99 protein-coding genes, 1 riboswitch and 1 other annotated feature (2 of these 101 running past the window's edge) are annotated in these 115,343 nt (G+C 53.2%); of the genes, 30 read left to right on the forward strand and 69 right to left on the reverse strand.

Annotated features, from left to right (window positions below; genetic code table 11):
* The 12 genes from EVJ24_RS00325 to EVJ24_RS00375 form a co-directional block, all read right to left on the reverse strand.
* On the reverse strand, positions 1-73 hold the 5' end (the start) of the coding sequence (locus EVJ24_RS00325; protein WP_131438781.1) for an ABC transporter ATP-binding protein. It extends 611 nt beyond the left edge of the window; only the first 73 of its 684 coding nucleotides appear in the window; it begins with the start codon at positions 71-73; the stop codon falls past the left edge of the window.
* Positions 74-166: 93 nt separating this feature from the next.
* Positions 167-1,168: a sensor histidine kinase gene (locus EVJ24_RS00330; protein WP_131438782.1), complete on the reverse strand. Its 1,002-nt coding sequence runs from the start codon at positions 1,166-1,168 to the stop codon at positions 167-169.
* A gap of 1 nt (position 1,169) precedes the next feature.
* On the reverse strand, positions 1,170-1,850 hold the full coding sequence (locus EVJ24_RS00335; protein WP_131438783.1) for a response regulator transcription factor: 681 nt from the start codon (positions 1,848-1,850) through the stop codon (positions 1,170-1,172).
* A 107-nt stretch (positions 1,851-1,957) separates the two neighbouring features.
* Positions 1,958-2,449 carry a hypothetical protein gene (locus EVJ24_RS00340; RefSeq protein ID WP_131438784.1) on the reverse strand — a complete coding sequence of 164 codons (492 nt, stop codon included), beginning with the start codon at positions 2,447-2,449 and terminating at the stop codon, positions 1,958-1,960.
* A gap of 32 nt (positions 2,450-2,481) precedes the next feature.
* The gene (locus tag EVJ24_RS15325; protein ID WP_161568716.1) at positions 2,482-2,652 is read right to left on the reverse strand and encodes a hypothetical protein; all 171 of its coding nucleotides are present in this window, start codon (positions 2,650-2,652) and stop codon (positions 2,482-2,484) included.
* A gap of 62 nt (positions 2,653-2,714) precedes the next feature.
* The gene (locus EVJ24_RS00345) at positions 2,715-3,227 is read right to left on the reverse strand and encodes a hypothetical protein (RefSeq protein ID WP_131438785.1); all 513 of its coding nucleotides are present in this window, start codon (positions 3,225-3,227) and stop codon (positions 2,715-2,717) included.
* Between the two features lie 14 nt (positions 3,228-3,241).
* Positions 3,242-3,772 carry a DUF2812 domain-containing protein gene (locus EVJ24_RS00350; RefSeq protein WP_131438786.1) on the reverse strand — a complete coding sequence of 177 codons (531 nt, stop codon included), beginning with the start codon at positions 3,770-3,772 and terminating at the stop codon, positions 3,242-3,244.
* The gene (locus tag EVJ24_RS00355; protein WP_071398061.1) at positions 3,769-4,095 is read right to left on the reverse strand and encodes a PadR family transcriptional regulator; all 327 of its coding nucleotides are present in this window, start codon (positions 4,093-4,095) and stop codon (positions 3,769-3,771) included. Before EVJ24_RS00355 ends, EVJ24_RS00350 begins: the two co-directional genes overlap by 4 nt.
* Before the next feature lie 108 nt (positions 4,096-4,203).
* Entirely contained in the window at positions 4,204-4,710 is a 507-nt protein-coding gene (locus EVJ24_RS00360) for a GNAT family N-acetyltransferase (RefSeq protein WP_131438787.1), read from the reverse strand.
* Positions 4,711-4,764: 54 nt separating this feature from the next.
* Positions 4,765-5,751, reverse strand: a complete 987-nt coding sequence (locus EVJ24_RS00365; RefSeq protein ID WP_131438788.1) for a tRNA dihydrouridine synthase — start codon at positions 5,749-5,751, stop codon at positions 4,765-4,767.
* A gap of 139 nt (positions 5,752-5,890) precedes the next feature.
* A complete protein-coding gene (locus tag EVJ24_RS00370) occupies positions 5,891-6,346 on the reverse strand; it encodes a hypothetical protein (RefSeq protein WP_131438789.1) in 456 nt (151 codons plus the stop codon).
* 138 nt (positions 6,347-6,484) lie between these two features.
* Positions 6,485-7,090, reverse strand: a complete 606-nt coding sequence (locus tag EVJ24_RS00375; RefSeq protein ID WP_131438790.1) for a TetR/AcrR family transcriptional regulator — start codon at positions 7,088-7,090, stop codon at positions 6,485-6,487.
* Positions 7,091-7,309: 219 nt separating this feature from the next.
* On the opposite strand from EVJ24_RS00375, the gene EVJ24_RS00380 reads away from it, so the two are divergent.
* The 3 genes from EVJ24_RS00380 (at position 7,310) to EVJ24_RS00390 (ending at position 9,326) form a co-directional block, all read left to right on the forward strand.
* Positions 7,310-8,269 carry a DUF5692 family protein gene (locus EVJ24_RS00380; RefSeq protein WP_131438791.1) on the forward strand — a complete coding sequence of 320 codons (960 nt, stop codon included), beginning with the start codon at positions 7,310-7,312 and terminating at the stop codon, positions 8,267-8,269.
* Positions 8,270-8,418: 149 nt separating this feature from the next.
* On the forward strand, positions 8,419-8,607 hold the full coding sequence (locus EVJ24_RS00385) for an antitoxin VbhA family protein (protein WP_201740331.1): 189 nt from the start codon (positions 8,419-8,421) through the stop codon (positions 8,605-8,607).
* Positions 8,607-9,326: a Fic/DOC family protein gene (locus EVJ24_RS00390; RefSeq protein ID WP_131438793.1), complete on the forward strand. Its 720-nt coding sequence runs from the start codon at positions 8,607-8,609 to the stop codon at positions 9,324-9,326. The genes EVJ24_RS00385 and EVJ24_RS00390 overlap by 1 nt, the downstream gene beginning before the upstream one ends.
* 105 nt (positions 9,327-9,431) lie before the next feature.
* Here EVJ24_RS00390 and EVJ24_RS00395 read toward each other — a convergent pair whose 3' ends face one another.
* The 7 genes from EVJ24_RS00395 to gatC all read right to left on the reverse strand — a co-directional run bounded on the left by EVJ24_RS00395 (position 9,432) and on the right by gatC (position 16,315).
* Positions 9,432-9,956, reverse strand: coding sequence for a DM13 domain-containing protein (locus EVJ24_RS00395; protein WP_236637495.1), 525 nt, complete (start codon positions 9,954-9,956; stop codon positions 9,432-9,434).
* 36 nt (positions 9,957-9,992) lie between these two features.
* The gene (locus EVJ24_RS00400) at positions 9,993-10,529 is read right to left on the reverse strand and encodes a GNAT family N-acetyltransferase (RefSeq protein WP_131438795.1); all 537 of its coding nucleotides are present in this window, start codon (positions 10,527-10,529) and stop codon (positions 9,993-9,995) included.
* A 77-nt stretch (positions 10,530-10,606) separates the two neighbouring features.
* Entirely contained in the window at positions 10,607-11,968 is a 1,362-nt protein-coding gene (rlmD, locus tag EVJ24_RS00405) for a 23S rRNA (uracil(1939)-C(5))-methyltransferase RlmD (protein WP_131438796.1), read from the reverse strand.
* Between the two features lie 96 nt (positions 11,969-12,064).
* A complete protein-coding gene (locus tag EVJ24_RS00410; RefSeq protein WP_131438797.1) occupies positions 12,065-13,066 on the reverse strand; it encodes a diacylglycerol kinase in 1,002 nt (333 codons plus the stop codon).
* 62 nt (positions 13,067-13,128) lie between these two features.
* Positions 13,129-14,559, reverse strand: a complete 1,431-nt coding sequence (gatB, locus tag EVJ24_RS00415) for an Asp-tRNA(Asn)/Glu-tRNA(Gln) amidotransferase subunit GatB (RefSeq protein ID WP_131438798.1) — start codon at positions 14,557-14,559, stop codon at positions 13,129-13,131.
* Positions 14,560-14,570: 11 nt separating this feature from the next.
* Positions 14,571-16,013: an Asp-tRNA(Asn)/Glu-tRNA(Gln) amidotransferase subunit GatA gene (gatA, locus tag EVJ24_RS00420; RefSeq protein WP_131438799.1), complete on the reverse strand. Its 1,443-nt coding sequence runs from the start codon at positions 16,011-16,013 to the stop codon at positions 14,571-14,573.
* A gap of 11 nt (positions 16,014-16,024) precedes the next feature.
* Positions 16,025-16,315 (reverse strand): Asp-tRNA(Asn)/Glu-tRNA(Gln) amidotransferase subunit GatC, encoded by a 291-nt coding sequence (gene gatC, locus EVJ24_RS00425; RefSeq protein WP_016509877.1) that lies wholly within the window; start codon positions 16,313-16,315, stop codon positions 16,025-16,027.
* Between the two features lie 215 nt (positions 16,316-16,530).
* Here gatC and EVJ24_RS00430 point away from each other — a divergent pair, with 215 nt between their 5' ends.
* Positions 16,531-18,237, forward strand: coding sequence for a methyl-accepting chemotaxis protein (locus EVJ24_RS00430; protein ID WP_131438800.1), 1,707 nt, complete (start codon positions 16,531-16,533; stop codon positions 18,235-18,237).
* Positions 18,238-18,273: 36 nt separating this feature from the next.
* Here EVJ24_RS00430 and EVJ24_RS00435 read toward each other — a convergent pair whose 3' ends face one another.
* The 3 genes from EVJ24_RS00435 to EVJ24_RS00445 all read right to left on the reverse strand — a co-directional run bounded on the left by EVJ24_RS00435 (position 18,274) and on the right by EVJ24_RS00445 (position 21,143).
* On the reverse strand, positions 18,274-19,650 hold the full coding sequence (locus EVJ24_RS00435) for an alanine/glycine:cation symporter family protein (protein WP_131438801.1): 1,377 nt from the start codon (positions 19,648-19,650) through the stop codon (positions 18,274-18,276).
* Positions 19,651-19,889: 239 nt separating this feature from the next.
* Positions 19,890-20,327, reverse strand: coding sequence for a thioredoxin-dependent thiol peroxidase (bcp, locus tag EVJ24_RS00440; RefSeq protein ID WP_071398073.1), 438 nt, complete (start codon positions 20,325-20,327; stop codon positions 19,890-19,892).
* Between the two features lie 12 nt (positions 20,328-20,339).
* Positions 20,340-21,143, reverse strand: coding sequence for a hypothetical protein (locus EVJ24_RS00445; protein ID WP_131438802.1), 804 nt, complete (start codon positions 21,141-21,143; stop codon positions 20,340-20,342).
* A 170-nt stretch (positions 21,144-21,313) separates the two neighbouring features.
* Between EVJ24_RS00445 and pruA the strand changes: the two genes are divergently transcribed.
* On the forward strand, positions 21,314-22,858 hold the full coding sequence (gene pruA / locus EVJ24_RS00450; protein ID WP_131438803.1) for an L-glutamate gamma-semialdehyde dehydrogenase: 1,545 nt from the start codon (positions 21,314-21,316) through the stop codon (positions 22,856-22,858).
* A gap of 51 nt (positions 22,859-22,909) precedes the next feature.
* Here the strand turns inward: pruA and EVJ24_RS00455 are convergent, their stop codons facing one another.
* From EVJ24_RS00455 to EVJ24_RS00480, 6 genes are all read right to left on the reverse strand, one after another.
* Positions 22,910-23,725, reverse strand: coding sequence for a ZIP family metal transporter (locus EVJ24_RS00455; RefSeq protein WP_131438804.1), 816 nt, complete (start codon positions 23,723-23,725; stop codon positions 22,910-22,912).
* A gap of 128 nt (positions 23,726-23,853) precedes the next feature.
* Positions 23,854-24,318 (reverse strand): 6,7-dimethyl-8-ribityllumazine synthase, encoded by a 465-nt coding sequence (gene ribH, locus EVJ24_RS00460; protein WP_070328590.1) that lies wholly within the window; start codon positions 24,316-24,318, stop codon positions 23,854-23,856.
* Entirely contained in the window at positions 24,318-25,499 is a 1,182-nt protein-coding gene (locus EVJ24_RS00465) for a bifunctional 3,4-dihydroxy-2-butanone-4-phosphate synthase/GTP cyclohydrolase II (RefSeq protein ID WP_131438805.1), read from the reverse strand. Before EVJ24_RS00465 ends, ribH begins: the two co-directional genes overlap by 1 nt.
* Positions 25,499-26,140 carry a riboflavin synthase gene (ribE, locus tag EVJ24_RS00470; protein WP_070328588.1) on the reverse strand — a complete coding sequence of 214 codons (642 nt, stop codon included), beginning with the start codon at positions 26,138-26,140 and terminating at the stop codon, positions 25,499-25,501. Before ribE ends, EVJ24_RS00465 begins: the two co-directional genes overlap by 1 nt.
* Positions 26,121-27,203, reverse strand: coding sequence for a bifunctional diaminohydroxyphosphoribosylaminopyrimidine deaminase/5-amino-6-(5-phosphoribosylamino)uracil reductase RibD (gene ribD / locus EVJ24_RS00475; RefSeq protein ID WP_131438806.1), 1,083 nt, complete (start codon positions 27,201-27,203; stop codon positions 26,121-26,123). Before ribD ends, ribE begins: the two co-directional genes overlap by 20 nt.
* Before the next feature lie 150 nt (positions 27,204-27,353).
* Positions 27,354-27,496: riboswitch (FMN riboswitch) on the reverse strand.
* 91 nt (positions 27,497-27,587) lie between these two features.
* The gene (locus EVJ24_RS00480) at positions 27,588-28,400 is read right to left on the reverse strand and encodes an undecaprenyl-diphosphate phosphatase (RefSeq protein WP_071398079.1); all 813 of its coding nucleotides are present in this window, start codon (positions 28,398-28,400) and stop codon (positions 27,588-27,590) included.
* 451 nt (positions 28,401-28,851) lie between these two features.
* Here EVJ24_RS00480 and EVJ24_RS00485 point away from each other — a divergent pair, with 451 nt between their 5' ends.
* A complete protein-coding gene (locus tag EVJ24_RS00485) occupies positions 28,852-29,493 on the forward strand; it encodes a homing endonuclease associated repeat-containing protein (RefSeq protein ID WP_070328585.1) in 642 nt (213 codons plus the stop codon).
* Positions 29,494-29,537: 44 nt separating this feature from the next.
* On the opposite strand, the gene EVJ24_RS00490 is transcribed toward EVJ24_RS00485, so the two are convergent.
* Entirely contained in the window at positions 29,538-31,220 is a 1,683-nt protein-coding gene (locus EVJ24_RS00490; protein ID WP_131438807.1) for a GGDEF domain-containing protein, read from the reverse strand.
* Between the two features lie 120 nt (positions 31,221-31,340).
* On the reverse strand, positions 31,341-32,171 hold the full coding sequence (locus EVJ24_RS00495) for a DegV family protein (protein WP_131438808.1): 831 nt from the start codon (positions 32,169-32,171) through the stop codon (positions 31,341-31,343).
* A gap of 177 nt (positions 32,172-32,348) precedes the next feature.
* On the opposite strand from EVJ24_RS00495, the gene EVJ24_RS00500 reads away from it, so the two are divergent.
* From EVJ24_RS00500 to EVJ24_RS00510, 3 genes are all read left to right on the forward strand, one after another.
* Complete coding sequence (locus tag EVJ24_RS00500; RefSeq protein WP_131438809.1) at positions 32,349-33,047, forward strand: ABC transporter ATP-binding protein; 699 nt, start codon at positions 32,349-32,351, stop codon at positions 33,045-33,047.
* 12 nt (positions 33,048-33,059) lie between these two features.
* Positions 33,060-35,384 carry an ABC transporter permease gene (locus tag EVJ24_RS00505; protein ID WP_131438810.1) on the forward strand — a complete coding sequence of 775 codons (2,325 nt, stop codon included), beginning with the start codon at positions 33,060-33,062 and terminating at the stop codon, positions 35,382-35,384.
* An 85-nt stretch (positions 35,385-35,469) separates the two neighbouring features.
* Positions 35,470-36,198, forward strand: a complete 729-nt coding sequence (locus tag EVJ24_RS00510) for a DUF4261 domain-containing protein (protein ID WP_236637496.1) — start codon at positions 35,470-35,472, stop codon at positions 36,196-36,198.
* A gap of 24 nt (positions 36,199-36,222) precedes the next feature.
* Here the strand turns inward: EVJ24_RS00510 and EVJ24_RS00515 are convergent, their stop codons facing one another.
* The 7 genes from EVJ24_RS00515 to pulA form a co-directional block, all read right to left on the reverse strand.
* A complete protein-coding gene (locus EVJ24_RS00515) occupies positions 36,223-37,128 on the reverse strand; it encodes a DUF5996 family protein (RefSeq protein WP_131438812.1) in 906 nt (301 codons plus the stop codon).
* A 106-nt stretch (positions 37,129-37,234) separates the two neighbouring features.
* Positions 37,235-37,558: a thioredoxin family protein gene (locus tag EVJ24_RS00520; protein ID WP_131438813.1), complete on the reverse strand. Its 324-nt coding sequence runs from the start codon at positions 37,556-37,558 to the stop codon at positions 37,235-37,237.
* A gap of 19 nt (positions 37,559-37,577) precedes the next feature.
* Complete coding sequence (locus EVJ24_RS00525; RefSeq protein ID WP_071398085.1) at positions 37,578-38,429, reverse strand: DegV family protein; 852 nt, start codon at positions 38,427-38,429, stop codon at positions 37,578-37,580.
* A 114-nt stretch (positions 38,430-38,543) separates the two neighbouring features.
* A complete protein-coding gene (locus EVJ24_RS00530; protein WP_131438814.1) occupies positions 38,544-38,963 on the reverse strand; it encodes an RDD family protein in 420 nt (139 codons plus the stop codon).
* A gap of 16 nt (positions 38,964-38,979) precedes the next feature.
* A complete protein-coding gene (locus tag EVJ24_RS00535) occupies positions 38,980-40,056 on the reverse strand; it encodes a nitric oxide synthase oxygenase (protein ID WP_131438815.1) in 1,077 nt (358 codons plus the stop codon).
* A gap of 110 nt (positions 40,057-40,166) precedes the next feature.
* Positions 40,167-43,013: a sensor domain-containing protein gene (locus EVJ24_RS00540; RefSeq protein ID WP_131438816.1), complete on the reverse strand. Its 2,847-nt coding sequence runs from the start codon at positions 43,011-43,013 to the stop codon at positions 40,167-40,169.
* A 226-nt stretch (positions 43,014-43,239) separates the two neighbouring features.
* Positions 43,240-46,158, reverse strand: coding sequence for a type I pullulanase (pulA, locus tag EVJ24_RS00545; RefSeq protein WP_236637497.1), 2,919 nt, complete (start codon positions 46,156-46,158; stop codon positions 43,240-43,242).
* A gap of 215 nt (positions 46,159-46,373) precedes the next feature.
* Here pulA and EVJ24_RS00550 point away from each other — a divergent pair, with 215 nt between their 5' ends.
* A complete protein-coding gene (locus EVJ24_RS00550; protein ID WP_236637498.1) occupies positions 46,374-47,498 on the forward strand; it encodes a GGDEF domain-containing protein in 1,125 nt (374 codons plus the stop codon).
* Between the two features lie 30 nt (positions 47,499-47,528).
* On the opposite strand, the gene EVJ24_RS00555 is transcribed toward EVJ24_RS00550, so the two are convergent.
* Genes EVJ24_RS00555 through EVJ24_RS00580 form a run of 6 tightly spaced genes read right to left on the reverse strand, consistent with a single transcriptional unit; the run spans position 47,529 to position 53,255 of the window.
* A complete protein-coding gene (locus EVJ24_RS00555; RefSeq protein ID WP_131438819.1) occupies positions 47,529-49,187 on the reverse strand; it encodes an FAD-dependent oxidoreductase in 1,659 nt (552 codons plus the stop codon).
* Between the two features lie 13 nt (positions 49,188-49,200).
* A complete protein-coding gene (locus EVJ24_RS00560) occupies positions 49,201-50,487 on the reverse strand; it encodes an arsenic transporter (protein ID WP_131438821.1) in 1,287 nt (428 codons plus the stop codon).
* Positions 50,488-50,517: 30 nt separating this feature from the next.
* On the reverse strand, positions 50,518-50,796 hold the full coding sequence (locus EVJ24_RS00565; protein ID WP_131438823.1) for a Fe-S cluster assembly protein HesB: 279 nt from the start codon (positions 50,794-50,796) through the stop codon (positions 50,518-50,520).
* Complete coding sequence (gene arsA, locus EVJ24_RS00570; RefSeq protein ID WP_236637499.1) at positions 50,793-52,550, reverse strand: arsenical pump-driving ATPase; 1,758 nt, start codon at positions 52,548-52,550, stop codon at positions 50,793-50,795. Before arsA ends, EVJ24_RS00565 begins: the two co-directional genes overlap by 4 nt.
* A 14-nt stretch (positions 52,551-52,564) precedes the next feature.
* Positions 52,565-52,924, reverse strand: a complete 360-nt coding sequence (gene arsD / locus EVJ24_RS00575; RefSeq protein WP_071398095.1) for an arsenite efflux transporter metallochaperone ArsD — start codon at positions 52,922-52,924, stop codon at positions 52,565-52,567.
* 13 nt (positions 52,925-52,937) lie between these two features.
* Positions 52,938-53,255: an ArsR/SmtB family transcription factor gene (locus EVJ24_RS00580; RefSeq protein ID WP_131438826.1), complete on the reverse strand. Its 318-nt coding sequence runs from the start codon at positions 53,253-53,255 to the stop codon at positions 52,938-52,940.
* A 228-nt stretch (positions 53,256-53,483) separates the two neighbouring features.
* Here EVJ24_RS00580 and EVJ24_RS00585 point away from each other — a divergent pair, with 228 nt between their 5' ends.
* The 9 genes from EVJ24_RS00585 (at position 53,484) to EVJ24_RS00625 (ending at position 62,033) form a co-directional block, all read left to right on the forward strand.
* Positions 53,484-54,965, forward strand: coding sequence for a SulP family inorganic anion transporter (locus tag EVJ24_RS00585; RefSeq protein ID WP_131438828.1), 1,482 nt, complete (start codon positions 53,484-53,486; stop codon positions 54,963-54,965).
* A gap of 16 nt (positions 54,966-54,981) precedes the next feature.
* Entirely contained in the window at positions 54,982-55,395 is a 414-nt protein-coding gene (locus EVJ24_RS00590) for a universal stress protein (protein WP_131438829.1), read from the forward strand.
* A 130-nt stretch (positions 55,396-55,525) separates the two neighbouring features.
* On the forward strand, positions 55,526-55,939 hold the full coding sequence (locus tag EVJ24_RS00595) for a universal stress protein (protein ID WP_131438831.1): 414 nt from the start codon (positions 55,526-55,528) through the stop codon (positions 55,937-55,939).
* Positions 55,940-56,048: 109 nt separating this feature from the next.
* A complete protein-coding gene (locus EVJ24_RS00600) occupies positions 56,049-56,255 on the forward strand; it encodes a PLD nuclease N-terminal domain-containing protein (protein WP_131438833.1) in 207 nt (68 codons plus the stop codon).
* The gene (locus EVJ24_RS00605) at positions 56,252-57,100 is read left to right on the forward strand and encodes an ABC transporter ATP-binding protein (RefSeq protein WP_131438835.1); all 849 of its coding nucleotides are present in this window, start codon (positions 56,252-56,254) and stop codon (positions 57,098-57,100) included. Before EVJ24_RS00600 ends, EVJ24_RS00605 begins: the two co-directional genes overlap by 4 nt.
* Positions 57,100-57,858 (forward strand): ABC transporter permease, encoded by a 759-nt coding sequence (locus EVJ24_RS00610; protein ID WP_131438837.1) that lies wholly within the window; start codon positions 57,100-57,102, stop codon positions 57,856-57,858. Before EVJ24_RS00605 ends, EVJ24_RS00610 begins: the two co-directional genes overlap by 1 nt.
* Before the next feature lie 112 nt (positions 57,859-57,970).
* The gene (locus EVJ24_RS00615; protein ID WP_131438839.1) at positions 57,971-59,605 is read left to right on the forward strand and encodes a C39 family peptidase; all 1,635 of its coding nucleotides are present in this window, start codon (positions 57,971-57,973) and stop codon (positions 59,603-59,605) included.
* A 159-nt stretch (positions 59,606-59,764) separates the two neighbouring features.
* Positions 59,765-61,000, forward strand: coding sequence for an exo-beta-N-acetylmuramidase NamZ family protein (locus EVJ24_RS00620; RefSeq protein WP_131438841.1), 1,236 nt, complete (start codon positions 59,765-59,767; stop codon positions 60,998-61,000).
* A gap of 109 nt (positions 61,001-61,109) precedes the next feature.
* Positions 61,110-62,033, forward strand: coding sequence for a CAP domain-containing protein (locus EVJ24_RS00625; RefSeq protein WP_131438842.1), 924 nt, complete (start codon positions 61,110-61,112; stop codon positions 62,031-62,033).
* Positions 62,034-62,071: 38 nt separating this feature from the next.
* Here EVJ24_RS00625 and EVJ24_RS00630 read toward each other — a convergent pair whose 3' ends face one another.
* Positions 62,072-62,269, reverse strand: a complete 198-nt coding sequence (locus EVJ24_RS00630) for a CsbD family protein (protein ID WP_071398105.1) — start codon at positions 62,267-62,269, stop codon at positions 62,072-62,074.
* A 55-nt stretch (positions 62,270-62,324) separates the two neighbouring features.
* Positions 62,325-62,723, reverse strand: coding sequence for a hypothetical protein (locus EVJ24_RS00635; RefSeq protein ID WP_131439580.1), 399 nt, complete (start codon positions 62,721-62,723; stop codon positions 62,325-62,327).
* A 149-nt stretch (positions 62,724-62,872) separates the two neighbouring features.
* Between EVJ24_RS00635 and EVJ24_RS00640 the strand changes: the two genes are divergently transcribed.
* From EVJ24_RS00640 to EVJ24_RS00650, 3 genes are read left to right on the forward strand one after another with little or no spacing between them, the layout of a single operon-like run.
* Complete coding sequence (locus EVJ24_RS00640) at positions 62,873-63,805, forward strand: ABC transporter ATP-binding protein (protein WP_070328545.1); 933 nt, start codon at positions 62,873-62,875, stop codon at positions 63,803-63,805.
* A 5-nt stretch (positions 63,806-63,810) separates the two neighbouring features.
* Positions 63,811-64,950 (forward strand): ABC transporter permease, encoded by a 1,140-nt coding sequence (locus EVJ24_RS00645; protein WP_236637500.1) that lies wholly within the window; start codon positions 63,811-63,813, stop codon positions 64,948-64,950.
* Positions 64,937-66,037, forward strand: coding sequence for an ABC transporter permease (locus EVJ24_RS00650; protein ID WP_131438847.1), 1,101 nt, complete (start codon positions 64,937-64,939; stop codon positions 66,035-66,037). The genes EVJ24_RS00645 and EVJ24_RS00650 overlap by 14 nt, the downstream gene beginning before the upstream one ends.
* Positions 66,038-66,076: 39 nt before the next feature.
* On the opposite strand, the gene EVJ24_RS00655 is transcribed toward EVJ24_RS00650, so the two are convergent.
* Complete coding sequence (locus EVJ24_RS00655) at positions 66,077-68,761, reverse strand: HD domain-containing phosphohydrolase (protein WP_236637501.1); 2,685 nt, start codon at positions 68,759-68,761, stop codon at positions 66,077-66,079.
* Positions 68,762-68,963: 202 nt separating this feature from the next.
* On the opposite strand from EVJ24_RS00655, the gene EVJ24_RS00660 reads away from it, so the two are divergent.
* The 3 genes from EVJ24_RS00660 (at position 68,964) to EVJ24_RS00670 (ending at position 72,410) form a co-directional block, all read left to right on the forward strand.
* On the forward strand, positions 68,964-69,272 hold the full coding sequence (locus tag EVJ24_RS00660) for a PadR family transcriptional regulator (protein ID WP_131439584.1): 309 nt from the start codon (positions 68,964-68,966) through the stop codon (positions 69,270-69,272).
* A 5-nt stretch (positions 69,273-69,277) separates the two neighbouring features.
* On the forward strand, positions 69,278-70,462 hold the full coding sequence (gene chrA / locus EVJ24_RS00665; protein WP_131438848.1) for a chromate efflux transporter: 1,185 nt from the start codon (positions 69,278-69,280) through the stop codon (positions 70,460-70,462).
* A 172-nt stretch (positions 70,463-70,634) separates the two neighbouring features.
* Entirely contained in the window at positions 70,635-72,410 is a 1,776-nt protein-coding gene (locus tag EVJ24_RS00670; protein ID WP_131438850.1) for an acyltransferase family protein, read from the forward strand.
* Between the two features lie 10 nt (positions 72,411-72,420).
* Here the strand turns inward: EVJ24_RS00670 and EVJ24_RS00675 are convergent, their stop codons facing one another.
* On the reverse strand, positions 72,421-72,924 hold the full coding sequence (locus EVJ24_RS00675) for a YdcF family protein (protein ID WP_131438852.1): 504 nt from the start codon (positions 72,922-72,924) through the stop codon (positions 72,421-72,423).
* Positions 72,925-73,060: 136 nt separating this feature from the next.
* On the opposite strand from EVJ24_RS00675, the gene EVJ24_RS00680 reads away from it, so the two are divergent.
* Positions 73,061-74,317 (forward strand): DHHW family protein, encoded by a 1,257-nt coding sequence (locus tag EVJ24_RS00680; protein WP_131438854.1) that lies wholly within the window; start codon positions 73,061-73,063, stop codon positions 74,315-74,317.
* 60 nt (positions 74,318-74,377) lie between these two features.
* Here EVJ24_RS00680 and EVJ24_RS00685 read toward each other — a convergent pair whose 3' ends face one another.
* The 12 genes from EVJ24_RS00685 to EVJ24_RS00740 form a co-directional block, all read right to left on the reverse strand.
* A complete protein-coding gene (locus EVJ24_RS00685) occupies positions 74,378-75,808 on the reverse strand; it encodes an MBOAT family O-acyltransferase (RefSeq protein ID WP_131438855.1) in 1,431 nt (476 codons plus the stop codon).
* Positions 75,809-75,866: 58 nt separating this feature from the next.
* Positions 75,867-76,976, reverse strand: a complete 1,110-nt coding sequence (gene wecB, locus EVJ24_RS00690; protein WP_131438857.1) for a non-hydrolyzing UDP-N-acetylglucosamine 2-epimerase — start codon at positions 76,974-76,976, stop codon at positions 75,867-75,869.
* Entirely contained in the window at positions 76,973-77,830 is an 858-nt protein-coding gene (gene tagH, locus EVJ24_RS00695) for a teichoic acids export ABC transporter ATP-binding subunit TagH (RefSeq protein ID WP_131438859.1), read from the reverse strand. The genes wecB and tagH overlap by 4 nt, the downstream gene beginning before the upstream one ends.
* A gap of 13 nt (positions 77,831-77,843) precedes the next feature.
* Positions 77,844-78,641, reverse strand: coding sequence for an ABC transporter permease (locus tag EVJ24_RS00700; protein WP_070328534.1), 798 nt, complete (start codon positions 78,639-78,641; stop codon positions 77,844-77,846).
* Between the two features lie 14 nt (positions 78,642-78,655).
* Positions 78,656-79,945 carry a nucleotide sugar dehydrogenase gene (locus EVJ24_RS00705; RefSeq protein ID WP_131438861.1) on the reverse strand — a complete coding sequence of 430 codons (1,290 nt, stop codon included), beginning with the start codon at positions 79,943-79,945 and terminating at the stop codon, positions 78,656-78,658.
* 147 nt (positions 79,946-80,092) lie between these two features.
* On the reverse strand, positions 80,093-81,394 hold the full coding sequence (locus EVJ24_RS00710) for a glycosyltransferase (RefSeq protein WP_131438862.1): 1,302 nt from the start codon (positions 81,392-81,394) through the stop codon (positions 80,093-80,095).
* Positions 81,391-81,744 (reverse strand): hypothetical protein, encoded by a 354-nt coding sequence (locus EVJ24_RS00715; RefSeq protein ID WP_131438864.1) that lies wholly within the window; start codon positions 81,742-81,744, stop codon positions 81,391-81,393. The genes EVJ24_RS00710 and EVJ24_RS00715 overlap by 4 nt, the downstream gene beginning before the upstream one ends.
* 10 nt (positions 81,745-81,754) lie before the next feature.
* Positions 81,755-83,719 (reverse strand): hypothetical protein, encoded by a 1,965-nt coding sequence (locus EVJ24_RS00720; RefSeq protein WP_131438866.1) that lies wholly within the window; start codon positions 83,717-83,719, stop codon positions 81,755-81,757.
* Positions 83,720-83,777: 58 nt separating this feature from the next.
* Positions 83,778-85,940 carry a glycosyltransferase gene (locus tag EVJ24_RS00725; protein ID WP_131438868.1) on the reverse strand — a complete coding sequence of 721 codons (2,163 nt, stop codon included), beginning with the start codon at positions 85,938-85,940 and terminating at the stop codon, positions 83,778-83,780.
* Positions 85,937-89,020 (reverse strand): CgeB family protein, encoded by a 3,084-nt coding sequence (locus tag EVJ24_RS00730; protein ID WP_131438870.1) that lies wholly within the window; start codon positions 89,018-89,020, stop codon positions 85,937-85,939. Before EVJ24_RS00730 ends, EVJ24_RS00725 begins: the two co-directional genes overlap by 4 nt.
* A 177-nt stretch (positions 89,021-89,197) precedes the next feature.
* On the reverse strand, positions 89,198-91,264 hold the full coding sequence (locus EVJ24_RS00735) for a bifunctional metallophosphatase/5'-nucleotidase (protein ID WP_131438871.1): 2,067 nt from the start codon (positions 91,262-91,264) through the stop codon (positions 89,198-89,200).
* A 231-nt stretch (positions 91,265-91,495) separates the two neighbouring features.
* Positions 91,496-93,622, reverse strand: coding sequence for a heparinase II/III family protein (locus EVJ24_RS00740; RefSeq protein WP_161568717.1), 2,127 nt, complete (start codon positions 93,620-93,622; stop codon positions 91,496-91,498).
* 490 nt (positions 93,623-94,112) lie between these two features.
* On the opposite strand from EVJ24_RS00740, the gene EVJ24_RS00745 reads away from it, so the two are divergent.
* Positions 94,113-94,388 carry a hypothetical protein gene (locus EVJ24_RS00745; RefSeq protein WP_131438875.1) on the forward strand — a complete coding sequence of 92 codons (276 nt, stop codon included), beginning with the start codon at positions 94,113-94,115 and terminating at the stop codon, positions 94,386-94,388.
* Positions 94,389-94,474: 86 nt separating this feature from the next.
* Here EVJ24_RS00745 and EVJ24_RS00750 read toward each other — a convergent pair whose 3' ends face one another.
* Positions 94,475-97,039, reverse strand: a complete 2,565-nt coding sequence (locus EVJ24_RS00750) for a hypothetical protein (protein WP_131438876.1) — start codon at positions 97,037-97,039, stop codon at positions 94,475-94,477.
* 415 nt (positions 97,040-97,454) lie between these two features.
* Between EVJ24_RS00750 and EVJ24_RS00755 the strand changes: the two genes are divergently transcribed.
* On the forward strand, positions 97,455-100,367 hold the full coding sequence (locus EVJ24_RS00755) for a right-handed parallel beta-helix repeat-containing protein (protein ID WP_131438878.1): 2,913 nt from the start codon (positions 97,455-97,457) through the stop codon (positions 100,365-100,367).
* 171 nt (positions 100,368-100,538) lie between these two features.
* Here the strand turns inward: EVJ24_RS00755 and EVJ24_RS00760 are convergent, their stop codons facing one another.
* The 4 genes from EVJ24_RS00760 to EVJ24_RS00775 form a co-directional block, all read right to left on the reverse strand.
* Positions 100,539-103,208: an Ig-like domain-containing protein gene (locus EVJ24_RS00760; RefSeq protein ID WP_131438880.1), complete on the reverse strand. Its 2,670-nt coding sequence runs from the start codon at positions 103,206-103,208 to the stop codon at positions 100,539-100,541.
* Positions 103,209-103,849: 641 nt separating this feature from the next.
* Entirely contained in the window at positions 103,850-105,172 is a 1,323-nt protein-coding gene (locus EVJ24_RS00765) for an Ig-like domain-containing protein (protein WP_131438882.1), read from the reverse strand.
* 148 nt (positions 105,173-105,320) lie between these two features.
* Positions 105,321-105,695 carry a nuclear transport factor 2 family protein gene (locus tag EVJ24_RS00770; protein WP_070328521.1) on the reverse strand — a complete coding sequence of 125 codons (375 nt, stop codon included), beginning with the start codon at positions 105,693-105,695 and terminating at the stop codon, positions 105,321-105,323.
* A gap of 222 nt (positions 105,696-105,917) precedes the next feature.
* Complete coding sequence (locus EVJ24_RS00775; protein WP_131438884.1) at positions 105,918-108,638, reverse strand: S8 family peptidase; 2,721 nt, start codon at positions 108,636-108,638, stop codon at positions 105,918-105,920.
* A 161-nt stretch (positions 108,639-108,799) separates the two neighbouring features.
* Positions 108,800-109,022, forward strand: a binding site (T-box leader).
* A gap of 53 nt (positions 109,023-109,075) precedes the next feature.
* Between EVJ24_RS00775 and trpE the strand changes: the two genes are divergently transcribed.
* A complete protein-coding gene (trpE, locus tag EVJ24_RS00780; RefSeq protein ID WP_131438885.1) occupies positions 109,076-110,407 on the forward strand; it encodes an anthranilate synthase component I in 1,332 nt (443 codons plus the stop codon).
* A complete protein-coding gene (locus EVJ24_RS00785) occupies positions 110,404-110,982 on the forward strand; it encodes an anthranilate synthase component II (protein WP_131438887.1) in 579 nt (192 codons plus the stop codon). The genes trpE and EVJ24_RS00785 overlap by 4 nt, the downstream gene beginning before the upstream one ends.
* 1 nt (position 110,983) lies before the next feature.
* Here EVJ24_RS00785 and EVJ24_RS00790 read toward each other — a convergent pair whose 3' ends face one another.
* The 5 genes in view from EVJ24_RS00790 to EVJ24_RS00810 are tightly spaced (at most 24 nt apart) and all read right to left on the reverse strand, a layout consistent with a single transcriptional unit that may run on beyond the window.
* Positions 110,984-111,679 (reverse strand): ferredoxin--NADP reductase, encoded by a 696-nt coding sequence (locus EVJ24_RS00790; RefSeq protein WP_131438889.1) that lies wholly within the window; start codon positions 111,677-111,679, stop codon positions 110,984-110,986.
* Positions 111,680-111,700: 21 nt separating this feature from the next.
* Positions 111,701-112,453, reverse strand: coding sequence for an iron ABC transporter ATP-binding protein (locus tag EVJ24_RS00795; protein WP_131438890.1), 753 nt, complete (start codon positions 112,451-112,453; stop codon positions 111,701-111,703).
* Positions 112,450-113,526 (reverse strand): iron chelate uptake ABC transporter family permease subunit, encoded by a 1,077-nt coding sequence (locus tag EVJ24_RS00800; protein WP_131438891.1) that lies wholly within the window; start codon positions 113,524-113,526, stop codon positions 112,450-112,452. The genes EVJ24_RS00795 and EVJ24_RS00800 overlap by 4 nt, the downstream gene beginning before the upstream one ends.
* Complete coding sequence (locus tag EVJ24_RS00805; RefSeq protein ID WP_442899250.1) at positions 113,523-114,515, reverse strand: ABC transporter permease; 993 nt, start codon at positions 114,513-114,515, stop codon at positions 113,523-113,525. Before EVJ24_RS00805 ends, EVJ24_RS00800 begins: the two co-directional genes overlap by 4 nt.
* Positions 114,516-114,539: 24 nt before the next feature.
* A protein-coding gene (locus tag EVJ24_RS00810) for a siderophore ABC transporter substrate-binding protein (RefSeq protein WP_442899251.1) crosses the window boundary here: on the reverse strand, positions 114,540-115,343 show its 3' portion. The gene runs 198 nt beyond the window's last position; only the last 804 of its 1,002 coding nucleotides appear in the window; its start codon lies off the right edge, out of view; it ends in the stop codon at positions 114,540-114,542.

The following is a 115,343-nucleotide window of genomic DNA, read 5'->3' on the forward strand; positions in this document are numbered from 1 at the left end:
CATCGAGCGCCCGGACTTCCATCTCGTCTTTCCCATATACTTTCGATAACTGTTTCACTTCTAATATGTTCATATATGCACCCTCCAGTACTTGATCTACTTCGAGTGTACCGAGCGAGTGTGACACGTCCGTGACTCGAAAGTGACTATTTCGTCACTTACACGATTAGACGATTGCTTTGTAGAATCGAATTTGAAACGCGGTCCCGACTCCACGTTCACTGCGGACGGTCAATTCACCTTGCTGGCTCGTGATGATACTGTGGGCCATGGCGAGCCCGATGCCGACACTGTCGTCATTCGCATTCACGCCTTTATAAAAACGCTGGAAGATGTACGGGACGTCTTGTTTCGCGATCCCGCTCCCTGTGTCACGGATGACGATTTCCGTATAGAGTGTGTTCTCACTGAACTCGATGAACAACTCCCCTTCTTCCGGTGTATGTTCGACGCAATTCTTCAAGATATTGATGAGCGCCTCGGTCGTCCATTTCACATCGCCTTCGAACGTGACGTCACGCTCACCCGTAATCTGGAGCCGCTGCATTTTGATATCAATCGGCACGAGCATCGGTTTCGTCACAGCTTGAACAAGTACGGGGACGGACACCGGCTCCCGTTTGAACTGAATCGTCCCGGCATCGATTTTAGACAGTTTGAGGAGCGACGACACGAGCCATTCCATCCGTTCGAGCTGTACTTGCACGTTATGAGTGAACTCTTGCCGCTTGTCATCTGACAGCCTCGGGTCACTGAGCAAGTCCGCCATGACCGTCATCGACGTGAGCGGCGTCTTCAGCTGATGAGAGATGTCGGAGATGGCATCCGTCAGCTTCTGCTTGTCCTCCTCGAGATACGTCCCTTGCTCCGACAGCATCTTTGTCACTTTGTAGATTTGGCTCTTCAACAGACTGAGCTCGCCTTCACGGTTGTCGCGGACGTCGAGTTTATAGTTGCCGTTGCTGATCTCTTGGAGATAGCTCGACAGCTGTTCGATTTCGCGATAGCGCCATACGGTGAAGCGATATGTCACCGCCATGAATACAAACGATAAGATGGCTACGAGAAGTGTTGCCTCAATCGAAATGAACAGTGCTGCGCCCACAGCCAAGCTGACGATCACAAACAGACTCAGTACATACATACGGATTTCTCGGTTTCGCAACATGTCAGCGCTCCACCTTATAGCCGATGCCCCGGACCGTCTTAATCAACGTCGGGCGCTGTGGGTCGTCCTCGAGTTTCTCGCGTAACCGTTTGATATAGACGGTCAACGTATTGTCGTTTACGAAGTCCCCACCCATGTCCCACATCTGGTCGAGTAATTGGGCGCGTGTCAGCACTTGGCCCGTATGTTTCCCGAAAATGAGCAATAAGCGATATTCGAGCGCCGTCAACAAGATCTCGTGTCCGTCCTTTTTGACTTTGGCGTCTTGCGGATTGATTTCGACCGACCCGATGGTCAGAACGGGCGAACCGCCTTGTTTCGTGTAACGGCGCAGTACCGAGTGGATTCGCGAGATGAGTTCCCGGACCCGGAACGGTTTCGTGATGTAGTCATCCGCCCCCATGTCGAGTCCCATGACGACGTTGACTTCGTCGTCGAACGCCGTCAAAAAGATGACGGGCGTATCCTGTCGTTGCTTCACGAGCCGACACAAGTCATAGCCGCTCCCATCCGGCAACGATAAATCGAACAGACACAGGTCGATCGTATGTAACTGTTGGTCAATCAAACGTGTCGCGTCGGCTACGTTTTGACATAACGTCGTCGTAAATTGTTCTTGTTCAAGCGAATATTGGAGACCAGAAGCAATCGTCCGGTCGTCTTCAACGATTAAAATGTGCATGGTGTTCCCTCCTGACTGTTCTCCTCATAATATAGCAGTCTTTTTTCAGATGAGGAGACAAAACAAAAAACCGAACGTGATGCCACGTCCGGCAAATCTGAGAAACATCACGATTTGACGACAAGGAGACACTCTGGTCGTTCAAACCCGACATCACCTAAAAATCGCAACTCATCAATCGTCAACTCATCAAGCGTGATCGAACGAACGCTCGACTCACTCTGTTCATCGACCCAGACTTTCCAAATCTCGACTTCGTCCGCCGTCTTCAGATGGTCGGTGATGTAGTCAATGAGTTGCTGGGCTCTCGTTTCGGTGTAGCGCCAACGCAATTCAGCGACGTGTGGTTTTTTCGAGTACGCTTCGACGTTTTCCTCTGCATAATAAAGTTCTCGTTTGACCTCAATCTCGTCGAGTTGCTCTTCTGCCTCGACGTGCATCAAAATCTTTTCGTCACGATCGAGTTCTTCATCATCCGTGAGCATCTCAGGCAAAACGACTCCTTTTTTAATCGCCTCATTGATCGATAAAAATTCGACGTACGGGTTATCGACTTCTTGCAACGGTTGATTACTCGCTATAAATTGAAATTCACTCATGTTGACGCCTCCTAATTATGTGAAAGTACTGATCATCGTTTCATTGCGCTGATGGAAATAATAAGTCCAATTAAATATCCGATTATCGAACCGACAACAATCCCGTATGCAACTGTAAAATCGAATAATAGAGAGATGAGCATCCCGGCAGCCGTTCCGAAAATAAGACCAAGCCCGACCGCTGATTCGCGCCATTCGTTCATTTCCACCACCACCTTCCTTCCGCTCACTACATACGAATTAACCCAATAAAACGTTTCATTTTTCACTCACTCTCTCGCCATTTAGCCAACAATGTGTTACAACGGCTGCGGACAGCCGGACTTCCTGTCTCGAGTTGTTTATGGAGCAAATCAATCAGTTCATCATGGAAGCGCGAATAGCGGACGCTCAAGTCGAATAGCGCTTGGAGCGAATTGACGATGACGATTTTACTCGTCTCGGAAGCAATCCATGCTTTTAGAACACGGACGACCTGCCCCGCTTCGTCATCGCTGAGCGGCAACCGCGGCATCAGTTGGGCGACGTGCCAACGGACTTCTTGTTGGGTGAACGCTGGCAAAAGTTCGAGGAGCGGCGCCTGATGCGCCTTCAACAGTTCAGGATAGCGTCGCGTGATCTTCTCGACCGCATCCGCGCTTCGCATTCGGACGACAGGACGGTCATCGGTCAACCCGACCATCAGTTCCGCGAATCGTTCTGAATCGTCGCCAACGAATTGGACGACCTCATCGACCCGTCCGATGGAACGCAAGTCCCCGCCTTGAAGACGTTCCAACAGATTCTCCTCCATCACTGATCCCGTTCGACCAGTTGACGCGCCTCCCTCAACTTTGAAAGTTTCCGATATTGTTTCAGCACGAATGTGATAAATAGTATACTGACTAACAAATTAGGAACCCAGAGGAAAGATTCGATACCGTTCGACAGGTTGAGGAATGCTACAAATAAATTGAGATACAACACAAAACTATACAGATGAAAAATCCGTCGTTCATGGCGAATCTTCGAGTCAATGTCTGAGTAGAGTCGAAACGGTCCGTCAGTTGTTAGTTTTCGGAGAAAGACCCAACGAAATGTCGTCGCGACGACCTCAATGCCCATTTCCTCCAAAAATTCAAAGTAAGCGACCGATTTCGGATGACTTGGTGCCTCTTCAATCAATTCGATTCGATAAGTATATTTGTTCGGCTCCCCTTGCACAAACGTGTAACGCCCAAGTCTAAAACGTTCAAGAAACCACCCTGTACCCGCCATATCGTTCAACCAAGCCTCTTCCTTTTCGTAATCCGCGTAAAAGCGATATACCGTTTTGGTTTTCATGATTTGTTTCCCCCAATCCACTGTTTTCCATTCGTGACGAGTTCTTCGAGCCGGACGAGTTCGGCCTCAAGCACTGCTTGTCCTAGAGGTGTGACGACATACTCTTTCTTTCGTCCGCTCGCTTTCTCCACTGCTTCAATCCATCCTTTTTCAACTAAGTTGCTTAACGCGCCGTATAATGTTCCCGCCGCCAACTGGACACGGTCATCGCTCAATTCTTGCACGAATTGCATGATTCCATACCCGTGACGCGGAACTTGTAGCGACAATAAAATGTAATACACCGCTTCCGTCAACGCGACGGTTCCTGCTGATTGTGTCATAGTTTATCTCCTTTACTTCGTCTACCGTTATATCGTCTCCCGATATAATGAGTGTACGCTCATCTTCAATAATTGTCTACAAAAAAAACCTATGTTCCCATAGGTTGCTCATCCTGTCGTGTGGCGCTGATACACCAACAAATTGACGCCTGCATAATCATCTTCTTTCATATACGTGAAACCGAGACGTACCAAGACCCGTTGCGAACGCTCGTTTTCAGGATAGCTGAGCGCGATGATTGGTCCTATTCCCGCCAGCAAATCGAGAAACTCGAGTGCCTCTTGAGCTGACTCGACCGCGTACCCTTTCCCCCATGTGGTCGGATCGAAAGCATACAATAACTCGACATCGCCAGTCGGTAACCGTGAGAAACCGCAATGACCGATCAGTTGGTTCGTCGACCGTTCAACCACACCCCAGACCCCGTAGCCATATTCCATCCACTGCTCCTGGAAACGAGTCAGCAAGTGCGCGGCATCTTCTCGAGTCTTCTGTTTCCCGTCCCCTAAATAACGGCTCACCTCCCGTTGACCGAGTATGGCGGCGTATGTTGTTAAATCCTCTTGAGTGAGTGACCTCAATACCAGCCGCTCAGTCTGTCGAGTTGGAATCATCTGTTCGTCCTCCTGTTAATAAATATAGAAAAGGAGCGACTATGCGCTCCAAAATTAGCTTTCAATCAGCTGTTCTATTCGTTTATTTCCTTCAAATTCGGCGAGCAGGGCCCGCACTTCATCTGTCGATTTCGTATCCATCAGTTTCACACGGAGGTCGCTCGCCCCGGGGAACCCTTTCACGTAAATCTTGAAGAACCGGTGCAAGTTCGAGATCGAACGCGGCACGTCTTCTTGGAATTTGTCTTGCAGGTCGAGCTGGAGACGAAGAAGATCGAGGTGCTCTTCCATCGAGTGCTCACGCGGCTCTTTCTCGAACGCGAACGGGTTCTTGAAAATCCCGCGACCAATCATGACGCCGTCGACGCCGTATTTCTCGACGAGTTCTAATCCCATTTGACGATCGAGAATATCGCCGTTGATTGTGATGAGCGTATCCGGTGCGATCTCATCACGTAGTTTCACGATATCCGGGATCATCTCCCAGTGTGCGTCGACTTTACTCATCTCGTTGCGTGTGCGTAAGTGAATCGACAAATTGGCGATGTCTTGCTTCAAGAGATGCGTCAACCAATCGCGCCACTCGTCGAGTTTTGCGAAGCCGAGTCGTGTCTTGACGCTGACCGGGATGCCGCCAGCTTTCGCCGCTTGAATGAGTTCGGCCGCGACGTCAGGACGGAGGATGAGGCCGCTCCCTTTCCCGCGTTTGGCGACGTTCGGGACCGGGCAACCCATATTGATGTCGATACCTTTGTAACCCATCTCGGCCATGCCGATGCTCATCTCGCGGAAGTAGTCCGGGTTGTCACCCCAAATATGGGCGACCATCGGCTGTTCGTCCTCCGTGAACGTCAAGCGTCCACGCAGGCTGCCTTTCCCTTCCGGATGGCAGTAGCTGTCCGAGTTCGCGAACTCGGTGAAAAACACGTCTGGACGTCCGGCATGGGCGACGACGTGACGGAAGACGACGTCAGTCACGTCTTCCATCGGGGCAAGTACAAAGAATGGACGCGGAAGGTCGCGCCAGAAGTTTTCGTTCATATAAAATCATTCCCTTTCGTAATCAATCCAACAAAATCACTTTATCCATTCTATTATGGACGGGGGAATGTATCAACTGACAATACTTTCTAATTAATTATTATACAAAACGTCACGACTTCCTCTTTAGTCAAGTCATTCAGCCTAATACACCTTGTTTCAACATCTTCGTACAGTAGACGAACAACAAAAAAGTGAGGACGAGGATTGATAAATCAATAAGCGATGCTTGCATCCCGAAGACTTCCCACCGTCCCAGCAACGTGAACGTGATGATATCCAATACGAGTTTAGCCAGCCCGGCCAAAAGTGCGAATCCCACCGCTTGTTTTTTTCTCAACAATAAAAGCACAGCTGCCATCAGACCGCTAAACACATTGATGCCCCATGGTATCTTCAATAGAAACGGATAGTCGGTAAAGTACGCAACTACATCGCCTTTTACGTTCAATGAGTTCAAATACATAACGTTCTGTGCTTGGACCATCAAGTAATCGTAAATGCCCACACCGTATATGACCATAAAAATTGTTCCTACCATCCATAAATGAATCGATGTTTTCGCGACATGTTTGTTTGGTGTCTCAGTGTTCATCATGCTCCCCTTCTTTCAAGCGGATGTTGGAAAATCAATCGTTCGCTCTACACCACTCTAACTCTATACAAAAACCCGAACCAGAAACTTAAAGCAAGTATCCGGTATTTCGGGTTAGGACGGGACTTTGATTTATCTTTATTTACCTGGTTGTTCGTGGATCAACTTGAAGAAGTGCGCGAACCCGTCGTGCAGCAAGTACTCCAATACACGATTCGTATGCTCAGATTCGACAACTTGAACATTCAACAACGTTTGGAGCACCATCCCATCGATTGCTGCCATCGTCCACGCGGCGACCGCTCGCGTCGAGGGTCCGCGTTCGACACCGTACGCTCGTACGAAGATGGCTTCCACCCGGTCGATCCAATCCTCGTACTTTTCTCGAAACTTGTTCTGTAACTCCTCGTTCCCGAGCATCGCTTCATGTGCCAAGTAAAACTGCAACCGGCTTTCCGCATCTTTTTTGAGTCGGTCTTGCATCCCGTCGAAAATTTCTTGAATGATTTCGCGTGCCTCTTTCTTGTCTTCGATCGAGATGGTCGCGATTCGGCGAATCTCCCCCAATCCCTCGTCCATCACATCGTACAGAATGGCCTCTTTGGAATTGTAATAGTGATAGATGGCGCCCGTACTAAGCCCAGCCTTCTTCGCGATGCCACGAAGTGTCGTACCTTGGATCCCATTCTCGATGATCGTCGCTCGCGCTGCCTCTACTATCTTTTGTTTCCCTTCGTTCATCATGTGCTCCGACGCTCCTCACGTAATATTGGCTAATTATATCATAATGATTTGACGGTTCTGTGACATGTCTCTTTGACGCCCTTAACTGCATTGACAACGCTTTCAATAGTTTGTTACACTTTTCACATAAACATAACGAACGTTCGGTATGTTTATCGATCTTATATTTTTCATCGTTGTTCTGTCACCAATACTTTAGAAATGAAAGGGGCGTTATTTATGTTCTTCTTTGAATCCATTCCTTGGTACAATCTCGTCATGTGGTTCGTCGTATTCGGTTTGTTGATCGGGTTAAACGAATTCGTCCGGTCGAGCAAAAAAGCTAGCATTCTCATGTTCATGGCGGTCCCGGTCGTGTTGACTCCGATTTGGTTCTTTACCGCCGACCCTGAAATTACGTCATGGTTTCACTGGGTGAAAGTGTACTCGGCGCTTGCCGGAAGTTTGATCTACATGGTCATCCGCTTCACCGATTATCACAAGAAACATCCGTGGTACTTATTGCTCGTACCGGGTATTTTGGCCCTCAATATCGCCGAGGCCGTCGTTCGAGAATTCCAAGTCGGGATCATGGGATTCGAAGGCATGGTCGACGGGATGAATTACATCTCGGGTGGTTGGAACTACGTGAACGCTGTTGCCGGGATCCTGAACTTGCTACTTATCTGCGGTTGGGTCGGCATCTTCGCGACATCCGGCAAGAAAAAAGACATGCTATGGCCAGACCAGACGAAGCTTTGGATTGTTGCTTACGGCATCTGGAATATCGCCTACGTCTATTCATGCGCACCGGGTAACGCGTTCTATTCAGGCTTCGCCTTGAACATCGCAGCAACGGTTCCTGCTCTGCTCTGGGCGAAAGGGACGTGGATGCAAAACCGTGCCCAGACACTCACGTTTTGGATGATGTGGGTCATGACGTTCCCTTACTTCTTCGCCGTCGGCAGCACGTTCAACGTGAGCGTGTCGTATAATCCGGCAGCGAACTGGACGATCGCGCTGCTCAGCCTTGCGCTGAACGTCGTCCTCGCCGTCTGGCAAGTGACGCGCATCGTCAAATACAAACTCAACCCGTTGAAAGACGAGTTGTGGAAAGATACGAACGAATACAAAGAGATCAACGCGATGCGCGAAGACGCTACTCCTGAACCAAATATTGCAGTCAGTAAAGCATTGTAAGCAAAAGACGGGCTACGCGCAGCCCGTCTTTTGCTACGTATATTTAGATAGCTCTGAAAGCAGCTGAAAATAAGTTGCCTCTTTAAAAAATATTTTACGTGTATGATATAATTGTAAGCAAGTTGATCAAAGTGAAAAGAGTGATAAAAGTGGATAAGAACTCATATATCGAACGTCAAAAACAAGTAAAATTTGCAGTTGGTATGGCTGCAATCGACGGTGGAAAACCAAGTCCTTTCACACAGAAATTGCTGAATCGATATGAAAACGGTGAGATCACTTCAGCTCAATTTAAGCAAGCCATTATGGAGCAGTATACGAAAGCACATCAATCCTAATGGATCCTTATGTTTACCCACGTACAAATGTACTCATTAATAAACTTGGGATAACTGACGAACAACAACTGATTAATGTTGAAGCACAACTCATCATTGCAAACATATTAGAAATCGAGTCACTCATTTCGGAAGTGGATTTCGATAGTTATCATTCTCTCCAACAAATCCATCGACATCTATTCAACGAACTATATGAATGGGCCGGCGAATTTCGCTCAATCAACATCTATAAAAATGAGCGAATTTTGGGTGGCTTATCTGTGGTTTACAGTGATTCTTTGCAGATTCAAACGAACTTAGCATCTATCTTTGATTGGAAACAAGAAATCACATGGACCCATGAAAATATACGACTGCCCGTCTATTTCGCTAAGCTAATGACAGATTTGTGGCGGGTTCATCCTTTTCGTGAAGGAAATACCCGTACCGTTTCTGTTTTCATGAAACTTTTCGCTCAACATCATAATTTGCCTTTTAATGCAGAACTGCTTTCTAATAACGCCGGTTACCTTAGAAATGCACTCGTCATGGCCGCTATCAATGATGCGCCAGATCCGACCTATTTACAAAGAATCATAAATGATGCTTTATCTATCGACGTCTCTACTAGCTTGTCAGATAGTGACGCTTCTTCTGAAAAATATCGCACAATTGGTTCGTATAACGTTTCTAGTTATGAAGAAAAGCCATTCTCTACAGACCATCATGAATCATGATTCAAAAAAACAGACAACCTTAGAGGAACCGTTCATCGGTCTCACTAAGGTTGTCTTTCCTTATATCATTAGATGATGATCTACAATTCGAACGCACTTTCATCATCAGGGATTTAATTCTCCCGTACCAAAAGTTGCATCGAACGCCCGACACCAGATCACGACTGTTGAATATTGCGTGAGATCGACGTCTTCAGGGACTAAATAGTTTTGATTACCAGTATTCCCTTTCAATGAACCGAGGCTGATCCCTTCTGTCGTTTCCATCCCCGGCTGAATCAAATAGACGAACAAGTCGGGACCATTTGTCGTTTGGAAATCTTCGAAGCGCAAGTACACACCATCTTCTGCACGAATCGTTTGAATGTTGCCTGAGGTTTCATAATTTTTTTCACCATCCATGAACACTCCTGCCAAGTCGGTAAACTCCGTAGCGGCTCCATCATCCTCAGAAGCCGGAGATTCCGTCGCCTCCTCAGTTTCTCCTTCTTCTACAGTTGTATCAAGTGAAGTCGGTGGAAGTTCTTCATCAACCGTCTCGTCCAAGAACAGGGGAGAAATGAGCCACCACCCAATCAAAAGAACGGCTACTCCCACTATACCTAGAATCACTTTTGTCACGTTTCGCATCATCTTCACTCCTTTTCATAAGAAAACCTTTAGTCCTCAGTACAAGTAACCCATTAAATCCAAATGACCGTCCGTCCATGTTTTATTTCCTACCGGCCGAATCATCAATTCATCAAACGATGCTTCCCCAATCCCGCGTATAATCTGCCGCTCATCGTCAATTTGGAGCCAAGTACAAGCGTTATCGACATGGCTGAATCCCGATCGCAAATAAAGATCGGGACGGTCCGCAAACAATAAGAGAAAATCGACTTGTTTCGTCTTTCCGATATTAATGACTTTGTTCAATAACGCTTCACCAATCCCGTTACCACGCATCTCTTCCCGTACACATAAATCAATCACACCAAGAACTTGAATCGGTTCCCCGTTCAAATTCATCATCCGGTAGTCTAACCCGACATGACCAATGACTTGATCTTCATCTCCAAAAATAAGGAGACGAAGATGAGGTAATTGCTTGAAATATCGGCGATTCGGATAGAGTAGTTCAAATGCTTCTACTAATAAATCACGTAAGTCATTATTCAATTTTTCGTCAATCTCTAATTCTAGATAACGATGAATTTTCATCCGCATTCCCCTCTCGAACATGCATGAAGGTAAAAAAAGCCTCCGATTTCAACAAATCGAAGGCTATTTCTTTCAGTTTATTTTATTTTTTCAAGCCACGCCACCGTCTCGACATGCGCCGTATGCGGGAACATGTCGACCGGTGTGACTTCGACTAATTTGTAGCCACGGTCGGCGAGATAACGCATATCGCGCGCTTGCGTCGCGACGTTACACGACACGTAGACGATCCGTTTCGGACTCATCTCGACCATCGTCTCAAGGAACGACTCGGCACAGCCTTTACGCGGTGGGTCGACGACGATGACGTCAGGATTGATACCGTCTTGCTTCCACTTCGGAAGGACATCTTCGGCCGCGCCACAGGCGTACGTCACGTTATCGATTTCGTTGACAAGAGCGTTCTGTTTCGCGTCTTCGATTGCTTCCGGCACGACCTCGACGCCGTACACGTGGGCTGCTTTCCGGGCAAGGAACAGACTGATCGTACCGATGCCGCAGTAGGCGTCGACGACTTGTTCCGTGCCGGTCAACTGCGCATATTCGAGCGCCTTGCCGTACAGCTTCTCCGTCTGGACCGGGTTGACTTGGAAGAACGAGTGCGGCGAGATTGTGAACGTCAGTCCACCGATCTTGTCCTCGATCGTCTCGTGCCCGTATAAGAGTTTGTTCGTCGCCCCTAGGATGACGTTCGTTTTGTCCGGGTTGACGTTTTGCATGATCGACGTCACGTCGGGCAGACGTTTCAAGATGTCGGCAACGATCTCGTTGGCCCCTTTGATTTTCGTCGTCTTCGTGATGAGGACGATCATCAGTTCACCGGAGTGGTAGCCGTAGCGGGCCATGACGTGGCGGATGACGCCGCGTCCTGTCTTCTCGTCATACGCCGGCACACCGTGCGCCGCGAGCACGTCGCGGACGACTTGGACGGCCTCATCGTTCCGCTCATCTTGGATGAGACATTCCTTCATCTCGACGATGTCATGCGAGCGCGGGCGGTAGAAGCCGGCGACGAGACGATCTCCTTCTTGCTTGAACGGCACTTGCGCCTTGTTGCGGTAACGCCACGGTTCTGGCATCCCGATCGTCTCGTGGACCGGGACGTCGAACTGGCCGAGCCGCTGGAGCGCCTCGACGACGCGGTCCCGTTTTTGACGGAGCTGGCCGTCATAGCTGAAGTGTTGGAGCTGACAGCCCCCGCACTGATAAAAGATCGGGCACGGCGGTTCGACCCGGTCCGTGCTCGCTTGTTTCACTTCGATCAGCCGGGCGAAGCCGTACTGTTTATTCGTCTTCGTCACGACGATCTCGACCGTCTCACCCGGGAGCGCGTTCGGCACGAACAACGTATAACCGTCGACGCGTGCCACGCCTGCCCCTTCGTGTGTAAGGTCATGGATTTGAACGTCGAGACGGTCGTTTTTAGTTACTGGTAGCATGAGTCTCTCCTTTCCCGATTCGAGAAGTACTTTATTCTGTCATTACCCGTTCAGAGGCCAACGAAAAGCTCGGCGTGAGCGCCACGCCGAGCCGACTTATTCTGCTTTCTCATTCGATACGTTGAACAGCTGTTTGATCATCTGTTCGCGTTCGTACTGAGCGTTCAACTCTTCCATCTCGCGGATGCGCGCGTTCGGTGCGAGCACCGTCAAGTGGCGGAACAAGTTCCGCATCTCACCCGTGCATTCGCCGCCGTACTCGCCGTCGATGTTGAGACTCATCCGCTCCGTCGTCGTCTTCATCTTGACGTGGCCCGTCTTGACGTGCTCGACAAGCGGGCTCGACAAGTGCTCACCCCGGAGCAACAAGCGGACGACGTGGATGAACTCGAACAAGTTACATTTCCGTAATATGAACAAGTCAAACAAGCCGTCATTGAGTGACGCGTGCGGCGAGATCTTCTCGAAGCCTCCGACCGAGTTCGAGTTCGACGTGAGGAAGATCATCACTTCGCCGCTGAACGTCCCTTCGTCATGCTCGAGCTCGATATACGTCGGTTTGATGAGCGGCAGCTTCTCCATCCCTTTGACGTAATAGGCGAGCTGTCCGAGCGCCGTCTTCAACTTCGACGGCACTTCGTACGACAGCTCGGTCATGATGCCGCCGCCGGCGATATTGATGAAGTAATGGATGTCTCCCGCCTCGCCTTCGATCTCCCCGAGGTCGACCGGCATCTCGAAGCCGTCACAGATGACGTCGAGAGCGCCGACGACGCTCAAAGGGATCCGCATCGCCCGGGCGAAATCGTTCGTCGTTCCGACCGGGATAAGCCCAATCGTCGGACGTTCATCGAGTGGAGCGAGTCCCGAGATGACCTCGTTCAACGTCCCGTCCCCGCCGGCCGCGACGATCAAGTCGAACTCGGCCGCTGCGGCCCGCTCGGCTTCGAGTGTCGCGTCACCGATCGCTTTCGTCGTGTACGTCGACGTCTCATAACCCGCATCCTCGAGGCGGTTCAAGATATACGGGAGCTCCCGTTTGATCACTTCTTTTCCAGATGTCGGGTTATAGATGACCCGTGCGCGTTTTCGTTGCATATCGTTTCTCTCCCCTATGCTCATTTCGAGCGAAAAGCGAGACACAAGTGCCTCGCTGCTGCTTAACGTTTCGCGATCTCTTCGTGGAACAAGCCATCGAGGAGCGCCGGGTTCGCCATCCCTTTCGTCTGCTTCATGATCTGTCCGATGATGAAGCCTTTGGCACGGTCTTTCCCGTTCTTAAAGTCTTCGATCATCTGCGGATGCGCTTCGAACAAGTCGACGATGTAGCCGCGGAGCAAGTTCTCGTCCGAGATTTGGGCGAGACCGTTCGCTTCGACGTACGCCTTCGGTTCGGCGCCTTCCTCGATCATGGCCGTGAACACGCGTTTCGCGATCTTCGAAGAAATTGTACCTTCTCCGATCAAACGAATCAACTCCGCGAGCGAGCTCGGCGTCAATTTCATCGTCTCGACCGTCTCGTTCGACTTGTTCAAGTGGCCGAGCACTTCGCCCATGAGCCAGTTCGCGGCAGCTTTCGGTTCGGCACCGGCCGCTGTCGTCGCTTCAAAGAAGTCCGAGAACTCGCGCGTCGACGTGAGCGCCTTGGCGTCATAAGCCGACAGGCCATAGTTGTTCATGTAACGCTCGCGGCGTTCGACCGGAAGTTCCGGAAGCGTCTTGCGAATGCGCTCCTTCCACTCCTCGTCGATCTCGAGACGGACGAGGTCCGGCTCTGGGAAGTAGCGGTAATCGGCCGCCCCTTCCTTGACACGCATGAGGATCGTCTTCTTCGCCGCCTCATCGAAACGGAGCGTCTCTTGACGCATGACGCCGCCTGTGATGAGGAGTTTACGATGACGCTCTTCCTCATAATCGAGCGCCTTCAAGACGTTCGAGAACGAGTTCAAGTTTTTGAGCTCCGTCTTCGTGCCGAACGGCTCTTGGCCGAACGGACGGACCGAGATGTTACAGTCGCAACGAAGCGATCCTTCTTCCATCTTGACGTCCGAGACGCCCGCGAACGAGAGCACTTCTTTCAAGCGCTCGAGGTAAGCGACCGCGTCTTTCGGTGACCGCATGTCGGCCTCACTGACGATCTCGATGAGTGGTGAGCCGGTCCGGTTGAAGTCGACGACCGAATGTTTCTCGCCCGTATGGTTCATCTTCCCAGCATCTTCCTCGAGATGGACCCGCTCGATACGGAACCGTTTCATCTCGCCGTCGACTTCGACATCGACGTGGCCGTTAAAACCGATCGGTTGGTCGAACTGCGAGATTTGGTACGCTTTCGGCGTATCCGGATAGAAGTAGTTCTTGCGGTCGAACTTCGTATCGGTCGCGATTTCACAGTTGAGTGCCATCGCGGCCTTGATGGCGAGGTTGACCGCCTCTTCGTTCAATTTAGGCAGAACGCCCGGGTGTCCGAGACAGATCGGACACGTTTGCGTATTCGTTTCGGCACCGTATGTGCGCGAGCAGCCACACCAAATCTTCGACTTCGTGCTCAGCTCGGCGTGCACCTCGATCCCGATGATCGTTTCAAAGTTCATCGTTGTCCTCCTTAAAGCTGTGGCATCTTAAAACCGCCGTTTGCTTGTTCAAAAGCATGGGCCACGCGGTAGAGTGTTGGTTCACTGAAGTGGTTCCCGATGATCTGTAGACCGACCGGGAGGCCGTCTGAGAGACCGGCCGGCACCGAGATGGCTGGTACGCCAGCCAAGTTGACCGGGATTGTCATAATGTCGTTGGCGTACATTGTGAGCGGATCTTCAAGTTGTTCGCCGAGCTTGAACGCCGTCGTCGGCGCAGTCGGCCCGATGATCGCGTCATAGTTCTCGAACACGCGCGCGAAGTCTTGCTTCATGAGTGTGCGCACCTGTTGCGACTTCTTGTAGAACGCATCGTAATAACCTGAGCTTAACGCGTACGTCCCGAGCATGATGCGGCGTTTCACTTCTTCGCCGAACCCTTGCTCGCGTGAATACGTGAACACTTCTTCGAGCGCATCAGCCTCGGCGCGACGTCCGTAACGGATGCCGTCAAAACGAGCGAGGTTCGAAGACGCCTCAGATGAAGCGAGTAAGTAGTACGTCGGGAGCGCGTATTTCACAGTCGGGAGCGATACCGTCTCAACGGTCGCACCGAGCGACTTGAGCGTCTCGACCGCTTGTTCGATTTGTTTGCGGACACCGTCTGATACGCCTTCTGCCATGAACTCTTGCGGCAGGGCGAACTTCATGCCTTTAATGTCGCCATGAAGTGACTTCGTATAGTCCGGAAGGTCGACTGTCGCCGACGTCGAGTCCATGTCGCAATGACCTGAGATGACGTTCAATAAATAGGCGTTGTCTTCGACCGAGCGCGTGAGCGGACCGATCTGGTCGAGTGACGAGGCGAACGCGACGAGACCGTAACGTGACACGAGACCGTATGTCGGTTTCATGCCGACGACGCCACAGTAGGCTGCCGGTTGGCGAATCGAGCCACCCGTATCCGAACCGAGGCTGAACAGTACTTGTCCGGCTGCGACTGTCGCGGCCGAACCGCCTGACGAGCCGCCTGGCACGCGCGTCGTATCCCACGGGTTACGGACGACTTTGAACGCCGAGTTCTCGTTCGATGAACCCATCGCGAACTCGTCCATGTTCAACTTCCCGATCGTGACGGCACCGGCGTCGTGAAGACGCTCGACGACCGTCGCGTCATGGGCCGGGACGAAGTTCTCAAGGAACTTCGAGGCACACGTCGTGCGTGTCCCTTTCGTGACGATGTTGTCTTTGACGCCGATCGGCAATCCGAAGAGCGGGTTCTCCGCTGTCTTGGCGAGATCGTCCATCCGTTTCGCTTGCTCGAACGCGTCCTCGTTCAACGTGAGAAACGCACCGATTTTGTCATCGGTCGCTTCGATGCGGTCAAATGATTCTTTGACGAGGTCCGTTACCGTGACCTCACCTTCTTTTAATAAGGTATGTAGCTTGGCTACACCGTGATCGAATAGTGTCATGAAGGGCCTCCTTACTCAAAGACGGCTGGGACGCGGACTTGGCCGTTCTCCCAATCAGGCGCCATCCGTTCGACTTCCTCGCGAGGAAGTGACGGGCGGACCTCATCTTTGCGCATTACGTTTTTCAAATCTAGGGCATGGGTCGTCGGGATGACGCCCGTTGTATCGAGTTCATCGAGTTGCTCGGCGAACTCGAGGATTTTTGTCAATTGCTCCGTGAAGTGCGTCACTTCATCTTCCGTGATCGCAAGTCGGGCGAGTCCGGCGACGTGCCGAACTTCAGCTTCAGTGATTCGAGCCAAAGGTTCCACCTCCAACAGTTTTCAATACATCGTTCATTATCATACCACTTTTCCATAAGACAAAAAAGAAAATCCAATTCGGTCAAAGATGATCATTTTTTGAAAGTTAGGGAATCACGCTAGAATATTGACTCGTTTCAAAAAACGACTATACGGTACACGGACAATTCTCATTATGCTAAGAGAGTAGCAAACATTTCCCGAGGAGGATCATTATGTCAATCCGTAACAAATTGATCGTCGCCTTCACCGTCCTGCTAGTCTTATTACTCGGTGTGAGCGGCTATTCATTCTATGCGTTGAACGCCTCGAAGGCAGCCCAACAAGACATGAACGTCTCTTGGGTGCCCGGCATGGACCAAATTCATCAAGTCGACAAGCAGTTGCTCGAGATTCGCCAGCAGATGATGCGCCACGCTCTAGTCGAGGACGAGGTGACAAAGCAAAATGTCGAAATCAGCATTGAGACCGGCATCACGATTTTAAAGCAACAGCTGACCGGCTATGAGTCGACAATCAACAACAACAAGGCCGCCCGTGAACTGTTCGATCAGACGACGACACAATGGACCACATTCCAAACAAACATTGAGGAATTGATTCGCATCTCGAATGAAGAAGGACAAGCCGCGGCCGACGCCTACATCCGGGACACGGCCACCCCGAGCGCAGACGCCCTGTCGAATACGCTCGGTCTCCTCGTCAACTTGAACCGCGATGGGATTCGTTCTGACATCGAGACTGGTGAAGCGTTGTTTGCACAAGTCCAACTCACGCTCATCGTTATCATGATCGCCGCTGTCGTCTTCACCGTACTCATGATGGTGTTCATCTTCCGCTCCATCTTCGAGCCGTTGAAAGAGTTCAAAGTGAAAATGCGCGAACTTGCGACGAGCCAAGGCGATTTGACGACGTCGATCCCGGTGAAGCGACGTGATGAGTTCTCTGGGCTCGCGCGCGACTTCAACCAATTCATCGCCAACCTGCGCCAACTTATTTTACAAGTGAACGGCGTCTCACGCGGGGTGACCGAGCAATCCACTCGCATGTACGACGAATTGAAAGCGCTCGATTCGTATATGACGACAACCGCCGCAACGACCGAGGACTTGACGGCCGGCATGCAACAGACCGCGGCGAGTGCCCAGGAAATGAACGCCTCCGCGTCGGATATGGAACGAACGCTTCACAACATCGTGACGATGGCGGCTGAACGAAAAACCGAGGCGGAACAAGTCGACGCCCGGGCCATGGCACTCCGTACCCACGCCGTCGAAGCGAAAGCGTCAGCGATCAGCGTCTTGTCCTCGACACGACACAATCTCGAACGGGCCATGCATGACGCCAAAGCCGTTCGCGAGATTGCGACGCTCACGAACGATATTTTAGACATCGCCGCGCAGACGAACCTGTTATCGCTCAACGCCTCGATCGAAGCGGCACGGGCCGGTGAAGCGGGACGCGGGTTCGCCGTCGTAGCCGACGAGATCCGTAAACTTGCCGAGACGAGCCGGACGACCGTCGAACGGATCCAAGCGATCTCGACGACCGTGCTCCATTCGGTCGATCATTTAAATGAGACGTCGAGCGAGATGCTCGGTTTCCTCGATACGAACGTATTGAAAGATTACGACCAGCTCGAAGAAGCCGCCGAACGCTACAGCGAAGACGCCGGGCGCTTTGAGGCGACCGCCTCTGAATTCGCCGAGGCGGCCACCGAACTCGAACAATTGACGTCCGGTATGATCGGTGTCATTCAAGACGTCGCCGTGACGGTCAATAACGGGGCGCTCGGTACGCAAGACATCGCCGAGAAAGTGACGTTGTCGGTCGACCGGTTCAGTGAGTTGAACCGTGTCACCGAAGCGTCGCAACGGAAGATGGACGAGTTGAGCGAGTTGATCGGCCAATTTAAAGTGTAAATAAAAGGACGCACTCCCTCGGGAATGCGTCCTTTATCATGCGGCCGACTGTTGCCGCTCTTTCCGTATCTCAAGTTCGAACCGCTTCGTCTCGGCGACGACGACACCCGACAAGAACAACAGACCGATCAAGTTCGGAATCGCCATCAGACCGTTGAAGACGTCGGAGACGGCCCAAATCAAGTTCAAGTTCGTCGTCATCGCACCGAGTCCGGCGACGACAATGTACACCATCCGGTACGGGACGATCGCCCGCTCCCCGAGCAGGTAATGGACCGAGCGTTCCCCGTAATAGCACCAGCCGATCACGGTCGAGAAGGCGAAGAAGACGAGCGAGATCGTGACGATGAGTTCCCCGATCGGTCCGAGGAAGTAAGCAAACGACGCTTGCGTCAGCTCGATGCCTTGCAGTCCTTCCGTATACTGACCGCCCATGACGATCGTCAACCCGGTGATCGAACAGACGATGAGCGTGTCGATCAACACTTGTGTCATCGAGACGAGCGCTTGCCGTCCCGGGAAATCCGTCTTCGCGGCCGCGGCCGCGATCGGTGCCGACCCTAGACCAGCCTCGTTCGAGAACACGCCGCGCGCGACCCCGTAACGGATCGCGGCACCGAGCGCCCCGCCGCCGATTGCTTCGGCACTGAACGTACTCGAGAAGATCGTCGCGAACGCGGACGGGATCAAGTCGAAGTTCGTGACTAAAATGACGAGCCCGGCCCCGACGTAAGCGAAAATCATGACCGGGACGAAAATCCCGACGACTTTCCCGATCGATTTGACGCCACCGAGGATGACGAACCCCGTCAGGACCATCATGATGATACCGGTCGCGACCATCGGGACACCGAACGACGTGTTCAGCGCTAAACTGATCGAGTTCGTCTGGACGCCGTTGCCGATACCGAACGCGGCGATCGAGGCGAACAAGGCGAACGTCATGCCGAGCCAACGTTTTTTAAGACCGTGTTCTAAATAGTACATCGGGCCGCCGGCAACCTCGCCCCGCTCGTCGACGGTACGATACTTGACGGCAAGGATCGCCTCGGCGTATTTTGTCGCCATGCCGATGAAGCCACTCATCCACATCCAGACGATCGCACCCGGTCCTCCGAGGACGATCGCGGTCGCAACCCCGACCATGTTGCCGGTACCGACCGTCGCCGCTAGCGCCGTCATAAGCGCTTGGAAGTGGGAGATGTCCCCACGTTGCCGTTTTCGTTTCTCGGCTTCCACGCCTGTCTTTTGCTTCGGGATGAACGCTTCTTTCAAGCCGAACCCGAGCCGTGTCACTTGGATGAATCCTAGCCGGAACGTCAAGAAGATGCCCGTCCCGATCAATAATATGAGCAAGTGTGGTCCCCAGACGAGGTTTGATAGACTCGTCACCCAACTTTCAAACTGCTTCACGTGATGTTCCCCCTATGTATGTATTCGCTTGACTGCTTGTTTATATTTTTCAGAACATTCACAACTTCGTCAAGTCGACGCGGGGTGAAATCATACCGATCCCGCGTAATGTTTTTGTAATATATCTGTTCAACGCTCGTTTTTATCGTGTTTCCGACTTTAGTATTTGAAATAAAAATGTAACGATTCACTTCAGCAAAAAACCGACCTCCCCTATCGGGAAATCGGTTGGGACCAACTTATTTGGCGAGCGCCGCGACGACCTCGTCGACGTGACCGTTCACTTTGACACTACGCCACTCCTCTTCGATGTAGCCGTCCTCGTTGATGAGGAACGTCGAGCGGACGATGCCGTAATACTCCTTGCCGTAATTCTTCTTCAACTGCCAGACGCCGTATAGCTCTGACACTTCATGCGTGTCATCGACGAGCAAGTCGAACGGCAAATCGTTCTTCTCGATAAAGTTTTGATGCTTCTTCTGGCTGTCGGCCGAGATGCCGATGACGACGGCCCCGCTCATCTTCGGTGCGGCGTCACGGAAATCGCACGCCTCGGTCGTACAGCCCGGCGTCGCGTCTCTCGGGTAGAAATAGAGGACGACTTTCTGGCCGCGATAGTCTTCGAGTGCGACCATGTCCCCGTTTTGGTTCGGTAGTGTAAATGTCGGTGCTAGCATCTGATTTCCTCCTTATCCGAACGACGGGTCGACGAGCTGTTCGTCATATCCGTCGATCGCTTGTTCTAGTTTTTGTTTGAGCGGGTCGAGCACTTCGAGATAGTCGACCGGGTCTTCCGTCGCGGCCGCATCGCGGAGCGCGGCCTCATTGTCGATATACCACGTCTGATACGCTTTAAAGTAATCGGTCATGATCGTTTGGTTTTCCGGGACGGTGAGCGTCTCTGACATGAGCAAGAAGACGTTATTATCCGCCTCGAGCGCGACATAGTCCGTCTGGGCGTTGACCCGGTCGTAAATCGGTCCGGCCTCATCCTCCGGCACCTCGGCGAGACGGGCGTTCGCTTCAGCGTTCACCCCATACTCGCTCGCTTCGATCCCCGTCAACAACTCCCCGACCTCACCGATCACGTCAGCCGGGACCAAAGCCGGTGTGACGACGAGCGACCAATCGTCGCCTTCCTTGATCGCGACTTTGGCGAGTCGGTTCGGCAGTTCGTTCCCGTCACCATCCTCCATCTCATGGACGATATAGGCGACGTCCTCATCCTCGTTCACCCAACTCTCGACGATGTCACCCGGCGTCAAGTCACGCGTCACGGCACCCGTCGCCGGGATGTCGGTCCGGGCAGCAGCATAGTCGATCTGTGCGAGCGCCTCGGCGTCCCCGTCACGGAGCGCTTGTTGATACGATTCGTACACCGTCTCGACCTCGTCCGGGAGCGGTCGTTTCGTCTCTTCGACCGGTGCTGCCTCTTCATTCCCGCAAGCGCCGAGCATGAGTGTGAGCGCAAGCGGCAACATCCATTTTCTCATCCAATCATTCCTTCCTCGATCGATCTCTTTTCACCATCCTACCACGACTGAATTTAGAGCGGAAACGACACGCTTTTTCGGAAAATTGTTTCACTAGGATTTCATGAAGAATTCCGATACAATACAGACGTAAGCGCTTAACTGCATAATCACTTTAAGGGGGAACGAGAATGATTCCATACAAACATGAACCATTCACAGACTTTACAAACAAAGAGAACGCTGCCTTGATTCAAGCGGCGATCGAGAAAGTGAACGGGGAGCTTGGTCAGGACTATCCGCTCGTGATCGGTGGGGAAAAAGTGACGACGGAAGGTAAGATCACGTCTTACAACCCGGCCAATAAAGACGAAGTCATCGGACACGTCTCGAAAGCGAACCAAGAACTCGCGGAACGTGCGATGCAAGAAGCGCTCAAAGCGTTCGACACGTGGCGTCACGTCGACCCGTCTGTCCGTGCCGACGTCTTGTTCAAAGCGGCGAACATCGTCCGTAAACGGAAGCATGAGTTCTCGGCCTACCTCGTCAAAGAAGCGGGCAAGCCTTGGAACGAAGCGGACGCGGACACGGCGGAAGCGATCGACTTCATGGAGTACTATGCGCGACAAATGCTCGAACTCAAACCTGGTAAGAAAGTCGAGAGCCGTCCGGGCGAGTACAACCGCTATGACTACATCCCACTCGGGGTCGGGATCGTCATCAGCCCATGGAACTTCCCGTTCGCAATCATGGCAGGGACGGCCGTAGCGGCCATCGTCGCCGGTAACACGATCCTCTTGAAGCCAGCTTCGACGACACCGATCGTCGCGGCGAAATTCGTCGAGGTCATGGAAGAAGCGGGTCTCCCGAAAGGCGTCCTCAACTTCATCCCGGGACCGGGCGCTGAAGTCGGCGACTACCTCGTCGACCATCCGAAGACGCGCTTCATCAGCTTCACTGGTTCACGCGACGTGGGTCTCCGCATCAACGAGCGCGCCTCGAAATTGAACGACGGCCAAATCTGGCTCAAACGTGTCATCGCCGAGATGGGCGGAAAAGACACAATCGTCGTCGACGAATCAGCGGACCTCGAACTCGCGGCCCAGTCGATCGTCAAATCGTCGTTCGGCTTCTCGGGACAAAAATGTTCAGCTTGTTCACGCGCCGTCATCGTCGACAGCGTGTATGACACGGTGCTCGACCGCGTCGTCGAATTGACGAACGAACTGTCAGTCGGAAACACGGAGCAGAACGAACACTTCATGGGACCGGTCATCGATGCGGCCGCGTTCAAGAAGATCACGTCGTACTTCGACGTCGCGAAAGAAGAAGGACGCATCGTCACGGGCGGTAAAGCGGACGACTCGACCGGCTACTTCGTCGAGCCGACGGTCGTCGCTGACGTGGCACCGAAAGCACGTCTCATGCAAGAAGAGATCTTCGGGCCGATCGTCGCCTTCACGAAAGCGAAAGACTTCAAAGAAGCGATCGACATCGCCAACAACACCGAGTACGGCTTGACGGGTGCGGTGCTGACGCGTGACCGCTCGAACCAAGAATACGCACGCCAAAACTTCCACGTCGGCAACTTGTACTTCAACCGTGGTTGCACAGGCGCGATCGTCGGCTATCAGCCGTTCGGCGGCTTCAACATGTCAGGGACAGATTCAAAAGCAGGCGGACCGGATTACATCCAGCTCCACATGCAAGCGAAAACGACGTCAGAGACGTTTTAATCCAGGAAGGCACGACGGGATAGCCCGTCGTGCCTTTTTTCTGTGTCGGCCTCACCCTAACGCCACGTCTAAAATCATCATGACGGTAAATCCAAGCATCAAGGCGATCGATGCCAAGTCCTTATGGCCATTCTCTTGCGACCCCGGGATGACTTCTTCGACGACGACAAAAATCATGGCCCCTGCGGCAAAGCTCAATGCGAACGGCAGTAGCGGCTCCATGACGAACACCGCCCAAACGCCGAATAAGGCGGCGACCGGCTCGACGACGGCCGACAGCTGTCCGTAGAAAAAACTCTTTCGTCGTGACATCCCGTCCCGCCTTAACGGCAGCGCCACCGCCACGCCTTCTGGAAAGTTTTGAATCCCGATCCCGATCGCGAGGGCGATGGCACCTGTCAACGAGGCCGATGGAAAGTCAGCCGCGACCGCCCCGAACGCGACCCCGATCGCTAGCCCTTCCGGTATGTTGTGCAACGTGATCGCTAAGACGAGCAACGTGCTGCGCTTTCGTTTGAACGGGCCGATTCCTTCCGCCTCACTGAGCGGGGAAGTCGGATGCAAGTGCGGAATCAGTTGATCGATGCCCCATAAAAAGAATCCTCCCAATAAAAAGCCGATCGTGGCCGGGAACCAGGCCGGCCAAGCGTCCTGTCCTGCCATCTCGATCGCCGGCGCGAGCAACGACCAAAAACTGGCAGCAATCATCACCCCGCCAGCAAATCCGAGCATCCCGTCCATCAGCCGTTGATTGATCGATTTCGTCGTGAACACGATAGCCGCCCCGAGCGCCGTCATGCCCCATGTGAACAACGTCCCGAGCAAGGCCTGCATGGTCGGGCTCAGTTGAGCCACCCAGTCCCACATCGCCATCGCCTCCCCTTAGGCTTTGTATGCGCACCCTACTCTTTTCCCATCGTCCCTGTGTCGCTAATCCCGATTTGAACAATCAAAAAAGAGGAGAGCGACGTCGCTCTCCTCCGTTATAGCCTTACTTAAAATGTACGCATCAAGTTCGCCATCTCGATTGCCGCTGTCGCTGCTTCCCAGCCTTTGTTCCCGGCTTTCGTGCCGGCCCGCTCGATCGCTTGTTCAATCGTCTCTGTCGTCAAGACGCCGAAGATGACCGGTACTTCCGACTGGTAGCTCGCTTGGGCGACACCTTTCGCCGCTTCGCTGCAGACGTAGTCGAAGTGCGGCGTCGCCCCACGGATGACCGCGCCGAGCGTGATGACGGCGTCATACTTCTTGCTCATCGCCATCTTTTTGGCGACGAGTGGGAGTTCGAACGCGCCCGGGACGAACGCGATCTCGACGTCGTCTTGCTCGATGCCGTGGCGCTTCAGCGCATCCTTCGCCCCGTCGAGCAAGCGCATCGTGATCAAATCGTTGAACCGTCCGACGACGATTCCGATTTTCAAGCCTTTACCAACCAAGTTACCTTCAAATGTATGCAACATTATTCTTCTCCTCCAAAATGATTCATTTTTTGTTGTTTCGTTAAGCGATAGCGTTCATTCTCGGCGTGCTCCCCGACGATGATCGGGACGCGTTCGACGACGGTGATGCCGCACGCCTCCAAGGCGTCGACTTTCTCCGGGTTGTTCGTCATGAGCCGTACGTTCGTGACACCGAGGTCACGCAACATGCCCGCGCTCACCCGGTAGTCACGCAAGTCGGCATGCAACCCGAGCGCGACGTTCGCCTCGACCGTATCGAGCCCTTGCTCCTGCAGTTCATACGCCTTCAATTTATTCAGTAAACCGATGCCGCGCCCTTCTTGACGCATGTAGAGCACGACGCCGCCCTCTTCTTCAATTTTAGCGAGTGACGCATCAAGTTGCGGACCGCAGTCGCAGCGGTAAGAGCCGAACACGTCACCGGTCAAACATTCCGAATGGATGCGGACGAACGGTGCATGTTCAAGTTCGCCTTTGATGAGCGCGACGTGCTCTTCGCGGTCAAGGACGTTTCGATAACCGATCAGGCGAAACTCACCCTTAGCCGAGGGGAGATTGACGTCCGCCTCTCGTTCGACGAGGTCCGTCTCCATATAGCGGACGAGCTCCTCGATCGTGATAAATTTCAAATCGTGCCGTTCCGCGACGTGGGCAAGGTCCGGTACTCGAGCCATCTCGCCGTCTTCACGGATGATCTCGCAAATGACGGCGACCGGCTCACTCCCTGACAGTCGGGCCAAATCGACCGACGCTTCGGTGTGGCCGCGCCGCACCGAGACGCCGCCTTTTTTCGCGATGAGCGGGAAGATATGTCCCGGCCGTTGAAAATCGGCCGGACGCGCGTTCGCATTGGCCAGCTCGCGGACCGTGTGGGCCCGTTCGCTCGCCGAGATGCCCGTCGTCGAGTCGACATGGTCGACACTGACGGTGAACGCCGTCCCGTGCGGATCGGTGCTGTTGTCGACCATCGGCGACAAGTCGAGCCGGACGGCGACTTCTTCCGCCAGGGCGGCACAGACGAGCCCTTTCCCTTCCGTGATGAGGAAGTTCATCGTCTCGGCCGTCATCTTATCGGCGAGGACGACGAAATCACCTTCGTTCTCCCGGTCTGCGTCATCGACGACGATGATCGGACGCCCCATCTTCAAATCTTCGATTGCTTGTTCGATTGTGTGAAACATCACCATCCCGCCTTTCCGTATCCCATCGACGCAAGTGATTCGAGCGTCATGTCCTTTTGATTCACTAGCTTTTCCATATATTTAGCCAACATATCGCATTCCAAATTGACCTTATCCCCAGCCTGCTTCATCCCGAGCACCGTCTCACTGTACGTGTGCGGAATGAGCGACAGCGTGAAGCCGCGTTCAGTGACCTCATACACCGTCAAGCTCGTCCCGTCGACCGAGATCGAACCTTTAGGGACGATGAAACGGAGCAACGACGGCTCGCAACTAATATCGATGTAGACCGCGTTCGCGAGCGGACGCTTCTTGACGATGCGACCGACCCCGTCGACGTGTCCCGAGACGAAGTGACCGCCGAAGCGACCGTTCGCCGGCATCGCCCGCTCGAGGTTGACGTCCGTTCCAGGGCGGACCCCATCTAGACTGGACGCTTTGAGCGTCTCCGGCATGACGTCGACGGCAAAACTCGTTTGATCAAACGCCGTCACGGTCAGGCAAATCCCGTTCACCGAGATGCTGTCGCCGAGCTTCACGTCTTCTAGCACGATCTTGCCCGCGAGCGTGAGCCGTAGCGACGGACCGTTCCGCTTCACAGCTTTCACACTGCCGATTTCTTCAACGATTCCCGTGAACATCGGACTCCCCCTTTCTCATGACGAGCTTGATATCGGTACCGACAGTCTCGACCGAGCCGATCGCGAAGCGCTCGATCGCATCTAACGGCCCGGCTTGGCTCGAGCGATAGACGCCTCGGTTCCCACCGAACACGCGCGGTGACTGATACATGACCCATTCGTCGACGTATCGTCCGTCAAAGAGTGACGTCACGAGCGTCGGTCCCGCCTCGATGAGCAAACGGCCGACACCGCGACCATGCAAGTCACGAAGGACGTTGTCGAGTGTCGAATAGTCGGCAAGCTCGACACCGTTTCGCGCGAGCTCGGTCCGTTTCACTTCATCATCGGACAGCGTATAGACGAGCACCGGCACGTCTTTCGCGCTCCGGACGAGCTGACTCGCGAGCGGTAAGCGGAGCTCGCGGTCGAGGACGACCCGAAGCGGCTGACGTGTCGGCGTGTCGAGCCGGACGGTCAAGGCCGGGTCGTCGGCGAGCACGGTCCCGATTCCAGTCAAGACGGCATCGACCGTCGCCCGTAGTTCGTGGACGTCACGTCTCGCTTCAGTCCCGGTCACCCACTGGCTCTCACCCGTGTCGAGCGCGACTTTCCCGTCTAGGCTCGTCGCCGTCTTTAATACGACGTACGGCCGTTTCGTCTCAAGCGAACGTAGGAACGCCGGATTGAGCGCACAGGCCTCGTCTTCGAGCAGACCGACTTCGACGTCAATCCCCGCCGCCTTCAAACGGGCGACACCTTTCCCTGCGACGAGCGGGTTCGGGTCTTCCATCGCGATGACGGCGCGCTTGATGCCCGACTCGATCAGCAAGTCGGCACATGGCGACGTTTTCCCGTAGTGCGAGCACGGCTCGAGCGTGACGTAAATCGTCGCACCGTATGCGGACGCACCGGCCATGCGAATGGCGTGCACTTCGGCGTGCGGTTCACCGGCCTTCAAATGGGCACCGAATCCGACGACGCGACCGTCTTTGACGACGACGGCCCCGACGAGCGGGTTCACACCGGTCTGTCCGGTAGCGGACTTGGCCAATTGGATTGCTTGTTGCATGTACTGTTGCATCGTTCTCCCTCCTTGTTTCGCACAAACAAAAAGACCCTAAGGATGTCCTTAGGGTCTCGGCGGGAGGTTTCAGTCGTCATTGGTCAGACCAAATAAACGTTTTCTTTACAGAAAAACGTACGACGAAGCACAGGTCACGAGGACCTGTCTTTTTTCCTTCTCCCATCCAGACTATACTGTCGGCTCTAGAATCGCACTAGATCCACCGTTCGCACACGTGCGCCCGGGTCACGGACTTAGGGCTCGCGCCCATCACCGCCGGTTGGGAATTGCACCCGACCCCGAAGGAATATTTGTTTGTACGCATTTACTTTAGCGCAAAAAAGAATCGAAGGCAAAAATAAAAGTGCAAAAAAGCGCCACTCCGATGAGTAGCGCTTCCAATCAAGCCAAGAACAAGACGACGAGCAAACCGACGATCCAGCAATAGAACGAGAAGTACTTGAGTTCACCCTTCGCCATGATGTGCTGGAACCATTTGAGCGAGATGGCCGTCAGCGCGTACGAGGCGATGAACGCCAAGACGAGCGGACCGAACAGATCACGTGTCGCCGGGTCGGTAAAGAGTGCCGGCCCGTCCAAGATCATCGTCCCGAGACTGACCGGGATGAACAAGAAGAACGAGAACCGAAGCGCCGACTCTTGTTTAATGCCGAGCAACATCGCCATGACGATCGTGGCACCCGAGCGGCTGATCCCTGGGATGAGCGCGACCGCTTGGGCGAGACCGATCAAGATGGCGTCACGTAACGTGATGCCGCCGTCACCTTTATTGCCGCGCATGTTGCGGATGAACCAAAGTGCGACCCCGGTCAAAATCAATGTGTAGCCGACCGTCGCGACGCCGCTGAGCGTCTCACCGATCCAATCGCCGAACAACACGCCGAGCACGCCGGCCGGTACGGTCGCGACGAGCAAGAGACCGATGAACTTGACGTCGATCATCGTATCCTCGCTGCGGTCTTTCTTAAATAAGAACGTCCACAGACTGACGACGAGCCGGACGACATCTTGGCGATAAATCGTCAAGACGGCAAGGAGCGACGCAAAGTTGACGAAAATTTCGAACGACAGTCCCGGTAATTCGATGTTGAACAGCTCTTGGAAGATGACCAAGTGACCGCTCGACGAGATCGGGATCGGCTCCGTAAACCCTTGGACGAGACCAAGCAGCAAGTAAAATAACCATATTGTCATATCATAATATCCTCTTTTCTCAAATTCGCTCAATGCGGCTATTTTAGCAGAATCACAGTTTCATTGACCACCCTTAAAAAAAAATTCGTATATTTTGAAAACTTTTATTGATTAGTCTGAAAATTAAATTTATTATAGAGGAGTACTCAACTGGACAACGGTGATGACCCCATTGTCCAGTTGGGTACATTTTTGTATGGAATTCATATAAATTACCAAAAATAAAACTTTTTGTTTACAAATGAACCCATATAATATTAAATTTGTAATATACCTGTTACCTTTTTTTTCAATCTTTCATCCGACTTTAGACCTATCACGTCCCATTTTTAACATAAAAAACTTACAAAGGCGCTTATAAATCGTAAAAACTATCCGATAGTATGATTGTAGAAGCACTTTCGTCATCATTGTCGGTTCAGATATGAGTCCATGGAAGGAGGAACCATCATTGAGTCAAACGCTATCCACTAATACTCATCACTTATCAACCGAACAGCAACGCATGATTCACTGTATTCGTTTGCTCGGGGATTTATTAAAGGAACGTCCTCGTCGCTCTGTCTATCGTCGTTTCGCGATGGAGCAAAACTGGCCGTCTCCCGAATCGATCATTCGACAGTTTGGATCATGGGCCGAGGCACTCGCTATCGCCGGCTATGAATGGCATGGGGAGATCGCCGTTGATTTACCCGATAAAATGCCAAAATATACACGCGACGATATCGTCGAGACGCTTGCCCTCTATTCACGGGACATGGGTTCGATCATCACGCTGAAAAAATATCAAGAATGGCGGAAACTACACCCGAAAGCACCGAGCCATTACCACATCGTCAAGACGTTCGGTTCGTGGCATGATGCCTGCGCCGAAGCCGGGCTGGAGGCGAGCGTGACTTACTCGAAGTCAGAGTTGTCGAACGCTCTTCGAGAAGCGATTCATGAGATGGGCTTCTCTCTTTCATTCGAGGCGTACCGAGAATGGGCAAAACGCAACAACAAGCCATCTACGAAAGCGATCTTGCATCGTTACGGCTCTTGGTCCGCTGCCATCCATGCGGTCGAGTCCGACATGTTCAGCCAGAAATCATAATCATTCATTCAAAAAGGAGAACCGTTTAACGGTCCTCCTTTTTTTCATTGAATTCGTTCGGTCGACGTGTCCCGGTAATGGGCGACACGGTCGCGACCGTTAAACTTCGCCCCGACGTACATCGCCCGGTCGGCATGTCGCAACACCGTATCGAGCTCTTCATATTCATGAATCGTCTCGATGCCGATGCTCGCCGTCACTTGGACTTTGATTCCTTCCGTTCCGAACGGGTGTGACCGGAGCGCTTGCCGAATCTTCTCACCGGTCACAATCCCCGCCGCTTCGTTCGTCCTCGGGAACACGAAGACGAACTCTTCGCCGCCGTAACGCGTGACGAGGTCACTGCTCCGGACGAGCCGGTTGAACAGGACCCCCGCTTCAATCAACACTTCGTCACCGAACGCATGGCCGTATGTATCGTTAATCGATTTGAAATGGTCGAGGTCGATCAAAAAGACCGACAACGGATACGATGCGACGTCGTTCAACCGCTCTTTCGTCCAACGTTTCAACGCCCGTTGGTTCGGCAACCCGGTCAACGGATCGGTCAGACTCTCGTGCTGGAGCCGATCCCGTTCGTCGATCCGCTCGAGTGACCATGACAGCGTCTTGAGCAAACGGTGGATCTCGACCGCGAGCGCCTCATCGTAGGCCCCGTTCGCCGTCGTCGAAATCATACAGCTGACCGCGTTCGTCGTGCTCGTCACCGGTTGAATGACGAGCGCGGAATGATGCAGTTCGCTTTGGTTCGCCTGAAGCTCCGGGTGCCACTCGTGGAGCGAATCGTACAGAAAGTACGGCTCACTCGCGTCACGGTGCCGTTCGAGCGTATACGCATCAGCGACCGCTTCCGCTTTCCGCCCCCGTACATCATAAAACGTCTGGTCCCCGTCACGATTGATTTGAAGCCAACCGCGTTCGACCTCGACGATTTCCCGTAACCCGTTCCAAAACTTTTCAATTAACAACGCTTCGCTGTCGACGCGATAGAGCTGTTCTTTTAATCGCTCGACTTGATCGATCTTCGATTGCGTCTCTTCTGTCTGCGTCGCTTTCGACAACGCCAGCTTTAAAATCGACAAGAGCAGGAACGTCGCCATCAACCCGACATACCCGAACAGTTGGAACGCCTCGAGCGCGATCATCGTGAACAACAGCTCGAGCGAGATGACGAGCCAATCGAACCGTAATAGCCGCCACATGATCGGTAGCGGGATCCGCTCCCCGACCAAGAACCGGGACATGACGAAGCTGAAGCCGAGGACGAGATAAAGGACCGCTAAGAAGCTGAGCAACGCCGCACCTTGCTCGAGCAAGTGGACGGTCGATCCGATCTCACCTCCGAGCGAAAAGTAGACGAGACCCGGGATGACAAGAACCATCGCCTCGATCAACGTGTTGAGCGGATAAAAGTGTAAGAAGCGCCGGCGGCCGACTTTTTTGTTGAACGTCCGTGCCTGAAATGTCAACAACAGCAACTGCCCCATCAAAATTGCCGGGACGAGCCCGTACAAGAAGAACGTCATGAAGACGAACAGCTCGTGGAATGTGAAGTGCAGGTGCCGCCGCTTTAACGGGTTGATGACGAACAAGGCACCGAGCGTGTAGATGAACCAGAAGAACGCCCAATCGAACGTTTCTAGATCGGTCCACGTGTAATAGGCGATCCCGATGAAGACGAGCGACCATGAGAGCCAGCTCCTTATGAGATACTTCCGAAATCGCATCGTCTCCCCCCTTTTCTTGTAACATTCTTTAATAGTATGAAGGGTTTTGGGGAAACATTCCAGTCGTTGTTTGAAAGTTGTGACAATGAAAAAACCGTGGCGCACGCCACGGTCTGTCCGTTATTTCGCTTTCAAATAAGAAATACCGATCGAGCCGGACCCAGTATGGGCCCCGAGCAGCGGCGCAAGCGTGTCGACGCGGATCGGCACCTTGTCGCCGAGCTCCCGCTTCCATGACTCCGCAAGCTCCGGCACGTTCCCGTGGAAGATTGAGACGTCCGTACATTCGCCTGACTCGATCGCCGCCCGGATGACCTCGAACAAGTGGGCTTGCGCCTTTTTATACGTCCGTACGGTCTGATACGGGACGATGAGCCCGTCCTCGAAGCGGAGCACCGGCTTCAGCTGCAGCATGTTGCCGATGAGCGCTTTTGATTTCGAGATGCGTCCACCTTTTTGCATTTGCGTCAAATTCTGAATCGTCAGTTCAATCCGGACGTCCTCGACGCGCTGTTTCATATACGCCTCGACGTCATCAAGGGCTTCTCCGCGCTCGACGCGCTCGATCAATTCCTCGAGCAACAGACCCATCGTATAAATACCCGACCGTGAATCGATGGCGAGCAGCTTGAACTCGGCGATCTCGGCTCCTTGGATCGACGCAGAGTACGTGCCGCTCAAGTCAGACGACAGATGGACGGCGATGCCCATGTCATACTTCGGCTTCAACTCTTCATACAACGTGGCGAAATCCCCGATTGCCGGTTGGCTCGTCGAGACGCGCTCGCCGGCATCGATCCAGTCGTACACCGTCTCAGCGTCGACGTCGATACCGTCTTTATAAGGTTGATCGCCCTTGACGACGTAAAGCGGGACGATATGGATGTCTGGGTGGTGTTTGATCGAATCTGGCAGGACGACCGTGCTGTCCGTGATGTAGGCAATTTTCATGTGAGCCTCTCCTTTAAAATCGTAATTAGTACCTGGTAGTATGATTTTATCACAGGTGAAACGGTTTCACTAATTTTTCAAAAAATGTACCCGTCTTCGTCAAACGTTCAAATCTCCCAGGTCCACAATCCGTCCGAAACGGGTAAAAGATAACATGGACAAAGGAGGCGTTTTTTAATGATTCGAATCGAGAACGTCAATAAGATTTACAAGACCGGTGACATTGAGACGGCCGCCTTGAAAGACGTCGACTTGACGATCAACGACGGGGCGTTCGTCGTCATCCTCGGCCCGAGCGGCAGCGGCAAGAGTACGCTCTTGAACGTCATCAGCGGGCTTGATACGGTCACGTCCGGGAACATCACGTTCGATGACACCGTCTTGACCGACCTGTCCCCGGAACAGATGACGGCGTTTCGGCGCGACCATCTCGGCTTCATCTTCCAACAATACAATCTGCTCCAAAACTTGACCGTCTTCGAAAATATCCAAATCGGGGCCGACCTGTCGACGCAACCGCTCGGCATCGACGAGCTGTTAGAGCAGGTCGGGCTGTCGCCTTCGCGCGACAAGTACCCGTACCAACTGTCCGGCGGTGAGCAGCAGCGCGTCTCGGTCGCCCGGAGTCTCGCCAAAAACCCGTCGATCATCTTTTGTGATGAACCGACCGGCTCGCTCGACGAGGACAACTCGAAGAGAGTGCTCGAGCTGCTCGAACGATTGAACACGACGTACGGCAAGACCGTCGTCGTCATCACCCACAACACCGGTATCAGCGCCATGGCCGACGACGTCATCAAGATGAACTCGGGACGCATCGTCGAACTGACGCACAACCCGGTCCGACAAGCCGCGCGCGACATCGCTTGGGGTTAGGAGGTTTCGACCATGCTGTATAAAAACGTTTTGAAGACGCTCGTCGGCAAATGGATGCAGCTCGTCTCCATTGCCGTCATCATCGTCATGAGCTCGCTCACCTACACGATGATGTTCTACGGAATCAGCGGGATCGAGGTCCCGACCGAGGACTACTTGGCGTCGTCGAACCAAGAGGACTTCGCCGTCGAGATGCTCAACCGCGTCACCGCAGACGAAGCGAACGACCCCGAAATCGCCTCCCTCGTCGCCTCGGGCACGTATACGCTCGCCGACTTGAAACAGGTCGACCCGGAACGCTTCGACGACTTGATCGGCGCTCGGATCGACGCGGTCGAATCCGTCATGCCCGAGGCGACACTCGAACTTCGCGAATCCAAACTGATCACTTACGCATTCGCGGGCAGTGAACATCGGGGGCTCGTCTTAAAAGAAACAATGACGATCAATCAGTCTTACCTCGAAGCGGGATCGCGTCCGACGACCGACGACGAGGTTGCGCTCAACGCCAAATACGCCGAGAAGAACGGAATCGAGGTCGGTGACACGATCGACCTCGGCACGCCGTTCACGGTGAGCGGCTTCGTCTTATTCCCGGACTATACGCTCCCGCTGTTCGATGAGAACTTCTTCAATCTCGACGCCGGGACGCAGACGCTCCTGCTCATGACAGACGAGGCGTATGAAGCGGTCGTCGGGACGGAATCGTTCAGGCTCGCAGGCGTCACGGACGGCGCGATCGACACCGTCGAGCTCCCGTTCGTCGTCTCGGTCATGGAGACGGAGAATATTATGCGCAGCGGGGCCATCTATAGTGAGATCTCGTCCGGGAAAGCGATGGCGCTCGGACTTAGCCTATTCATCGTCTCAATCGCCGTCATCATCGTTGCCATTCTCATCTCGAACATGCTCGAGGCCGAACGCGGTCAGATCGGGCTGTTGAAAGCGATTGGCTACAACCGGCGCCAGATTTCACCCCCCTACTTGGTGCTCATCTTGGTGTTCGCAACGCTCATGCTCGTCATCGGGTACTTCCTCGGCCTCTACTTCGCCGACCCGCTCAAAAACCTGTACCTCGACTTCTATCTGCTACCATCGATCACAATCGCACAAAACCCGCTCGTCTTTTTGACCGCCGTCTTCGCCCCACTACTGTTCTTCGCCATCGTCGCCGGTGCGGTCATCTACAAGCTCATGGGCGAGAGCGCGCTCGCACTGCTATCACCGCGCGACAACATATCGCTCAATCGGCTCAGCCGGCTCGTCAGCCGAATGCTAAGCCGGGCCAGCGGGAAAACGAAGTTCAAATATTTATACGCCGTCAAAAGCACGGGCAGCTTCATCATCTTCTTCCTCGGTATCTTGTTCTCGACATTGTTGATCGTGTTCGCGCTCATGATGAACGGGGCGGTCGACCGGATGACGGTCGGCGGATTGAACGACGTCGACTATGCGTATGAGGCGTACGCGAACACGGAATCGCCGCCAATGCTCGCCGACGGTCAGGAACCTTTCCTCGCCTATCCGTTCGCGTTCGTCGAGGATCAACTCGTCACCCTTAAAGGCTTGAGCGACGACAACACCCTCTACCGGTTGCAAGACCGGGACGGGAACGAATTGACCCCTGCAACCGATGGCGTCATCGTCACCGAACCGCTCGCCTTAAAACAGAGCTTTGACGTCGGCGACACGATTGACCTCGAGCTCGACGGGGAGACGTTATCGTACCCGATCCTCGGCATCGCCGATGACTTCACGGGTGACGTCGTCTATTTACCGATTGAAATGCTCAGCAACGAGCTGACAGACGGCGCCTCGAGCGATTTGTTCAACGGCGTCTACGCCAGTGAACGGCCGGACGAGTCGGTGTATCCGACGATTCTGTCGCGCGACGGCTTGATCGAACAGTCCGAGTCGATCAACGAGTATATGAATTTGATGATGAACGTCATGATCGGCGGCTCCGCCTTGATCGCCTTCAGCATCTTGTTCGTCTTGACCGCGCTCACGGTCGAGAAAAACTATTACGTCATCTCGCTCCTCAAAGTGATGGGGTATAATCGACGTGAGGTTCGCTCGATGATCCTCGACAGCTATTTCGTCTACGCGCTCATCTCAGCACTCCTCAGCATCCCGATCGCCCTCGTCGTCCTCCGGATCATCATCGTCGTCTTCGCCGAGGACTACGGGCTCGTCTTGCCGCTCGAGTTTGAATGGATCTACGTGCTCTATACGGTCGGGGCCGTCACGCTCTTGTTCTTCGTCAGCACGTTCGTCAGCCGGCGCAAGATCGATCAAATCCCGCTCCAAGAAGTGTTGAAGACGTATCAAGAATAATTTTGCTCGAAATAGGGCATAATAAGAAAAGAGACTAGGCCTCTCGCTTGAGGGGCCTAACTATTTGCAGAAGAGGATGATTCTAATGAACCGTACACAAGTGTTGCTCGCCATCCCAGGAAACTGGCCATCGGCCGAGGCAGTCAGCGAAAAGATTAGTATACATAGCGAAGGCTACACAATGGCCGGCCTGTTGCTGTTAGAAGACGAGACCGGAAAAGCGTTCACCGTCGAAGTCGTCGAACGCGACCCAGCGCTCGCCGAGGCGATGATTCACGCCAGCACGAGCGGCTTCACACCGAAAATCGCCAAAGGACTTACGCGTCACACACATATCGTCTATTTGATCGGCGACGTCAATGATGTGACAGACATCGCCGCGGCCCGTCGCGGGGCGAACGCCCTGTTGAACGCCGGCGGACTCGGTGTCATGGTCGAGACGGCAGGCGTCGCTTATTCGAAAGACGAATGGCAAGCGTCGAAAGAAGAAGACCTCGCCCTCGACTACTCGCTCCTCACCGCCATCACGGAAGAAGAGACGGCGTACGTGTCGTGGGGCATGAAAGCGTTCGGCCATGCCGACGTCGCCGTACCAGAAACGCTCGAGATCGAAGACGCGATCCACGTCATCCATTCGTTCAACTTCCATTTGATCGCAGGCGGATCGATGTTCGGTGACGGCGACAGCTTCACGTTCGAGGACGGCAAGACGTTCACGGTCGAGATGGGCGAAGACGAGCGCACGTCAATCGACAACTTGCTCCATAACCCGTTCGGCTTGATCTACCTCGTGCCACAGACAACTGAAGGATAAACAAAATAAACAAGAGCTCACAGATCATTCGTCTGTGGGCTCTTGTTGTTTCGGCATGTCGAGCGGCATAAAGTAATGGTCGCACCCTTCCCATTCGAGCTGTTCGCTCAAAATATCGAACGACGTCCGGAAGAATGCCTGCACGTCTCTCGTTTCCCCTACGTTCTCAAACCATAAAAAGAACTCGCTCTTGCCGGCATCATAATAGGCGTCTTGCGGTTTGAGCCGCTCCGTCCCGATCTCCGTGTACTGGAACGGGTAAGGCAAGATGAAGAACGTCGGAATATCGACCGCTTCATCACCGAGCCAAAACCCGAACTCGACCATGTGCTCGTCAAACGCCGCCTTCTCGATGACTTTATCTTGCGGGAACGGCTCAGGGCGTCCGTAGACGATGAGCGACGAGACATCAAACGTTCCCCAAAACAGGCCCGGCTTCACTTTCCGGCAGCGGAGCGGCGCGAGAAATGCCAATTGCTCCCGCGCGGCGTATTGAAACAGACGGATGCCTCGTTGCGCCGCCACGACGTCATAAGCGAGCTGCGTGTCATCACGGTCCAACATCCGTAACTCCCGCATCTCTTGCGTTCTCGGATTGAGGGCGACCGAGACGCCGTTTGCGCGCAGGGCACCCATGATTTCTTCATAGTACGTACTGATTGACTTGCCTGCTTCGAGCGGGAAGACCGACGTGTCGGCACCGACTTGGACTCTGATATGTGATTGAAAGACATCGACGTCGAGTTGTAGCCACGTCTCCCCTTGCACGAGCGGGCCAGTCGAAAAACCGCTCAGCGCAACGGGCAACGTGACGTGTGTCCATTGTGGTTCTTGCGGAGCCAAAGCCAACTTGATTTTCCCCAAGATTTGCGACAGCAAATGGAGCGTGAGCTTTGTCTCAGCCCATTCCGAGTGGCGTATCATCTCCATCACAGATTCCTCCGTTCCTTCATTGCAAAAGTGACAGAATCACTTCATTAATTCCCGTTACATCATCACGACAATCAAAAAAATCCACAGACACATGTCTGTGGATTTACTTTCTCATCTCTTGGAGCCGTTCGAGTTGGTGGGTCAACTCACCGATTGGCACGAACCGGGCCCGGCGGAGCATCTCTTTGCCGTCGATGAAGAACAAGACGACCGGTACGGTGAAAATCGAATAGGCGCCGGCGATATCCGGCACTTCGTCCGAATCGACCGCGACCGCCTCGATGTCGGGAAAATCAACGAGCATCTCCTCGACTTGCGGCTTGAGCGAGTGACAGACGCTGCATCCCGGATGCGAGACGTAGACAAGCAACTGCTCGGCCTCAGCGACCCGTTCGTTCAACATCGAAAGTGTGTTCACAGCCTCCATGCTGTCTCCCCCTTTCAACTTAAGCGTCGAGCCAAAGCACACCGACCGTCTCAAAGCCGGCATGAACCGCAATCGACGGACAGAAACGTGTCTTCACGACATCAATCTCCGGCAATTTCGCTTGGATGAGCGCGACGAGGTTGTCTTGCATCTCTGGCGCGAGCGCCGTCTGTACGAAGACACGGTTGTTATGGATTCCGTTCGCCGCATGAAGACGTTCGAGTTCGGTGACCATCTCAACGTACGCTTTTTTGATCGAACGCACTTTTTTGAACGGGATGACTTTCCCAGATTCGTCGAGCGTGATGATCGGTTTGATGTTCAAGATGTTCGCGAGGAACATCTCACCGGATGACACACGTCCGCCTCGGCGCATCGTCTCCATGTTCCCGATGATCATGAAAAAGTTTTTCTTGTCACGCCACGCTTCGAGAAGAGCGACGATTTCCTCGACCGACTTGCCTTCTGCCTCGGCAGCGAGACCGAGACGGACGAGCTCTTGCTGCGCCTCGAGCGCTGCGTGCGAGTCGACCGTGTAAACTTTAAATCCAGCCGCCTCAGCCGCTGCACTAGAGTTTTTGACGGTGCTGCTTAGTCCGTTTGAACAGTGGACGGCGATGGCGCAATCGTACCCTTCCTCTTTTAAGCGTTCGTAACGCGAGATGAAGTCACCAAAAATCGGTTGCGACGTCTTCGCTTCTTTCTTTTGGTCGATCATGTAGCGGTGCAATTCCTCAATCGAGAGGTCGACTTCACTGTAGCCGCTCCCGTCGACGATCAATTGGATCGGGACGATCTCGACGCCGAGCTGGGCGGCCTCCTCTTTCGAGAAGTTGGCCATACTATCGGTGATCCATGCAATTTTTGTCATAACAAATAGTCCTCCAGTAGTCGTTCAATTTTTTCCTCTTTCATTATAACCCATTTTCCCCGCCACTTCCCCGAAGAAAAAAGCAGAACGATTGCGGAATCGTCCTGCTCCCGTTCATTTTGTCGAAATCAGTTTCGTGTGGGCGAACTCATCGTGCGGCAGTTCGAGGTCTTTATTCGACTTCATCTGTTGAAGCGCACGAAGAAGTGGTAGACCGAGCGTCGCCGGATAGACGACGTCCTTGTAGAGCGTCCGTTTCATGACTTGCTCGAAGGAAAGCGGTCGGCCATCTTGGCTCACGACTTTAATCCCGACGATTTTGTCGCCGATCGTCTGCCCGTCCCGGTTGAGCAAGAAGTAGGCTTCTCCTGCGATGGAGACGATTGTCGGTAAGTAATAATGCTTCACTTCTTTATCCGGCCAGATTTTTTTACGGATCGTCTTCTCGACGAGTTTCGCGGGTGCTTCTAATAGGATTTTATCGATTCGACTAGCTACAGCGCGTTTCCAGATTGGGACTGCCACGTTCATCATCCTTTCGTTTCGTTTCCTAGCCTTTAGATTCCTCTTTTGGCTTGGCTTGAAACGCTGAAAACGGACAACCTGATCGCGCGAACAAGTTCGGCGTCACAATCTTGTCATCATAGTGCCGATGAAAGACGTGGGTCGAGGCCGGTGACAGCGGCGGGATGAGCCAACTCCACTGTCCGGTCACGTCACGACCGGCGTCCGTCTCATTTTTCTCGAACCGTTTAAACTGTTTCGCCGCTGTATGATGGTCGACAATCGTCACGCCGGCGCGCTCGAACGATTGCAAGACGGCGACGTTCAGCTCGACGAGGGCGCGGTCACGCCAGAGCGTCCGCTCTTTTGACGTATCGAGACCGAGTGATGTCCCGACAAGCGGGAGCAAATTATAGCGCTCAACGTCGGCGAGGTTGCGCGCCCCGATCTCTGTCTCCATGTACCACCCGTTGAACGGAACCGATGTGAAGTGGTGTCCACCGATCTCAAGCTCCATGTCAGCGATGGCCGGGACGGCGTGCCACTTGACGTCACGACCATCGAACAAATCGACGTCGTCATGACGAATATCGACCTCGAACACGGCATCGGTCGGCAGTTCATACATGCGGATCTCGTTCCCGTCTGTAAGCAAGAGCGGTAACAGATCGAAAGCAGTACCGGCCCCGACCCAACCGAGACGCATCGCCTGTCTCGTCATCGACAGCGATAGCGGGTCACCGACGATGCCGTCTGTCGTCTCGTACGCCGCATAACGGATGAGTTGCGTGTTCAAAATCCGAAAACGGTTCGGGAGGACGGTCATCGTCGAGCGGATCTTTCCACCGTTCGTCGCGTAGCGAAGATGGGCGACGATTGCTTCAAACACCTCGTCGAACGTCTCCACGTCACGCGAGTCATGGACGGTGAGTGTCTGCCAAAACAAGCGGCCGATGCAGCGGTTCGAGTTGCGCCATGCGAGTTTTGCCCCGGACGCCAATTCGTCCGTCGTGAGCGTGTACGTCCCGGTCCGCTCGATTTCGGCTTCGATCTCCCGTAACCGTTCGGTATGCTCCCCTTCAAGTTGTGAGAAAAAGTGGCGGGCTGCCTGTAGTCGATCCATCGTTTCTGTCTCCTCTTCTAATCTGTCCCTTCCATCTTAGAGAAAACTGCGTCCCGTTTCTAGTTTTAGAGCGCACAAAAAGCGAGCCGGCAAATCCGGCTCGCTGTGTCTCATCCTTCGACTAAGTCTTTCGCTTGTTGAATCGTAAAGCCGCGCGGTTTGTCACTTTCGAGCGCAGTCAGCCGTTTCTCGAGTTCGACAGTCTGTTCGTACGTCGCTTCATATTGATACAATCCGTTCGCAAGCTCGGTCAATCGCGTCACTTGAATCGGCAGCGACGGCTGCCCGTCATCAAGCAAGATGACGAGATTGATGTCACTATCGACCGGTAACCGGATCGAGCCATAGAAGGCGATCGCTTTAAAGCCGCGCTTCATGATGACGATTGGCGATGTCCCAACCGCGACCGCTTGATTGCGCAGCCGCGTGATCGTGATTCCGGCGTGGATCAACCGGTTCGACGGTTGGATCGTCTCGACGTACTCCTCGATCGGAATGAGCGTTCCCGTCTCGAGCGCTTGTTCAAAATCGGATTCTCGCAACGGTCGGCTGAAAATAAAACCTTGAATGACGTGACACCCGAACTCACGGAGTCGAAGCAAGTCATCCATCATCTCGACACCCTCGACGACGACGTTCATCCCGAACTCTTCGGCGATGAGGAGCAGACTCCGGATGATGCCTTGGGCTTTTCGGCTTTGGTTGACGTTATGGGCGAAGATACGGTCGATCTTGATCGTCTGGGCACTGTACGCCTGCAAGTAAGCAAGCGACGAATACCCTTTACCGAAGTCGTCAAACGCGATCGGGATACCGAGGCTGTTTAACCGTTCGAACGCTTGTGTGATCTGCTGGGCGTCGTCTAACAGTGACGTCTCCGAGATCTCGACTTCGAGATACGACGCCGGGACGTGGAAGCGGTCTAACATCTCTTCGAACACGCGTTCAAACCGTTCTTGATACAAGTATTTGGCTGAGACATTGATCGAGATTGGGACTCGATGTTTGAGCGATGTGATATAGCGGCACACCTCTTCGATCAACCAGTTGGTCAAATCGAGATGGAGGCTGCTCTCCTCGGCGAGCGGAATAAATTCGGCCGGCGAGATTGAGCCCCACGTCGGGTGCGTCCAACGCATGAGCGCCTCGGCTCCGACGATTTGACCGGTCCAGGCGTTCACTTTCGGTTGATACATCAAATAGAATTCGTTGTTTTTAAGAGCACCTCGCATATCACGCAACAGTTCGTAGCGTTTGAGTGACTCGATGTCCATTTGCGACGAATACAGTTCGAGTTTCGTCCCAAACTTTTTATCGGCCCGGTTCATGGCGACGCATGCGTGCTTGATTAATTCGCTCGCCTGTGCCCCGTCTTCAGGATAGCGGCTCACGCCGATCGAGATGCGCGCGAACAAGTCATACGCGTCAATATGGAACCGGTGCTTCGACAGCGTTCCTAACTCTTTCCCGAGCGCGAGCACTTCCTGGTCTTCCATCCGGCGTGGCAACACGATCAAGACGTTATCCGCATCGAGATGACCGAGCAAGGCGTCTTGTGGCAACAGACGAATCAATTGGTTCACCGTCGCGACACGCCACTCGTCACCGAGCTCGTAGCCGAACGTATTGTTGATTTCGGCAATCCGGTTGAACGAAAGCGAGAACAATGTGAACGGGTCGCGTTTGCGCGTGAGTTGATAGACCGATCCTGTGATTGATTCACGGTTCGGCATGTTCGTGATCGGGTCGAGCGAGGCGAGGCGCCAGATCTCTTGTTGCTGTTCTTTCAGTTGGGTGATGTCTTTGACGAGCGTCCGAAACCCGATGACGATGCCGTCTTCAGAAAAAATCGGCTCCCGGTTCTCTTCGATCCATTTGACATTGCCTTTCGCATAGATACGATACGAGAACGTTGTCGTTTTACCGCTGAGCGTCACTTCTCGGGCTTGGTTCACTTTCGGCACGTCATCAGGAACGACGACACGCTGCCAATAGTCAGGGTGTGTGTTGAACTGGTCTTCCGTATAGCCAAAGATGTGCGAGAAGCCCGGCGTCAAAAATTTGAACTGTTTCGTCTCGAAATAACGTTCAAAAATGACCGAGTCGACGATTTCGCACAACTGCTTCACTTTGGACTGCTCCATCGTGAGCGCTTCTTCGACTTTGACCAAATTGGTGACGTCAAACATTGCCCACGTCACCGATTTTCGATCTTTTGACATTCCGACTTTGACGATCAAATCCAAATATTTTTGTTGCTTCGGATTGAACGCCTTGATTTGGGTCTCATATTCTTGCACGTCAGCATCGTGGATGAGCGTCTCGATGGCCGCCGCAAATTCTGGACGGTAATCCTCATGGATCATGTTACGGAAATGTTCGCGTTTCATATCTCCCAGTTGCCGCTTAGATAAGCCAAGCAGTTCACCCGTTTGCGGTGAATGGTAAAATTCGCCGGACTCGAGATCAAGTTCGATCAGGATGAGACCTGGGATACGCTCGAACAGCGTCCGTCCCACTTTCATCCGATTGTATCGTTCACGCAGTTCCATCTGGGTCGTCAAATCTTTGACGACGCCGTACAGGCCGGTGATGACCCGGCCGGTATAGAGCGGCGTGTTCGTGACCGACAGATGGATGCGTCGCTTGTCCGCATTCAACGCTTTCAGTTCATAATGAACGGTCTCCCCTTGGAGCGCCCGCTGATGAAAGGCGTGAACACGTTCACTCTCTATTTTTGGAAGCCAGGATGCAGGATGGACGAAACGCTCCTCTTCCCCGCTAAAGAGGAGCGACAACTTTTCGTTCGAGTCGACGAAGTTCAAGTCGCGATCCAGGACGTACACCGCGTCTGGATATTGATCGAGCAGTAATGGATCGATATTGATTCGCCCCTCATGTTCGGCCTGCTCAACGTTTGATTCTAATACATGCTTCCAATTACGGAAGAAGCCCATGTGTACCACTCCTTCGTGTGACAAATGTCACGTTTCGATACGTGTTAACTTGATTATACAAGAATGATTAGTTGAAAATGCTTCTGCATTTTTCAAATAAGGGAAATGAACCGAATTACAGACATATATGCAAAAAAATGTCATGTCTTAATGTACTGTTGACCTACTCCTCCACACGATTGCAACGTAAAAAAGACCACGGATATGTGCTCCGTGGTCTCGCGCATTATGGTTGCTTTACGACGACCGTCGCATACGATGGCACGTCGACATAGCCCGAGACGCGTTTGATCGTCTTCGTTCCTGCCTGGCTGCCGTCGACAATCACGTTCCACTGTCCTGTCGGAAGTTTCACTTTGACTGTTTCTGCGTTGGCATTATGTGTGATGAACAAGTCTTTCTTCTGGCCAGGCGCTTTGTCATCGATCAAATACGTGATGACGTTTGGCGCAGAACGATAGAACTTGACGTTCTTCTTGACGTCAGTCGCTTTCGTCATACGAAGGCCCGGATTTTGTTTACGCATCTCGATCAAGCCTTTCATGTACTGGACGTCCGCCTTACGGTCAGCGGCGCGTTTCCAGTCCATTTGATTGATGCGGTCCGGTGATTTGTACGAGTTATGGTCGCCTTCTTTCGTCCGCATGAACTCTTGGCCGGCATGGAGGAATGTTGTCCCCTGGCTCGTCAAGAGGATGCTTGACGCGAGACGATGCATCTTCGTCCGGTCTGCTTCCGACGCCTCTTTATTCGTGAGTTCGAGCTTGTCCCAAAGCGTGTGATTATCGTGCGCTTCGACGTACGTGATCGCTTGCGTTGGCTCTTTCGTGAAGCCTTTGATCTCGGCGTTGTAGTCGATTTCACCGACAATTCCCGTCTTGATGCGGTTCTCAAGACCGTCTTTGCCGTTGATGAAGCCGTTGTCCGTGTCGATGAAGACGCTGCCTTTCAAGCCGTCACGGATGTTGTCGTTAAAGTGCGCGACGCCCGGCATCTTATAGGCGTTCTTTTGGTTCGCCTTCAGGGCCGGGTCGAGCGGTGTGCTGAGGTCCCAACCCTCGCCGAAGACGAGGATCGATTTATCGACTTTGTCGAGCGCTTGGCGGACTTGGTTCATCGTCTCGACGTCGTGGATACCCATGAGGTCGAAGCGGAAACCATCCCAATGATATTCTTGCGCCCAGTAGACGACTGAATCGACGATGAGTTTTTGCATCATCTTGCGCTCAGACGCGGTGTCGTTGCCGACGCCCGTCCCGTTCGCGAAGTCGCCGCCTGCCGTGTAACGGTAGTAGTAGCCTGGTACGATCTTATGAAGGTTCGAGGCTTGCGCATCGAACATATGGTTATAGACGACGTCCATGACGGCACGCAAGTTGTGGTCGTGGAGACCTTGAATCATTTCTTTCATCTGCATGATTCGAACTTTTGCGTCATAAGGGTTCGTCGAGTATGAGCCTTCCGGCGCGTTATAGTTTTTCGGGTCATAGCCCCAGTTATATGTCGCGTTCGGTTTCGTCTCGTCGACCGAGGCCGTGTTGTAGTCATACACCGGGATGAACTGGACGTGCGTCACGCCGAGGTCTTTGACGTGGTCAAGACCGGTCTTCGTCGCCGTCTTCTTCCCGTTTTCAATCAAGCGAGTACCCGGTTGAACGACACCGAGGTATTTACCTTTATAGCGAATTCCTGAATCGTACGTGTTCGATGTGACGTCAAAGATTGAGAAGTCACGGACGTGTGTCTCGTAGATGATCGCGTCCGTCGCGTTTTGAAGCTTCGGTTTCATCGAGTTCCACCGTTTCGGTTTCGTCTCGTTCAAGTCGACGATGACCCCTTGGTCCCCGTTTACGCCGACCGCCGTCGCATACGGATCGACCGCACGGACGCTGCCTGAAGCATGCTTGACGTTGTACGTGTAGCCGATGCCGTCGAGGTCGCCGCGGACTTCAGCAGTCCACGTGCCGCGTTCGCCACGCTTCATCGCAATCGTTTTCTTGATATCCTTGTCGTTCGCTGGACGGTCTTTCGGCATGTTCCACAGTTCGAGTGAAACGTCTTGAGCCGTCGGTGCCCAAAGCACGAAGTTCGTCTTCGACTGCTTGTATGTGACGCCGAGCTTGCCGTCATACGCGTACTTCGCATCGAATTCCGGTGACCGGAGCACGTCGCCTGCTTGCAGCACTTTGTCGCCGAACGTCGGGTGCGACGCCGTGATGACTTGCGCCAAGTCGAGGTCAGCGCTGAAGTTAACTGTGACCGATTTGTCGCCAGCCTTCTCGACCGACTCGACTGCCGCGCCATCGACCTTCAATTCACTAAGGAACTGCTCATCGATCGCGCGGTTGAGCGTTAGTTCCGCCTGACGGAACGTGTTTGCCTCGAACGAGACGATTTTTGGTGAGCGGTCGATTTCTGGCTCTGAATAGTAAATCGTCGAATCACCTTCGACGAGCCAAATCTCTTTCGCCGTGCTGAGCGCGAAGCGGTCTTCGCCGTCTTTGTCGGACCATTCGCCTTTTTTCGTGATCAGACCGATGAGTTGTTTCGCATCCGGATTCGCAAACTTCACGTTCGCGACACCGCCGTAAGCGTCCGTCTCATCAAAGTTGATGCTTTGACCGTCGCCACCGTCCGGCCACGTCCAAACGCCCCAGTCGGTGTATGTATTGTCATAGCGGAAGTAATGGACTTTCATGTCGACTTCCGTCTTCGCCGTCTCCCCGTCCGGGTTCGACGTGTAGATTTTCGAGTCGCCCGACTTGATCCACACTTCGGCGACACCGTCCTTGATCATGTCTTTCGTGATCAGGCGGTCGTTTTCCGACCCTTTATCCTTGTCCCAATTGTCCGTTCGGACGATGAGACCGATCTGTTCAGGTGAGTCGACCGGGAATTCGTAGGCCGCCACCTTGCCGTAATCGTCCTCGCCGTTAAAAGCGAAGCCTTTGTTAGGGAAGTAATCTGGGCCATTCGCCCAAAGCCATAAGTTCCAATCCATTTGATTGTCTGGCGCCTCTTGATAGTGGACGACGACTAGTGTCGACTCTTTATCGAGGGCAGACGCTGACATCGGAAACATCGACAGAATCAGTGCAAACGTTAGCACAACTGCCCATACTGGTTTCCATTGTTTGTTGACCATGTGGGTCCCTCCTTGTAGCATGAATTTAGGAAAACGCTTACACAAAAATTGTAAACGTTTGCTTCCTTAATTTCAATTCTTTTCTAAATAAACAACTAACGTTTCCCATATCAAGCCACTTGTTGGTTCGAACTCCTTTTCCCATCACAAAATGATTGCTTTTTTATCCCCTTCTGCCGAATATAGAAAATAGGGGAGGAATTTTTAAAATGTCGATGACCAATTTAATCAATAATTTGATTGCCAACGCCAGCTTACTGCTGATCGGCCTTTATATGATCTCACGCCTCACGAAGCTCGGGTTCACGAGCAAGCTCCCGTTAAGACGGCAAATCACGATTTCACTACTCCTCGCCGGCCTGACGATCGCCATTACGTTGCATGGTGTGCTCTGGAACGCCCAAGCCGACTTTCAGTACGGGTTTGTCCCCATCATCATTGCCGGCCTTTACTTTGGCCTCCAAGGCGTCCGAATCACTTACGTCTCGAGCATACTGCTGCTCCCGTTCATCATATCGGATACGTTGCTGTTAATCGTTTTTCTCGACTATACGGTCGCGGCCACAACCGCAGTCGTCTATATGAAACTCCGGGAGCGGATCAAACCGACGCGGGACATCCGCATCGTTAACGTCATCAGCCTCGGATTCATCACCTTGTTCTCCCTCTTAAACTTTAGTACCTATGCCGCTCCAAAAATGTACGTCTATACGTTGATCGCTTTCGTCACGATTGGATATTCAACCGGGTTCGTCCTTCATATCGTCTATGGGGGCATCCGCAAGATGCAGCGCTCGGAACGGCAGATCACAAAATATCGAGAAGCCGCCTACACCGACGCCTTGACGGGTCTTGGTAACCGTCGTCGCTTCGAGGAAGAGATGAAGCGCGTCGACGAGGAAGTGTTCTCGAGTCCTTACGACATCACGCTGCTCTTACTCGATATCGATCATTTTAAATCGGTGAACGATACGTATGGCCATGATGCCGGCGACGCCATCTTGATCGAGCTCGGCAAACGGCTCACAGAGACGGCCCGTACCGATGACATGGTGTGTCGCCATGGCGGCGAAGAGTTCTCGGTGCTCTTATCGGACTGCAACTTGTCGCAAGGGTTCGTCATCGCCAACCGCTACTTGCGTCAAGTCGCGGAAAGTCCATTTTTGCTGCCAGACGGCAAACAGCTCGACATCACCGTCTCTATCGGTGTCGCGAGTACGTCCGAACCAAAGATCGTCACGTCTGAACAACTCGTCAAAAAGTCCGACCTCGGTCTCTACGTCGCCAAACGTAGCGGTCGCAACCGGGTCAGTAAATGGAATCAGCACTATGCAAATTAGACCCGACTCATACGAGTCGGGTCTAATTGATTAATTACCGTATTTTTTAAACAACTGATAGTTCTTGTTGCCGCCCGATAAGTTGTAGACGTCGGTGAAGCCGAGGTTACGGAGCACGTTTTGCGCCGCGTTCCCAGTGACGCCACCGTTGCAGTAGACGACCGTCGGCTTGTCTTTATCGAGGTCTTTTGACGCCTCGCGAAGCTTGCCGAGCGGGATGTTGACCGCACAGTCGACGCACGCCTTCTCAAACTGCGCCGCTTTCCGTGTGTCGATGACCTGGATGTCCTCATCCGCGTCGATCCGCTGCTGTAGCTCAGCCGGCGTGATGAGACGGGCCGACTTGTTCATGCTGTTCGCCAGTGCCATCCCCGTGTACATGACCGGGTCTTTCGTCGTCGAGAACGGCGGTGCGTACGCGAGGTCGAGATGGAACAAATCGTCGACTTTCGCTTTGAACGTGATCGCCGTGACGAACACGTCGATCCGCTTGTCGACGCCTTCGAAGCCGACGATTTGGACGCCGAGCAGTTGACGTGTCGCCCGGTCGCCGATCGCTTTGATCGTCATGTCTTTCCCGCCCATATAGGCCGGCTTGTCCGGTTTCGTGTTGTGGAGCACTTCAACGTCGTAGCCGAGGTCACGCGCTTCACGCTCCGAGAGGCCCGTCTGCGCGACCGCGAGGCCGAACACTTTGAAGATACCCGTCCCGAGGATACCGCGGTGTTCGAGTTCCCCGCCCGTGAGGAGATCACCTAGCGCACGTCCCATCTTGTTCGCCGTCGAGCCGAGTGGGCGCCAAATCGGTTTTCCTGTGACGAGCGAGACGCTTTCAGCGACGTCGCCGGCAGCGTAGACGCTGTCCACGTTTGTCTCCATTCGTTCGTTGATGGCGATCGCACCCGTCTCGCCGATCGTGACACCGATCGACTTGGCGAGTTCCGTATTCGGACGGACACCAACCGAGAGGATGACGAGGTCGGTGTCGATTGTTTTCCCGCTCTCCGTGACGACGCGTTCGACGTGACCGTCGCCGACGAGCTCTGTCACGGTCTCACCGAGCAACAGCTCGATGCCGTTCTTCTCGAGGTGGTCCTCGACGCGGCACGCCATGTCTTTGTCGAGCGGCGGCATCACTTGCGGGATGCGCTCGATGATCGTGACGTCGATGCCACGAAGTTTGAGCTGCTCGGCCATCTCAAGACCGATGAAGCCGGCCCCGATGACCGTCGCATGTTTCGGGTTCGTCGCGTCGACGAAGTTGCGTGTCGCTTCCGCGTTCTGGATGTTGCGGATCGGGAAGACGTTATCTGACTTCACGCCCGGGATCGGCGGGACGATGCTCGAGGCGCCGGTCGCGAGGACGAGGACGTCATAGCTGTCCGTAAACGTCTCACCCGTCTCCAGGTTTTCGACCGTGACCGTCTTCGCGTCCGCATCAATCGCCGTCACGTTATGACGCGTCATGACATCGATGTTGTAACGCTTTTTGAAGAAAGCGGCGTCGCGTGGCGTCAAGTCATCGCGTGACTCGACTTCGCCTCCGACGTAATATGGGATCCCGCAACCCGAGTAGGAGATATCGTAATCGCGGTCGTAAATCGTAATTTGTGCGTCTTCGTTGTTACGACGTGCTTTCGCCGCGACCGATGTGCCGGCAGCGACTGAACCGATGATGACTAACTTCATAAAAATCCACTCCTCAATATAGTAGTAAGCTGATATACAGGCCGAGCAACGTGATGGCAAGCGTCGGGATCGTCAAGATGATCCCGACTTTAAAGTATTGTCCCCAACCGATCTTAAGTCCTTTCGTCCGGAGCACGTGAAGCCACAAGAGCGTCGCGAGCGACCCGATCGGTGTGATCTTCGGTCCGAGGTCGGAACCGATGACGTTCGCATAGATGAGCGCTTCGCGAATCTGACCCGACGTATTCGTCAAATCGATGGCGAGCGCGTCGATCATGACGGTCGGCATATTGTTCATGACCGACGATAAGATCGCGGCCAAGAAGCCCATCCCGAACGTGGCCGTAATCACGCTACCTGAGAACCAGTCGATGAAGTTGGCGAGCACTTGCGTCAGCCCAGCGTTTTGTAGACCGTAAACGACGATGTACATCCCGAGCGAGAAGAAGACGATCGCCCACGGCGCGCCTTTGACGACTTGCTCCGTCTTCACGGCAGGCGAACGGTTCGCCATGATCAGGAAGAACAGGGCGATGACACCGGCGACGAGCGAGACCGGGATGCCGATGATGTCGCTCGTGAAGTAGCCGATGACGAGCAACGCGAGGACGACCCACGACAAGCGGAACATCTTATGGTCTTTAATGACCGTGCTCGGCTCGACGAGTTTTGACAAGTCGTACTGCTTCGGGATGTCTTTTTTAAAGTACAAGTACAAGACGAGCAGACTGCCGGCGACGGCGAACACGTTGACGAACACCATCCGCGCCGCATACTCGGCAAAACCGATGCCAAAGAAGTCGGCCGAGACGATGTTGACGAGGTTCGAGACGACGAACGGCAAACTTGCCGTATCGGCGATGAAGCCCGAGGCGATGACGTACGCCAAGACGACGGCGTCCGGTAATTTAAGCGCCCGTACCATCGCGAGCACGATCGGCGTCAAGATGAGCGCCGCCCCGTCGTTCGCGAATAATGCGGCGACGAGCGCACCGAGAAGCGTGATGTAGACGAACAGTTTGACACCGCCGCCCCCGGCGATCCGAGCCATATGTAAGGCGGCCCATTCAAAGAATCCGATCTCGTCCAAAATGAGCGAGATGAGAATGATGGCGATAAACGTAAACGTCGCGTTCCAAATGATGCCCCATACGGTACCGACGTCATCAAAATTGACGACCCCAGTGATGAGGGCAATGGCCGCCATCCCCATCGCCGAGTAACCGATGCCGAGGCCTTTCGGTTGCTTGATGATGAGGAAGAGCGTCACTAAAAAGATGATACTAGCAATCCACTGCACAATGAGTTCCTCCAATAATCTCTATTTTTGTTAGCACGTTTCTTGAAGACCACGGAGCACGAGGCTCGCGCTGTCTTCTGTCGATTCGACGTCGAGTGTGACGTTCTCAGCCATCGCTTCTGCGTCTTTCGCAACGGCGAACGTGAGGCCGTCATAATCTTTCACGTCGTCCGTCGCTTCCGGAGCGGCGATGTGCAGACCGAGCGTCGGTCCGCAGCACCCTGCTTCCGTACAGATCCGGACTGATTTCACTTCTTCATCCTCGAGTGCTGTTTTCATAAAATCGATCGCTTCATTCGTGATGTTCATTTGATTTCCTCCTTCAATAGTTGAGATAACGCCGGATAGCCGACCGGCAAGTGTTCTTGCCACGACAGTAACGTCGGACGCGGATACGTGTTCACCCGTTCGAGCCAAATCGCCTCACTCGCGACTTTCGCCGTGAGCAGTTTGCTTTCGACGTCGAGCGGTGTGAATGATTGGTTGACGACCCAGGCGAACGGACGGATGCCGGCCCGTTCCAAGTCGGTGACGAGCCGCTCGGCTTCATACACTGGTGTCGCTTCAGGGAGCGTCGTGATGACGACGTGCGTCTGTTTCGGGTCACGGAGCTTCGGCAACAGTTCGCGGACCGCTTCCGGGACGACACCGGTCGAGCGTTCGAGCTCACGGTGATAGCTCTCGGTCGCGTCGAGCAAGAGCAGTGTATGTCCGGTCGGTGCCGTGTCGATGACGACGAACCGGTCTTTCGCTTTGGCGACTTGACCGGCGAAAGCACGGAAAACCGCAATCTCTTCCGTACACGGCGAACGCAAGTCTTCTTCAAGCATCGCGCGCTGTTCATCGGTCATGTCCCCTGCTTCATGGAACACGTCGGCCCGATAGTTTTCAATCTCGACTTTCGGGTCGATCGCGTCGACGGTGAACGTGGCGGGCACGTCCTCACCGATTGTGAAGGCGACGTGTGCCGCCGGGTCGGTCGTCGTCAAATGGACGGCGTGGCCGCGTTCGCTCAAAGCGACGGCGAGGAGTGAGGCGAGCGTCGTCTTGCCGACCCCACCTTTGCCCATCGTCATGATGACGCTCGGACCGTCCGCTTCGACTTCATCGACGAGCGTGTCGATCGAGCCGTAACGGCTTGCATCATACGTCATATCCGGCACGGCGACCGTCTCCCCGTTCACCCAGCGGCGCAGCGCCGGGACGCCGACCAAGTTCTCGTAGGCGTATGGGAGCGTGAACGTCTCGAGCGTGTCGACGCCTTGTGGCAAGTTGGCGAGCGCGTCTTGTTGGCGCTCGATGAACCGTCTCGTATAACGGTCAGTGCCTTCCGCCGGATCGACGACACCGTTGATGACGAGCTGCATCCGCTCGATCCCGATGGCGTGGAGCTCCATCGCGGCACGACTCGCCTCGACGAGCGTCGACGTCTCAGGACGGGCGACGAGCAACAGTGTCGTCTCGTCTCCGTTCGAGAGCGTCTCGACCGCCCGTTTATATTGGTGTTGCTTGTCTGATAGACCAGCGAGCGGACCGAGGCACGAGACGCCGGTCGTGTTCGTCTCTAAAAATTCGTCCCATGCGCTCGGGAGCGTGAGCAACCGGAGCGTATGGCCGGTCGGTGCCGTGTCGAAGATGACATGGTCGTACGTGTCACGGGCCGTCTCTGACGTCAACAGCTCGGTGAACTGGTCGAACGCCGCGATTTCAACCGTGCAGGCACCGGACAGCTGCTCTTCCATCGACTGGATGGCGACGTCCGGGAGCACGCCGCGATACGGGCCGACCATGCGTTCCATGTACGCTTTTGCCGCTTCTTCCGGGTCGAAGTTCGCAATCGACAGCTCTGTCCCAGGGACTGCTCGTGGTGTCTCGTCAAGTTCCATCTCGAACACGTCCTGCAAATTGCTTGCCGGGTCGGTCGAGACGAGCAAGACGCGCTTGCCACGGTCGGCGAGCGTCAAGGCGAGGCTCGAGGCGGTCGACGTCTTCCCGACGCCGCCTTTCCCGGTCAAAAACATGTAACGGGTCGGCTCAATCGTATTAAAATCAAAGCGATTCATCATGACGCGCCTCCTTATTTTTTAAGCGTGATGCGGACTTTCGGTTTCTCGCCGTCTTGTTTCGCGAACGCCGTGACCGGTAGACCAGTCAGTTCGGCGATCTCTTCGTTCGTCATGTAGGCGCCGCGTTTGACGATCTCGCCATCGATGACGGTGAGCGGAAGCGTGTCGAGCCCTTTCGTGATCTCGGATTGCACGTTTGCGTTTTCAACGAAACGGTTCGGCTCCGAGGCGAGGTTATAACGCTCGACGTCAAAACCGCGTTGTTTCAACACGTAATGGATCGTCGCGATCCGCGTCAGTTCTGGATCGATCGATGGGCCACATAGTCCGGTCGGACAGCACATGGCCGGTTCGAATACTTCAAGTTTCATCGTTTTTTCCTCCTTAAATGGCACACTCGGCGTCACAGTCACAGCTCGCATCGACCATCTCGACTTGTCCGAGCAGATCGACGACGATCGAATAGAACGGGCTCGTCTCGTTCAACCGGTAATGGATCCATTGCTTGTCCCGGCGCTCGAGCAGCAGTCCCGCTTGACGCATCATCTTCAAATGACGGCTGATCGCCGGCTGCGAGATGTCGAAGCAGTCGACGAAGCTACAGGCACACTGTTCCCCGTCCTGCATCTGCTTGAGCATCGTCAACCGCGTCGGGTCGGCTAGCACTTTGAGCACTTTACTTAAATCATCTATCGTATGCATCGTCATTCTCCTTTACCCCTTGTATAACAAAATCGTTATATAACCTCTACGTTATGAAATTACCATAGTTTTTAATGATAAGCAATTGTCTTTTCTGAAAAAGTTCGCTATGATAAAACACGTTGTGAAAACATGTGTCGGTTTAGCCGCTTCCTTCATATAATAATGCATTTGATCTTCGTGAGACTCGGAGGTCAAATCAAAAAATATGTAGAGAGGTGTGTTCTTTTGGAAAAATTGAATACGATTAAACAAGATTGGCTCGGCAACGTCCGGGCAGACGTCCTTGCGGGGATCGTCGTCGCTCTCGCCCTCATCCCTGAGGCGATCGCCTTCTCACTCATCGCTGGACTGAACCCGATGGTCGGTCTATACGCTTCATTCATTATCGCCATGGTCATTTCGATCACTGGCGGTCGACCAGCGATGATTTCGGCCGCGACCGGTGCGATGGCGCTCGTCATCGTCTCGCTCGTCGCCGATCACGGGCTCGAGTACTTGCTCGCAGCCGGAATTTTAACCGGCATCATTCAAATCGCACTCGGTTACCTCGGCATCGCCCGGTTGATGAAATTCATCCCGCGTGCCGTTATGGTCGGCTTCGTCAACGCCTTGGCAATCCTCATCTTCCAAGCGCAGTTGCCAAACTTTGAAGGCGAGAGTTGGATCATGTGGGCAATCGTCGCCGCGTCACTCGTCATCATCTTCTTGTTCCCGCGCATCACGGGCGCAATCCCGGCACCGCTCGTCGCCATCGTCGCGATGACGCTACTTGCTGTCTTTATGGGACTCGACACGAAAAATATCGGTGACATGGGAACGATCTCAGCAACGTTGCCAGAATTTTTATTCCCGAACGTCCCGTTGACGTTTGAAACGTTGATGATCATTCTTCCTTACTCGATCTCCCTCGCTTTCGTCGGATTGATCGAATCACTCCTCACGGCCCAAATCGTCGACGATATGACCGGTACAGATTCAAATAAAAACCGTGAGTCACGCGGCCAAGGGATTTCAAACATCATTGCCGGATTCTTCGGCGGTATGCCAGGTTGTGCGATGATCGGCCAATCGGTCATCAACGTCTCGTCAGGAGCACGCGGTCGTCTATCGACGTTCGTCGCTGGACTCGCGTTGTTCATCATGATCATGACAATGAGCGACATCTTGATGCTCATTCCAGTCGGCGCCCTCGTCGGTGTCATGTTCTTCGTGTCGTATGCGACGTTTGACTGGGGCTCGCTCAAAGCACTCCGGACGGCACAAAAGTCGGATACGGTCGTCATGCTCGTCACCGTGCTCGTCACTGTGCTCACACACGACTTGTCAATCGGTGTATTCGCCGGGATTTTAACAGCTGCGATCTTGTTCGCCGCGAAAATCTCGAAAGTCGAACTCGACCGCAACGTCGAAGCCGACCACGCCCACTACGTCGTGAACGGTCAATTGTTCTTCGCCTCAACGTCTGACTTCGTCAACCAATTCGACGTCGAAGAAGATGTCGAGGCAGGCATCAAACATGTGACGATCAACTTCTCGAACACACACCTTTGGGACGATTCGGCCATCGGCGCCATCGACAAAGTCGTCTTCAAATACCGTGTGCATGGTATCGAGCCAGAACTGTTGAACTTGAACAAAGATTCAGAGAAGCTGCTCAATACGCTCGCGCTTCACTTGAAACAACAAGATGCAGGCATCGGACATTAATTCGGGAGGGATTCACATGACAAAAATCTTCTTAGCCGTTGACGGATCGGACCATTCGATGCGTGCGACTGTGAAAGCGATCGAGCTCGCGAAAGTCTCGAGCGCCAAAATTGATGTCGTTCACGTCGTCAGTTCGAAAGAGTCAAAAGAAAGTGCCCTACAATCAACAGGCAAGATCGACTTGGAGGCGAAACGGATGCAGCGGATGCAACGTTTCTTCTCGGCGATCGAAGCAGCCGGACTCGAGTACGAATATATCGAGCTCCGTGGTGAACCGGACGTCGAGCTCGTCAAGTATGCGAACCATGAACCGTTCGAATACGTCGTCGTCGGCTCGCGCGGCTTGAACACGTTCCAAGAGTTCGTGCTCGGCAACGTCAGCCATAAGCTGGCCAAACGCGCGCTCGCGCCGGTCGTCATCGTCCGATAATCAGAAAGGAAGTGAACCTCAGCGTTCACTTCCTTTTTCTGTATCTCGAATCGACACAATTGCGAATGCGCTTTCATAAAAAATCGCATATACTTGTAGTAGCAAGCGTACAAGAGGAGGCGTTGAAAGAATGGGTAAAATCTTTTTAGCGGCAGATGGCTCGGACCACTCGAGACGGGCTTTAACAAAGGCAATTCAACTCGCCAAAGCATCAGACGCATCGATTGATATCGTTCACGTCGTCAGTGCGAAAGAATCGAAAGAGGCCGCGCTCAACTCGACCGGCAAGATCGATCTCGAGACGAAACGAAAACGCATGATGCAACCGTTGTTCGATACAATCGAAGCGGAAGGCATCGCCTATGAATACGTCGAACTCCGCGGCGAACCGGACGTCGAGCTCGTCAAATACGCCAATCGCGATCCGTTCGAATACGTCGTCGTCGGCTCGCGCGGCCTCAATACGTTCCAAGAGTTCGTCCTCGGCAGCGTCAGCCACAAGCTCGCGAAACGGGCGCAAGCACCCGTCATCATCGTCAAATAAGCCATCCCCTTTCTCAAGGCGAGAAAGGGATTTTTTTGTGTCTTGTACAGGAACAACGTCCTATTTGTGGAATCCAATAGTGTATGGATAACTAAGGAGGGAAGCTTTCATGGAGATTGTCAACGACCCGAGCACGTTACTTTTAATTTTACTGCCTTTATTGTTACTGCAACTGATCCTCCTCGTCGTCGCCATGATCGATTTATTCAAGCGGCCTGAAACGAACGGACCGAAATGGGTGTGGCTCCTCGTCATCGTCTTTATCAACATCCTCGGTCCGATCGTCTATTTCCTCTGGGGACGGACAAAACAATGAACGCGAGCCATCTCACAAAACGATTCGGCACGTTCACCGCGCTTGATGACGTCAGCTTCTCGCTGCGCCCGGGCTGCACGTCGCTCCTCGGAGAGAACGGGGCCGGCAAGACGACGCTCCTCAACATGATCGCCCGTGTGACGACGCCGACGTCCGGACAAATCGAGGGTCACGACACGATCCGGGTCGGTTATTTACCGCAACGTCCGGCGCTTTATCCTTCCCTCACACCGGTCGAGACGATTAAATATGCGGCCGACTTGACGGGCACGACCGGCGGCGACGCCTTGAACCTCTTAAAACGCGTCGGCTTAGACCCGGTCGACCGCCCGGCGGCGCACTTGTCAGGCGGGATGCGGCAACGGCTCGGCATCGCCCAAGCGCTCGTCCATGACCCGGAACTATTGTTGCTCGATGAACCGGTGTCGGCGCTCGACCCGCGCGGCCGCCGGGAAGTGCTCGATCTCTTGAGCGACTTGAAGCGCGAGCGAATGATTCTCTATTCAACGCACGTGCTCCCTGACGCCGAGGAAGCGAGCGACTGGGTGCTCCTGCTTCGGCAAGGACGCCTGCTCATGGAAGGCACCGTCACCGATTTGCTCGGGGCCAAATCGTCCATCCAACTTCGCCTGTTCGATGACACGACGACGGAAGACGATTGGAGCGCGCTCGCGGGTGTCGTCCGTGTCTCGCGGACGGGAACGACATGGACGTTCGAGACGTCCGATAAAACGGTGTCCGAGCGGGCTATTCTGCAACGCGTCCTCGCCCAAGGACTGATGATCCAATCGTTCCACGTCGGTCATCCGTCGCTCGAATCACTGTTTTTGGAGGTGAACGCTTAATGAGGACGGCCATCTTTAAACAAGAATGGAAAGAATCGTGGCGCAATAAACGGCTCGTCTGGGTGCCGGTCGCCCTGATGTTGCTCGCGGCGATGCAGCCGCTCACGCTCTACTTCTTACCAGACATTATCGCGTCAGGCGGCAACTTGCCGGACGGGACCGTCATCGAGATCCCGACGCCGACACCGGCCGAAGTGCTCTTATCGGTCAGTGAACAGCTGCGACAGATCGGCCTGCTCGTCGTCTTGCTGTCGGCGATGCACACGTTCAGTCAAGAACGCACACTCGGTACGCTCGCTTGGCTCAAGTCGCTCAACATTCCGGCTTCTCGTATCGTCGTCAGTAAATGGGCACACTACACATTACTTGCTGCCGTCTCCATCTTGCTCGCCCAAGGCACTGCCGCCTATTACACAATCATCTTGTTCGACTCGTTCGATATGATGGACTTTGCCATTTCGACGGGGCTGTTGATCGTCCATTTCGTCGTGCAGCTGTCGCTTTTCTTCTTATTTGCCGCGCTGCTCGAGAGCGGACTCGTCGCCCTCGTCATCACACTCGGTGTCCACTTCGTCTTATCGCTCCTGCTCAGTTGGATCGATTGGGACTGGTTGCCTTGGAACCTTGGCGGATTGTCGGGTCAAGCGTTGATCGAAGACGTCAGTGTCACGTGGCCGCTCGTCACTAGCATTGTCTTGATCGGACTAGTGTTGTTCGTCGCGTCCAAGCGCTTATTATTTTTGAGTCGAACGTCCTGATTATTCATTTTTGTGAAATAGGTCTTTCGTCGATGCATGTGCCCTTGAGTTTCGACGTATAATAGAGTTACAAGATTATACAATTTTGTATATTGAATGCGGAGGAAAATGAATGAAATCGACCTATTGGTTTACAGGAACGGTACTGGCCGTCAGTTTGTTTGTCCTACCGAGCATCGGACACGCCGAATCCGGGTTTCAAACGACAGCAAACGGAACGGTCTATACGACGGCCGATGGGACGACGTTGACCGGTTGGCAAGAAATCGAAGGCAAGACGTACTACTTTGATGCGTTCGGCGTCATGGTGACGGGCTGGCAAACGATTGACGGCTCGATCTATTATTTCGAAGCGGACGGTGTCCGAGTCACAGGCCTTTATCCACTTGATGGTGCTACATATTTGTTCGCTGCTGACGGGAAGCGTTTGATCGGCTGGCAACAGCTCGAAAGCAATGTTCATTACTTCAAGTCAGACGGAACGATGGCGACCGGTTTCGTGACGATTGACGGGAAACGCTACTATTTCTCACCTGAGGGGCCGCGGTTGAGCGGTTGGCAGACCATCAATGGTGCCAAGCATTATATCTTCACAGACGGAACAGTCCGAACCGGTACATATACAATTTCCGGGAAGAAGTATTTATTGCTGAAAGATGGAAAGATGGCAACCGGCTGGCAACAAATCGGGACCCGCCATTACTACTTCGGTGACGACGGCGCCAGAAGGCATGGCTTGCAGAAAGTCGGCACGACTGTATACGGGTTCCATGAGACATATGGCTATCGGCTTCAAGGCGTTCAAAAAGTCGCCGCCCGTTATTACTATTTCGGTACAGATGGGAAACGCCGCTATGGACTCCAGACGATTGAAGGGAAAGTATACGGTTTCCATCCCGTCTACGGCTATCGTCTCCAAGGCAAACATAAAGTCGGCGCTTACTACTACCACTTCCACTCGACAGGTGTCCGCGAAACCGGTTGGAAGTATACGACACAGTACGAGTATTATGCACCGACGTTGACGAAGAAAACCGATTGGCAAGCGATCAGCGGCAAATGGTATTACTTCGATGCATCCGGTGTCATGTACAAAAACAAAAAAGTCGGCAACGCTTCGTTCGACGCGAGAGGCGCCTACAGCAATCCCCTCTCCGTCTATAAGATGAGCGTGCCGCTCTACCGCCAGTTCCCGATGGGGTATCCGTCCGGATGCGAGTTCTTCTCGCTCAAGATGGCGCTCGAGAAGAAGGGCCGCGTCGTCAGCGCCGAGACGCTCTACCGCGAGATGCCGAAAAGCATGTGGAACGCCCGCTACGAGAACCGACTCTATCGCTGGGTCGACCCGAACGTCATGTTCACCGGCGACCCGAAAGGCACGCTCAGCAAATATCGCAACTACGGCATTTACCCAAAAGGCATGATCAACTTCTCGAGCAAGTACCGTCCGGTCAAGGATCTTTCGGGCCAAGGCCTCGCCTCGATCGAGCGTGAACTGTCGCTCGGTAACCCGGTCATCGTCTGGGCAAGCGTCGACTTTAAGCAACCGTACGGCTATTTCAATTGGTATACGGCCTCGAACCAAAAGTTCACCGGCTTCACCAACTACCACGTCATGCTCGCGACGGGCTATGACAAAAACAACTTATACATTAACGACCCATACCGCGGTCGCCTCACTATCCCGAAAACCCAAGTCAGCTCTGTCATGGGTGCGACCGGTTGGAAAGCGCTCGCCGTCCGTTGATTCATGAGTCACCGAGAAATCGGTGGCTTTTTTAGGTATAACGAATCAAATTAAGAAATCAAATTTCCTATTTGTATTAAATTTCATTGAAATTAAAATTCTTAATGATACACTTTGACTATAGTTAAAGCGCTTACATTTTCTAAAGGAGGAACTCTTATGAAGAAATGGATTGGTGGCCTCGCTGCCCTGACACTCGTGACGTCGTCCGTCGTCTTGCTCGACGTTGATGCCAAATCAAAACCGAAAAAACCGAAAGTCGAACTCGGGGTCGACCGGTTAATGGACGATCCGGGGCTCCTCGCCGGGAAACGTGTCGGCCTGATCACGAACCCGACCGGTGTCGATGCCAACATGACGAGCATCGTCGACTTGTTTCACAACTCCGACGACTTTGAACTGACGGCACTGTACGGACCGGAGCACGGTGTCCGTGGTGATGCCCAGGCCGGCTCGACGATTAGCTCGTATATCGACGACGTGACCGGTCTTCCGGTGTATAGCCTGTACGGGGCAACGAAAAAACCGACGCCTGAGATGCTCAAAGACGTCGACGTGCTCGTCTTCGATATTCAAGACGTCGGTACTCGTTACTACACGTACATCTACACGATGGCTTATGCGATGGAAGCCGCGGCCGAGAACGATATCCCGTTCGTCGTCCTCGACCGGCCGAACCCACAAGGCGGCCTCCGCGTCGAAGGACCGGTGCTCGATCCGGCTTATTCAAGCTTCATCGGTTTGTACCCGATCCCGCTCAAACACGGCATGACCGTCGGCGAACTCGCTCGCCTGTTCAACCGTGAATACCAACTTCAAGCTGACCTCGAAGTCGTCAAAATGAAAGGCTGGAAACGCTCGATGCTGTACGAAGATACAGGCCTCCCGTTCGTCATGCCGTCACCGAACATGCCGACGACCGACACGGTCAACGTCTATCCGGCGACCGGACTGTTCGAAGGGACGAACCTGTCCGAAGGGCGCGGCACGACGAAACCGTTCGAATTGATCGGCGCCCCGTACATCAACGCGCACGAGTACGCCAAGACGCTGAACTCGCTCGACCTTTCAGGTGTCACGTTCCGCGCCGCCTCGTTCACACCGACATTCTCGAAGAATGCCGGTAAACTGTCGCACGGCGTCGAGGTGTACGTCACCGAACCGACGAAGTTCGAGGCGGTCAAGACCGGCATCGCCATGTTGAAAACAGCGCACGACTTGTACCCGGACGACTTCGAGTTCCTCGCGAACGACTTCATCACGAAGCTGACCGGAAACGCCTACGTGAAGGACATGATCCTCGAAGGGGAGTCGCTTGAGGCGATTATGGATAAAGTCGACGCCGAGCGTGACGCGTTCTTACCGATTCGTAAAGATTATCTTCTGTATAAATGAAACGAAGGCAGGCTCAACCGAGTCTGCCTTTTGTAACACAATGGTAAAACCAATATTCACCTTTTCGATATATTATGAAGGTAGATTACTAAAAAAGGAGACTTCCCTCTTGAAAAAACCAACTGCCATCCTCGTCTCAAGCGCACTCGCCGTGGCGCTCACGTTCAGCCCGTCGACGGCTTCACTCCCGCTCGAACAGGCCACCGTCCAAGCGGCGTATACAGAAACAGCTATTAATACGAAAGGTTCTGTCACGGGCATCAGCCAGCTCCCGGTCCGCAAAACGCCGTCGCTTTCAGCAGCACGACTCGGTACGATCAAGCGCTACGGGACGATGACCGTCCGGACGTCGTTCACCGTCGGTGGTTCTAAGTGGCACAAGATTCAATGGGGGGCTGGCGTCGCTTACGTCCCGGCCGCTTACGTCAAACTGTCAACGGTGGAAGTCGCCTTCAAGAAAACAGCTTACGTCGCCCCGTCGAGCGTCTATTTGAAATCTAGTCCGCTCACGACGTCTTCGAACGTCGCTTTCCTCCGCCAAGGTGTAAAGCTCGAGACGAGCTCGTACCGTTATACCGGCTCGACACGTTGGTATAAGGCGACGAGTGGGACGAAGACCGGTTACATCATGGCGAAACACGTCACGTTCACCGCTCCCGCGAGCGGCGTCTTGAGCGAGACGAACAAAGAGCGCCAAGCGGCTGGCCTGACAACGCTCGCCGCCTCGAGCGAAGCGAACCGCGTCGCCCAAGTCCGGGCCGATGAGATGGCACGGACCGGTCAATTCTCGCACCAACTCCGTGAGAATGGCAGCCCGGGTGACACGCTCGACGCCTACAACGTCAGCTATCGTGGCTGGGGCGAGAATATTTATATGGGGTCGAGCGACCCTGGCCAAGCGGTCGACGCTTGGATGAACTCGAGCGGGCACCGCGCCAACATCTTGAACGGCCGCTTCACGCATCTCGGGGTCGGCACAGCGAAAAACGCACAAGGATCGACGATTCATGTCCAAGTGTTGTTGACGAAATGAAAAATGGAGGATCGCCCCATGGCGGTCCTCCATTTTGATTAGCGGCGCTCGTCTTTCAGGCTTTCGAGATTTTGCTGGGCTTGGCCCGTCTTCTCTTTTGCCGTGCCCTTCACTTGGTCTTTTTGGCCTTCACGTTTGAGCGATTGGTTGTCCGACGATTTGCCGACTGCTTCTTTCGCTTTTCCGGCCGCTTTATCGATGAATCCGTCGACTTTTTTGTTTAGTCCGTCTTTCATATGAATCTCCTCCTCGTGGTATCGTGTCTAAACAATGTACCACTCTGAAGAAAACTCAAACATAGTGCTCTTTGACGAGCACACGAAACCGCGGCCGGACGGTCAGCTCGATCGTCGTCACGGTCCGAGTCCGGTCCTCGGTCATGACGATTAAAAGCTCCCCATGGTCGCGCCGGTCTTCAAGCACTTCGACTTTGCTGACGGTGCGGAGCAGTTGATAGTAGAGCAGTTCGCCCGTCTCGCCTTTGACGTTCACCTCGAACTCGTGGTAGCTTGGGGAGACTTTAAAATAGAACGACTCTTTCCCGTTCGTGAAGCGGAACACCGACTCGTCATAATAAAACGGGAGCGTCGCATCCATCCGCTTCGGCTCGACCGTGCAAAATAACGCCCACGCCATCTCGTCAGGAAACGTTTCACCCGACTCCCCTTTGTTGAACTGCCACCCTTTCATACTCAATCCCTACTTTCCTCTATTTTTAATTTTCTGAATAATCGGACTATAATGAAATGATTCGCCATCACGTTCAAATTCCCTGCAAACGGGAACAAATCTCTGTATGCTCTTTTTCTGTCCGTCCATCTGAAAGGGGTTGCGTCCACGTGTCCATCATCGCACTCGACCATGTCACGAAGCGTTTCGGGGAAACGATCGCCTTGAACGACTTCTCGCTCCACGTCGAAGCAGGCGAACTGTTCGGTCTGCTCGGTCCGAACGGGGCCGGCAAGACGACCGCCATCTCCGTCATGCTCAACCTATATCCTGCCGACAGTGGTACGATCCGTATCTTTGACCGCGTCATGCCGAAAGACGAACAGGCGATCAAGCAACGCGTCGGCATCGTCCCGCAGCACGTCTCCGTCTATGACCAGCTGACCGTGTTCGAGAACATCCAATTTTTCGCCGAACTTTATGGCTTCAAGCCGGCCGAGGCGAAACAAAAGACCGAGGCCGCCCTCGACTTCGTCGAGCTGACCGCTCACCAAAAGAAACGTCCGCCGGAACTGTCCGGAGGGCTGCTGCGTCGTTTAAATATCGCCTGCGGCATCGTCCATGAACCGGAGCTCATCTTTATGGACGAACCGACCGTCGCCATCGACCCACAGTCGCGGAACACGATCCTCGAGAACATCCGTGAGTTGAACCGGCGCGGGGCGACAATCATCTATACGTCCCACTACATGGAGGAAGTCGAGATGCTGTGCGACCGCGTCGCCATCGTCGACGAAGGGAAGATCATCGCCGAAGGGACGCAAGACGAGTTGAAAGACCAAGTCATGACGCTCGAGACGGCCCGCATCAAAGTCGACGCCTTGACGCCCGGGCTCATCGAACGGCTCGGCGCACTCAGTCAAGTAAAGAAAGTCGAGTATCATGAGCCGTACATCGAGGTGTCGCTCGAGAAAGACACGCCGCTCGCCCCGCTCCTCGACGTGCTCCACGACGCGAAGGTCCGGTTCACGTCGATCACTGTCGACCGCCCATCTTTGAATACCGTCTTCCTGGCCTTGACCGGCAAGACGCTAAGGGAGTGACGGTCATGAAGACGTGGACGTTCATCAAATACGATGTCAAACAACAACTGCGCGACCGCTCGACCTTGTTTTGGATGTTGCTGTTCCCGATCATCCTCATTTTCGGTCTCGGCACGATGCTGTCTGCCATTTTCAGTAACGACTTCTCACTCCCGGTCACAGACGTCGCTTATGTCGAGCAGTCGACCGACGACTATCGCGTCCCGCTCGAGACGTTCCTCGCCGACGATGACATCAAGGCGTTCGTCAACCTCGTCCCGTACGACAGCGTCGCCGCTGCCGAACGTGGCGTCAACGACGGCGATGCCGACGTCATCTTGCACCTCGACGGGTCAAACGTCCGTCTCTTGTATGAAGAACCGACGACGATTGAGTTCGATGTGCTCGAGGCGGTCATCCGGCAATATACCGACGTCGCCAATCAACAGATCATGCTCGCCGAGTCAGGCGACGTCGTCCCGTTCGAGCCGGAGACGTTCATCGACAGCGAGAGCGTCGACTTGTCGGGCCGCACCCCGACCTCGCTCGAATACTTCACGGTCACGATTTCGATCATGACCGCCTTGTTCGGCGCTTTCTATATCACGGGCATGCTCAGTGAGGAACAGCCGATGAAAGGTAGCTATCTCCGGATCCAGGCCGCTCCGGTCAAGACAATCGACTACCGGCTCGCCCGCACGTTCAGCCGGTACGTGCTCATCTTCCTGCAGCTCGTGCTCGTCTTTTGGTTCAGCCATTTCGTCTACCGAAGCTTCTCGCTCGACTACGTCCACTTTGGACTGTTGTTTCTCGCCTGGACCGCGCTCGCCCTCTACGGCACCGCGTTCGGATTTTTGATTGCCAGCCTCCCCCGCGTCACGCGCGGTACGAAAGACGCGATCGTCAACGGTAGCGTCGCCATCATCATGATCCTCTCCGGCGGGTACGTGCCAGGCTTCGACCAAGTGACGCTGAGCGTCGCACCGTGGGCAAAATACGTGTTCATGCCGATCTTTATGCGCGACGGCATCCTCCAAGTGCTGCTCCGGGGCGGGGACGTCACGTTGTTTTGGCAAGGTCTCGGTTGGCTCGCCCTACACGTCGCCGTCTTCACCGTGATCAGCCTGCTGTTATGGAAAGGAGTGAGCCGCCGTGGTCTTGTTTAGGCATGTCGCTAAACGGATGCTCCGAAGAAAAGGGTTATGGGTGTTCACGTTCGTATCCGTCTTCGGATTCGCCCTCGTCCTGTCGTTCCTCAACTCGACGTCTGCTTTGAACGTCTCGATCGGTATTCTCGACCGTGACGGCGGCTCGTTGTCGGGCCGGGTCATCGAAGAGGCGGGCCGGTTCGGTTCGGTGACGCCGCTTGAGACGGACGAGGCCGACGAGGCGCTGCTCGAAGGACAAGATATCGTCTTAACGATCCCGGACGGTTTTACGGAAGACTTGTTCGCCGGCGATATTCCGCGGCTCTCGTTCAGCGCGACCGAAGGGAGTGACGCCGCCTTGATCGAACAGGCGCTCAACTCCCATCTTTCCCGCGAGCGGCAACTGCTCGCGGCGAGTGGGTTTGACGAAGGGCGATTCCTCGAGTTGGCGGAAGCGGAGACAATGAACGGTTACACGCTCTCGAGCGAGCCGTTCCAAGAAAGTGTCGGCACGACCGCGCGGACACAGGCGTTCCTCGGATTGTTGTCGTTCGTCATGATGTCGGCGTTCCTCCAGTTCATTCCGCTTTTTGTCGCCGATGACCGTGATGAATTGATTTACTCGCGCTTGTTCGCGGCACCGGTCACGCCACGTCGCTACATCGGGTCGCTGTTTTTATCATTTTGTGCCGTCGGGCTCATCTACGTGCTCATGCTGCTCGTCTTTAGCGCCGTCCTCTATCGGCAAGACATTATCGCTCACCTCCCCGTACTCACGTTGTTGTTCACCGTCTATTTGTTCGTCTGTCTCGCGATCGGTTCACTCATCGCGGTCCTCGCGACGAATCGGGACAAGGCAAACATTTGGCAGACGTCGGTCACGATGGCCGCCGCTATCACCGGGGGCGCCTTTATCAGCCTGACGTGGCTCCCGGAGTCGCTCCAGCTCGTTGGACGCTTCTTGCCAACCTATTGGTTCAATAGCGGGGTCGCCGACATGTATGACGATCGGTTCCCGACGCTCTCTGTCCTCGTCATGGTCGGTATGGCGCTCATCGTGTTCGCGGCGACCGTCTTCGCGTTAAAAAAACGACCTCTCACATGACACAAAAACGGCGAGACACTCATCAGAGCGTCTCGCCTTTTAGCGTTGTAACGTCGGAACAATCTTTTGGAAGAACACCTCGACGAGCACAGGGTCGAACTGACGACCTGCCTCTTGTTCGATGACGGCGAGCGCCTCGGCGAGCGTCTTCGCTTGGCGGTACGGTCGGCCCGTCATCATGACGTCGAACGTGTCGGCGAGCGCGATGATCCGGGAGGCGAGCGGAATATCAAACCCGCTTATACCGTTTGGATAACCGTTCCCGTCCCAACGCTCATGGTGCGACAGCACAATCTCTGACAGCGTCCCGTACTCAGGGACAGTGCTCAAAATATTGTAACTCACCTCGGGATGACGTTTGATCTCGCGCCACTCGGCTTCGGTCAAAGTACCCGTTTTGTCGAGAATCTCATTACTGATCGCGACCTTGCCGATATCGTGCAAGATGGCGGCCGTCTTCAACTCGTTCACGTCACTGCTCGTCAAGTTCATCGCCTCGCCAAGCTGACCTGCTAGCTCGGCGACACGTTGCGAGTGCGCCTCTTCACGCGGGATTTTCTCATACAACGTCCGCATGATCAATTGAATCGACGAGTGGCGGCGACTCTGCTTCTCGGACACTTTATGATGATACATTTGGTCTTCCGCCAAATTGAACACGTCCATGACCGACAGCGAACTGTCGGTTTTGACCGCTTCTCCGAACGATGCCGAGATCGGCAACCCTTCAATCGATTTTTCAAGGAATAAACGGCTCAATCGATTGGACAACTGTTGCGCAGCAGACAGCGGCGTATTCGGTAAGATGATGACGAATTCGTCACCGCCGATTCGGGCGACTGTATCGACACCGCTGATTTCACGCTTCAAAATATTCGTCGCTTCGATCAAGAGACGGTCTCCGACCAAGTGGCCGAACGCGTCATTCGTCAGTTTCAGGCCGTTGATGTCGACGACGATGAGGGCGAGCGGGTAATAGCCCGGCTCGTCGAACGTGACGAGCGCCTCGTCGAAGTAGCGGCGGTTTTTCACCCCGGTCAACTGGTCGTGATAGCTCAAATACTCGATTTCCATCTCGTACGTCTTCTTCTCGGTCACATCCCCGATGTATCCGTGCCAGAGCACGTGCCCCTCGTCGAGCTTCTCGGGACGGGACGACCCGAGGATCCACTTCGTCCGCCCGTCCGGCGTATACACCCGGAACTCGGCGTCCCAAATCGTCAAGCTGCGATATGACTCTTGGATGCTCGCCATCACTTGCGGATAATCGTCCGGATGAATTTTTGAGAAGACGAGATTCGCATCCCGTTTCACCTCGTCCGCCGTGACCCCGGTCAACACTTCAAAGCCACGGCTGAAGAACGGGAAGTAGAACGACCCGTCCGGCCGGAGCTCGAACTGGTAGATGGCGCCAGGGACCTGGTCGGACAACTTTGTCAGCAGACGGTCGCGCTCAGCGAGTTCCTCTTCGAGCTGGACGCGTTCGGTCACGTCCTTGGCGACGGCATAGATGTAGTTGCCTTGGACTTTGCAATGCCATTCGATCGAGCGGTAATCTCCATCGATCGTCCGGAAGCGGTTGACGAACCGGAACAGTTCACGCGCCGTCTCGAGCTCACTAAAGGCCGCTTCGGTCTTCACCTGATCGTCAGGATGGACGAGCCCGATGAAGTCCATGTTCTCGAGTGACTCGATTGGGAAGCCAAGCACACGCTCCCACGCCTTATTCAAATGCAGTACGTCTCGCGTCGTCAATGACATGATGCACTCGAGGTCGACGGTGGCGAACCCTTCAAACATCGATTCTTTCGCCTCCCCGACTTGACGGTCGACTTTCGTCATCTGTTCGAGGATATGGACGATGTACAGCTCGACGAGACCGAGACGATCGGCCCGCTTCTTCCCTTGCATGACGATCGTCAAATCACCGTAAAAGACGCCGTCTTTTTCAATCTTGAACAAGATGACTTGCCCGAGGTCGAAGATGCGTAATATGTTTTTGACGAGCCGTTTCGGCAACACCCCGTCCATGAGTGGTTCGATCTCGTCCAAGATGATCGGACTAGGCAACTCCAACAGCTCGATGCGTTTCCGGCTCATCGGCCATTTCTTGCCGACCGGGTGGAAGCCGAGGACATCCAAGCTGCGTTCGAGCAGCTCATCGATTCCAGAGATCGCGACCGTCGAGTACGTTTGTCCATCGTCATTCACCAAGTTGAGCGTCACCGCTTTCGCACCGGTGAAGTCCCGGATCTGGTCAAGGAAATGTTGGTTCATCAACAGTTCACGGCCCGTGGCGACGAAGCGATGCGACACGTTGACGAGTTGTTTCAAGGCGTTGTTCTCTTGGACGTGCGGGGTGATGTCATGGAACAAGGTCGAGACGTAACCTGGTCGTTCGCTGAAGACGGACAGTTCATACCACGACTTGTTCCGGCGCGAGAAATGTTCGAACTTGATCGTCTCCCCGTTGTTCACCGCTCGCGCGACTTGAACAATCCATTCGCGTTCGCTGTATTCAAAGTCTTTCAACTGCTCAGTGATGCGTCCGCCGAGAAACTGCTTGCGCTTCGTCTTCATCATCTTTTCGAACGCTTCGTTCACTTCAACAAACTCATAATCGACCGGCTCCCCGGCACCGTCGAAGATGACTTTGAATTCGACGTAGCCTTGGGGCATATGGCGCAACAAAGATCTGTATTGGGTGCTGTCTCGTTCTGTCACGTCATTTCCTCCTACGCTGTTTTTCTACATTTTAGTTTACCTCATTTTCGATGAATTCCCTATATTTTCCGAATCGATTCCTCCCGATGTGCACACGTTAAGTTTTTGTAAATGCCGCCTCACGGGTTGCACGGTTCGCTCCCCGTTGTTAGTATGATTACGAAACCCGATATCGAAAATCGATTTCAAGGAGATGAAGCAAGTGGAAGACCGCGTCCTTCGTAAGCTGTTTCTTGGTTTTATTCATATCCACATCTTGCACCATGCGTCCGAACACCCGGTTTATGGGGCGTGGATGGTCGAAGAGCTACGCGAGCACGGTTACGCGATCAGTGCCGGGACGCTCTATCCGATCCTGCACGGCATGGAACAAGACGGCCTGCTCGCTCGGACGAACGAGTTGGTCGACGGTCATATCCGCAAGAACTATACGACGACCGAAAAAGGGCTCGTCGTCTTGGCCGAAGCCCGTCAAAAAGCGCACGAACTATTCAAAGAGATCAAGGAGTGAAACCAATGGCCAATCAACGCGTGACGTTCAAGACGTTACTGGAGATTTTATTCGTATCAACCCGGCTCGGCTTGACGTCATTCGGCGGACCGGTCGCCCACCTCGGCTACTTCCACGAGGAATACGTAAGGCGCCGGAAATGGATGGACGAGCGAACGTATGCCGACCTCGTCGCCCTCTGTCAGTTCTTACCTGGCCCTGCGAGCAGTCAAGTCGGGATCGGCATCGGCATCGTCCGTGGCGGTATCCTCGGCGGTATCACCTCGTTCATCGGCTTCACGGCACCGTCCGTCATCGCCCTCATCTTGTTCGCCCTTTTAGTCTCAGGACTCGACGTCTCCGACGCGGGCTGGCTGTACGGCTTGAAAGTCGTCGCCGTCGCCATCGTCGCCCACGCCATTCTCGGTATGGCCGGCAAGCTGACACCGGACGTTAAGACGCGGACCATCGCCTTCTTCGCGCTCGCCGGTGTGCTCCTCTGGCAGACGACGTATAGCCAAGTGCTCGTCATCGTCTTGGCCGCGCTCGCCGGGTTCTTGCTGTTCAAGCCGCAACACCTCGACGTCAAGTCGGCGACGTTCCCGCTCTCGAAACGGCTCGGGGCAACGCTGCTCGGTCTGTTCGGTGCCTTGCTCGTCATCTTGCCACTCTTGCGCGAGACGATCGAAAGCCAGTCGCTCGCCATGTTCGACAGCTTTTACCGGGCCGGTGCCCTCGTCTTCGGTGGTGGTCACGTCGTCTTGCCGCTCCTCGAGCGCGAGCTCGTACCGGCCGGATTCTTGAGCGAAGAGGCATTCCTCGCCGGCTACGGGGCGGCCCAAGCCGTACCAGGTCCGCTGTTCACGTTCGCGTCGTACCTCGGGACCGTCATCAACGGTGTCCCGGGAGGACTGCTCGCGACGTTCGCCATCTTCTTGCCGGCGTTCCTGCTCATCCTCGGGGCGTTGCCGTTTTGGGATGCACTCCGGCGCAATCCGAAAGTGGCCGGTGCGTTGATCGGTGTCAATGCGGCCGTCGTCGGGATTTTGATCGCCGCGTTCTATCAGCCGATCTTCACGAGCACGGTGAACGGCGCCGTCGACTTTGTCTTCGCCGCCCTCTTGTTCGTCATGATCGCCTATTGGAAACTGCCGCCTTGGGCACTCGTCATCGCTGGCGTCATCGGCGGGACGATTATCGGAATGTTGTAACGGGACTAGGGACTTCGTGTCCCTTTTTTCGTTCCCTGTTATTCTCCACTTCGGAAGCTAAAATGTTAATCATTTGAAACTTTTTCAAGTCCAGTGCTCGCTATACTGGAGTATAGGTCCCTTTACAAATGAGGGAAACGTTCCGCTTGGATTTGAGAAAGGAAGTGGGGTCATGCAGCCCTTACACCATAAAGCAACGTATATGCCGGGTCTCGACGGCCTGCGCACGTTCGCCGTTTTTGCAGTCATACTCTTTCATTTGAACGCACCATACATACCCGGCGGCTTCCTCGGCGTCGACTTATTCTTCGTCCTGTCCGGTTATTTGATCACCGGCATATTGCTTCGCGAGCAAGCAAAACACGGACGGATCAATTTGAAACGGTTCTATGTCGCCCGGTTCCGGCGCCTGTTGCCGGCGCTCGTCTTTATGCTCTCGGTAGTCATGGCGTACGTCACGTTGTTCGAGCGCGGACTGCTTGATACGGTGCGCCAAGACACACTAGCCGCGCTAGCCTACGTGAACAACTGGTGGTATATCTTCCACGACGTCTCGTACTTTGAGAGTTTTGGCAAGCCGTCACCACTCCAAAACCTGTGGTCGCTCTCGATCGAGGAGCAGTTCTACCTGGTCTGGCCGCTGCTGTTGATCTTTGGGCTGACCGTGAAGAAGCGTTTCCTCCAGCTCACTGGCATCGTCTTACTCGCCTCCACCGTTTGGATGGCGATCAGCTTCACACCCGGGACCGACCCGAGCCGTGTCTATTACGGTACCGACACGCGCCTGTTCGCGCTCCTCATCGGGGCGTTGCTCGCGTTCGGTTGGCGTCCGGATGCGTTCAAGCGCGAGATGCCAGCGCTAGGCCTTCGTATTTTGAACGTCGGTGGTGCCGGAGCGCTCATAACGCTCGTCACGGTCATGATGACAGCGAACGCTTATGATACGTTCCTCTATTATGGAGGTTTCTTGCTCGTCGCCGTGGCGTCAGGTGTGTTGATCGCCGCGACGGCCCATCCGTCGACGCTCTGGTCCCGTCTGTTTGGAAGCGCTTGGCTTCGATTGATCGGGACACGGACGTACGGCATCTATTTATGGCACTACCCGGTCATCATCTTGACGACCCCGCTTGAGCGGATCGGTTCGTTCAATCCCCTTCTTGCGCTCGGTCAAGTCATGCTCACACTGCTCATCGCCGAAGCGTCTTACCGCTACGTCGAGACGCCGATTCGCCGCAACGGGTTCTGCCATGTCATCCGCAACCTGATCCCGGCTCGTAACATCAAACCGGCTCGACTGTTCGCGATCACAATCGCGACGGTCTTGTCATTCGTCCTCGTCGGGAATTTGACGATCCTCGCGTTCACGGATAACTCGGACCGGCAACACGAGCTCCCGGTCGTCAAAGCACCTAAGCCGAAGCCAAAAGAAGCGACGACCGAGCGCCCGGTCGAGTCATGTCCGCCCGCCCTTGCCATCGGCGACTCGGTCTTGCTCGGCTTGAACGAGTATCTCGGTACCGCGTTCCCGAACATGACAATCGACGCCGAAGTCGGCCGCCAAGTCCGTGACGCGCAAGATATCGCCGCGGGCTATCGTGACTTTGATGCCCCCGGCCACGTCGTCTTCCTCCATCTCGGGACGAACGGAGCTTTCAAGATGGAACAGCTCGACACGTTGATCGGTATGTTTGAATCAGCCGATCACGTGTACGTCATCAATACGCATGTCCCGCGCCCGTGGGAACGCGAAGTGAACGAAAAGCTCAAGCGCGCGAGCGAGCAGCACGACTTCGTCACGCTCATCGACTGGCATGAAGCGTCCGCCGGTAAAGCCGACTACTTTGAAAGTGACGGTGTCCATTTGAACATCGATGGCGCCGAGGCGTTCGGGAAGTTGTTATCTGAAGAGATCGGCTGTCACGACGAACAAGGACTTAGCAACCGCTAAGTCCTTGTTTTCATGGGCGCCACTTCCAGCGCATATAGTTGAGCAACAGCTTGATATAGGCGAACTGTTCACGGATGACATACTTCGCTTTCGCCGCAGCCGGCGTCGGGGCATAGAGCGCGTCCGTCTCGAGCCCGAAGTAGAGCCGCCCGACGAGCCGGGCCCGGCGCACATGGAAGTCGTTCGTCACGACCGTCAGTCCCGTCTCGCCTGCCCACACGTCGCGGCTGAATAAAAAGTTCTCGTACGTCGACGTCGAATCGGCTTCGACGTGAATGCGTCCCGGGGCGACGCCGCGGTCGATCAATTCCCGGGCAATGACGCGCCCCTCGGCCATCCCTTCGTCCGGACCTTGCCCGCCGGAGGCGATTAGTTTGACGTGCGGATATTGGTGCGCATATGTAGCCGCCACGTCTATTCGGTTTCGGAGCGCCCGTGACGGTGCCGTCCCGTTCACTTTCGCCCCTAAGATGAGGACGTATCGGTACGTACCGTCCGCTTGATGTCGTCGCATAGGGGTCACCTGCCTTGATTTCAAGTATAGCATCAACGGCTTCTTCGATTGACTGATACGTTTTTGTTACAGTAGGTAAAGCAAATATATGGTAGAATGAGTATCGGATTAATTTGAATTTGAAGGAGTCGCAACAATGCAAAACTTGAATCCTACGCCTCGGAGCACACGGCAGCGGCACGAGACGCGACATATCGTTACAAAACGAGTATTCCACAGTTTGTTAATCATCGGCTTCTTAGCCTTTCTTATAGGCGGTGCTTACGTAACGCTCACTTCTGAAAAACGCGAAGTCTCCGCCATGGAGAATCGACAACTCGCCAAAGCGACCGCCGACCTCACGTTCGAGAATGTCATGTCCGGCGCTTATATGAAGAGCGTCGAGACGTATGTCACCGATCACGTCTTTAATCGTGACAGCTGGATCAGCCTACATGCGTTTTTATCGAAAGACTTGTTCCGGCAGACCGTAAAGAATGGGATTTATGTTTCGGCTGACGGGACGATGGAGTCTCCCATGAAAGAGACGATCGACACGAACATGCTCCTCGATGATCTGTCGGTGTTCACGACGTCGATGCAGTCGTCTGGCGTCGACGTCTACTTCGGGCTTGCCCCGAACAAAGCTTCGATGGTCGAAGTCGAACCGAACATGCCTGACTATATGGGCAACGAGGCACCAGCAATCTTCAAAGAAACGCGTGACAGCTTGGCTACGGTCGAGGGAATGACGGTCATGGATTACCGGAAGCCACTGAACACGGCAGACAAATTGAGTGACGTCTTTTATAAGACCGACTACCACTGGAATATAAACGGCGCTTATCTGGCTTACGTCCAAACGGTGAAGCAGATTGCTGCCAAACATCCCGAAGTCAGTGATCCACTCAAACCCGGCGAACTCCGGACGAAGACGCACGAGCGTCCATACTATGGTTCATACGCTCGTAGCACGACGCTTCAATACGTCAAGAGCGGCGATACGTTCGAATGGATGGAACCGAAAGCAGGATTCACGCCGAACAACGTCTGTTACAACCGTTCCGAGAACTGTAACGGCAACTTGATCAACAAAAAACCGCTCAAGTCGGAAGAGACGTACACGGAGATGTATTCGCTCTTCCTCCATCGCAACTGGCCAGTCATCACGATGGACCAAGAGGCACCGAAGAATGACACGCGCACACTCATCTTGAAAGACTCGTACGCCAATCCGATGCTGACGTTGTTGCCGGAACATTTCGGTCATCTGTCGGTCATCGACATCCGCCATTTCGATGAGTCATCGATTGAAACGTACGTGAAGGATAACGACATCGACGTCGTCTTGTTCATCCATAACGTCAACCTCGGTGAGTTCATCCCGCTCTACCACGAAAAATTGAATGACTGAATACAAAGAGAGGCAGATCATCCTAAGATGACCTGCCTCTCTTTCTTGTCTGCCTATGTTTTAGAACCGGAAATAAATGAATGGGTTGAAACTGCTCGCGATAATGTACGACACGGCGAAGATGAAGATTGTCGCCATGAAACCGAGGCGCATGAAACCGGCCATGTAGTTGACCCATAGTTTCTTGCTCTCCTGTTCGAGACGGAGCACCTTCTCCCCGAACAATTTCGGAATCGGTGTCGCGGCAATCATCGCAATCAGCAAGATGACCCCGTATTGGACGAAGTAGAACATCGCCTCACTATCCCATACCGCCGCTCCATTCAAGTTGAACATGGCCGCCAAGTACGAGATGGCGTACGGGAAGTCATCCGCTCGGAAGAACACCCAACCGATGATGACGACGAACAACGTGAACGCATGGGCGAGCGGTGCCGGGAGTGCTTTGAGCCACGCCCCGAGGAACGCCCGCTCAAGCATGATAAAGATTCCATAGTAAGCACCCCAGGCGATAAATGTCCAACTCGCACCGTGCCAAACCCCGGTCAGAATCCAGACGACGGCGAGGTTACGATAGAGCTTCCACGCACTGCCACGGTTCCCACCAAGCGGGATATAGACATAGTCACGGAACCAACTACCGAGCGAGATATGCCAGCGGCGCCAAAATTCAGACACCGACTTTGAAATGTACGGATAATTGAAGTTCTCAAGGAAATGGAAACCAAACATCCGTCCTAGCCCGATCGCCATGTCGGAATATCCAGAGAAATCAAAATAAATCTGAAGCGAGTACGCGATAATCCCGATCCAAGCGAGGCCCATCGACATCTCCCCGGCGTCTTGCGAGAAAATTTGGTCGGCCACGTAGCCGGCGTTGTTGGCGAGGAGCATTTTCTTAGCGAGACCGATGACAAACCGTTGCACCCCGCTCGCAAAGTCGTCCATCGTCTCACGGCGATCATTGATCTCGTCAGCGACCGTCTGATAGCGAACGATCGGCCCGGCAATCAGTTGTGGGAAGAGCGAGATATAGAGCGCGAGGTCGAGCGGATTGCGCTGGACTTTCCCATCTTTTCGATACACATCGATGACGTAACTCATCGCTTGGAACGTAAAGAACGACACCCCGATTGGTAGAGGGATTTTGGGATCGGTCAGCTCGAGACCCGTGATGGCGTTCACGTTCTCGATAATGAAACTCGTATATTTGAAGACGGATAACAGCAACACGTTTCCAGCGACCATCGCCCCGACGAGCCATTTCGCCTTCTTCTTGTCGTCACGGTTGTTGTCGACGAGCAGACCGAACGCATAGTTCATGACGATCGATGCGAGCATGACCGTCGTATAGATCGGTTCTCCCCATGCATAGAACAATAGACTGGCAATCAGGAGCACCGTGTTCTTCAAAAAACGCGGTGTGACATAATAGAGAATAAGAACAATCGGTAAAAACCAGAATAAAAAAATCGTCGAACTGAAGAGCATGAGTTCCCTCCTTTCTCATAAAAAATAAAAGGCTGCCCCGAGGGACAGCCTAAACCCATCAACGCGTGAAGCGTTCGACGATTGCGTCGACGATGCGGCGTGACGCCTCCCCGTCCCCGTATGGGTTAGACGCTTTCGCCATGTTTTGGTGCGCCGCCGCGTCAGACAAGAGCTCGTCAGCGAGGCTGAAGATGACTTCTTCTTCAACGCCTGCGAGTTTGAGCGTTCCGGCTGCGACACCTTCTGGACGTTCCGTCGTGTCACGAAGGACAAGGACCGGTACGCCGAGTGATGGTGCTTCTTCTTGTACGCCACCTGAATCTGTCAAGATCAAGTGTGAGCGTGATGCGAAGTTATGGAAATCGAACACGTCGAGCGGCTCGATCAAGTGGACGCGGTCGAGATTGTTTAAAATCTCACCGGCCAGTTCCCGAACGATCGGGTTCATATGGACCGGATAGACGACTTCGATATCATCATATTTTTCAATCAAGCGACGGACAGCACGGAACATATTGCGCATCGGTTCACCGAGGTTCTCCCGACGATGTGCCGTCAACAAGACGAGGCGCTTGCCTTGTGATGTGATCGAGTTCAACAGTTCATTGTCGTACCCGTCTTGAACGGTCGTCTTCAACGCATCGATTGCCGTGTTGCCTGTGACAAAGATGTCTGCTTCTGTCTTGTTCTCACGAAGCAAGTTCTCAGCTGACGTCTCAGTCGGTGCGAAGTGTAGATCAGCCATGACACCAGTCAATTGACGGTTCATCTCTTCCGGATATGGCGAGTACTTGTTGTACGTGCGTAGCCCTGCCTCGACATGACCGATGGCAATCTGGTTGTAGAACGCCGCGAGTGACGCCGCGAACGTCGTCGTCGTGTCCCCATGGACGAGGACGATGTCCGGTTTCGCTTCCTTCATGACTTCATCGAGTCCGTGAAGGACGCGTGTCGTCACGTCGAAGAGCGTTTGATTCTTCTTCATGACGTCTAGGTCATAGTCTGGTGTGATTTTGAACAATTGCAAGACTTGGTCGAGCATCTCCCGATGTTGGGCTGTGACGACGACGATCGGTTCGATCCCTTCACGGTTTTTGAGCTCCAAAACGAGTGGAGCCATTTTGATGGCTTCGGGACGCGTGCCGAACACGGTCATAACTTTAATCATAGTGATTCTCCTTTTCGGGGGTGACGCGGCAAAATGATCGTCTCACCGATATCGTGCTGGTCGACGATCGTTGTGCGTTGCTCCATTTTTTGCTGTTTGAACTCCGATTGACGCTTCGAATCAAGCGTACGGAACCATTTCAAAAACTTCATGTACTCGTCGGCCACATCGTCGACGAGTCCGTACTCACGGATCTCACCGTATTCAAGCCAGATCGCCTGCGTACAAAACTGCCGAACTTGTGACACCGAGTGACTGATAAAGAAGATGGTCTTTCCTTCGTCTTTGAACTCGTTCATCTTGACGAGACAGCGGTCGGTGAACGTTTGGTCTCCGACCGAGAGCGCCTCATCGATGACGAGGATGTCAGGGTTGATATTGATCGAGATGGCGAAGCCAAGTCGTGCCTTCATTCCGCTCGAGTACGTCTTGACCGGTTGATCGATAAAGTCGCCAATATCGGCAAACTCGATAATTTCCGGGGTGATCGCTCTGATTTGATGCTTGTCCATGCCGAGCATGAGGCATTTCAGTTCGATGTTCTCCATCCCGGTCAAGTTTCCGTTCAGCCCAGACGAGATGGCGATGAGCGACGGTTTTCCGCGCAGCTCGATCTTGCCGTGCGTCGGCGGGATGACGTCCGACAGAAGATTCGACATCGTCGATTTCCCCGAACCGTTAATCCCGAGAATCCCGACGACTTCCCCAGGCGGGACTTCGAACGTGACGTTACGGAGCGCATAAAACTGCTTACCGTTCGCCCGGTTGAACAACACTTCTTTCAGCTTATCACTTTGTTTCCGGTACAACGTGTACCGTTTTGATACGTTTTCAAACTTTACTTGGTAGCTCATACGTCACCGCTCCTTAAATATAGTCAATGAAGTAGCGACGGAAACGAACGTGGATCGCCGAACCGATTAAGAACGTCACGAGCGTGAAGCCCCAGAAGTAGAGGCCGTAGCTAAGATTTTGCATGAGCCAATCCGTTCCGAGGAACATCGATCGGTACCCTTCCACCAAGTAGTAGAGCGGGTTGATCATGAGAATCGTTTCGAGCGTTCCGGTCGGTTGCCAAAAGATAGGTAGTAAATAAAGCATCATCCGAATAATTTGTGACAGCAAATTTTGAAAGTCGCGGATAATCGTGGCCAGTGCCGACGTCAAAAGTGAGAACGCATAAAGGAACGCGAGCGCACTGAGAAGCAGGTACGGCAAGAACAGGATGTTCCAGCCTTCACTGATGCCAAACGCCATCATCAAGATGAACGCGATCACGACCATCGCTACGTGTCGGTATAGTTCCGACAAGATGACGTACGCCGGGATTGTGCTGATCGGGAAGCTCATCTTTGAGACGAGTGCAATCTTCGAAAAAACGGATCGAGAACCACTGACGATGGCCGGTCCAAAGAAGAACCATGGCACAATTCCGGAGACGAGCCATGGAAGGAACGGGACATCACCAACGTCTCGACCCGCACGAAGACCGAACCCGAAGACGAGCCAATAGATGCTGATTTGAATGATTGGCGTCAAGATTTCCCACAAGTATCCGAAGTACTGCATCGAATAGCGACTTTTCGTTTCATATAGAGAGAGTCTCACAATTAAATAGAGACTCTCCCATAGTTCGATGAATACTTGCTTCGAGGCTTTGATCATAGTCGACACACAGGTTAAGCCAACGTTACTTTTCCGTTGACGTATTCGTACAAGTTTCCGTAGTTTACAACCGCGAGGTCGCTGTCATCAGCCTTCACGATATTACGTGTATCAAAGATCATCGGGCGACGCATCGCTGCGTTCAACTCGTTGAAGTCGAGCGCTTTGAACTCGTTATGGTCAACGAGGACGAGAACGATGTCCGCATCTTTGATCGCTTCTTCTTTCGAGACGAGATCGAAGTGTTTCGACGATGAGACTTCAACGTGTGGATCGTGGACGGCGACGTTCATGCCTTGCTCGAGCATCAATTCGATGATCTCAACAGCTGGGCTTTCACGCATGTCATCAACGTTCCCTTTATACGTTACGCCGAACGCGGCGATTTTTGCGTCTGTTTGACCTGACACAAGTTTTTGAACGTTTTCGACGACGTATGCCGGCATCGAGACGTTCGTGTCACGTGACAACTTGATGATTTTCGCGAGCTCTGGTTGTTTCGCGACGATGAAGTACGGGTCGACCGCGAGACAGTGTCCACCGACACCTGGTCCTGGGCTGTGAAGATTCACACGCGGGTGTTTGTTCGCCATTTCGATCACGTCGAGGACGTTGATGTCGAGGGCGTTACACACTTTCGCAAGTTCGTTCGCGAGTGCGATGTTGACGTCACGGAACGTGTTTTCCATCAACTTCGACATTTCAGCCGTCTTCGCGTCCGTCTTGATAATTTCACCTTTTACGAACGTACCATATACTTTAGCACCGGCTTCAGCGCATTCTGGCGTGATGCCGCCGACGATACGGTTGTTGTAAACGAGTTCATGCAGAATTTGTCCTGGGAGGACACGTTCTGGGCAGTGCACGAGGAAGATGTCTTCACCGACGATGAAGCCTGCTTCTTCGACAATTGGTTTCACGAAATCATCCATCGTACGCGGCGCGATTGTCGACTCGACGATGATGACGTTGCCTTTTTCAACATATGGCAATACTTTACGTGTTGCATCCAACACGTATGTGAGGTCACAAGACTTATGCTCGTCATCGTTGTTCGGTGTTGGAACGGCGATGATGAATGCATCTGCTTTCTCTGGCTCGAGCGAGGCACGGAACTTGCCTTTGGCGACGACTTCTTTGACGACGTCTCCGAGGCCCGGTTCTTCGATGTGGATTTCACCACGATTCAATTTATCGACGACTGACTGATGGATGTCTACGCCGAGTACATCGACACCGTATTGTGCGAAGACTGCAGACGTTGGGAGTCCAATATATCCTAATCCGATTGTACATACTTTCATAGTTGAGCTTACCTCCATAGATGTTAGTGACACTGGTCACTGAATATTGCTTAACATTTCACTTTATTTAAGAATTCATCAAAAATCAAACCCATTATACTCCTGATGTGAATTGATAAGCAATTACATTTTAATGACAAAACGGGATTACGACGACGGAACCGCTCGCACGGTCGTACTAAGCACAAATTCTGTGCTCAAGGAAGCCGCCCGCACATCCCCTAAACTATAACAAACTTCAGGCAACAATGACCAATTCGACACCGAAGCCATGTTAGCGAACGTCAGACGACGGAATACTTCCGGACTGACAGCTTCGGCAAGCTTACCTCGAGTGAACGGACTAAGCAAGTAAACACGGAGAATCGTGTCTTTCGGATATTCCGAGACGAGTCGTTCGACGTTCTCGAGCTTTTCCCCGAGAACTAGTCCAACCGTTGCCGCGTGTTGGTTCAAGATGCTGTATGAGAAGTACGGCAGGTCGCTCTCGACGACAAGTTGATGAATGGCCCCGCGCTCCTCAGGATGATCTTTGAAGTACAGGCTCATCATCGATGTTTGGGCATCAATCTTGCGCTCGATGAAATGGCGCGACGCGTCATTCGCGTTCATAAGCAAATCGCTAAGCGACTTGATGACGGCGAGGCGTTGTCGAATCGAGAACTCACGGCTCACTGCCTGCCGAGATACTGAATTGTCTCTCACTTGGCGGAAATAGACGGCGTCCGTGCCGCTCGGCAGCAGCGTGACGGCCGGTTGATAGGTCGAGAAGAGCGTCGAGAAATACACGACGTCTTCTCCGCTGCGAAGCGACGGTTCGTAACGGACTTGTTTCGCATACACCGCTGGGATGAGTTTGCAGGCGTTCAGCGTCAACAGCTGTGCCATTTGTTCGTACGACCAGTTACCTCCGGCGAGTCGCTCAAACTCACGATGGAGCGGCGAGACGAGTACGTTGCCCTCGGGATCGAAGTCTTGAATATCGGCGATGACGACCCGGTCCGGCAACGCCTCGTTTAATAGTCGTTCCAAGTAGGTCGGGCTGAACGTGTCGTCCTCGTCCAAGAACGTCACGTATTGACGCGTCACCGTCTCGAGTCCTCGATTTCGGGCGATGCTCACGTTCGCTTCGTCTTCAAGCAGACGATGCACGGTCACGTCACGGCCAAACTGCCGACTCGCCTCAAGCAACGTTTCGTTCTTGTCTCCATTGAAGACGAGCACCCATTCGATGAGCGAGGCGTCAAGCGTCTGGGCCTCGAGCGAGGCGAGACATGTCGCGAGCAGCTCTTCCGAGTCATGAGAGGCCACGATGACACTGATTCCCCGTTCGACCGGATCGTCAAACCATGGCGGAAGTTTGACCGATTCGAACGTTCGATCGACGAATCGGTTCCACGCTTTCTTCTCGGCTACGATTTCAGCTAACAGCTCATCGTAGTGACTCATGATGGCTTACATTCCTGCTCGAGTTTCGTGACGAGTTTACCCGCGAACGGGATTGATTTCGCCCGATTGACCACATCTTGCAAACGCTCCACTTGACTAGTCAACTCTTCGACTCGCTGCTTTTCCTTCATCGCTTCTTGTTTCCACTTGTCCGTATTTGCTTTCGCTTGGCGGATTTCTCGTTCAAGCTCTTTCATTTTTTGGACGGTGTTCTCTTTGCCGCGAATATGCTTCGCGCCTTCTTCAAGCACGTCTTGCTTCACCGTTTCGATTTGGTCTGTCAGTGCATGTAACTGTTCCCGCAAAAATGCGTTCTCACGTTCTACATATTCAACTTGTTGACGGTCCATGACGATTTCCTCAGCTTTCTATGACCCACGACCCCATCCTCACTTGGACGGTGTGTTGATTGTTTTGGAATTTAATCGCTAACTTGACGAACTTGGCCTCGACTTCTTTCGGCAAACGGTGGCGGAGCGTGTTCACGCCGGGACGGAGTTCATGGCTGAACGCCGTCTTCTTCAAATTCTTTTTCGCGTCGTATTGCATGACGTATAGTTCGATCGGTGTCGTCTCGTCAGACACGAGTTCGATCGTTCCTTCGATGTTTATATAAGGGGCGCTACCGAGTGTCGCATTTTTTTGGAACTCTGTCGATGGCGGCGCACTGAAGCTCTGGTTGAACAATTGTACGTAACCGTTCTCCCCGCCGAGCGGTTTGACTTCGATATGGGTGGCAAACCCTTCTTCACGCATGTTGAACAGTTCGGCGTTGAACGGGATGAAGTAGTGATAGATGAACGGCTTGATCGTGACGCTGCGCGGCTTGTGCGCCTCCGGAATCATCAACTCGACCGTCTCCGGTTCGATTTCCGAACCAGACAGGCGGACCGACCAGTTTTTAGCCGTCCAGTCGTTCCAAAGTGAGACGTAGCCATGGTCTGGCGTCTCGCTCGGTTGGAAAGCCTCAGTCACGCCTGATTCGACACCAAGCAATTCATTCATTCGCTTCACTTGAGTGGATGCGGTCGCCTCAAGCATGAGCCGCCAGTTGAGCGGCGTCGGTACGACCGTCGGCAGCAGCGGTGCGTCACTCCAAGCGAACGTCTCCTTGACGAAGTGGAGCGGCTTCGTACCAAATAGCTCCTCGAGCGCAACTTTGACGAGATGACCTTGGCGGCGCAGTTCGTATGGCGCTTCGAGGATGTGACGCAAGACGTCGCGATCGAAGAGCGGTTGCAACAGCGTCATCTCACCCATGAACCCACGCCGTGCGTAAGCATGGAAATGTTCGATTTTCAAATGGAACCAGACCGCTTCGAGCCGGCCGTTCCAATCGCGTTCCGGTTCTGCGTCGAATAGGCGGTCGAGCATACCTTCAACTTGTTCGCGTTCCGCTTCACCAAATCCTTCGAATGCACGAATCGCTTTACGTGATAATTGTTGCTTCGCTTCGTGCTCATCCATGTTGTCTTTCAAAAACACGTGTTTCCCGTACAACCAATCCGTCCCGTGTTTCCCAACCTCGACATAGTCAAGGTCGACGGCTCTACCGGTCGGGATGCTCTCATAGGCAGTCAAGTTGCCGTCTGTCGCCTCATAGGAAGCAGAGATCCGTTTAGAGAGCGACAACGCGAATGTCGCCTCGGCGGCAGCCGTCTCGGCGAGCTCGATGTCGTCGAACAAGTCGCGTGCGACACGCGCCTCGTTCCCTCCCATGTCAGGTACGTGCAGCGTCACGTTTTTTCCGGCTTCGAGATAAAGTTTTGTGAGCAACACGTCGAGCGCTGACCCAGCGAACGGGATATTGACGGCTTGCATCGGTACGTTGACCGCGTTTCGAAGCGCCGTCATCCACGAGTCGACAAAATCGTCGCGGAGTTGTGGCGTACTTTGCGGAAGTTCGTCCCACGTGTCGATCAATATCGCTCCGTCACGCACCGTCAATCGTTCGCCCGCTCCGAGACGTTTGACCCCTTCGAAGCGAGTCCCGTCCCCAAACACATGCCCAATGAGGCGCATCTGAGAGACAGCCTCTGCGCGAACGGCCGTTTTCCCGGCTAGCTGTGCCACTTCTTCAAGTGACGTCCCGACGACGACCGGACTTTCTGAATAGTAGACCGGGATCAAGTTATTGAACGGGACGGCGACGCTGAACTGTTCGTCTAACGTGAACGAGATGTTCATCCCGTTCGGTTCGTCTCGTGACTGATCGTACATACCGAGACGAACGTCGAGCGGCGTCTCCGAGACGATGTGTGTCAGACCGTCGCGGCGCTCGAAATCAAGCGTCTGACCAGTCGATTCATATATAAAATGGCTCATAGCGTATCTCCTCAAAATAATTTCAAAACAAGCAAACCCGGGATGACCGGGCTTGCTTTTAGTGTTTCCGATTCAATTCTATCAAAAGGAGCTGTTCAAGCTTCGGTGCGAGCGTCTCGATGGCGAAATGATGATGTGCGTAAGCCATATAGTCTTGTGTCGCTGCGAGTAGCTTGGCTGCATCATCCCGGAACGATCGGATGATGTCGACGCCGTCTAGCACATTTTCCATCAGCACCTCGTCCGGATAAATCGTCTCGCTCCCCGTCCAATGGCGGATGATCGGGAACGTTCCCGACGTCATCGCCTCTGCTGGCGCAAGATGGAAGCTCTCAAGGTCACTCGTCGATAAGATGAAGCCGATTTTCGTCAGCCATTCCGGAACATCATCACCGTGACCGTCGAAGACGACACTGTCCTTGAACGTCGGTTCCTCGAGTCGTTCGAGCAGACGATCATAATAGGCGCGCTCGTCTTCCCGTTTGTTGATCCAGTAAATCTCGTTCGGATGATGCCCTTTGATGAACAGCTTGTAGCGCGTGTCTTCCTTGCGGAGCGTCTCGAGCATGTCGAGCGCGAGATCAAGTCGTTTCAACTTCGGATTGACCCCGATCATACCGAGGTGGAACGTCAACTCGTCCAGCTGTTTCGGTTGGATGAGACGCGTCCCATCGACCGCGTTGTAAATCATCGTCATCTTATGACGCGGGATCCGGAACAAGCGGTACATCTCTTCGAGCATATACGGCGACACGAGGATGATCCGGTCGATGTTGTGAAGGTTGTACTCCCGCGGGAACGGCGTCTCTTTCTCTTGACGGTGGATGCGCACGATCATCGTCTGGTGTGGCTTTTTATGGTGCGAATACCAGACCGCGTTACCGAGACCCCACTCACAGAAGATGACATCGGCCTGGTCTAGGCACGCCTTACTGTGATTCACGTCATGGATTTTGTGACCTTCCCACTCGTCAATCAAGACGTTGAAGCGCGGATGGCGCTCGAAGTAGTCCATGAACAGACGCAGGAATTTGAAATCGTGTCCGGCGAAGAGCAAGTTGATCTTCTTCATCCCCCACAGTTCATCGTGGAGACGTTTATACGTGTTCGTGAACGTATAATACTGCGCCATCTCATAGAGGCGACTCGCCGCATCACGATAGACACGTTCATCTGTGAGCGCGAGCTTCGCCTTCTCGATGAACTCGTCTTCCGAATTGACGAATAGCGGATAGTCCGCACCGAGGATGAGTTCGTGCATCGGGTTACGGTTCAACAGCACCGGTTTTCCGAGCGATCCGTACTCGAGCAGTTTCGTCGACAGTTCAAGACTCGCGTCGAGCTCCGGATGACGCCACGACACACCGATCGCACTCGAGTCGATCAACGTCTCGACATCGGCGCGTGGAATCCCTTTCAACCAATGGACGCCGTCATCCGCCTTCAAGCGGGCGAGTACGTCTCGTTTAAAGTTCGGGTTGTTCGGGTCTTGATTGAACTTGTCGCCGGCGACGTGGAGTTCGGCCGGGTAGTCGGCCCGAAGCTTCGCGAACGCGTCGAGAATCTCCGTCGAATACCATAGCGGGGCGAACTTGCCCGTATAGACGAGGCGATCGTTCGGTTTCGTGAACGTCGGCGTCTCGTCTTTCACGTTCGGGATCATCGGGTTCAAGATGAGGAACGGCCGGTCCGTCGGCAGGAACGATTCGAAATACGTCTTCATCGCCTCGGTCTGACAGAGCATGCGCGCCGAACGCGACGCGATCTGCTGCAAGCGGGCGAGTTCTTCTGCCGACGCCTGCGTATGGTCGTGTGTGAAGTCGGTGATATATGTCCACGTCTTCGCCATCGTCCGTTCATACTGTGACAAGTCGTAGGCCAGCTGGAAGCCACGGATGAATGACATGTCGTAGCCGCCCGTCGTCATCAACTCGTCAATCAGCCCGGCCGCTTCGTCGGCTTGGAGTACCCCGCGCTCGTAGTACGGCGCGTCTTGTCTGCCTGAATCTTTGGCGAACACATCGATGAAGCGGACGTTCGGCAACTCACGGATGCCGGCCGTCACTTCCGGTTTTGTGATCGAGCGCTTCAGCAGCACGTCGACTTGAATCGATGGGTCTTGGTTCAACATCGAGACGACGGACGTCAGCCAAATGGCCGACCCGTCGATCAAATTTAAATTGACATCCCCGTAGACGAGGACGCGAAGTGGTGTCGTCATAATTGTACCTCCTGAGCGACCGCTTTTGGCATATCGCTCCCTGCTTTCACGTATTGATACGGGTCTGTACTGAAAATCCGTTCTCCGGACTGAGCGAGCTCTTTGAGCGTCTCGTCTTGTTTTAAGACATCGAGCGCTTCAAGGACGCTGTAGAAGCGGAGCACATCCGGCTTCATGATCGAGCGCGACGGGGTCGCGTCGAAGACGTAGCGGTACGTGCCGTCCGAGTCAATCTTCTCGAGCCCGTCTTTCCAGACGAAGTAATCTTCTTTCGTCAAGATGTTCGAGTCCGCGTAACGCGTCGCGAGCATGTAGTCAGACACGTACGCCGGTCCGTAATAGTCACTCGGACGGATGAACGCCATCCAGTCGAAGCCTTCAAGAATCTCAGACAAGGCGTTATATTGCGTCAAGTAACTGAGCATGAACGTCGAGATGTCCTCGGTGTTGTAAGCTTCATACAAGTCAAGATGCCCCTCGAACTTGTCGAGGAAGACGACGAGGTGTTTATGCTCATAGTCTTGCGCGCGGAACTTCTCGACGGCGCGGTCCATCTCGTCGGTTGAGCGGACGAACGCGACGAGCGCGACTTCCGGGTGATCGACACGATAAGGCAGACCGATATTGCCGACGACTTGGGCGAGACGTTGTGTGTACGTGTGGTACTTGAGCACGTGTCGCATGCCGCCCATGGCGACGTCTTCATAGAAGCTGTCGTCCGTGAGCAGTTTGCGGAACGTCTCTTCGAGCATCTCGTCGCCTTCGTCTAGGAAGACGTAATCCCCGAGCATCTGCTTGACGCCGACAGAGCGCGTACTGACGACCGGCGTCGCACAAGCGAGCCCTTCGAACACGCGGCGTGAGAACATCGTCGGTGAATCGTTCACCGAGTTGACGTTCAGCATGACTTTGAAGCCTTTATACGCTTTAGCGATTTGGTTGTACTTCAAGCTGCCGCGGATGGATTTACGGAACTGCTCCGGGAATTGGAGTTGATCCGTCTCACCGCGTTGGTTCATTTCATAGTTTCGGTCATAGATGACGAGGCCGTATTTATCAGCCGCCGCGAACAAACGATCCATATCGATACGGCGCGATTCGTGACGGTTTGCGTAATACGAACCGGCGAACGAGGCGTACGGTTCGCGTGTGCCCGGCAGACGGATCGGATTATGCTCTTTCGGCTGCGCCGCGAACGGCAAAGCACCGACCCGGTCATGTCCGCAGTCTTCTTTATAGTTATCGAGAATGTTCGCATCCGTCGTGTAGACAAAGTCGAACCGTTTCGCCGTCTCGATGAAGCGGTCATAGTGAATCGGGTCTTCTTTATTCCAAAACACGGTCGGCACGTTGTTGACGCGACACCAGTCGAGGAGCGCGTCGAGCTCTTCCCACGTGTTCGTGCCGTATTTGACGATTTTCTTCTCCCACGTCTTGTCGTTCCCTTTCCAGGCCGATTCGACCATGAGGAAGTCCGGTTGACGGTCGGCGAGAACAGCCGGCCAATCGTCCGGCGAGAACGTGATCAGTTCACATTCAGGGCGATACGAGGCGGTCGTGAACTCATCAAAGATGGCTGCGACTTTCATCTCGTGAAGCTCGCGTGGTTTCGCTTCAAACAGACGGGCCTCGCGTGGGTCGATCCACTCCGGCACTTGCGTCCGGTCCGTGATGATTTCTTCGGTGACGCGGATGTTCGTGACGAGCGTTTCGCCAGTCCCGTCGACGCGGAGCGCGAAGCGCAGGTAGCGCACGTCTTTCCCGAACTCGAAAATCTTCTCGCTGCCGAGCTGTACTTGCTGCATCGACAACCGCTCAGTCAACGAATACGAGATGATGTAGAGGACGACACCGGTGTTCGCATCGAGCTCACCGTCGACCGTCACACGGTAACGATGGTTCGGTCGGACCGTATACGGTTTCTCTTTCGGAAGGACCGTGAAACGGTTGTTCGTCTCCATATACGACACGTAGCGGCGCACGTCCGGCTCGACATCGAGCACGAGACGGAGACCAGACGGATCTTGTTTTAACTTGATTGATTCCGGTGTCGGGATCGTCCAGAACGTCGGGTCAAGGTCGAACGTCTCGGTACGGCGTACACTGTTCTCACGGATGACGCCGAGCTTCAAGTCTGAGAGTGTACCGTTGCCGTGGAAACGGACGAAATAGCGAACCGAATCATGGCTCGGTGTAAGACTCAAGACGTTACTGAAGCCGAGCGGGACCTCGATGAGCTGGTCGCGCTCACCGTGGGCATACGTCGCGACGAACAACGTCGCTTTCGCCAGCTCTTCGGCTTCTCCTTTTAAATAGAAACGATAGACGTAATCGTCCATATCGGCGAGCGAAAAATCGATACCGCGTTCGGTGTCGACGTGAGGGAGCGCTGTCTCGAGCACACCGTAGTGCTCGTATTGGTTCCCTTGCCCGCTGACACGAATGAGTCCGCCATCGATCTCAACGATTCGGCTAAGCGGCGAGATGAGTTCGAGCGAATCCACATCTAAAGGAATCATCGCGTCAAAGTCGGCGTCTGCCACCGCACTGCTCATGCCTTCGACGTTCCAAAGCGGCTGTCCGTCAATCAGCAGTGATTGAATTAAAACTCGGCCTTTCCCTTGCGTTTGAATCACAAAGCGCGTTTTCGTTTCGCCGTCTAAAAGCGAGACCGTCGTGCGAACACCGTCTCCGACGCGAACGACACGCTTTCGTTCTTCATCGCTATAAATCATGACGAGCAATGTGACTTCGATGTCACCGCTCTTCTCAACGTTTAAACTCGCGTCAAACTCACGGATTGACGGGTTGAGCTGAAACGAATTCGCACCAGGTACCGTCCGAAACGACGAGGCGCGCTCACCGTATGATAAAAATTGCTTTTCAGCCATCGTAGAAACGAGCGCCGCACCGTCAACTTCATAGTTCGCAGACGTCCGAGCGTGCCAAGACGGGACGATTTCGACGAACTGTCTCGTTTGCACTTGCGTCTTCGTTCCTTTCATCAACCGACGGCCGATTCGTTTGCCGCGTTGCATGCCTAAATAGACACCACGCTTCACTTTTCGTTTCCAACTCATGGGGGGTTCCTCCAAATTCATAATGGCATCGTTTTCTCTTTAGCCGATGCCCTGTTATTTGAAACATCTCGTTTCGACACCTATTGATTATAGCAAACGCTCAATTCAAAAGGCAAAATCATCTGTTTGACAAAACGGAGACAAAAAAAGGACACCCCGGAGGATGTCCTTGTAAAATCACTGTTTGACGTCTTTGATACGGTCTTCAACAGTTGGTGTAATTTCACCGAGGCTGAGCATATGGTCGCGCAAGTTCTCCCAGTCGCTGAGACCGAGGTCTGTGACGCGTCCGGCTTTGAACGCTGCCTCAAACTCAACATAGTTGTCGCCGCCTTGCGCCGTATAGAAGTTCGTTGCGATTTTATACGTGCCGCCCGCTTCGATGGCAACGTCTGTTGTGCCGTTGTTATACGTCACGCTGACGATGCGCTCGTTCGCTGGTTTCGAGCTGTCAAATTCGACTTTGAGTCCTGACACTTGGAGGAAACCGCCGCTCTCACGAGGGTAAACACTCACACTGCGCTCGAGCGCTGCGAGGAGTTCTGCTCCACTGAGTTCCATGACCGCGAGCGTGTTACCGAATGGAAGGACATTGATAACTTCCCCTGTCGTCACTGGACCTGCTTCGATGTTGCTACGGATACCACCAGCGTTTTGCACGGCCGCGATGATACTAGCATCATATTCTTTCGCTTTCGCGAGCATACCGTCAGCAATCAAGTTTCCGAGCGCCGTTTCTTGTTTGCGTACGCTTGGTGCCGAGATATCTCCTTCGTCACGTGGGTTTGTCAATTCAGCATTGAGCGTCACGCCGATTGGATCGAGACTGATTTTGTCGACATCTTCTTTGAACGGAGCGAGAAGTGCGACCGCACGTGCATCTGGCTCAAGCACTTTCACGTCAATCAACTTCCCAGCGTGGCTGACGATTTTTCCGTCTTTGTCGAACTCGACATCGAGTGTTCCAAGGAACTCACTGTATTGGAACGCTTGGACGATGACCGTCGGCTCGGTCTTGCCTTCCGAAATAACAACCGGTGCATTGAGGCGTGAGTGCGTGTGACCACCGATGATCACATCGATTCCGTCAACATTTTCAGCTAGGAGCAAGTCGTTATCGACGTTCGGGTTATCGTTATATCCAAGGTGTGAGACGGCGACGATTTGGTTGACGCCCATGTCTTCAAACGCCTTGACGGCTTTGTTCGCTTCTTCGATATAGTCTTGGAACTGAATTGGACCTGGACTTGCGATATCTGCCGTTTCTTCTGTCGTCAAACCGAAGAATCCGACTTTCTTACCGTCGACGACTTTGATGACACCTTCGTAAAGGCGGCCGTTGTATGCCTTCTCTGTCGTTTCGTCACGGTACAAGTTTTTCATGTATTGGTCGCCCGAGTAGTCGACGTTCGAGCTGACGAACGGGAAGTTCGCGTAGCGGACGAAGGTAGAAAGCTCTTTATGACCTTCGTCTGTGCCGAGATCGAACTCGTGGTTACCTGGTACCATCAAGTCGTATTTCATGTAGTTCATGAGTTTAAGGTCAGCTTGACCTTTAAATTCGTTGAAGTAAAGCGATCCTGAGAAGACGTCCCCAGCGTCGATCAAAAGTGCGTTCGGGTTTTCAGCACGCACTTGTTTGATTGCCGTTGCTCGGTTCGGAGCGTACTTGAGGGCGGCATGCGTGTCGTTCGTATGCATGACCGACAACTCGTACCCTTTTACTTCGTAAGGAACGTCGAGCGTCACCGTGCGGCCTTTGTGCGTGTACGACGCCGTCGCCGTGAACTTCCCGATCTTGTCAGTCGATAAGTTCGTCCACTTCACCGGTTGGCGTAGAACGCGGTCGACGAATTGGATTTGGAGTGTGTTCAATTGCCCAGTCAACTTCTCGCCGTGCTTGAACGTCCACTCACCCTTCGGTGCGATGATCGCTTTCGGATAGTTGATGACGCGCACTTTCTTCTCAAAGTGTTGGTTCTTCCATTTGATGTAGCCTTTTACCGTTTGATATGTACCGAGCTTGTCCATGTTGACTGTCGATTTGTACCAATAGATCTTGTTGCCTTGGTATGTCTTGTCGAGCGCTGCGTCAAGATCCCCGTTCTCAACGAAAGCCGCCTTCAACTTGATCGTTTGTTTCGCCGGGGCTGCCTCTGTCACGACCGCTGGGGCGATCACCGATGCCGTGAGCGTCGCCGCGAGCATCCCTTGATAAAACTTGCGTGTCTTCGAATTCAACATGCACTGTTCCTCCTCTATTATGTATAAGTCGACCGAACCGAAGTCATAACCGCCATTTCGTCGCCACTGCCAGATGTCTGACCTCAAGCCAATGGAAGCGATTACAAAATACGTACAGACTTCACTTTTAAAGATACGCAATCTCACAGAATAACACAATTACTTTTCTGTAAATATTTCGTTATTTCTTTTATTTTTTGAAAAAAAGGACGCCGATTGGCATCCTCTCGCTCATTCTGATATTTCAACTTCCTCAAGCTCCAACACCGGTCCTTCACCCTTCGGCATCTCAATCGTCCGCGAGCGTCCGTCCGAAAGAGAATACGTGATAACATAACTCGCATCATTCTCAACCACGTTCGAGAACGTAACGTTCGTCCCCGATTTCGACATGTGGAACAACGTGACGAACGATGCCCCTGCACCCGTTTTCGTCGAGACGACTTGGTGACGCGGCACCCACTCGAAGTCACGGTAGGCGATAAAGCTCGACTCTCGTTTCATGGCACCAGACGACGCGACCGGAAGCTGAACGACTTGGAGAGTGCGTCCCTCTTTGTCGCGGAACGTCATCTCACCAGTTTGTTCCGCGACCGGTTCTAACCCGACACCGAGGTGGAAACGTTGGGTGAACGAGGCACGCGAATCCGACCGAATCGTATCGGCGACAATAACCGTGCCCGCTTGATCATGGGCGATACTGCGCGTATGGTGCATGTCCTGCCCAATCAACTCGCTGTATCCAAGTGCTCGTTGTAACCCTTCCGTCTCCTCGACCGATACGATCCCGCTCTTACCGATCGTACTCGGATGAAGCGTCAATTGCCGGGTGCCAGTGTTCACCGTGTTATGGGCGTTGACGTGCACCGCTGTATTTCTCTGCGGAAGCGTCGTGTACCCGAAGCGTCCCGTCTCGACGATGAAGTCACGGCCGTAGCCGTACAAGTCGATGCTCAAATCGTCTTGATGCTTGTGCGCCGTATTATGGAAGCCGGCCGTCATCATGAGGGAGATGGCATCAGCGAACGGCTCCTTCTCACCCCAATGTTCACGTAGAATCGCGTATTGGGTATGGAGCTGTTTCGTCCGTTCGAGCGGACGTTCCCCTTCCTTCCCGCCACTGACCGCATACATGAGATGCGGATAATTGCGCAGCGTCGATATCATCGACATCGTCCGCGGCTCGCCTGTCGTGTCCCCAAACAGCGGCAACGTCCGGTTCGGCTTGACGAGATGAGTCAGCGTCTCAGGCATCTGTCGGACGGCTTCAAGCCGTGGTGACGTCGTGAAGGCGTTCGCCTCGATCCAGCGATTGAAGCGGTACAGCATCTCATACGTGTACACTTGATAGCCCGGCGAATGCTCGAGATGGACGTTGTCCGGGCTCAACGAGTGGTCGAGCTGCTCGGTCAGACGCAACGCGGCGAGGTCGCGCCACTCCGATGACCGTTCGAGTTCCGGGAACGTCTCGGCGATATCGGTAAGCGCCATGTCTTGGAAGATGCCGTGATTATGGCGCGGTCGATAAAATGACGGCGTCGATAGGATGTCACCGTGACCTTCGACCGTGCGCAACACGAGCGCGCTGAACGCCGGGTCGTTGTTCAGACGCGACTTTTTAAATTGATTCCAAAAGTTGATCAAGTGGAACGTCCGGATGGCCGTCCCTTGCTGATGATAGGCGTTCGGATAACGCTTATAGTCACTCGTCGGGTACTGTTTGACCCAGCCCTCGACGAGCTGTTTCCCATATGCCAAATACTTCGTGTCTTTCGTGTAATGGTATGCCATCGTCACTTGATTCAAGACCATCCAATATTGGGCTTGGAACATGAACGACGTCGAGTCGCCGACTTTAATGTCCTGCTCCCAGTTAAACGTCGCGATGTCCGGGACGGCTTGTCGACCCGGTGCCGCACCGAGACGCCAACTGCCTTTGAGCGCCGAGTCCGCTTGCGATACCGCCTGCGCCTCGGTCAAAAAACCATAATAGTATGGCACTTCGCGCTTCACCGAGCGCGCCGTATAGTTGTGGAGCAGACGGTCGTACTGACTGTCAGCGACGACCGCCTGCGTGAGGAGTCCCGTCTTGAGCGGGATGTCCCGTTTCAATCCGTATGTACGGCGTCCATTGACCTCGACTTGATAGTACCCGCCCGAGACGCCGACGACGTCATAGCGCTTGTTCGGAGTGAGCAATGCGATCGGCTTCATCGACTTATCCGGCATGAGCCGATAGACGGTCGTGTCTTTCGCGACTTCTGTGAAGAAGGGACGCGCGCTGGCCTCGGCCCCGACAGACGTCGCCGCCATGATGAGCGCCGTCGTGAGAAGCGTCCCTCTGATTAAATGTTTCATCCAATACCCCATTTTTTCTTTTTTTACCATCATAACACGTATAAAAGGAAACTTTTTCAAAATGAAGGGAATTGTTTTTTAGGTTTTTGTTTTCAAATAACTCGTTTCTACCATCATATAAAGGAGACTGTTTGCGTATCCGCTCCTCGGAACAGGCATGGCTTCAACACGCTCAACAGTTCAAGACAGATGGGACGTCTTAACTCGCAGTAGGCAACATGTTTCAAGCAGGCGGATCCATATCAAGCAAAGGAAAATCGCTTCGGATTCAAGCGTACGGCTACAAGGATGTACTCGCCCGAATCCCTTAATATCTATGTTTTTGAAACGTAATTTCGTAAAACGATTCAATTCCTTGTATTTGGAATTCACAAAAGAATAGACGTCAATTAATTCAAAATCATGACCTAAAAAACGAAAAAAAGAAGCGACAAATTATGGATATAAATGTATACTGATGTGGAAGAAACTGATAGAAAGAGGTGCGGTCATGACAACTTTTCTCCCATGTTCCGAGCGATTCACATATAAACGAAATTTACAGCGGCTCGCGGAGATCGATTTGCACCAGTCAGCCACATCCGAATTCTCGTTCACGCTGCGCGTCAATAAGCAAGCGAAGTTGGCCGAGCCATTCCAACAAATCGATTCACTCGACTCGGCAGCGCTGTGGAAATGGTTCCCGAACGTCAAAGCCAAATACGATACGCAGCGCGACTGCCTCAAAGCGGCGACGTCTTGTCTGTCTGTCATGGTCATCAATTAATTTTTCAAACGAGGTGCTTCACGCGTCTCGTTTTTCTTCACAAGAAAACGCCTGCCCGATTTCAATTCGGACAGGCGTTTTTCGGTTTAGCGGACGGTCACATACACCGTCTGCGTACGCCCTTTCGGCGTCGTGAATTTGATGGTCAGGCGTGTGCCTGACTTTTGTGCCGCAATCGCGACCGGTGTCGATTTCGATGTCACCGTCTTCGTCGCAATCAGCGTCGTTCCGCGATGGACCGTGACCGTGCCGTAGTCGACGTTCGAGTTCACCGTAAGCGTGCGCATCGTACTCGTCGGGGCAGCGACCTTCATGATCGGCGTAAGACCCGCCTTCACGTTCACCGTCTGGACGAAGCGATAGACACCACGTGTGCTGATGAGCGTGATCTTCGCGTTGAGCGATTGCGGTGCCAAGCTCATGACGACACGACCCGTCGATGAGCTTTTACCGCTCGTGACTTGTTTCGTCCCGTTCTGCAACGTGACGCGACTGTTCGGGAGCACCATGCCGACCCACGTCTTCTGTTCATCGTGGAGACGAATGTTGCTGAACGTCACTTGCGGGAGGGCGAGGCGTGTGTCGAGCTTTTGCCCGCCTCGTGTCAAGCGGACGAGGACGATGTCGCCCGGTTTTGCCGGCACCGTGAAGCGTGTCGATGAGACCGGTGTCGCCGTCGTCAACTTCCCGTTGATGAAGAATTGGAGCACAGCGCGCGTGTCACGGCGAACACTGACGACCGTATGCGTCGCCGTCATCGCGACGTCCGTCACTTGGAGGATGGTCGGACCAACCGCGGCGACACGATGTTCGAGCGTTTTTGACCGATCTCCTGTCTTCGCGACGACACGAATCACATCGCCGTCTTGTAACGCCTTCGGTAACGTAATCGTGCGACCATCCCCAACAAACACTTCATTGACATACGTCTTATATGTGATGAGTTTTGCCGTTGAAGAGTACGACAGTGTCGTGTCGCCCGCATTCGGTGTCACCTGAAACGCAAAAGTTGGTTCAGTTCGTTCAAAAACGACGAGCTCCTTCTCTACTCCTTCTGTTCCCGCTGGCGCATAAGTCACAGTGACCCCTTTTGCGAGCGGATCGACGGTTCCAGTCACGCGCGCAATCCCTGAGGCGTCAGCTTGAAGCGTGTCGTACCACGAATGGAATTGTTCTTTGACAAATACGTCAATTTTTCCATTCGGTACAGTCTTAAAGACGACACCGCTTTCGACAGAATCACCAATAACCTCAATTGTATTGGCTTCTGGATTCGGAACAGGTACTGTGAACGGTTGGCGATAGACCGCCGAGCCATTCGCAAGGCTCGTCACCGTGAACGTCGTACCTGATGTCAATCGTTCGGTCCCCACTCGGAATTCGCCAGTCGCTGTGGCAGTGGTCGAGTATTGGAGTGGTTCACCTTCTCCTCCGTGAACACGCACCGTCATGCGTGCGCCTGGCGCTGTCTGTCCGACAATTTCACCCGCAAGCCCGAACTTTCGGATTGACACTTTTCCAACGTTGTATGAAAAGAGCGTCCCACTGAATGTTTTCCCCATGTACGTGAGGTTGTAGTTGGCGTCCGTCACATAAGAGAACACTTGAGGCGAAGATACCTCATTAGACTTGTTAGCTGTTAATCGCTCAAACGGTATCGTTTCGGTCACGCCATCTAAATTCATAGAGACAACCGAGAGCGGATATGGCCGGCCGACATAGAGGAACGGATCCCCTTCTGCGTTCGCACGCTTATCCACTTGTAATTCAAGCTGGGTCGGCATTTGTTTATAAGAAGAAAGCGGAACGGTACGATCCGAGAAAGCTAGGGTACCAGGGTAAAGTTTTGGATAAACGATTGGGCTGTGTGTCTCCACTTCGCCTGACGTGATGTTAAGGACCCCATATACGCCTTTTGAGTACCAATGCAAGAACCCGTCTTCTTCCGCGTATTGTATGCCATACCACTCCGGAAGTGCCAAGAGGCGTCGTGATGCTTCGAGATACACATATCCTTGATAGGGATAAGCGATGACTCCGTCAAACGCGAGCGCTTCCTTGTCCCGAACTTGTACCTTCACATCAAAAGATTGGATAGATTCCGTCTTACCAGTCGCTACGTTCACATGCGCGATGTCCGAGAGGTCGTGTCGTGCCGCAATTACGGTCTGACCGTCTGTTGACAACGTCACCGCCGTACCGAGGTCTGAACGTTCCCACATGATGTCTCCTTGAAGGTTTGTCATCATTACTGTCGTCCATGTCGCCCATAGAAGACGATCATGTGCGACGTCCGCTCCGACGATTCGATACGTATCCGGTACTGATTTCGACGTGACCTGACCATTCAAGTCGATGATGTAGCGCGTCGTCGAACAGTCGGTACAGCCTGACGTAAAGACGAGATGCTGACCGTCCACACTCATTACAGCGTTTTTCTGATAAGACCAATGCAGATCTAATTCTTTCGATAACGGAATGCGCTCTCCCGTTCCGACATGGTACAGCTCTTTTCCGTCCATGGTGATGACATAAGGGCTATTCGAGATTCGAAAATGGCTTGGAATCGGTTCTCCAGCCTCCACCGATGCAGGAGTGAATACTATAGGAAGAAAGAGAGCAACCAGTAGTGCCCATAACAATTGTTTCATGTACGTTTCCTCTTTTCATTAAAAATGGTAAAAGCTTATTTTGATGACAATAAAAGTATAATTTGTTTTTCAGAAAAGGGAAATAAATTTTTTATTTTTGATATTTGTATTAGATGGTCCGGCGCTTTGGACTTCCTATAATTAGAAACTTATTTATACGTTTGAACCTGATTATTCAAAAAACATTTAATTTCCAATTGAAACATAGTAAAATCCCCTTTTATTCCTTTTTGTGATTTATAATTCCTTTTGTATGACCATTTACAGCAAGGAGGAATTATCATCAATGTCTAAACCTTTACCGAAAATCACGAGCGGATTAGCAATCGCTACATTGCTGTTCACCACGTTACCTGTTACAGCATCCGCAACTTCTGCCCCTAGCCCCATTTCACAAGTTAAGCAGAATCAATCATTGAAAACCTTTCCACTCAACCGCCTCACCGTCATCAATGATTCGACGATTCGATTAGGAAAAACACATTTCCGCATTTCAAAAGAACAGGCCACCTTTTTTAAATCAAATGCACAAGCGCTAAAGAACGCCCGTTTATCCGTTCGCTACTCGGCCAATCGGAATATCGAGGAAATCGTCGGACTCGAAATTAACCAACACGGTAAAAGTTTTAATCAACCAGTCACATTAAACGGTATGAATCAGTCTGTGAAAGGTATGATTCGCATCAACGCCAGAAATGTAACGGTTAAAGACGTGAAATCCGTCGACTATATATACTTGACGAATCAGGCGAGCGCGACGACTCAATTCTTAAACGTGAACGCAAAAAAACTTAGTCAAGCATCTTTACCGAAAGCAATTCAACGCCAAGCGTCACCTCTATCGAGAGTCATGATTCAAGGTGGGACGTTTGAATCCATCGATTTACAACGGACGAACACACGCCTACAAGCTAGAGGTAATGCCTTTTTGAATGAAGTTCGTTCGTTCGCCAACACATCGATTCAATCGACGGCGGCTGCACGGATCCAAGACGTCCTAAGCGGGCACCAGGTAACGTCGCTTCATTTAAGTGGAGATGTATCAACCATTCATAATGCGTCACGCACATTGTCGATTACAGGAACATCAACTATTGGAGACGTAGTTATGAAGACGAAACAAGCTCGCCTCAATCTTGAAGTTTTCGGGGCCGTCACACAGCTGAAAGTACTTGCCGCCGACACGGCAATCTCCGTAAACAAAGACGCCACGGTCGATACGGTTGAATTTAACGCTTCTGCCAAGTTTCAATCTATCCAACCGCTTAAAAAAGTAGGCATAAGCGGCGAGAAAAGTGTGATTGATTTGGATGCATCAGTCGACCAATTAGTCACCACAAACGAGACGGTTCTATCCGTCGGAAAAAATCGTACAATCAATAGCATTCAAGCCGAAGACCGTTTAACAGTAGAAGGCAGTGGAACCGTGAAGTCCCTCGAGCTCGGTGAACGAGTAAAAGATGTCATCTTGCACGTACCAATCGCAACAATGACGGTGAAAGGAAAAGGTCAAGACACGATACGGGTTTCAGGAAGTGCCTCAATTGAACGTGTCGTCCTAGACGGGGAAGCACCACTTACCATCGATGTACCAAAAGTTAATCACGTCGAAGCAACCGAAACAAATACAGGAACGGTCGACACCGGGAACACAGAAGTCGGTCAAAATGACGTCACAGAAGAGGAAGTCGTACCGCCAGCACCACCGATTGAGACACCCGTACCAACACCGCCTGTCGTTATACCGCCAATCGTTGAACCGACCGCCCCGCCAGAAGAAGAGACTAGTCCATCAATCGAAGAAAGCTTTGAGTATTATAAGTCATCGACATCATCAGGAGACGACTTTAGCGTCACGGAAGATTTGACGATCGGCGGATTTGAATCAACAAGACACATGTATATTCATATTCCAGAAGACGTCACACTTACCGTGAATGAGCCAATCACAGGTGGACACCAACTCCAATTCTTCGGAAAAGGAACGCTCCTTCTTGAAGAACCATCACTTTTAAACAACCAAAAGTTAAACTTTGAAGAGACGATTCAATTACCCGTCTTTCCGGAAGGGATTTTTTCTTCAAGACCACCGAGTGAGGTCTATCCGGATATGCCAAGAACCTTTTTCAGCTACCAAACGTTACAAGACGCAATCAATCACGGCGATCTCGTCTATCTAGAGAAAGATGTCGTAATCGATGAACCGGTGCAAGCGCAAAAAGTCCATATCAAGTCATCTCGCGGAGCGACCATCCGAGCATCTGAGCAGTTTTCAGCTGTAGAAGCTCATGGATATGGCTACCTCTTCATGATTCAAGATACGAATCAGCCGATTACGTTAGAAGGAATTTCATTCTCTCACCCAAACGGGGCCGGGTTACTCATCTCACGAGCAGACGATGTCACATTAAACCGCGTCACGTTCGTCGATAACGGTAAAGAAGGGCTCGCCGTCGAGAATGCGGACGTCAACATCGATTATCTTTATACTAAAAACAACGGTGGTCCGGCTATTCGCATCGACAACTGGTTTGAAGGCGATACTTCCTCTGTCACAGTCAATCGTTCAGCGATGACGGAAGAAGTCCCAGTGGCAACGACGACAGACGTTTCACGAACCAAGCTTACGTTGCCGGAGGAATTCATTCAACGAGAAGATCAAACGACACGTCAAACGCAATGGATTCGGGATAACGGCATCTATAAACTGAAGCGAGACGGAACGACAGAACGTTTTGCAGACACGGCACAAGCGAGCAACTCGCTAAAACTGTTTGACCAGCTGATCGTCAACGGTCAACATTCTGTTACAAAGACGATTGAATTGTCAGAAGAAGTTGTGCTTCGCGGGGAACATAACGGGACATTGACAGCGGCAAACGATTTTGAGGGTGATGATTTGATTCAACTGAACGGTGATTCTTACAGCAGTTCGATTGCAGAATTGACCGTTGAAGGCGCTCCGCGTCACGGAATTAACATCATCAATAAAGGTGACGCTGTCCTAAGAAACGTCACCTCTCGAAATAACGGCGTCGGCGGCGTGATGGCGAACAGTTCACACGTCACTGCGTACGGATTATACACCACCGGGAATGCTGAGTTTGGTGTCGGAATCGAAATCATTGAAAACGCATCAACACGCTCCCATTTCTATTTGGATGAAGGTGAGTTGAACGAACCAGTCGCTGCGATCTCGCACGGACATGCAAGCGGAGCAAATGCTCATTTTATTGACTTTACGCATACGTTCGAAGAAATGAAAGAATCTACGTTCACGAAATGGGTGAAGGTAAGACAAACAGGGATTGAAGGAAATCAAGAATAACATGAAGCAACAGCCCTCGTTTCAGACAAATCTGAAGCGAGGGCTGTTTGGTATAGACGCATTTCGTATATTAGCAGACATAAAAAAACCGCTGACACATGAAGTGTCAGCGGCCCAAGATGGCTCCGTCCGAAGACTTTGCTCTATTTAACCCTAAGGGAGGGTCAACAATTAGTTAGTGATAGTGATTGTCGCCGGTGAAACAACTTTGTTTCCAGCCGCGTCAACAATATCAAGTGTGTCAACAAGTTTCAACGAAAGACCTTTTGAAAGTTTGTCAGCGTTTACTGTAGCGATAGTTACATCAACAGTAGAAACAGCAGATGCACCTACACCAGAGTTTACGATTTCAGCAGTTGCTTGTGCTTTACCGCCTACCAATACTTCGAAGTCAAGAGCAGCTGCATCTGTAACAACTTCGCTGAACGTGATCCGTACTTTATTTGTATCAACCAATTTAGCAGAAGTTACTGTTGGAGCAACGTTCTCTTTAAGGTTAGCTACAGCAGTGAAACGATCCATCGCTACAGTAGAACCTTTCGCTTTAACACCTTCAACAGCAACGTTACGATCACCAGTGAATGCGTTTGAACCAGCAGCAAGTTTAAGTTCTGCAACTTGTTGTCCACCAGCAACCGGGAGAAGTGTTACTGAAGAGATGACAGCTCCATCAATGCGGTAGTTTGAGATGTTTGTCGCTGATGCGCCATCAACCTCTTTGTCGAACGTTACCAACACTGTGCTGTTATCACCAGCTTTTTGTGTGAATGAAGAAGCTCCGACTACAGCAACTTTTGTTTCGTTAACTGGAGTTCCATCTTCAGAACGTACGAACGAAGCTTTAGCAGCCGTTTGGGCTACACCTGATTCGCTAGCTACGCCAGCAAGAACGAGGTCAACGTTGTAAGAAGCACCTTTTTCATTAGCACCACTCAAGAGTGAAGCAAGCGCGACACGTACAACTTTTTTGTTATCAGCGTTTTTGTATGCAAGTCCTGTAGCAGAACCGTCAATTGATTTCGTAACGAAATCTTTAACGTATGTTCCATTTGCTTCAACTGTAGCATTTGTGAGTACAACATTCTTATCAAATGTGAGCTCGAGGTATTCTTTCTTATCTGTTGCATCTACGACTACTACAGAAGAAACAACTTTAGGTTCTACAACGTCTTTCACGAATGTGTAAACGCGCGAGAAGTTATCTCCAGCTTCACCACTGAGATCAGTGTAGCTTGATACAGAAACAGTTTTCACACCTTCAAGAACGCTAGTAGTTTTAACGACATATTTAGAAGCATCGTTATCTACTTTTGTCACAGAAGATACACTTGTGTTTGTAGCCGATACTGCTGGCGCAGCTTGCAACGCTTCAGAGAATTGGATTGTGAATTCAGAAGCACCTGTTTGAACAACAGACGAAACTACTGGCTTCACACCATCTTTAACGCCGAGACGGAATGACGCTGTTGCAGGGTTTGGTGTAATCAAGTTTCCAGCAAGATCACGTGCACCAATGAATGTTGCGACGATTTCTTTGTTAGCTGTAAGTTTAGAAGCATCAAGTGTAAGTTCAGCATAGTCAGCACCTTGAGCAATTGAACCAGTAACTGCCCCAGCTGCTACTGCAGATCCGTCAGCATATTTGTAAGTGATGCCAGCAAAAGCAGTCATGCGTTCAGAGAACTTAACTGTCGCTTTAGTTGAAACAGTTTGCTCAACTCCAGCAATTGTTGGAGCAGTCATGTCTTTAGCGAGTGATACGATTTTCGCGTACTTCTCGACTTCGTCACCTTTGACTGTTTTCACTTTGTCGATAACGACATCGTAACGTTTTTCAAGTTGTTGTGTGCTCGTCACTGTAAGCGTCATGCCGTCAGCAGAGAGGACGCCTTTGAACGTACCCTGTACTTGTGAGTCAATCGCACGCATTGTGAATACACCAGCTTTGAAATCGCCGTTTGATTCAAGCAATGTTGACTTATCAACCGCTTTGTTGAATTTAACTTCAACTTGTGTGCCGTTAAGTTGGTTGATTGCTTTAACCATAGGTGCCTCAACTGAGAAGTTTACAGCTTCAGAAACGACTTCGCCTGATTTAAGAACGAATGAGTGGTCGCCTGCAGGAAGTCCTGCAGCTTCAGCAGTCAACTTACCATCTTTGATTGTCGCTGGAACTGTAACAGCTTTCGACGCATCTTTGAATGGGTAGATAACGAGATCAGCTTTTGTATCGGCTTTAGCGTTTTTAACGTCAGCCATTACTGAAAGTTTGTTTTCAGCTTGGTCAACTGATGCTGATACTTTCTCAAATTCAACTTCACCAGCAACAACTGTGTAAGTCAAGAACGAAGTGATGCGGTTACCGTTGTGGTTGTAAGAGATGAGGACTTTTTGCTCGCCTTCATCTTTCGTGTTGTAAGTTGAGCTCATTGTGAAGCGCTCAGGAGCTTGTGTGTAGATTTTACCGTCGCGGTACATTACGCGGATCGATGGTTTCTCGAGTTCAGAACCAGCTTCGACTTCGCCGAGGTCTTGGTCAAGAACGTAGAGTGGGTAGTTACGTGGGTAAAGTTTCTTGATGTAAGTCTTGCCATCAGAACCTTGACCTTTAACTGTTTGCCACTTGTTGATTGCAGTAACGAGGTATTTGCCCCATTTGATTTCTACACCTTTAGGCGTGTTAAGCGCGAGCGCCTCTTTGAACTTGCCGCCGAGTACGACCTCTGCTTTAAGTTCTACTGTTGAAGTTGAAGCTTCTGCTGCCATTACCGGAGTAAGAGCTGCTGCCGCCACAGCGAGTGCTGCTGACGCTTTGACTAACTTGAATGATTTCTTTGCCATCTTGTGTAAATCCTCCCTTTGGTATGTTGCGATTTTGCGCTACCAGCTTGCAAGCTACGCTCCCCCCACTAAACGATTCCATATGTATACGCCATTCGTTCGAACGACTTATCCAACCTGATCCTTTAGGTCTTGAGCTTCACTTAAACTGATAGGTATTTTTCAAGATGTGACTCTTGAACAATTTACCAAGTATGAACTTGGAAAACCTTACATCCATAATATACATAACGCTTCCAATCAGCACAAGCGTTTTTTTTCGCAAAAATGGGAATGAATTTGAATTTTGGAGTTTTTGAGATAATTCAATATCGCATTACCCACTTTTTATAATGTCGAAATTCGTCGAAAAACGCCGATATGACGCCATTTCGACATTTTTAGATTAAATTAACCCTTTAAATGTATTTAATTTTACTTTTATTACCTTCTCATATAATTACCATGTCTGATTTTAGATTGTATCAAAATAAGGAATAATTTAACCCTTATTTTTACATTGACCAAACTTTTAAAACTGATTCAATAAGACTAGTTTGAAATTCAGGGAATACATTTTGACTAGTCCGGTTGCAAATTACACAAAAAAAAGCTACGAACCGGTTTGGTCCGTAGCTTATGAAAAACGTCTTTCTTCTATATTAGTAACCCGCGTATTGGAGCGATTGAATGAAGGCCCGTTTCTCGCCTCCGAGGAGCGCCCATTCGAATTCATACTCGTAGCCTTCGATGGTGATGACGATCCGGTTCTCTGGACGGACGTGTTGCTTGATGAACGCAATCATTTTTGCATCCGGTTGGAACAAGTAAGACTCTTCGACCGTCCCATCCTCATATTCGTAGTATTCGACGTCATACGGGTCGATCGTGTGGACGAACGATGCCGAACCGACACGGATCCGGAGCTTCTCGAACTCGAGCGGCTCACCGTCTTCTGCGATGTAGTTCAACAAAAAGCCCATGTTGGCTTTCGTCGGACGGTCAAAGAAGAGCGGCGCGAACGTCTCGTTGTAACGAATCGACCCATCCGCTGCGAACACTTCCTTATGAACGACGATACGATTTCCCTCTTCGTCACTGACACGGTGGAAGTTGTTGAAGAGCGCGTGTTGGACCGTGAGCGTCTCTGATGCACTACGGTTGCCGGCACCGTCACGGACGACGAGCGACACCTTCTTGCCGAGCGGTTGTTTCGGGATCGGGAGAACGAACTTCCCTGTCGACATGACCGGGGCCGTGTACGCTTTCCCGTCGATCGTCACGATGACCGTCGCGAGCGGCTCTGCCGTTCCGGCAATCCCGTTCGAAAGCGTCGTGACCGCTTGCGTGAGGCGCGCCTTGCTCGGTGCGACCTTATCCGCTACGACCGTCGACTTGACGAGTTCGCTGATCGCACCGTTCGCCGTCTTCGCCTGCGCCGTCAAGACGGTACCGACTTTTTGAAGCGCGATGACACGGCGGTAGTTCCCGTTCGCGTCGAACGAGCCGTTGAACGTGCTGCCCCCGACCGTCACAGTGACGGCGAGTCCTGGTGTACCTTTCACTTCGATCGCACGAGCCGAGTTATCGACTGGGTTGATGACCGGTGCCGCCGGACGTGCCGCCGGATCTTCCGCGACGATGACGCGTGTCACAGCGCTTGCGTTCCCGCTCGCATCGACTAAACGGACATCGATGACGCGACCGACTGGTTGTGGGGACATCGTGAACACGGCTTCACCGTTCGTACGGATGACGCGCTCGTATGTTTTCCCAGCGACAAGGATTTCAGCTTTTGCACCGATCTCCCCTTGAATCGTGAGTGACGTCGATGTATGGAACGGTGCCGCTACGACCGGCGCAGCAGGTGCCGTCACGTCGGCGACAGTCGTCGTGCCTCCTTCAGCCGCAACGAACGTCGGTGTAAAGCCACCGATGACGAGTGTCCCGGCGAGGAAAAGCGCTAAGTATTTCGGTTGTTTCATTTTATGAATTCCTCCTAAATAATGTATCGAATTAGACAACAGCTTTATTTTAATGGATTTTTTTAAAAATAGGTACATAATTTTCTATTTTAGGTGCACATTTCTCTTCAGTACACAAAAAAACATCTCCATCGCTGGAGATGCCTGATCACGTCTCGTGAATCATCGTCGCTTGTCCGCCTTGCCAGAGCCACGTATCCTGGTCTTTCACGTACAAGTGCAGTGCCCAGAATCGGCCCTCGTAAGCGTTCGTCCCAAGGATAAACCGCTCCTCGAGCAACAGTTGCACGACAGCGAGCTCACCTTTGATCGTCTCGTCGAATGTGACCGTCTCTTGGGCGATCCATTGGACGGCGGCCGGGTCGACGAACTGGTCTAAAAATGTCTCTTTATCGAACTGACGCCCGCTCGAGTCGACATAGCGGAATTCATCGTGCATGATGCCCCGCATCGCGTCAAGGTCGCCCGCCGTTTGAAGCGATGCCCGGTCGTCAGAAAGTTGTTTCATGTTGAGTGTTTCCATAGCTGTACCTTCCTTTCACCGTACATCATAGCATACATTTCCTGCTTAGACCGCCCAATCTGACACTACCTCATCCACCCAAAGTACCTCTGCGATTGTCTATAGAAAAGACCGTATCGACAAGCTCCGCAAGATGAACGGCAATTTGAAAGTGTCTTGAGCATCAAAATCCTTTGACGCATACGAAAACCGGCCCTCTATGGAGAGCCGGTTTTCGTTCGTTCATTTGACGGTGACGGTCGTGATTTTACTGACTTTCTTCGTCACGTCTTCAACGTGGACAGACAAGCGCTCACCTTTTTTCAAGGCTCGCGTCTTCGCCACGTATGTGCCGTTCAATGCTATTTTCGACTTGCCGATGACACGTTTGTTCTGGTCACGCACGACGATCGTCATCCCTGCTTGCGCTTTCCCGGTCACTTGTTTCGCGTTTGCACGAGGTGCTGTGATGCTCGGGGCACTCGGTCGAAGCCCTTTGGCGACGACGACACGTTCTCCCGTGAAGAGTGGCCCGTTCGTATACGTGACGCGGAGCACCGTTCCTGCTTTTTGTGGGGCGAGCGACATCGTCAACTTGCCGTTTTTGACCGTTCCCGAGCCGATCCGTTTCGTTTTATTGTACACGTTGACGACCGTTCCCGATTTTGCGGAAACGTTGAAGACCGGTGCGTTATCAAATATACGCTCCGGCTTCGGCGCGAGTTGAAGCATCGACTCGGCCCGGTAGACGTTCACTTTCCCGTAGCCGCTCACGACGTCGTAATACGGGAGGAGCGGAGTATTCAAACCATCTAACACGTCTTGCATACCATCATATTCACGCGGGTCTTTCGGTGCGTCCCCACCCGTGAAGGCGAGCGGCTCCGACGAACGGCGTAAGATTGTCCGGACGCCTTCGACTGTCACGCGCGGGTGTTGCGAGACGAGAAGTGCCACAGCGGATGCGACGTGTGGCGTCGCCATGCTCGTCCCATCCATATAGACGACGTTACCGTCCGGCACAAGGCTCGCAACTTTTGAACCCGGTGCGACAACGTCGACATTGACTCCGTAGTTTGAGTAGTCCGTGACGAGACCGAACGTGTTCGTCGCGCCGACCGAAATCGTGTACTTCGAAGACGCCGGATACGAGACGCGAGACTGTCCGTCGTTCCCCGTTGCTGCAACGATAATGACACCGCGGTCATGCGCATACTTCAACATATAACCGATCGTGCGGCTTTCCGTTCCGCCGAGGCTCATATTGATGACTTTCGCTCCGGCGTCGACGGCATACTTGATACCGAGTGCGATTTGATCCGTCTCCCCATATCCGCCGGCATCAAGTACTTTCACCGGTAAGATGGACACGTTCGGGACAATCCCCCGCATCGACGTGCCGTTGTTTTGAGCGGCCGCGATGACACCGGCGACGTGCGTCCCGTGACCGTGGTCATCGATTGCGTCGCCTTCTCCGTTCGGGTCGACGAAGTTCTTCCCGTTTCGGACATCAACTTTCCCTTTCAAATCGAGAAGGCGGTGGTCGACACCGGTATCGAGAACGGCAACTTTGACGGTACGGGCTTTCAAGTTGAGCGCCTCGTACTTATCAAGGCTGATGCCCGCGTCCCCGAACGGTTTCAACACAGAGCGGCTGTTGACCGACCATTGATAGCTATAGCTCGGGTCCGCCATAAATGCAGAGTACGTCTCGATCGGCTCGATATAGTCGACGTTCGGGTCTGACTCGAGCACCGCTTGTGCCGACGCTTTCGTCTTCGCTGACGCCGTTTCGACATCGACGAGCGCGAAATGGTCACCCGGCGAACCGATGGCGAGACGTTCGGCCGAGACATCACGCATCGCGTTCATCTTGCCAATCGATTGGTTCGGTGACGACTTGTATTTGACGATATAACGCGGGGCGTCCGTCACGTTGACGGTGACGCCGATGCGGTCGAACACGTCCGTGAGCGGTGTTCCCGCAAGTTCATCCATCCCGGCAAGACCTGCGACAGACGCGATGTCCGCCTTCAATCCTTCCGGCACGCTTTGGCTGACGAGGGCGTGCATCCGGTTGATGGCCGCTGACTCTTTCGACGAAACTGTATGCTGTTTTCGCTCGACGAGAGCTGTCAAAAGCGGTTTGAGTGTCACCAGGTCGTTATACGCCGCCTGACGCTTCGTCTTGTCGAACGTGATCGCCTTGATGATGTAAGGCGAGGCACGGTAGTAGAGTGCCGCGAGTTCCCGCCCTTCTTCTGATTGGTTGAGCACGTCCGTCTGGACACGTCGAATCAGCTCGAGCATCGTCTTTTGATCACTTGCCGGCATTAAAATCGATTCGACGGCACACATATCGCCGCTTGCCTGTTCATATTTCACCGGCAATTTGACCGGGTTGTAGACGAGGTTGATCTCTGAAGCGAACTCCGACGGGTCCGGTTCGCTTGGCGGTTCTGTTCCGTCCTCACTCGGTTCTGTTCCTTCTTCACTCGGCTCTTCTCCTTCTTCAAGTGAGAAGATCTCCTCTTCCGGTGGATACATGTCCGGCGTCTCCATCGGCATGTACTCGACTTTGACGTAGTATGGTCCTTCCCATGCATATGGGAGATGGATTGTCGCTTTGCCGTCCTCTTTCGAGGCGCTCGCACGGTAAGGATAGAACGTATCGTCTTTCCCGGCCATATCGGCGCTCGGATAGACCGAGACGTTGGCGAGCTTCGTCGCCTCCATGACGATTTCCATATGGGTCATCTGGCTCGGAGCTCCTCGCTCCATCTTGAACCAGTATGTATTGACCGGATCGACGCCCGTCGTGAACGTGACAGCCTCCCCAGCTTCAAGTAGTGTCGCTTGCTTCATTCCGGCACCGGCATCAGCGTGGATGCGCGGCGGGACGAGCGAGACGATAAGTAGGACCGCGAGCAATGTCGCAACAGTCCGTTGCACCAATCGTTTCATTTGTTTTCCTCTTTTCCAAGTATTAGGTGAATCACCTTGGATATAGTATACGAGATCTGTTAGAAAATGTTTCAATCGTGTTACAAAAATATTTCGACAATGAAACGCGTCAAAGATTGACATCATCACGTCATCCCGTTAAAGTAACGATAACATCATACGAACTCGCGATGAGAAAGAAGAGTAGCGCGAAAGGACGTCTCCAGAAAGCCGGTGGTCGATGCGAACCGGTGACGTGTCTTGCGTGAATGGGCTTTTGAGCGTTCAGACCGATACGTAGGCTCTGACGGGTCCTCCCGTTACCGAGGACAGCGAATGATCGTTCGCGATGAGTGGGGGGAACTCCCCCAACGAAGGTGGCACCACGGGTCTCCCGTCCTTCATGTCTATTTAGACATGTCGGGCGGGGGACTTTTTTATTTGGAGGAGGAGATTACATGGAACAACTGATCATCAACGGCGACGAACTGACCCCGGTGGCCATCTTCCACCGGTTGCAAGGAGAGCGGAAAGTACTGCTCGAGAGCCGGGCTGAAGGTAAACACGGACGTTACTCGATCATCGCGGCGAACCCGGTCGAGACGATCCGTGTCGACGGCAACACCGTGACCAATGCAACGGGCACGGTGCATGCGGACGACCCGCTCGCCGTCTTATCCACATTGATCGAACGGGACACGGAAGACGCGCCCTACCCGTTCATCGGCGGCGCCGTCGGGTATATCGGCTACGACCTGCTGCGGACGTATGAGCCGATCCCGAACACGCCGACCGAGACGCGCGACTTGCCGGACGCGTTGTTCCAACGCTATGAGACGGTCGTCTTGTATGACCATCTTGAGGAGCGCGTCATCTTGATCGACACGGGCGACAGCGACGGTACTGACCGGCTCGAACAGTTGAAAATCGAGCTCGAGACGGCGAAGACGCACGAACTCGCGCCGGTCGTCCGGACGAGCGAACGAATCTTGACCGACAAGGACGCGTTTATCGAGCGTGTCTTGAAAGCGAAAGAAGCAATCCTTGCCGGCGAGGTGTTCCAACTCGTCTTGTCGCAACGGATCGACGCGAAGTTCACCGGTGACCCGTTCCACTTCTACCGGACGCTGCGAAAACTTAATCCGAGCCCGTACTTATTCTACATCGACCTCGGCGAAGCGATCGTCCTCGGGGCGTCGCCTGAAAGTCTCGTCCGTGTCGAAGGGAACCGCGTCTCGACGAACCCGATCGCCGGTACGCGCCCGCGCGGCAAAACTGTCGAAGAAGACATGCGCCACGCCGCCGACTTGATTGAAGACGAGAAAGAGCTGGCCGAACATCGGATGCTACTTGACCTCGGCCGGAACGACATCGGCCGCGTCGCCAAAGTCGGCACCGTCACGATTCCGAAACAGATGGAAGTCGAGCGTTTCAAAAACGTCATGCATCTCGTCTCCGAAGTCGAAGGCGAACTGCGTGACGACTTGAACCCGATCGACGCGCTACGGGCCTGTCTCCCGGCCGGCACCGTCTCCGGGGCACCGAAGATTCGGGCGATGCAGTTGATCGATGAGCTCGAGACACTGAAACGTGAAGTATACGCCGGGGCCGTCGGCTATCTCGACGTCCGGGGCGGCTTCGACTTCGCCCTCGCCATTCGGACGATGGTCGTCCAAAATGATACGGCGTACGTCCAAGCCGGGGCCGGCATTGTCTTTGACTCGGATCCGGTATCGGAATATGAAGAGACGCTGCATAAAGCCAAATCCCTGTTGGAGGTGTTCGCATGATTTTGCTGATCGATAACTACGACTCGTTCACATATAACGTCTATCAAGACGTCGCCCGGTTCAGCGATGTCTTGGTCGTCCGTAACGACGAGCTGACGGTCGATGAAATTAGCGCCCTTAACCCGGCCGGTATCATCATTTCACCTGGTCCAGGTGGTCCAGGTGACGCCGGTGTCTCCCTCGACGTCGTCCGGCAGCTGTCGGGACAGATCCCAATTCTCGGTGTCTGTCTCGGTCATCAAGTCATCGCTGAGGCGTTCGGCGGGACGGTCAGCCGGGCCAAACAGGTCATGCACGGCAAGACGTCCGTGATCGAGACGACACCCGGTGCCTTGTTCGACGGAGAGCCGATGGACGTCATGCGCTATCACTCGCTCGTCGTCCAAGCGACGGAACTAACCGTGACGGCAACGACTGCGGACGGTGTCATCATGGCGCTCGAGCATCCCGAACACCCGACGTACGGCGTCCAGTTCCATCCTGAGTCGATTGGGACACCGGACGGACGTGACCTGTTCGAACGGTTCGTCGCGATTTGTCATACAAAAAGACCGGGGTACGTGTCCCCGGTCTGAGTCATTTCAGAAAGTCTTCTAGTTGGAAGTCGCGCTTATCGAGTATGATTTGTTCACGCGTGATGCCCCGCTCACGCAACATCGCAATCGTCTCTCGTAAGAAGTCGTCGCTGCCGACGAGATAAAACAGGCCATCCTGGTCTTCCGCCATCGTCTCGACACGCTTGTAATAGTTCGGACGACTGTCGACAAACTCAGCCGTGAAATCGTTCGATGATGTGAAGACGTTGTTGAATAGATAGTTTGCCGACGTGTCGACGTTCAGCGAATGGAGATGCGGCACGCCTTCTCCGTTCGCCAAATACGCGAGTACGATCGGGCGGAACGTCGCGAGTCCGACCCCGGCCGACAGCAAGTACACATTCTTCCCCTCACGCTTCAATGGGACGTTCGAATGTGTCTTGAAGATGGCGACTTGTTCGCCAATCTTCATATCACGCAAGATTGACTTGAACTCGGAGCACTCTCGCTTGATCCGTGTCGTGATACCGATCGCGCCTTCACGCGGCAGCGTCGAGATCGACATGTGGCGAATCAAGCTCCGGTTCGGTTTGTCTTCTTTGTTGAACCCTTCTAACGCGAAGTGGGTATGCGCCCCCTCGTCCCACGTGAAGCCGTCCGGGAGCTCGAGTTGGAACGTGTATGTATCTGGCGCTTCCTGTACAACTCGTTGAATCGGTGTCCAGTAAATTTGCATCGTCGTCACTCCTTCCTTCTATTAATAGACCGCAATCGGTCCGTATGGTCCTTGAATGATTTCAAGCTTCGTCTCGAAGATATCGGATAGCGTCTCGGCGACCATGATCTCATCGACTGTACCGAAGGCGGCGATCTTGCCGTCTTTCATCGCACAAATCCGGTCCGAGTACTTGGCCGCGAAGTTGATGTCGTGGAGCACGGTGACGATCGTCCGGCCGAACTCGTCGGCGACGTGGCGCAAGTATTCCATCATCTGGACCGAGCGAGCGATGTCCAGGTTATTGAGCGGCTCATCGAGCAACACGTATTCTGTCTCCTGGCAGAGCACCATCGCGACGTACGCCCGCTGGCGCTGCCCGCCCGACAGTTCATCGAGATAACGATGCTCGAGCTCCGTCAAATCAAGGAAGTCGATATACTTCGAGATGATGCGCTCATCTTCTTGCGTCAACCGTCCTTTCGAATACGGGAAGCGACCGAACCCGGCGAGCTGACGGACGGTGAGACGCGTCACGAAATGGTTCTCTTGCCGCAAAATCGTGATGATTTTCGCCAAGTCTTTCGATTTCGCGCTCGACACATCCATCCCCGCGACTTGAATTTGACCCGCGTCTAAATCGAGCAGGCGGCCAATCATCATGAGCGTCGTCGACTTGCCGGCCCCATTCGGCCCAATCAACGACGTGAACCCAGCTTTCGGGATGTCGAGATTGATCGGTCCGATTCGGACGTCATCCGTATACGATTTTTGTACTTGTTCAAGTTGAATCATAGCGATTTTCTCCTTAAGATGATTGCCAAGAAAACGATTCCGCCGAACAATTCGATAATGACGGACACGACACTCGGTGTATTGAGAATGTGATACATAAAGAAATACGCGCTCGTCAACACGAAGAACCCGAGCGCGAACGCCATCGGAAACATGTACTTATGGTCGTACGTCGAGGCAACCTGATAGCTGAGCGTCGCCACCAAGAAGCCAAAGAACGTCAGCGGTCCAATCAACGCCGTCGATACCGACATGAGCAGCGAAATCAAAACGAGCGTAAAGATGACGCTGCGACGATGGTTCACCCCGAACGATGTCGCTACATCTTTCCCCAGTGCGACGACGTTCAAACGATTCGAGAAGCTATACAATAAGGCCCCGACGACAAGCACGATCGGAATGACGATCGGGAAGTATGCGGCATCGGCATGCATGACCGACCCGAACAGACGAGCCTGAAGGATATCAAAATCCGACGGCGCGAGCATGCGGCGCATGAACGAGGATACCGAGTTCAAACCGGTCCCGATGATGATTCCGATGAGAAGCATGAGTTGCAAGTTCCCGTATTTCCCGGACAAGAGCCAGCCGTACAACAACAGGCTCATGAGTACCATGAGGCCGACCTGCGTCAAAAAGGCACCGGTTCCCGAAAAACCGATTAACGCCCCTGCCCCGAAGAAGAAAATCATGCTCGTCTGAATCGTCGAATAGAGCGCGTCGAACCCGAGTAAAGACGGCGTGATAATCCGGTTGTTCGTCACCGAATGAAACGCGACCGTCGCCAAGCTTTGACAGAGCGCGGCGATCGCCATCGTGATGACGGCGACGACCCGACGCTCAACGACGGGGATGAACGACGGTGAATCGAACGGAACCGGGTTGTTATAGACGAGTAACCCGAACGCACAGAGCAATCCGCCGACGATAAAGAAGGCTAGGAACAGCCAATAACGCCGTTCTTCCCGCTTCGAACGGAACGCCGTCGCACACCGCTCTTCCGTATGCACGGATCGACCATCGACATCATACGCTTCCCGTTGCTTCGTCTTGTCTTCGATGAGTGTGCTCATCGTACCCCTCCCGTCTTCCGTTGTCTCAAGAGAATCGCGATGAACACGATTGACCCGACCGTCCCGAGAATGAGCGATACCGGTAATTCAAACGGCATGATGATTGTCCGCGAAATCAAGTCGCTGACGAGGACCGTGCCCATCCCGATGACGCATACCCACGGCAAGTTGCTACGGAGATCGTCTCCACGAAACATCGAGACGATGTTCGGGACGATCAGTCCGAGGAACGGCAGATTACCGATGACCGTCGCCACGACCCCGACCGCGAGTGCAATCAGTCCTGTCGCAATCAAGATGAGACTGTTGTAGTTGACGCCCAAGCTCGTCGCGATGTCTTCGCCGAGTCCGGCGAGCGTCAACCGGTTCGCGAGGATAAAGATGAAGAATGTGACAAGGATGATAAGCCACAAGTATTCATAACGTCCGACCTGCACCGATGCGAACGACCCGACGAACCAGCCTTCAATAGTCTGACTCGCTTGAAAGAACAAGCCGAGAAACGTCGACACGGCCGATACGACCGCCCCGAGCATGAGCCCGATAATCGGGACGATCAACGATGAGCGGAGTTTGACCGAGCGCAGGAACCAGAAGAAGACCATCGTTCCGATGAACGAGAAGACGATCGCTCCCGTCATGCGCATCATGAGCGTCGGCGCCGGAACGAGCAGATACACAGTGAGCAGACCGAGCCCCGCCCATTCGAGCGTACCGGTTGTCGTCGGTTCGACGAGACGGTTTTGCGTGATCAGTTGCATGACGAGTCCCGACATTGCCATGGCGGCACCGGTCAACATGATGGCAATCGTGCGTGGGACACGGGTGATCCAAAACATATCCGCTCCGCCCTCCTGACGAATGTCATAGACGCCGGTCACGAGCGAGAGGCATGCCAACATGAAGACAACGAGAACTGCTACGACAAAGGACTTTGTCCATATGTTAGAAAAGGAGGGCTGAGACAATGTCTCAACCCTTGCTGTCATTGGTTTTTGCACAACGTGACTCCCTTACTTCGAAAGCGCGGCTGCGATATCGTTGAATAGCTCAGAATAAGTTTGAATCGACTCGTTGATGTACGTGTCGTTCGGTGCATAAACGATTTTTGCATCTGTCACGGCTTTTGTTTTTTGAAGTGCCGGTGCGTTATCAATCACGTCTGCTGCAGGTACAGCGTCTTCCATGCTTGTAATCGCCGCGTCACGGTCGAGGACGAACAACCAGTCCGGGTCACTCTCAGCAATCGCTTCAACCGATACTTCATCCCCTTGATGGTCACCTGTCGTTTTCTCTACTTCGAGGGCAGGAGTCCAGTCAAAGATGTCATACATCGGTCCAAAGACACGACCTGTATTCGGTGCCGAGAAGCCGATATCGCCGCCTGAGACGATGACTGACATCACTTTGTCTTCACCGTTGTATGAAGCTTTTACACTGTCGATTGATGCTTCAAAGCTGTTGATGAGTTCATCTGCTTCCGTTTCTTTTTCAAAGATTTGGCCGAGTGAACGCGTCGTCGACTCAAAGCCTTCTACCAAGATTTCACCTGGCGTGCCCGCATCTTCTGGGAGCTCAATGTTCAAATCGATGACGGCTGCTTCCGGAACTAATTTTTTAATGTCGTCGTAGTAGTCGGCGAATCGTTGACCGACGATGACGACGTCCGGATCCACACCGGCGATCGCTTCTAAGTTCGGCTCATTGTGCATCCCGACGTCCACGATGTCTTTATCATTTTTATAAGGCAAGTCCGCTGGAATCAATCCGATTGGAGCCGCGACCAAGTCGATGTCCCAATCCGAGAGCGTCTCGAA

This window comes from Exiguobacterium sp. SH1S21, assembly GCF_004337175.1.
GTDB classification, from domain to species: Bacteria; Bacillota; Bacilli; order Exiguobacteriales; family Exiguobacteriaceae; genus Exiguobacterium; species Exiguobacterium aurantiacum_A.

Bases quoted from the DNA above. Each gene is read 5' to 3' on its own strand.
- EVJ24_RS00710 (WP_131438862.1), bottom strand. From the start codon at position 81,394: ATGAGTCACTACGATGAGCTGTTAGCTGAAATCGTAGCCGAGAAGAAA.
- arsA (WP_236637499.1), bottom strand. From the start codon at position 52,550: ATGAATCGCTTTGATTTTAATACGATTGAGCCGACCCGTTACATGTTT.
- EVJ24_RS00445 (WP_131438802.1), bottom strand. From the start codon at position 21,143: ATGAGAAAATGGATGTTGCCGCTTGCGCTCACACTCATGCTCGGCGCT.
- ribD (WP_131438806.1), bottom strand. From the start codon at position 27,203: ATGCAACAGTACATGCAACAAGCAATCCAATTGGCCAAGTCCGCTACC.
- chrA (WP_131438848.1), top strand. From the start codon at position 69,278: ATGGCCAATCAACGCGTGACGTTCAAGACGTTACTGGAGATTTTATTC.
- EVJ24_RS00350 (WP_131438786.1), bottom strand. From the start codon at position 3,772: ATGAAAACCAAAACGGTATATCGCTTTTACGCGGATTACGAAAAGGAA.
- EVJ24_RS00520 (WP_131438813.1), bottom strand. From the start codon at position 37,558: ATGGAGGCTGTGAACACACTTTCGATGTTGAACGAACGGGTCGCTGAG.
- EVJ24_RS00360 (WP_131438787.1), bottom strand. From the start codon at position 4,710: ATGATTCCAACTCGACAGACTGAGCGGCTGGTATTGAGGTCACTCACT.
- EVJ24_RS00680 (WP_131438854.1), top strand. From the start codon at position 73,061: ATGCAAAACTTGAATCCTACGCCTCGGAGCACACGGCAGCGGCACGAG.
- pruA (WP_131438803.1), top strand. From the start codon at position 21,314: ATGATTCCATACAAACATGAACCATTCACAGACTTTACAAACAAAGAG.
- EVJ24_RS00735 (WP_131438871.1), bottom strand. From the start codon at position 91,264: ATGTTGAATTCGAAGACACGCAAGTTTTATCAAGGGATGCTCGCGGCG.
- EVJ24_RS00675 (WP_131438852.1), bottom strand. From the start codon at position 72,924: ATGCGACGACATCAAGCGGACGGTACGTACCGATACGTCCTCATCTTA.
- EVJ24_RS00495 (WP_131438808.1), bottom strand. From the start codon at position 32,171: ATGAAAATTGCCTACATCACGGACAGCACGGTCGTCCTGCCAGATTCG.
- EVJ24_RS00480 (WP_071398079.1), bottom strand. From the start codon at position 28,400: ATGACAATATGGTTATTTTACTTGCTGCTTGGTCTCGTCCAAGGGTTT.
- EVJ24_RS00635 (WP_131439580.1), bottom strand. From the start codon at position 62,723: ATGAAAGGGTGGCAGTTCAACAAAGGGGAGTCGGGTGAAACGTTTCCT.
- EVJ24_RS00370 (WP_131438789.1), bottom strand. From the start codon at position 6,346: ATGAACACTGAGACACCAAACAAACATGTCGCGAAAACATCGATTCAT.
- EVJ24_RS00540 (WP_131438816.1), bottom strand. From the start codon at position 43,013: ATGGGCTTCTTCCGTAATTGGAAGCATGTATTAGAATCAAACGTTGAG.
- EVJ24_RS15325 (WP_161568716.1), bottom strand. From the start codon at position 2,652: ATGAACGAATGGCGCGAATCAGCGGTCGGGCTTGGTCTTATTTTCGGA.
- EVJ24_RS00530 (WP_131438814.1), bottom strand. From the start codon at position 38,963: ATGATGAACGTGGCAGTCCCAATCTGGAAACGCGCTGTAGCTAGTCGA.
- EVJ24_RS00610 (WP_131438837.1), top strand. From the start codon at position 57,100: ATGAGGACGGCCATCTTTAAACAAGAATGGAAAGAATCGTGGCGCAAT.
- EVJ24_RS00805 (WP_442899250.1), bottom strand. From the start codon at position 114,515: ATGACAGCAAGGGTTGAGACATTGTCTCAGCCCTCCTTTTCTAACATA.
- EVJ24_RS00375 (WP_131438790.1), bottom strand. From the start codon at position 7,090: ATGATGAACGAAGGGAAACAAAAGATAGTAGAGGCAGCGCGAGCGACG.
- EVJ24_RS00430 (WP_131438800.1), top strand. From the start codon at position 16,531: ATGTCAATCCGTAACAAATTGATCGTCGCCTTCACCGTCCTGCTAGTC.
- EVJ24_RS00595 (WP_131438831.1), top strand. From the start codon at position 55,526: ATGGGTAAAATCTTTTTAGCGGCAGATGGCTCGGACCACTCGAGACGG.
- EVJ24_RS00620 (WP_131438841.1), top strand. From the start codon at position 59,765: ATGAAGAAATGGATTGGTGGCCTCGCTGCCCTGACACTCGTGACGTCG.
- EVJ24_RS00490 (WP_131438807.1), bottom strand. From the start codon at position 31,220: ATGCGATTTCGGAAGTATCTCATAAGGAGCTGGCTCTCATGGTCGCTC.
- EVJ24_RS00630 (WP_071398105.1), bottom strand. From the start codon at position 62,269: ATGAAAGACGGACTAAACAAAAAAGTCGACGGATTCATCGATAAAGCG.
- ribE (WP_070328588.1), bottom strand. From the start codon at position 26,140: ATGTTCACGGGAATCGTTGAAGAAATCGGCAGTGTGAAAGCTGTGAAG.
- EVJ24_RS00770 (WP_070328521.1), bottom strand. From the start codon at position 105,695: ATGGAAACACTCAACATGAAACAACTTTCTGACGACCGGGCATCGCTT.
- EVJ24_RS00760 (WP_131438880.1), bottom strand. From the start codon at position 103,208: ATGGCAAAGAAATCATTCAAGTTAGTCAAAGCGTCAGCAGCACTCGCT.
- EVJ24_RS00645 (WP_236637500.1), top strand. From the start codon at position 63,811: ATGAAGACGTGGACGTTCATCAAATACGATGTCAAACAACAACTGCGC.
- EVJ24_RS00725 (WP_131438868.1), bottom strand. From the start codon at position 85,940: ATGACGACACCACTTCGCGTCCTCGTCTACGGGGATGTCAATTTAAAT.
- EVJ24_RS00615 (WP_131438839.1), top strand. From the start codon at position 57,971: ATGAAATCGACCTATTGGTTTACAGGAACGGTACTGGCCGTCAGTTTG.
- EVJ24_RS00355 (WP_071398061.1), bottom strand. From the start codon at position 4,095: ATGACACAATCAGCAGGAACCGTCGCGTTGACGGAAGCGGTGTATTAC.
- EVJ24_RS00795 (WP_131438890.1), bottom strand. From the start codon at position 112,453: ATGATTCAACTTGAACAAGTACAAAAATCGTATACGGATGACGTCCGA.
- EVJ24_RS00335 (WP_131438783.1), bottom strand. From the start codon at position 1,850: ATGCACATTTTAATCGTTGAAGACGACCGGACGATTGCTTCTGGTCTC.
- EVJ24_RS00505 (WP_131438810.1), top strand. From the start codon at position 33,060: ATGCTGTATAAAAACGTTTTGAAGACGCTCGTCGGCAAATGGATGCAG.
- gatA (WP_131438799.1), bottom strand. From the start codon at position 16,013: ATGACACTATTCGATCACGGTGTAGCCAAGCTACATACCTTATTAAAA.
- EVJ24_RS00550 (WP_236637498.1), top strand. From the start codon at position 46,374: ATGACCAATTTAATCAATAATTTGATTGCCAACGCCAGCTTACTGCTG.
- EVJ24_RS00765 (WP_131438882.1), bottom strand. From the start codon at position 105,172: ATGAAACAACCGAAATACTTAGCGCTTTTCCTCGCCGGGACACTCGTC.
- trpE (WP_131438885.1), top strand. From the start codon at position 109,076: ATGGAACAACTGATCATCAACGGCGACGAACTGACCCCGGTGGCCATC.
- EVJ24_RS00790 (WP_131438889.1), bottom strand. From the start codon at position 111,679: ATGCAAATTTACTGGACACCGATTCAACGAGTTGTACAGGAAGCGCCA.
- bcp (WP_071398073.1), bottom strand. From the start codon at position 20,327: ATGCTAGCACCGACATTTACACTACCGAACCAAAACGGGGACATGGTC.
- EVJ24_RS00740 (WP_161568717.1), bottom strand. From the start codon at position 93,622: ATGAAACATTTAATCAGAGGGACGCTTCTCACGACGGCGCTCATCATG.
- EVJ24_RS00390 (WP_131438793.1), top strand. From the start codon at position 8,607: ATGGATCCTTATGTTTACCCACGTACAAATGTACTCATTAATAAACTT.
- pulA (WP_236637497.1), bottom strand. From the start codon at position 46,158: ATGGTCAACAAACAATGGAAACCAGTATGGGCAGTTGTGCTAACGTTT.
- EVJ24_RS00590 (WP_131438829.1), top strand. From the start codon at position 54,982: ATGACAAAAATCTTCTTAGCCGTTGACGGATCGGACCATTCGATGCGT.
- wecB (WP_131438857.1), bottom strand. From the start codon at position 76,976: ATGATTAAAGTTATGACCGTGTTCGGCACGCGTCCCGAAGCCATCAAA.
- EVJ24_RS00730 (WP_131438870.1), bottom strand. From the start codon at position 89,020: ATGAGTTGGAAACGAAAAGTGAAGCGTGGTGTCTATTTAGGCATGCAA.
- EVJ24_RS00670 (WP_131438850.1), top strand. From the start codon at position 70,635: ATGCAGCCCTTACACCATAAAGCAACGTATATGCCGGGTCTCGACGGC.
- EVJ24_RS00785 (WP_131438887.1), top strand. From the start codon at position 110,404: ATGATTTTGCTGATCGATAACTACGACTCGTTCACATATAACGTCTAT.
- EVJ24_RS00705 (WP_131438861.1), bottom strand. From the start codon at position 79,945: ATGAAAGTATGTACAATCGGATTAGGATATATTGGACTCCCAACGTCT.
- EVJ24_RS00340 (WP_131438784.1), bottom strand. From the start codon at position 2,449: ATGAGTGAATTTCAATTTATAGCGAGTAATCAACCGTTGCAAGAAGTC.
- EVJ24_RS00775 (WP_131438884.1), bottom strand. From the start codon at position 108,638: ATGAAACGATTGGTGCAACGGACTGTTGCGACATTGCTCGCGGTCCTA.
- EVJ24_RS00365 (WP_131438788.1), bottom strand. From the start codon at position 5,751: ATGAACGAAAACTTCTGGCGCGACCTTCCGCGTCCATTCTTTGTACTT.
- EVJ24_RS00510 (WP_236637496.1), top strand. From the start codon at position 35,470: ATGAACCGTACACAAGTGTTGCTCGCCATCCCAGGAAACTGGCCATCG.
- EVJ24_RS00605 (WP_131438835.1), top strand. From the start codon at position 56,252: ATGAACGCGAGCCATCTCACAAAACGATTCGGCACGTTCACCGCGCTT.
- EVJ24_RS00565 (WP_131438823.1), bottom strand. From the start codon at position 50,796: ATGAACATCACGAATGAAGCGATCGATTTTATGAAAACAGCACTCGAG.
- EVJ24_RS00410 (WP_131438797.1), bottom strand. From the start codon at position 13,066: ATGCAACGAAAACGCGCACGGGTCATCTATAACCCGACATCTGGAAAA.
- EVJ24_RS00600 (WP_131438833.1), top strand. From the start codon at position 56,049: ATGGAGATTGTCAACGACCCGAGCACGTTACTTTTAATTTTACTGCCT.
- EVJ24_RS00715 (WP_131438864.1), bottom strand. From the start codon at position 81,744: ATGGACCGTCAACAAGTTGAATATGTAGAACGTGAGAACGCATTTTTG.
- rlmD (WP_131438796.1), bottom strand. From the start codon at position 11,968: ATGCTACCAGTAACTAAAAACGACCGTCTCGACGTTCAAATCCATGAC.
- EVJ24_RS00555 (WP_131438819.1), bottom strand. From the start codon at position 49,187: ATGAAGTTAGTCATCATCGGTTCAGTCGCTGCCGGCACATCGGTCGCG.
- EVJ24_RS00535 (WP_131438815.1), bottom strand. From the start codon at position 40,056: ATGGATCGACTACAGGCAGCCCGCCACTTTTTCTCACAACTTGAAGGG.
- EVJ24_RS00800 (WP_131438891.1), bottom strand. From the start codon at position 113,526: ATGAGCACACTCATCGAAGACAAGACGAAGCAACGGGAAGCGTATGAT.
- EVJ24_RS00330 (WP_131438782.1), bottom strand. From the start codon at position 1,168: ATGTTGCGAAACCGAGAAATCCGTATGTATGTACTGAGTCTGTTTGTG.
- gatB (WP_131438798.1), bottom strand. From the start codon at position 14,559: ATGAACTTTGAAACGATCATCGGGATCGAGGTGCACGCCGAGCTGAGC.
- ribH (WP_070328590.1), bottom strand. From the start codon at position 24,318: ATGTTGCATACATTTGAAGGTAACTTGGTTGGTAAAGGCTTGAAAATC.
- EVJ24_RS00465 (WP_131438805.1), bottom strand. From the start codon at position 25,499: ATGTTTCACACAATCGAACAAGCAATCGAAGATTTGAAGATGGGGCGT.
- EVJ24_RS00745 (WP_131438875.1), top strand. From the start codon at position 94,113: ATGACAACTTTTCTCCCATGTTCCGAGCGATTCACATATAAACGAAAT.
- arsD (WP_071398095.1), bottom strand. From the start codon at position 52,924: ATGAAACTTGAAGTATTCGAACCGGCCATGTGCTGTCCGACCGGACTA.
- EVJ24_RS00395 (WP_236637495.1), bottom strand. From the start codon at position 9,956: ATGCGAAACGTGACAAAAGTGATTCTAGGTATAGTGGGAGTAGCCGTT.
- EVJ24_RS00525 (WP_071398085.1), bottom strand. From the start codon at position 38,429: ATGACAAAAATTGCATGGATCACCGATAGTATGGCCAACTTCTCGAAA.
- EVJ24_RS00720 (WP_131438866.1), bottom strand. From the start codon at position 83,719: ATGAGCCATTTTATATATGAATCGACTGGTCAGACGCTTGATTTCGAG.
- EVJ24_RS00515 (WP_131438812.1), bottom strand. From the start codon at position 37,128: ATGGAGATGATACGCCACTCGGAATGGGCTGAGACAAAGCTCACGCTC.
- EVJ24_RS00685 (WP_131438855.1), bottom strand. From the start codon at position 75,808: ATGCTCTTCAGTTCGACGATTTTTTTATTCTGGTTTTTACCGATTGTT.
- EVJ24_RS00750 (WP_131438876.1), bottom strand. From the start codon at position 97,039: ATGAAACAATTGTTATGGGCACTACTGGTTGCTCTCTTTCTTCCTATA.
- EVJ24_RS00700 (WP_070328534.1), bottom strand. From the start codon at position 78,641: ATGATCAAAGCCTCGAAGCAAGTATTCATCGAACTATGGGAGAGTCTC.
- EVJ24_RS00500 (WP_131438809.1), top strand. From the start codon at position 32,349: ATGATTCGAATCGAGAACGTCAATAAGATTTACAAGACCGGTGACATT.
- EVJ24_RS00400 (WP_131438795.1), bottom strand. From the start codon at position 10,529: ATGAAAATTCATCGTTATCTAGAATTAGAGATTGACGAAAAATTGAAT.
- EVJ24_RS00580 (WP_131438826.1), bottom strand. From the start codon at position 53,255: ATGCATACGATAGATGATTTAAGTAAAGTGCTCAAAGTGCTAGCCGAC.
- EVJ24_RS00380 (WP_131438791.1), top strand. From the start codon at position 7,310: ATGTTCTTCTTTGAATCCATTCCTTGGTACAATCTCGTCATGTGGTTC.
- tagH (WP_131438859.1), bottom strand. From the start codon at position 77,830: ATGAGCTACCAAGTAAAGTTTGAAAACGTATCAAAACGGTACACGTTG.
- EVJ24_RS00455 (WP_131438804.1), bottom strand. From the start codon at position 23,725: ATGTGGGACTGGGTGGCTCAACTGAGCCCGACCATGCAGGCCTTGCTC.